The following is a 115,343-nucleotide window of genomic DNA, read 5'->3' as shown; positions in this document are numbered from 1 at the left end:
TGCGACAGATTCTGTTGATTATCCTGTTTATGGAGAAGTAGTTGCAAATGCAGTTATAGATAAAGAAGTAGATTATGGAATATTATGTTGTGGTACAGGTATAGGAATATCTCTAGCTGCAAATAAGGTTTCTGGAATAAGATGTGCAGTTGTATCAGATGTATTTTCTGCAAAAATGTCAAAAGCACATAATGATGCAAATATGTTGTCATTAGGTGAAAGAGTTTTAGGAAAAGGTCTAGCACTTGAAATAGTTGAGGCATGGATTAATACAGATTTTGAAGGTGATAGACATGCTAGAAGAGTAAATATGATTAAATCAATAGAAGAAAAACACAATAAATAATAAAAATTACAGTTTTATCAGGAGGAATTATCAAAATGAGTAAAGTGGTAGAGACAAACCATCCATTAATACAACATAAATTAACTTTAATGAGAGATAAAAATACTGGTTCTAAGGATTTTAGAGAACTTTTAACTGAAATTGCAATGCTTATGGGATATGAAATAACAAAAGATATACCATTAAAAGATGTCGAAATAGAAACTCCTATTCAAAAAACATCATCTAAAGTAGTTGCAGGTAAAAAGTTAGCAATAATTCCAATTTTAAGAGCAGGTCTTGGAATGGTAGATGGATTAGTAAGTTTAATGCCAGCAGCAAAAGTTGGGCATGTAGGGTTATATAGAGACCCAGAAACATTAAAACCAGTTGAATATTATTGTAAACTTCCTCAAGACATAGGAGAAAGAGATATAATAGTAGTTGACCCTATGCTTGCAACAGGAGGGTCTGCTGTAGCAGCTATAGATTTACTTAAATCTAAAGGAGCTAAAAGTATAAAACTAGCTAATTTAGTAGCTGCTCCAGAAGGTATAGCAGAAGTACAAAAATATCACGATGATGTTGATATATATGTTGCATCAGTTGATGAAAGATTAAATGAACATGGATATATAATTCCTGGTCTTGGTGATGCTGGCGATAGATTATTTGGAACTAAATAAAAATAAATAACTATAAATATTTCTTAGGGACTTTCTTATGTAGTATATAATTTTATGTAAGAAGGTTCCTTTTTATGTATTTTTCTCAAAATAGTAATTCTTGAATTGATAAATTTCTCGAATTGAGAATAAAAAGTTTTTACCAATTAAAAAAGAATGGCTATTTTACAGGAATCTACAAAATAGTGGCGTTTTTTAATGTGGCATGTTAGTTGCTTACAATTAAATTGATATGTATTAATTTAATTAAAAATAAAGTATGAATGATACTATTAGGAGTGATAATACATGAAAAATTGTATAGTGGTAAGAGGAGCAGGAGATTTAGCAACAGCAGTTATTCATAAATTACACAATAGTGGTTTTAAAGTGATTGCTCTAGAAATAGAAGAACCGTTAGCTATAAGAAGACAAATTTCTTTTTGTGAAGCTGTTTATGAAAAAAAGGTAGTTGTTGAAGGTGTGGAGTGCATACTTTGTAATACTGAAAAAGAAATAGAAGAAACTTTGTCTCAAGATAAAGTAGCACTGATTATAGACCCAAAAGGAGAAATGCTATCTAAGATAAATCCGATTGTTTTGGTTGATGGAATATTAGCTAAGAAAAACTTAGGTACAACTAGAGAAATGGCACCACTTACAATAGCGTTAGGTCCTGGGTTTTGTGCAGGGGAAGATGTAGATATTGTGATAGAAACAATGAGAGGTCATAACCTAGGAAGAATAATAACTGATGGTAGAGCAGAAAAAAATACAGGAATACCAGGTGCAATAAAAGGTTTTGCTAAAGAGAGGGTAATGCATTCACAGTATACTGGAATAATGGAAAATGTATGTAAGATAGGTGACATAGTTGAAAAGGGAGACTTACTTTGTTATATTAGTGATTATGAAAAAAAACATGAAGTTAGAGCAACAATATCTGGAGTGCTTAGAGGATTATTAAAAGACGGGGCAAAGGTAACTAAAAATTTAAAAATACTGGACATAGACCCTAGAAAAGAAGAAGTTAAGAATGCTTTTACAATATCAGATAAAGCTAGATGCATAGCTGGAGGGGTTTTAGAAGCCATATTAAACAAAGGAATCTATCCAAAAAATTAATTTATATTAGATAAGGCTATTAATATTTTATTAAGATGATATAATAAATTTAATAGATTAAAGAGAGCATATAACGGGTATTTAAAATTTAAATGGTAAAAATGCTCTTTTTTTATTGGACATTCAATTAACATGTGTATATAATATAAAAATAAGTATTTATTTAGCTTGAAATCTAATAAATATATAAGACCAGTACATAAGCAAAGAGGAGAAAAGTAAATTATGAGACCATCATGGGATGAATACTTCATGGAAATTGCAGAAGTAGTGAAAAAGCGTTCAACTTGTATTAGAAGACAAGTAGGTGCTGTCATTGTAAGGGACAAACAAATATTAACAACTGGATATAATGGCTCTCCAAGAAATCTTGAACACTGTGAAAATATTGGATGTAAAAGGGAGGAGCTAAATATTCCTTCAGGGGAAAGACATGAATTATGTAGAGCATTACATGCTGAACAAAATGCCATAATACAAGCTGCCCATAATGGTATTAGTGTAGATGGGGCAACTTTGTATGTTACTACAAGGCCTTGTGTTTTGTGTGCAAAAATGTGCATAAATGCAGGTATATTAAAAATTGTTTATGAAGGTGATTATCCAGATGACATGTCTACAGAATTGCTAAAAGAAGCAGGAATAGAGCTTATAAAATTTTAGTAAAGGATAATGACATGACAATAAATGCTAAATTATGACAATGGAATAGGATGATTAAAAGAAAGTGTTTGAAAAATCATCTGATTAGTAGTAAGATATATTTTATAATTAAATAAATTTATGATATAGATTAATTAAATGTTATTTATTTTGTAATAATGAGGGATACTATTTATGAGTAAAAGAAATACACATATGGAAATTGCAAAGTTGTTTAGTTTAATAAGTCAAATAGGATTGATGATTGTAATATCAATATTAGGATGTACTTTCTTAGGAAAATTTTTAGATAGTAAATTAAATACTAGTCCAGTTCTGACGATAATATTTTTATTGTTAGGTGTTGGAGGAGCTTTCAGTGGTGTTTATAAAACTCTAATAGTATATACACGAAGGAAGTGATATATTGGATATAAAATTACTTAACCAAGTAAGGTCAGTAACAAAGGGTATAGTAATATTTGATGTAATTTTAATTGTGCTAATGTTGATAACATCAACATTAAGTAAGCCAGTATTATTAGGACTTATATTTGGCTCTATAATAGCTATGTTAAATTTTAGATTATTGGCAATATCACTGGAAAAATCGGTGACATTTTCTGCTGGAAAGGCACAAGCTTATGCATCAGCACAATATACCATTAGGTTATTTATAATGGCGGTTGTTCTAATTGCTTCAGCTAAAGTACCACATTTAAACATAATCGGAACAGCATTAGGATTATTGAGTACAAAGTTTGTCATATTATCAAAAAACTTTATAAATAAATTAAAGAGGAAGGAGGCATAAGTATGAGTCAAGCGCATTATTATCTCATAGGAAACTTTAAAATTAGTGAAACAATACTAGTGAGTTGGGGAATAATGGCCTTTTTAGCGATAGCATCTTATTTCTTGACTAGAAACTTAAAAAAAGTTCCAACTAGTAAAATCCAAATATTTTTGGAATTTGCAATAGGTGGTCTTGCTAAAATGGTTACAAATGTTATGGGTAAAAACACAATAAAAAGAATGCCATATATGATACCATACATAGGAAGTTTGTTTTTATTTTTCGCATGCTCAAATTTAAGCCCATTACTTGGATTAAGATCACCAACAACCGACCTGGATACAACTGCTGCATGGGCAATGATTACATTTTTTATGATTTATTTTGCAGGAGTTAAATTTAAGGGATTATCGTACTTTAAAGAATTGGCTCAACCACTTGCCATAATGTTACCAATCAATATTATAGGTGAGTTAGCTAGACCAATATCGTTAAGTTTCCGTCCATTTGGGAATATTTTAGGTGGAACAATTATAATGGGGCTGTTTTATCAACTTTTAGGTTTTGTATCCAGTTTAATACCAGGATTATCAATACCAATTGGACAGATATTAATACCAGTACCATTGCACTTGTATTTTGACTTATTTGCAGGATTGTTACAAGCATATATATTCATAATGTTAACAATGGTGTTTATATCAAGTGCAGGAGAATTAGATTAAGAAATCAACTTATATTAAGATAAAAATAAAATAATTTAAAAATTTAAAGTTTTAAGGAGGAAATAATTATGGAAACAGCAATAGTAGCGGCAGCATCAGCAATAGGTGCAGGAATAGCAGTTGCAACAGGTATAGGTGCAGGTATAGGGCAAGGTGTAGCAGCAGGTAAAGCTGCAGAAGCAGTAGGAAACCAACCAGAAGCTAAAGGTGATATAACTTCAACTTTATTACTAGGTGTTGCTATAGCAGAGTCTTCAGCAATATATGGTTTGGTTGTATCAATAATACTTCTATTCGTAAATCCATTCTTTAAATACTTAGGAATGTAGATTTAGTCCTTAAATATTTTGAGATAGGTTTATAGGTAAATCATCTCAAACTTATAATCATGAGAAGAGTTTTATCTTCTCGTGATTATAAGTAGTTATGATTTATGGAAAGGAGGATAATTATGGAGAAAGCACTAGTAGGTATAACATGGGAATTTGTGTTCCAAATTGTTAATACTTTTATAATATTTTTACTTCTGAGAAAGCTTTTATTTAAGCCAGTATTAAATATAATTGAATCAAGAGAAAATGATATTAAAAACGATTTGGCAGAAGGCGAAAAAGCAAAAAATGAAGGTTTAGCTCTGAAAAAAGAATATGAGTCAAAAATCAATTTTGCCAAAGATGAAGGTCAAGAAATCATAAAACAAGCAACTATAAGAGCAGAACAGAAATCAGATGATATAGTAAATACTGCAAAGAAAGATGCTCTTGATATAAAAGAAAAAGCAAGTAAAGATGTAGAACAAGAAAAACAAAAGGTTATAAATGAAATTAAGAATGATATATCTAATATAGCACTACTTGCAGCATCTAAGGTCATTGAAAAAGATTTAGATAAATCTAAGCATGAGGAATTGATAGAAAACTTTATAAAAGAGGTAGGGGAAGCTAAATGATAAATGTAATAGCCAACAGATATGCCGAAGCCCTATTTCAATTAGGAGAAGAAGAAAATTCAACTGATGCATTGTTCAAAGAATTAGAAAAAGTAGTAGATATGATGACTAAAGTTAGTAAAGATTTCTACAAAGTTTTAAAATCACCATTAGTTTCAAAATCAGAAAAGAAAAACTTGGTAGAAATTATTTTTAGTAAGGAAGTAAGTTTGAACATAAAAAACTTCCTAAAAGTCTTGGTAGATAAAGATAGAATATCATATTTAGAAGATATAGAATTAGCTTATAAAGAATTATTAAATAAGAAAAATAATGTAATTGCTGGTGTAGCAATAAGTGCTATTCCAATGAGTGAAACAGATATTAAAGAACTTGAAATTAAACTTTCAAGTAAATACAACAAAAATGTTACTATAGAAAATGTAGTTGACAAGACTATACTAGGGGGAGTTCTAGTTAGACTTGGAAATGAACAGATAGATGGCACTGTAAAAACTCGTCTAGATAAGATGAAAGAAAAGCTATCTGAAGTAATATCTTAAGAATGGCGGTGAACCCATGAACTTAAAACCTGAAGAAATAAGTTCTATAATTAAACAGCAAATAAAAAATTATGAGAATAAAGTTGAGTTGACAGATACAGGGAGTGTTTTAACAGTTGGGGATGGTATAGCGAGTGTATATGGATTAGAAAAAGCTATGTCTGGTGAGTTACTAGAGTTCCCAGGTGAAATATATGGTATGGCACTTAACTTAGAAGAAGAAGTAGTTGGAGCTGTTATACTTGGAGATGACAGTGGAATAAAAGAAGGCGATATAGTTAAGAGAACTGGAAGAATAGTTGAAGTTCCAGTTGGAGAAGCTTTAATAGGTAGGGTTGTAAATTCTCTAGGTCAACCAATAGATGGAAAAGGACCTATAGCATATACAAAAACTAGACCAGTTGAATCTGAGGCACCTGGTATAATAAATAGAAGGTCTGTTTATGAACCATTACAAACAGGAATCAAATCAATAGATTCAATGATACCAATTGGTAGAGGACAAAGGGAGTTAATAATAGGTGACAGACAAACTGGTAAAACATCTATAGTTATTGACACTATATTAAATCAAAAAGGAAAAGATGTTATATGTATATATGTAGCAATTGGGCAAAAACGTTCTACTATAGCTCAATTAGTTAATTCACTAGAAAAAGGTGGAGCTTTAGACTATACAATAGTAGTTTCAGCAACAGCATCTGAATCAGCACCACTTCAATATATAGCACCATATGCTGGAGCAGCGATGGGTGAAGAATTTATGTATAATGGAAAACATGTACTTATAGTATATGATGATTTAAGTAAACAAGCCGTTGCATATAGAGAAATGTCATTATTACTTAGAAGACCACCAGGACGTGAAGCATATCCTGGAGATGTATTCTATTTACATTCAAGATTACTTGAAAGAGCAGCTAAGTTATCAGATGAATTAGGTGGAGGCTCAATGACTGCTTTACCTATAATAGAAACTCAAGCTGGTGACGTTTCTGCATATATACCAACAAATGTTATATCTATAACAGATGGTCAAATATACTTACAACCAGAGTTATTCTATTCAGGTGTAAGACCAGCAGTTGACCCTGGTATATCAGTATCAAGGGTTGGTGGTTCTGCGCAAATTAAAGCAATGAAAAAAGTTGCAGGTACATTAAAACTTGCATATTCACAATATAGAGAACTTGCAGCATTCTCACAATTTGGTTCTGACTTAGATGAAGATACTAAGAAGAGACTTGCTCAAGGTGAAAGAATCGTTGAGATATTAAAACAAGGTGAGCATCAACCAATAAAAGTTGAAAATCAGGTTATGATAATATACGCTGTTATAAATAATCATCTAGAGGATATTCCAATAGATAATATAGCTAGATTTGAATCAGAACTGTATGCATTTGTAGATAATAATTATCCAGAAATATCAAGAAAAATATTAGGTGGAGAGGACTTCACTCATGATTTAACAGATGCAATAAATGAATTTAAAGAAAAGTTTGTTGTTGAAGTATAATCCTTTTTAAAAAAGGAGGTAAATTAATTGGCAGGAGCTGGAATTAAAGCAATCAAAACACGTATGGGAACTGTTGAAAGTACAAAACAAATAACTAAAGCGATGGAACTAGTTGCATCTTCTAAGCTTAGAAAGGCAAAAGAAAAAGCTGAAGATTCAAGAGAATACTTTAATACTTTGTACGATACAGTAAAAGATATTGCCCAAACAACACGTGGAGTTAGAAATGAATTTTTGAAAGAAAGAGAAGTAAAAAATAAGTGCTATATAGTAGTGGCTGGAGACAGAGGTCTTGCAGGTGGATACAATTCCAATGTATTAAAGGAATCTGTATCTCATATGCAAGGTAAAAAGGAAACAGTTATAACTGTAGGAAAGAAAGCTCATGAATTCTTTTCCAAAAGAGATTACAATATAGCAAAAGATATAAGTAGTGTTGAAGCTTGTGGATATGAAGATGCGATAGAAATTTCACAAACTATTATTGACCTGTATAAAAAAGGTGAGGTAGATGAAGTTTATATTTCTTATACAAAGTTTAAATCAGCTTTATCACAAGAAGTTGAAATTTTAAAATTGCTTCCATTAGTTTTTGAAAAAGATACAGATGACCATGGAATTGTAATAAAAGAAGAAAATCAAAGTAAATCAAAAGTACAATATATACCATCAGCAGAGGCAGTTTTAAGTTATATTGTACCTCAATTTATATCAGGTACAGTGTATGGCGGAATTTTGGAGTCTTTTGCATCAGAGCAAGGTGCTAGAAGAACTGCGATGGAATCAGCTACAGACAATGCGAATGAAATGCTATCTAATTTAGAGTTAAGTTATAACAGAGCAAGACAGTCAGCTGTAACTCAAGAAATAACAGAGATAGTTGGTGGAGTTGAAGCTCTAAAATAGGGAGGTTAGGAAATGGCAAATGTAGGTAAAGTAGTACAGATTGTAGGAGCTGTACTAGATGTTAAGTTTGATAGTGAACAAAGCCTACCTAACTTATTAAATGCGTTAGTAATAAAGTTAGGAGATAAAGAAATAGTTGCAGAAGTTGCTCAACATATAGGTGATGATACTGTAAGATGTATATCTATGAGTGCAACAGATGGACTTGTAAGAGGTATGGAAGTTGTAGATACAGGTGGACCAATAAGCGTTCCTGTTGGAGACGAGACTTTAGGTAGAATATTTAATGTTCTTGGAAAACCAGTTGATGGAAAACCAGCTCCAAAATCTGCACCTAAATTACCTATACATAGACCAGCACCAGCATATGATGAACTAGAAACTACAGCTGAAATACTGGAAACAGGTATTAAGGTAGTTGACTTACTAGCACCATATCTAAAAGGTGGAAAAATAGGTCTATTTGGAGGAGCAGGAGTAGGAAAAACAGTTTTAATACAAGAACTTATAAACAATATTGCTAAGCAACATGGTGGTATTTCTGTATTCTCAGGAGTAGGAGAAAGAACAAGAGAGGGTAATGACCTTTATGGAGAGATGAGTGAATCTGGAGTTATAAACAAAACTGCTCTAGTGTTTGGTCAGATGAACGAGCCGCCTGGAGCAAGAATGAGAGTTGCTTTAACTGGGCTTACAATGGCAGAGCATTTTAGAGATGAGCAAGGACAAGACGTTTTACTTTTCGTTGATAATATATTCCGTTTCACACAAGCTGGTTCAGAAGTTTCAGCGCTTCTAGGACGTATGCCATCAGCTGTTGGTTATCAGCCAACATTAGCTACTGAAATGGGTGCACTTCAAGAGAGAATAACATCAACTAAAAAAGGTTCAATAACATCTGTTCAAGCGGTTTATGTACCAGCAGATGACTTAACTGACCCAGCACCAGCTACAACATTCTCTCACTTAGATGCAAAAACAGTTTTATCTAGACAAATATCATCACTGGGTATATATCCAGCAGTTGACCCTCTTGAATCTACATCAAGAATTCTTGACCCTAATATAGTAGGAAAAGAACATTATGAAGTAGCCAGAGGTGTACAATCAATACTTCAAAGATATAAAGAACTTCAAGATATAATCGCTATACTTGGTATGGACGAATTATCTGATGAAGATAAGTTAATAGTTGCACGTGCTAGAAAGATACAAAGATTCTTATCTCAATCATTTACAGTTGCTGAGCAATTTACAGGAAATCCAGGTCAATATGTTCCTGTTAAAGAGACTGTAAGAGGATTTAAAGAGATTCTTGAAGGTAAACATGATGACTTACCAGAGTCAGCATTCTTGTTTGTAGGAACAATAGAAGATGCTGTTAAAAAAGCGAAGGGAAGTATGTAGTCATGGCCAGTGAATTTTCATTGAAAGTTGTAACTCCAGATAATACTTTTTATGATGGAGACGTTGAAATGGTAGTAGTTAGAACTACAAAAGGAGACAAAGGGGTATTGAAAGGTCATATACCATTTGTTTCGGGTATACCTGTAGGAATTTTAAAGATAAAAAAAGATGGAAGTTTTAAAGAGGCGAAAATAGCAGAAGGATTTGTTAATGTAGCTCAAAATAAAACAGTTATATTAACAGAATCTGCTGAGTGGATTTAATAATTTAATTTATATCCTAAAAAGTCATTTTGACCAAAAAATATTTTGGATAAAATGACTTTTTTTGTTTTTGATGTTAATAAAATAACGAAAAAAATGTAAGTTTTTAGTGACAATAAATTCACAAAAAGTTTAAATTTACTGCAAAATTATGTTGTAATTAAGAATATAAAGAAGGTTTAGATTGATTTTATGTAAGTGAAATCATCTTCATATAATAAATATATATAAAATTTTTATAAAATTTAAAAAATTTGCTTAGTTGTGTAGTATAATAAATAATATAATAGATTTGTATATAATATTCATTACAAATAATTTTAAAAGTTACAATTTTATTATAATGATTATTAAATTAAGATAAGTAACATAAACTAAATAATAATATGTATTATCAATAGTAAATTTATAAATTCATTATTAATATTTAAAGAAGCATTATAAATTTTCTGGAGGAACAATGAATATATTTGATATTGGTGTAGACATAATTGAAATTGACAGAATAAGAAAAGCTGTAGAAAAAAACAATAGGTTTTTGGAAAAAATATTTACTGATAAAGAAATTGAGTATTTTAATTCTAAGAATTTTAAAGCAGAAAGTATAGCAGGTAATTTCGCAGCTAAGGAAGCTATAAGTAAATCTATGGGTACAGGGATTAGAGTATTTAACTTTAAAGACATAGAAGTTCTCAGAAATGAAATGGGAAAACCAATAGTAAAAACTTATAATAATCTCACAAAAATGTGCATAGATTATAATGTTTTAGAAATAAAAGTTTCAATATCACATTCAAAAGATTATGCTATAGCAAATGCGATAACCATAATTAAGGACTAAGGAGTGATTACATTATGATGGACAAAACAGCAAAAGAAATAATGACAACAGATGTAATAGTAGCAAAACAAGATGATAGTATAGCAGATGTAGCTAACATGCTAATTGCAGAAAAAATAGGAGGTCTGCCAGTTGTAGATTCAGAGAATAGAGTTGTTGGAGTAATTTCTGAAACAGACATTCTTAAAAAGGAAAAATATATAGAAGCACCTCTCTATATAAACCTATTACAAGGTTTGATTTTCTTAGATGATTTAAAAAAAGTAGAAAAAGATATAAAGCAAGTGGCTGCTTATAAAGTTGGAGAACTTATGTCTAAAGATATAATAAAAGTTCATGAAGATGATAAGTTTGATGATGTAGCTAATGTAATGATTAAAAAATCAATAAACAGGGTTCCTGTAGTAGATGATGACAATAAACTCAAAGGTATAATTTGTAGATATGATATAATAAAAGCTTTATACAATGAATAGACTAGAATAGGAGGTGTGATGTGAGAAAAAAGTGGACCATAGCATGTATTATGTTTTTGGCACTGGTTATAATTGTAATAGGATGCCAAAAGCGACAGTCCACAAAAGAAGAAGTATACAAAGATTTTCAAAAGCAGATTTCTGATATGAATTCTTACAGTTGTAAAGCTGATGTAGAAGTATTTGGAAATAAAAGCCCACACAATTATGTTTTAATTCATACTTATAAAAAAACTGATAACTATAAATTAGAAGTAATTTCCCCAAAACATTTAAAAGGGAAGAGTATAGAGTATCAAGGTGATAAAATATTAGTTAAAAATCCAAATATCAGTGATATAGTGGAATTGCCTAATACAGGAAAGAACAATCAATATCTTTTTATAGGAGACTTTATAAAAAACTATCTTCAAAACGAAGAGATGAAAATAAAGTTATCCAAAGGACATTTGGTTCTAGAAACTTTTATTCCTGGGGATAATAAATATTTTAATAAGCAAGTATTATATGTAAATGCTGACACAAAGAACCCTGAAAAAATGGAAGTATTGGATAAGGAAGGAGTGCCAAGATTTACAGTAAAATACAAAGATTTTGAATACAGAAACTAAGGGGGACTAAAGAAATGCAAAAAATAACAGTGCCTACATGGGCAGAGATAAATCTAGATAACTTAAGATTTAACTTAAATAATATTAAAAATTTATTAGAAGAAGATATTAAGGTTTGTGGAGTAATAAAAGCTGATGCATATGGACATGGTGCAGTAGAAGTTGCAAAATTACTAGAAAAAGAAAAAGTAGATTATTTAGCAGTAGCAAGAACTGCTGAAGGAATTGAACTTAGACAAAATGGCATAACACTTCCTATTTTGAACTTAGGATATACTCCAGACGAAGCTTTCGAAGATTCTATAAAAAATAAAATAACTATGACAGTTTATTCTTTAGAAACAGCACAAAAGATAAATGAAATTGCAAAATCCTTAGGAGAAAAAGCCTGTGTTCACATTAAAATAGACTCAGGAATGACTAGAATAGGTTTCCAACCTAATGAGGAGTCAGTACAGGAAATAATAAAATTAAATAAATTAGAATATATAGATTTAGAAGGTATGTTTACTCATTTCGCAACAGCTGATGAGGTAAGTAAAGAGTACACTTATAAACAAGCTAATAATTACAAATTTATGTCTGATAAGTTGGATGAAGCTGGTGTAAAAATATCTATAAAACATGTATCAAACAGTGCAGCTATTATGGATTGCCCTGATTTAAGATTAAATATGGTAAGAGCAGGAATAATATTATATGGTCATTATCCATCTGATGATGTATTTAAAGAAAGATTAGAACTAAGACCAGCCATGAAATTAAAATCAAAAATCGGACATATAAAACAAGTTGAACCAGGTGTAGGAATAAGTTATGGATTAAAGTATACAACTACAGATAAAGAAACAATCGCTACAATTCCAATAGGATATGCAGATGGATTTACTAGAATTCAAAAAAATCCAAAGGTTCTTATTAAAGGAGAAGTGTTTGATGTAGTTGGTAGAATATGTATGGATCAAATAATGGTTAGAATTGACAAAGATATAGACATAAAAGTTGGAGATGAGGTTATACTATTTGGAGAAGGTGAAGTTACAGCTGAACGTATAGCCCAAGACTTAGGAACTATAAACTATGAAGTGTTATGTATGATATCAAGAAGAGTTGACCGTGTTTATATGGAAAATAATGAGCTTGTACAAATAAACAGTTATTTGCTAAAATAAAACCATGATATTATAATCTGGGAGGCGATTTTGTGTACGATAAAAGTAAAGAAAAAATAGAAGTTACTTTACCAGACTCTCTGGTTTCTGAAGTTGATAGTATAGTTCAGATGGAGAACAGTAACAGAGAAGATTTTGCAAAAGCTGCTTTTCAGTTCTATATAACTCAGAAAAAGAGAATTCATATTAAAGAATCTATGAAAACGGGTTATAGAGAAATGGGTCAAATTAATCTGTCATTGGCTGAATTAGGTATGACAGTTGAAGAAGTATCTTCTGATGATAAAAATGAAGGGAAGATTGCCCAAGGTGAGTACTAATTGTGAAATAAAGCGTGGTGATTTATATTACGCTGATTTAAGTCCAGTTGTTGGGTCAGAGCAGGGAGGCGTTAGACCTGTTCTGATAATACAAAATGATGTAGGTAATAAATACAGTCCTACAGTTATAGTATCAGCTATAACATCTCAGATTAATAAAGCCAAATTACCTACTCATGTAGAGATAAGTTCCAATGAATATGGGCTTAATAAAGACTCAGTAATTCTTTTAGAGCAAATTAGAACTATTGATAAAAAGAGACTGAGGGAGAAAATTGGTTGTCTAGATGAAAATATGATGATAAAAGTAGACGATGGACTTCAAATAAGTTTAGGATTGTTTACTTTTTAAAGAGGGGTTTGTCTTTTATTAGACAATCCCTTTTTTCGTTAAAAATATCTTTTAAGGTTTAATTTTAGTAGTGCGTATTAAGAAAATCAAAAATAACGCAAAAAATAGTATAAAAGTGATATAATAATATGGAATTGATATAAAATTACGAACTCAAGGGAGGTAATTGCATGAGAGACCATAAGGGATTAAATGAGATTGCGCGTATCATAAGAAGAGATATAGTTTCTATGATACATAGAGCCAAATCTGGACATCCAGGAGGGTCATTATCAGTAGTTGAAATACTTACTGCGTTATACTTTGATGAAATGAATGTGGATTCTTCAAATCCTAAAATGGAGGATAGAGATAGATTTGTATTATCAAAAGGACATGCTGCACCAGCATTATATGCTACATTGGCTGAAAAAGGCTATTTTGATAAGGAAGAACTGAATGGGCTAAGGAAAATTGGAAGAATGTTACAAGGTCATCCAGATATGAAAGGTACGCCAGGAGTAGAGATATCTACAGGTTCTTTAGGGCAAGGTTTTTCAGTTGCATGTGGCATGGCGATGGCATCCAAGCTGGATAATGCTCCATGGAACGTATATACTTTACTTGGTGATGGAGAAGTTCAAGAGGGTATTGTTTGGGAAGCTGCTATGAGTGCTGCACATTATAAGCTTGATAATTTAATTGCTTTTTTAGATAATAATGGGCTTCAAATAGACGGAGATATAGAAAGTGTAATGAATTTAGGTTCAATAGTTGATAAATTTAAAGCTTTTGGGTGGAATGTAATTGAAATAGATGGACATGACTTTGACCAAATATTTGCTGCTCTCGATATAGCTAAATCAACAGTTAAAAAACCTACAATGATAATTGCAAAAACTATAAAAGGCAAAGGAATATCTTTTATGGAAAATCAAGCAGGATGGCACGGAACAGCTCCAAGTGATGAAGAGTTAGAAAAAGCCTTGCTTGAACTAGGAGGTGCTGACAATGAGTAAAATGGCGACGAGAGAGGCATATGGTAAAGCATTAGTAAAACTAGGTCAAATAAATGACAATGTTGTGGTATTAGATGCAGATTTATCTAAATCTACAAAAACGCATGATTTCTATAAATCATTTCCAGATAGATTTTTTAATATGGGTATAGCAGAACAAAACTTAATAGGTGCTGCTTGTGGGCTATCAACTGCTGGCAAAATACCTTTTGCAAGTACTTTTGCTATGTTTGCTACAGGAAGAGCTTTTGAGATTATAAGAAATTCAGTTTGCTATCCAAAACTAAATGTAAAAATCTGTGCTACTCATGCAGGTCTTACTGTTGGCGAAGATGGAGCATCTCATGAAAGTGTAGAGGATATTGCTATAATGAGAGCTATACCAAATATGACGGTTCTTGTTCCAGCTGATGGTGTTGAAACAGAAAAAATGATTTTTGAAGTATCTAAGTATAATGGACCTGTTTATGTCAGACTAGGAAGAAGCTCAGTTCCAGTTTTATTTGATGAAAACTATAAGTTTGAAATAGGAAAAGGTACAGTTTTAAGAGATGGGACTGATGTATCAATTATAGCTTGTGGAATTATGGTGAATGAGGCTCTATTAGCACAAGAAAAGTTACAAGAAGAAGGTATAAGTGCTAGAGTCATAAACATGTCTACAATAAAACCTATAGATAAGGATTTAATATTAAAAACAGCAAAAGAAACAAATGCTATAGTGACTGTAGAAGAGCATAGTATAATTGGAGGACTAGGTTCTGCTGTAAGTGAAGTAGTTGGAGAGTCTTATCCAACTATAGTAAAAAAAGTTGGAATTAAAGATTCATTTGGAGAATCTGGTGCCCCAAATGAATTGTTAAAAAAATACGAATTAACTTGTGAGGATATAATAAAAGTTGCCAAAGAGGCTATTCTTGCAAAAAGAATTTAAGGCATATAAATTATTCATGTTTGTTAATAATATAATATATTTGAAGGAGAGATATAAAGGTCTATATTAATTTATATCTCTCTTTTTTATACATGATATCAATATATCAAAAATGTAATGAAATATTCAAATTTTTACAAAAATAGAGAAAATATTCAAATATATATTGACTATTCAGAAAAATATGACTAATATATAGTTTATAGGGAAATTAATTTTATATATAAAGACTACTTAGACAAAAAAGAATCTAGTAAATTTTATAAAAGGAGGTATACTGTATAAAAAACATATTATAAGTTTTAAGTTATTATACTAAAAAGGCTCTAAAACAGTTATCATGTATTTTATGTTAAAGGAAATTATAGGTAGTTTATCGAATTGTTTAAGCAGATGAAAAATTTCACGTGGGGAGGTAACTGAGATATGTCAGAAAAGGTAAACGTTAAAACAGTCATAAGTTTCGCAGGAGCTTATGTAGCAACAGTAATTGGTTCTGGATTTGCAACAGGACAGGAAATAATGCAATTTTTCTCTTTTTATGGTTTTGCAGGTATTGTTGGTGGAGTAATTTCAATGGTATTATTCTCATGGATGGGTGCTTCAGTTATGTCAAAAGGTAAAGAACTTCAACTTAAAGAACCTATCAAAATTTATCGTGTTTATTGTGGTAAGTATTTAGGAATATTCTTTGAGTGGTTTGGACCATTATTCTTATTTGGTGTTTTCGTAGTAATGATTTCAGGAGCAGGAGCAACTTTAACTGAATATTATGGATTAAATCCATTTGTAGGTAGAGTTGGTATGGCAGTAGTAGCATTATTAACTGTTTCACTAGGTCTTGATAAATTATCAAAGATACTAGGTGGAATAGGACCTATAATAATAATCTTTACACTTTTAGTTGGTGGTATAAGTTTAGCTAGTAATATAGGTAATATAGGAGAGGCTGCACAAGTTCTTAGTACTGTAGATGTAGCTAGACCAGTACCAAACGCATATTTATCTGGTGTAATATATACTACTTATAATACAATCGTTGTCATGGCGTTCTTGACAGGATTAGGAGCAGGTGCTGCTAATAAAAAAGAAGCCATTTGTGGTGGTATATTAGGTGGAGTAGCACTTATGGCAGCAGCTATAATGATGCACTTAGCTATTCTTTCTGATATAGGAAACTTATACTCAAAAGCAATACCATCATTATTCTTAGCAGATAAGATTTCACCAATAGTTGGAGTTTTATTCTCAATAATTCTTATATTAGGTATATATACAACAGCTGTACCTTTATTATGGTCAGTAACTAATAGATTTGTTGATGATAATCATCCTAAGTTTAAAATAATAACTTTAATAACAGCTATATTAGGTCTTATAGGTGGATTCCTACCATTTGATAAGCTGGTTGGTATTTTATATCCATACACTGGATATATGGGCGTCATAATACTGGTTTGTGTTCTTTATAGACAGATTACAAAAACGTCTGGATACCAAGAGGGAGTTAGTGACAAATAAATATTTTAAGATTGTAATTTAAGAGCTATATGAAAACAATTAAATTGTTTTCATATAGCTCTTTTTATTTTACAGTTAACTTATAACAAAATGTCGAAAACATGTTTTTTAATTATATTACATATATTTAAAATTATGGATAAATATATTCTAAGCGATAATTTAGAGTCTAAGATAAAGTTATAAATCATATATTTAGAATAGATGGGAGGAGTGATAAGATTGAATGTAAAGTTTAATATTAAAGGTATAATTTATGGAGTCATAGCTCTTATATTCGTTATAGGAGGATTTATATTCATACCAAGTATGTTTGTAGAAAAATCAAAGCCTATAGATTATACAATATTACAAAGAAATTCAATACCAGAAAAGATACTTGATGTCATGGATAAGTATACAAACGAAGAAAGAGCATTGGCAGCCAAAATTGATAACAAAATATATATCATAGTGACTAGAGGAAATAATAAATATGGTATAGAAATGGACAAAATAGAAAGTGTGAGTGAAGAAGGAAAGGATGTTTTGAGAGTCAAGGTAAAGTATAAAGATAAGGAGAATTCTTTTCCATACATAGTGGTTGAAACAAACATGAGTGAGCTTCCAGATAGAATAGAATTAAATTCAACTAAATAAAAATATGTTTTATAACTAAACAACTAAAGATTTATACAATAAAGTCATGGTTTTTATTATTGTAGGTAAATTATATATATTTTATTATTTTAAAAGCCATGACTTAAAATGCTCATTATATAATGCTAAAACTATTTGGTGTTAAAATTATTTGGAGTGATAATTCTAGTTTCAGTAACTATATAATTTAATTGTGCATCATGAGTTTCTTTTGGGATAGAATTGAATATCTGGAAATCAAATGCTATTCCAATAGTTATGGCATCTTTTCTTAAATTTTCTAAAAACCTATCATAAAATCCTCCACCATACCCTAGTCTGTAGCAATCTATATCATATGCTACAGCTGGTACAATTACAACATCTAAAGCTTTAATATCAATTGTAGGTGATGTTTCCTTAGGTTCTCTTATTCCATATGTTCCAATTCTCAATCCATCTTTCAAATCTGTTATTTGAGTAGGGATTAATGTATGATTTTCTTTTATTGTTACAGGGCTTGAGACTATTTTCTTTAGGGATAAAAGTTTTTGGATTAAGTTATCTGTTTGAACTTCATTATTAAAGTCTAGATAAAGCATTATATTAGTTGCATTTCTTATATCTTTCATTTGAAGTAATTTTTCTGTTATTAAATTTGAATTATTAAGTACAAAATATGCACTCTTATTTTTTCTAGATTCAATAACTTTTTTCCTAAATTCTTTTTTCATAAAATATTCCTCCCTTAATATGTTATAATGTGTACAGCAATTGTATTTAATATAAATTTTAGTATAGTTTGTTACAATAAAGCAATATATTTGGGTAAATGTAATAAAAATAACAGCTAGTCATATAATAATAATAGTTTATGTAAAAGGAGATGTATCTTGTGATTTCAAAGAAGAAAGCTATTTTTTTAGGGGTGATTTTAGTAATTATAACAGCGATGACTACATCAGCATTTCAGTTAACATTGGGGAATAAGGTTGTAATATCGAAAGAACTCTATGAAGACTATAAAAAATATGATAAGTTGTTAGGATTAGAATCTATTATAAAACAAGATTTTTATAAAAAAGTATCTGATGCTGACTTGGTAGATGGAGCATCAAAAGGCTTGTTCTTAGGTACGAATGATAAGTATTCTGGTTATTACACTAAAGATGAAATGGAAGATTTAATAAACGATAGTGAAGGCTCTTATGTTGGTGTAGGCATGTATATAGGTGCATCAAAAGATGGAGGGCTAGTGGTAGTTCCTATGAAAGATTCTCCAGCAGAAAAAGCAGGTGTAAAAGCAGGGGATAAACTAGTAAAAGTAAATGGAAAGTCTGTATCATATAAGAATTCAGATGAAGCTGTGCGTATGATGAAAGGTAAAAAAGGAAAAATAGTTGAGTTAGCAATATTAAGAGAAGACAAACAACTAAGCTTTAAGGTAAAGACAGAACAGATAGTTGAGAAAAGTTTAGAAAGTAAAGTAATTGATAATAATTTAGGTTATATAGAAATCACTCAATTTATATCAAGTACATATACTGACTTTGACAAAGCTTTAAAAGAATTAAAGGCAAAAAATATTAAGGGATTAGTAATAGACCTTAGAAATAATCCTGGTGGAATGCTGGATATATGTAAAGAAGTTGCTGATGAGCTAATTGGTGAAGGGACTATAGTATATACAAAAGACAACAAAGGAAATACTGAGTACTTGAAATCTGATAAAGAAAAATTGGGACTTCCAGTAGTAGTCTTGACTAATGGAGAAAGTGCCTCTGCTGCTGAAATACTAACAGCTGCAATCGTTGATAATAAAGAAGGTATTTCTGTAGGTACTACAACTTTTGGTAAAGGATTGGTACAATCAGTTGTAAGATTAAAAGATGGAACAGGATACAAGCTAACTACTGCTCAATATTTTACACCTAATGGAGATTATATCAATGAAAAAGGAATAAAACCTACCATTGAAGAAAAAGATGAAAATAAACAGTTGGATGTGGCAACTAAGTGGCTTAGAGAACAGATTGATAAATAGGATTTAATTCTTATAAACTTATAGTATAAGATGAAGAGTATTATAAAAGAGTGGATAATTTTTAATTATCCACTCTATGTTTTTTATGTAGAATCTATTTATCAGTCTTATACTTACATATACCATTTATATAAGTTTCATGTATATTAAAGTTATCATCTATCACTATAAAATCTGCACTCATACCTTGGCACATAGAGCCACAGACATTATCAATATTACAACTTAAAGCAGGTATATATGTAGCCATTTTTATTGCATCTTCTAAAGTTGATATATTCCAATCAACTATATTTCTTACAGCATTATCCATTGTCAATACACTCCCAGCTAAACTTCCACTGCTTAATCTTGCAACACCATTTTTTACATTGACATTAAACCTACCAAGAGTATATTCTCCATCATCCATAGCACCAGCTCTCATACAATCTGTAATCAAAGCAATATTATTTCTAGACTTAATATCCATTATTATTTTAGCAGCTATAGGATTTACATGATGACCATCACAGATTAATTCAGCATAAGTACCTTTTAATGCCATGGCAGCTCCAACCATTCCAGGTTCTCTATGATTTAAAGGGCTCATTCCATTATATGTATGTACAAACACTTTAGCACCTGAATTAACAACTTGTTCAACTTGCTCAAATGTAGCTGAGCTGTGGCCAAGTGCTACGGATATATTATTTTTAGTAGCGTATTTTGTGAATTCTATTGAACCATTACGTTCTGGGGCAATTGCTATTTTTCTTATTAAATTTTTTGATTTTTTTTGCCATAACTTTAAAGTATCAATGCTGGGGTCTCTAAAATATTTTTCGTTTTGAGCACCTTTGTATTTTTCTGTAAAAAAGGGACCTTCTAAATAAATACCTTGTATTTTTGCACCTTCAACTTTATTATAATTATTACTTATATTTTCAATACAGCCATTTAGGTTATCTATAGAATCAGTTAAAGTAGTGGGTAGGAAAGACGTTACTCCATACTTTAATAGACCTTTTGAAATTGTGTTTATTGCTTCAAATGTATTATCCATAATGTCTACACCCAAAAGTCCATGGATATGAGTATCAACTAAACCAGGAGCAATATATTTACCTGAAAAATCTATAACACTATCGGCAATATCTGGTTTTTCTTGTTGAAATTCACCAAATTTGCCACCAATTATTCTAAGGTAACCTTTTTCTTTGATGCCATACTTCATAAAAAATTTATCTGCATAAATAAAATTTTTCAAAACTACCTCCTTATAATTTGTACTATCATTTGTAGTTTTGACGTTTATAAAACATTAAGTTTTCTGGAAATCTATTTAAAATTTATTATCTTACATGCCTTATCTTATATACAAATTTATCACTTCTAGCAACACTCAAGGTAAATTCAATAACTATATTGTCATCATTATATGTGGTACGAAGTAATTTTAGACAAGGTGAATCACCTGGGACTTCTAGCAATTTTGATTCCTTATCAGATATTATTCCTGCAGAAAATTCCTCATCAGCTACTTTAATAATCTCTCCATAATCTTCTCTAAATATCTCATATAGAGGTTTTTGTTCTATTTTTTCCTGTGTCAGTTCTGTAAATTCTTTCATAGGAAGATATGTTCTTTCAAGCATCATAGGGAGATTATCAGCAAGTCTTAGACGCATTATTTTTATTATTTTTTCACCAGGAGTTATACCTAATTTCTCAGAAAAATATTTTGTACTTTCCACTACCTCAAATGATAATACTTTTGTACTTGGTTTTTTTCCTTGTGTTCTCATGTAATCTGTAAAGCTATAACTATCCATTAAGTTTTGGGAATTTTGACTAAGTGCAGCAACAAAAGTTCCTTTTCCATGTCTTTTGTATATATATCCCATATGTTCTAATTCAGCCATAGCTAGTCTAACTGTAGTTCTACTTACTCCGTATTCATCACAAATTTTTCTTTCGGAAAGCATTCTATCATTTGGTTCCATCTCGTTTTCAATTTTAGTCCTTAGTATCTCAACAAGTTGGTCATATATTGGTCTTTTATCATTTCTTTTTATCATAAAAATTTATAGTCCTTTCTAAGTGGTTATAACCACAATTTGATTATAAAATATACAATTATTTCTGTCAATGAGTAAAGCTTACTGAACCTCCCATGACTAAAGTCACAGGGTTCCTACTTCATAGAATTTTGCATACTAAAATATGTCTTACTAATTCTCCACAGGCTATCCCCGTAGTTCCTACGGTTCTTACATAAGTATTTATTTTAAACTGTTATTAGTCTTAATCCTTCTTTTAGTATATTTATACTTGCATTTATATCTCTATCGTGAGTTACATTACAACAAGGACAAATCCATTCTCTTATATTTAAATTCTTCATTTCCTCGTTTTTATACCCACATTTATTACATATTTGTGAACTTGCAAAGAATTTACCTACCTTTACAATTTGTCTACCATACCAATTAGCCTTGTATTCTAATTGACGAACAAATTCTGACCATGATACATCAGAAATAGAGCGAGACATTTTATGATTTCTAGTCATATTCTTTACTTGTAAATCTTCTATGCAAATAATATCATTCTCTTGTATTAATTTAGTAGATAGTTTTTGTAGGAAATCCTGCCTTTGATTAGCTATATGTTCTTGAAGTCTTGCAACTTTTAACCTTGCTTTATTTCTATTTAAACTACCAATTGTTTTTCTTGATAATTCTCTTTGTAATTTAGCAAGTTTGTTTAATGACTTTTGAAGATACTTAGGATTTTCTATAAATTGTCCACAACTTGAGATACAAAATTCTTTAATTCCTAAATCTAAACCTATCTGACTATTAGTATTTTCAAAAGCTTTAATATCTATATCAGTACAACATAGTGATACATAATATTTACCACTTGGCTCTTTAGATACAGTAGCATTAAGTATTCTCCCTTGAGGTACTTGTTTATCCCTTACTTTAACCATACCAAGTTTAGGTAATTTTATATATTGACTAAAGTACATAATATTTCCATTTGTAAAGTTAGTTCTATATGAAAATCTATTAGTTTTCTTTGATTTAAATTTAGGAAATCCTGTATTTTCTTTAAAGAATTTTTTATATGCGTTTTCTAAATCTTTTAAGGTGTTTTGTAGTGAAAATTTGTCAGGTTCTTTAAGCCACTTTAATTCTTTTTTTAAATTGGTCAAATCAGAACTGCACTGTTTATAAGTAAAAATTTCTTTATTATTTTCATAAACTTCTATTTTTTTAGCAAGATACTTATTATATACAAATCTACAACATCCAAAAGTTTTGTTAATTAACTCTTGCTGTTTTTTATTTGGATACATTCTAAACTTATATGCTTTTTCCACTACTATCACCTCACTTTAATTGTTTTTTATGATTATTCATCATCCATCATAATATTAACATTTAAAACAAGTATTTTGAAGGTTTTCATATTTATTTTTTAAATAACATATATAAGAACTGTAAGCCCTTAACTTTTATCATTTTTGAGGTTGTCGTTCACATAAGTTCGCTACTACCTATGCAGTTCTCTTATGAACTTCTTACACTTTCATGCAAGCACAGACTATATCTTATCCTTCGGCATTATCCGTTAAGGTCTACCCACTTCCACTACCGATAGCTTGTAGTGTACTTCCCTCAAGAGGAATAGTCGTTGAAGTTTCTCCTACTTAGGAGCTTACCTGCTGATTGCCCATTTTAAAGTACTTAGGGTTTAACCTTATACCATCTAACCAATTTTTTCTACTTTCGTAACTTTCACACTTAGGTTTATTTCATCCTTATGCTTTAGTTTGGTTAGCTTTAGGGGTTTCCAGCAATTCAAGTAGTATTGGATAGGTTCTATCCTATCTCTACATATAAGTTTCCCTATATGCTGACTACTTTAGCTACTAACTCACGACTAAAGTCACGAGTGTGCGTAGCTATTTTTTAATCAAAATTAAATAAGTAAGACTATTAATTTATTTCAAAATTATGATGCATTGACAAAACGAGTGAAATAATTTATATTCAAATTGGTAATAACCACTTGAGGTGTATTATAGACGAGGATTTTATATTTTTACATATTAATTTATTATTTAGAAAAGTAAAAGGTTAATAATGAGGAGAATCTAGTATGATTACAATAGTAACATTCAACCCATCTATAGATAGAATGTATAGAGTAAATAGTATAAATATAGGTGAGGTGCAAAGGGTAGTAAGTACAAATGCAACTGCTGGAGGTAAAGGATTAAATGTAGCTAAAGTATGTAAAGTTTTAAAAGAAAAACCTTTGGCTATGGGATTTTTGGGGGGATTCAATGGAAAATTCATACAAAATGAACTTAAAAAATTAGATATACAAAATAAATTTACAAATATAAAGCAGGAAACTAGAAATTGTCTAAATATAATTGAAGACAATAAAATAAGTACAGAATTTTTAGAAAAGGGACCAAGGGTGGAAAAAAGTGATTTAGAGAGATTTGAAAATGACATAGATGAAGTAATAAAAAGTACTAAAATACTAGTGGCATCTGGTAGTTATTGTGAAAATATGCCAATAGACTATTATGAAAAGTTAGGTAATTTATGTAGAGAAAATAATATAAAATTTATATTAGATACATCAGGAGATGCTTTAAAAGTAGCTTTAAAGTCGCAACCATATTTAATAAAGCCAAATATAGATGAAATAAGAAATTTATTAGGAATTAATATAGAGTCAAGAGAGGAAGTTATCTTATCAGGAAAAAAACTTCTTGAAATGGGGGCAGAAAATGTATGTATATCTCTAGGAAAAGATGGAATGGTTTATTTAAGTAGAGATAGTGTATATGATGTTAAAGTACCATCTGTAAAATGTGTAAATACTGTAGGTAGTGGAGATAGCACGATAGCTGGATTTAGTGTAGGTATTTTAAGAGGGTACGAAATAGAATATTTACTTAAGTTTGCAAATGCTTGTGGTATAAGTAATGCTCTAAATATGGAAACTGGATTTGTATGTTTAGAAGAAGTTGAGAAGTATCAAAATTTAGTTGAAGTAACAAAGTTAAGTTGAATAGAGCTAATGTGAATATAATGGGTTTAGTATGCATATAATAGAATTTTATGTATAAAAACATAGTCTTATATAAAAATAGGTTAGAGACATTTGTCTCTAACTATTTTTATAATAAATATCTATTTTACTGAACCTATAATTTTCTCTAGTAATCTTTGAGCTTTAACGCACTCTTCTCCACTAATTGCTGGCTTTATATTATTTTCTAAGCAATCAATGAAATGATTTGTTATATCCTCAAAACCCTTTTGTTTTAATATATTTACCCATGCACCACTCTGTTTTGAAGTTAGATTTCCATTTTCCTCTATTTCCAGTACATTAAGATTCTTAACTCTTTGAATCTTACCTTTTGAAAGAATTTCAACTTGTTCTAATTTTGTTCCAGAATCTCTATGCATAGAGGTATTTATAGAAAAATATTTACCTTTAAGTTTATGACTTACAAATATTAGATTTTTATTGTCTGTTAAAAATAAATCCTCTCCAGTAATTTCGACATCGCCATTTGCTAACCATAAAGCAGTGTCAATAACATGTATATAGTCATCTATAAGTGTACTGTCAAATCTAACATTTCTTAAGGAATTTAATCCATGTTTACATATGTTGATAGATACAATTTCTGTGGCATTATTTTTAATTTCTTTATACATAGGACAGAATCTGCGGTTGAATCCAACCATTAAATTTAAGTTTCTTTTCAGACTTAACTCAATAAGCTCTTCTCCTTGCTCGACTGTTGAGGCAAGGGGCTTGTCTACATATATATGAGTATCTAAATTTAATAATTTCTTTATAATATCGTAATGTGTTTCTGTAGAGCTATGTAGAAAAATACAATCACATTTTTTAGCTAAAGATTCAATAGAATCAAATGGTGTGAGTCTATAATCACTACAGATTTTTTCTTTCTTGGTTTTATTTGGAGTAAAAGCTCCTACAAACTCAAATCGCTCGGATTTTGCTAATACAGGTAAATATGCCTTTTGAGCTATAGAGCCAAGACCTATCATACCTACTTTTATATTTTTCATAATAGTTTCTCCTAGTGTTTTTTATATTTATAGAAATGATTATAATTCAGACACATAAATTTGTAAACTTTGTGTCAAAAAAATAAATCTGAAGTTTATGCAGGTAAATCAATGGTCAAATAAAGATAATTGATAAAGTAATTTTAAAAAATGTATATAAAATTGACTGACATAAATATTTTATGTATTGACAAAAAATTCAAATTAATTTATATTTGGATTAGTGGTAATAACCACTTTGTTTAAATAAATTTTTATCATAAAATAAAAATACCAAAACGTCTATAATATAATTCTAATAAATTTTTTAATATAAACTAAAAATAAATTATGAAAATAATCAAAATGTATAGAGTGTATTTAAAAATTAGTTTTAGTAGTAATAAAAAGTCCAAGTAAAAAATATAAAAAGATATATTTTTTTTACATTTAAAAGTGGTTATAACCTCATTACCAAAAATAAATGTTATAAGTATGAAAGGGGAATAAAAATGTTTAAACTAGAAGAACAAAAACTAAAAGATTTAGGTGCAATAATAACGACTAATGAAATAAAACAACAACCTGAACTATGGTTAGAAACTTATGAAATATATAAATCCAACAAAGAAAGATTAAGTAGATTTATAGACACAATAAGTAATAATCATGGGCAGTTTAGAGTTATATTTACAGGTGCTGGAACTTCAGCTTATGTAGGCAACTCAATACTTCCGTATCTTAAAAATAAAAATGACATAAGAAAATACATATTTGAAACAATACCTACTACAGATATAGTTTCTAATCCATATGATTACTTAAAAAAAGATGTGCCAACGTTATTAGTTTCATTTGCAAGAAGTGGAAATAGCCCTGAAAGTTTGGCTGCTCTAAATTTGGGGAATCAGGTTGTAGATAATTTTTATCATTTAGCTATAACTTGTAACACAGAAGGAGAACTGGCTAAAATGACTAAAAATGATGAAAATAATTACTTATTATTAATGCCATCAAAATCAAATGATAAAGGTTTTGCTATGACAGGAAGTTTTTCATGTATGATGTTATCTGCTATGTTGATATTTGATAGTTTAGAAGAGGATATAGAAAAGTCATATATACATGCAATAATTGAGATGGGAAAAAATGTTATAGATAGAAAAGATGAAATACATGAGTTAATAAATAAAGATTTTGATAGAGTTGTATACTTAGGCTCAGGGGGATTAGGTGGTTTGACACAAGAAGCACAACTAAAACTTTTAGAACTTACAGCAGGGAAAATAGCTACAGTATATGATTCTCCTATGGGATTTAGACATGGCCCAAAATCATTTATTGATGAAAAGACACTTGTCTTTGAATTTGTATCTAATTGTTCATATACACGAAAATATGACTTAGATGTTTTAGAGGAAATAAAAAGAGATAAACTTGCTAAACTTGCTTGCTCAGTATCAGTAGAAGATGAAAATAATTTCTCAGGAACAAAGTTTGAATTTGAAGGAAAGTACAATAAATTACCAGATGTGTATCTTGCAATGCCATACATATTATTTGCACAAACTATAGCATTATTTGTATCTATAAAAGTTGAAAATAAGCCAGACACACCGTCAGCTATGGGAACAGTAAATAGAGTAGTAAAAGGTGTAACAATATATGAATACTAAAAGCATTTGTTAAAATATTATAATTAAATAATTTGGGGGGTATCAATGTGGCATTAGTAACAACAACATCTATGCTTAAAAAGGCACAAGATGAAGAGTATGCAGTAGGAGCATTTAATGTGGAAAATATGGAAATGGTAATTGCTGTTATAGAAGCTGCTGAGGAGTTAAATTCTCCAGTTATATTACAAACTACTCCGTCAACTGTAAAGTATGCAGGGCTTGATTATTATCTAGCAAACGCAAAGGTTGCTGCAGAAAGAGTAAATATACCTGTGGCAATGCATCTAGACCATGGCTCAAGTTTCGACCTTGCAATGAAAGCTTTAAGGGATGGATATACATCAATAATGATAGATGGTTCTCATGAAAGTTTTGAAAATAATATATCTCTATCTAAATCAGTAGTGGAAGCATGTAACCCGTCTCTTATACCAGTTGAAGCAGAACTTGGAAAAGTTGGAGGGAAAGAAGATGATTTAGATGGTGGAGACAATAATGATTATACAAATCCAAAAGAGGCAAAAGAGTTTGTCGATAGAACAGGGGTATCTTCATTAGCTATAGCTATAGGTACAGCGCATGGGCTGTATAAAGGTGAACCTAAAATAGATTTAGACAGACTATCAGAAATTAAAAAAGTAGTTTCAATACCTTTAGTATTACATGGAGGTTCAGGAATACGTGATGATATTATAAAAGAGGCTATAAAAAGAGGGATTACAAAAGTTAACTATGCAACTGAATTAAGAATTGCATATAGTAATGGAGTTAAAAAAGTTTTAAGTGAAGATTCTGAAGTTATAGACCCTAAAAAATATGGATTAGCAGGACTTCAATCAGTAAAGGACTTTGTAAAAGAAAAGATTAAAGTATGTGGGTCTGTAAATAAAGCATAAAAAATAAAATATCCTAAATTTATTTTAGATAAGTTTAGGATATTTGTTATATGAAAAATTTATTTCATTTATAGCTATAATGGTGTATTTTTTTCATTTAATTGATGAAAAATATCAGCTTTTATTGGTAAAGTATTACATATATAATTAAAATATAATAAAAATTGAACTATATATTTTATTATTATGAAATATATATCTTAAATTTTAGTGCTAAAATATACTAGGATATAAACTTCGATAAATACAAATAAAGAGTTTAATTTTTATAAGAAAATATTTTTGTTTATAATACTACTTTGAAAAATATAATAATACTGGGGGAGGTGGTGATATGAGAGAACGCATTATTCTTGAAACATTGAAAAATAGTAGTGGTTATCTAAATATAGATTATTTTGCAGATAAGTTAGGGGTATCTACTCGAACTATCAGAAATGAAATAAAAAAGATAGAAACTATAAAAGAATGTAATGGTTTCAAATTAGAATATAAGTCTAAATTAGGATATATTCTAAATATTAAAGACCAAGATAAATTCGAGCATTACCTAAAAAACTTACCCTCAGACTTAGTTGAAAATCCAGAACAACGGTTGGAGTCTATAATAGTAGAACTTTTAATAAATGAAGGTTATAAAACTATAGAGCAGTTAAGTAAAAAATTTTTAGTCAGTTCATCTCAAATAAAAAATGATTTGAAAAAGGTAGATGAAAAGATAAAAGATACAGAATTAAAATTAGAAAGAAAGGCTCATTATGGAATCAAAATAGAAGGCTCTGTAAAAGAAATTCAAAGTATATTAGTGGAGAGTTATTTTAAAGGTAATAGAAATATAACAGAGTATAGAAATAAGTTTATAGATAATTTTAAATTAGATAATATCAGAAGTACAATAAAAAATGTCCTTAATGAACATAACTTAGAAGTTAACTTAACAGAGCTTGAGGAAATATTAGCACAAATTATTATATTGTATATAAGAGTTAGTATGAGAGTGGTGAGAGATATTAATGATTTAGACTTATATACAGAAGATTTAATTATAGATGACTTATTAGATAAAATTTTTAAAGATAAAAAATATAACCTTACTCATGACGAAAAGTATTACTTAAAACAACTTATAAAACTAAGAACTAAAGATAAGAAAGCCACTATAAAGAATATAGATAAAAATAAACTTCAAGATATAATGTATGAATTTTTTAGAGATATAGATAAAAAGTATGACTCTAATTTTTTGGAGGATAAAGAGTTTCTTAACTTATTTTATTTACATATTGCATGTTTAATAGAACGTATAAAGAAGAATCACAAGATAATAAATCCTTTTTCAGTTAAGATAAGTCAACAGTATCCAACTGTTTTTAATTTATCTATTCAATTTTCAAAAATTATAGAAAATGAGTATCATATAAAAATAAGTCAAGATGAAATAGGTTTTATAGCAACTCACATTGCTGTTCCTTTTGAAAAAAGAGAAGAGGCTAATTTTAATAAAAAATATAAAATAGCAATAATATGTTCTTCTGGCGGAGGTAGTGCATTTTTGATAAATTTAAGACTTAAAGAAATCTTTCCAAATGCTGATATAAAAAACTTTTCATTACTAGAAGAAAAGGCTGTAGTAGAATTTGCACCAGATTTGATTTTTTCAATAACAAATCTTTTATTTGAAATAAATACTCCAGTTATTCTTATAAATGAAATTTTAGACGAACTAGATTATTTGGATATTAAAGAAAGTATTAGATTTGCAGAACATATAGGAAATATATCAAGTCCAAAACAATACATATTAGGTCTGTTTGATAAGAATCATTTTAGATGTATAAAAGATAAATTCAAATATAAGGATATCCTTGATAGCATGTCACAATGCATAGTTGATGAAGGCGCTTGTTCTCCGACCTATCCTAAAGATGTGTGGGAAAGAGAGAGTTATTTGAGCACTATTTATACAAATGGTGTAGCGATACCTCATCCAATTGAAATGACAGGTAATAAAAATATTATATCAGTGGCCTTGATACAAACTGATATTAGTTATGAAAATAGAGTGCCAAAGATTATTTTCATGATTTCATTAATAAAGGGAAATCTAGAACTTCATAAACAGATATCTAAGTATCTAAGTAAGATTATGACAGATAAGGATATGGTAGATATGCTAAATAAGTCGCAATCATATGAAGAGTTTATGTATAAGTTAAAAATCTACCTGGGAGGTTAGACATGAATATAGAGTTTTTTAAGAGATTATCAGAAGCAGATGGTATAGCATCTAATGAAGAGGAGGTTAGGCAAGTTTTATTAAAAGAATTACGAGATTATAGTGATAGAGTTATATGTGATGGGTTAGGAAGTATAGTTTTTTCTAAGATAAAAGATGAAAATGCACCAAATGTAATGATTTGTGCTCATATGGATGAAGTTGGATTTATGGTGAGGAGTATAGATAAACTTGGTATGATTCACCTAATAACAATAGGAGGGGTAAAACCCCTTGCACAGTTTGTCCAAAAAATTAGAATTACAACAAGAGAAGGAAAAAAAATACCTGCTATCATAAATGCCACATATAATAATGGCAAAGCTGAAAATATATATGCAGATATTGGAGCATATACAGAAGAAGAGGTATACAATTTAGGGATTCATGTTGGGGATATGGTGACCTATACAACAAACTTTGAGGAATTTGCTCTGTCAGACCGATTAGTGGGAAAAGCTTTTGATGATAGAGTAGGATGCTTTGTTATGGGTGAGGTTTTAAAAGAGTTAGAGAAGAAAAATCTAAGCTGTAATATTCACTTTGCAGCTACAAGTAGTGAAGAAGTTGGAATAAGGGGTGCAAAGACAGCAACACAGTTGATAAATCCTGATATAGTATTTGTGATAGATGTAGCATGTGCTAAGAACGAGTTTGTAAGAGACTATACAAATCAGAAACAAATTGATAAAGGTATAATGCTAATGCATAGAGACAGGACTCTAGTCCCTAGTAGAAAAATGATAGATTATGTAATGGAAATTGCTGATGAAAACAACATACTACTTCAACACGATATGTTTGAATCAGGTGGAACTGATGGGGGGGAAGCACATCTTGTAAATGAAGGGAAACCTTGTGTAGTAACTTGTGTACCAGTCAGATATGGTCATTGTGCATTTTCGATAGTAAGTAATAAAGATTTAGATGCCATTATAAGATTATATACACAGTTAATTTTAAATTTTGATGAAGAAAAATATAAACATATAAGAAATTTTATTTAAAGGAGAAAAAGAAAATGTCAACAGAAGTGCAAATAATGGAGCTTATATCAACTGCAGGAGAAAGTAAATCAAAAGCTTTCGAAGCTTTAAAAAAAGTTAAGGCAAAAGATTTTAAAGGAGCAAAATTGTTAATAGAGGAGGCTCGTAAAATAGATATTGAAGCTCACAGAATACAGACAGAATTAATAACTCAAGATTTAAATGAAGATGTTGAAAGTCCAGCAATGAGTCTTTTAATGGTACATGCCCAAGACCACTACATGACTTCTCAACTAGCTAAAGATTTGATAGAGGCTTTGATAGATTGTTTTGATAAGTAGTTGAAGTGTATAAATAAATTATTTACATAAATTTTCTTTTAGAAAGTTTTAAATACTTTCAAGAGATAATAAAAAATACAAATTTTAGGAGGAATTATTATGAAAATATTATTATGTTGTGCAGGTGGATTTTCTACTAATATGCTAATGCAAAATATGAAGAAGGTAGTAAAAGAAAGTACTAAACTTAATGAAAAAGATTTTGAATTTACAGCTATACCAGCAGATTCAATAGAAAGTGAGGTTGATGATTGGGATATAGTACTTATAGGTCCTCAAATAGCTCACAAAATAGATTTTTTAAAAGGAATATTAGAGCCTAAAAATAAACCTTTTGCAGTAATAGATAAAGATGTTTATGGAAAAATGGATGGAGCTACAGTTATGAAGTTAGCATTAATAACTTATAAGAAACATCAATTAGCTCAAGGATAATAAGAATATTGAGGGAAAAGGGGAGTTAAATATGTTTTCAAAATTTGAAGCGTTTATGAATAGAGTATTTATGCCTTTAGCTCACAAGGTTGACAATCAGCGTCATCTTGGTTCTATAAAGGCTGGTATGGTAGCTATGACACCATTCACAATATTAGGAAGTATATTTGCAATACTTCCAGCACTTCCAAACATGCTTGGAGAAAATAACTCAATAAGCAAATTCATATTGAATAATGCAGCAATACTGGACTTGCCAGTAAGTCTTTCCATAGGTTTGATAGGATTATATGCTTGTATGTGTATTGCTTTTAATCTAGGTAATTATTATAAGTTATATATACCAGGTTGTGTTGCATTATCAACTTTTTCTTTTCTATTCCTAGTAGCATCATTCACACCAGATGGTGCATTAGAAGTAGGAAACTTAGGAGCTAAAGGGCTATTTACGGGGATGATAGCAGGGCTTGGTTCTGTAGAGTTATATAATTTCTGTAGTAAGAAGAATATTACAATAAAAATGCCAGAAAATGTACCTGATTTTGTATCTAGGTCTTTTGAGTTAATACCAACTACTATAATAGTTTGTGGTACTTTTATAGTTGCTCGTTTTATTTCATTAAAAGTGTTTGGAGAATTACCTCCACAGATACTTACTCAATTTTTATCTCCATTAGTAGGAAGTATGGATAATCCATGGTCAGTTCTTGCTCTTAATTTTGCGATATGCACTATATTCTTTTTTGGAATACATTCATCAGTATTTAGCCCTATAACTAGACCTATAATGATTACATTTATAGCTGAAAATATAGCAGCTATGCAAGCTGGTGAAACAATACCTCATTTCTTTACAGCAGGAGCTTCAAGTGCATTCTTTGGATTTACAGGTTGTGGAATTAGTATAGGTTGTGTAATCGCATGTATGTTATCAAAAAATTCATCTTATAAAAAAATTGGACGTGTATCATTATTCCCTGCATTATTTGGAATAAATGAACCAATATTATTTGGTGCACCTATAATATTAAATCCAATAATGTTTATACCACATGTATTTGGTGGAGCTATAATAGGTACATTACCAATGTTTTTTATGCACTGGGGATGGTTAGCAAAACCAGTATTTGACCCTCCATATGTAGGAGTGTTCTTAGAAGGTTTTTTAACTAATGGAGATTGGCATTCTATATTAGCAAATGCATTACAATTAGTATTAGCAATCTTGTTATATTGGCCATTCTTTAAAATAATGGAACGTCAACAAAATAATAAAAAACAAAAAGAAGAAACAAAGAACATATTCTCTAAAGAAGAAGAAGACCTATTAGATGATTTAGGTCTGGATTTCTAATATTTTGTTATGAATAATACAATAGAGAGACTAGTAGATTTAATCTATAAAAGAGGTGTTGACGCTCTTTTGATTAAGTCCAAAAATACTAAAAAATATATAGGAGCATTATCAGGTAGCGGTGTGTATGTACTTGTTACTAAAGATAAAAAGTACCAAATTCTAGATGGTAGATATACTGATGAAGCAGATAAAAAAACGAGTGGTTTCATAAAAAGAGTTGTATCTCAAGGTTCTTATATACCAAATATAATCGAATTATTAAGAGAATTGAATATAGGAAAGCTAGCAATAGAAAATCAGGCTATGAGTATACAAGAGTATATTTTGCTAAAAAATGCAGGTTTTGAAATCAGTTTAATAACCAATGAATTATGGAAATTAAGGGCTATAAAATCTAAAGTAGAAATTGAACTTATTAAAAAGGCATGTGAGATTACAGATGAAGTATTTAGTGAGGTTATTTCTGAGATTAAAAAAGGTATAACCGAACTAGAAGTATCAGCTCTAATTCAGTATCATGCATTGAAAAAAGGTGCAAGTGGAATGTCTTTTGAAACAATAGTGGTATCAGGAGAAAGAGGAGCAATGCCACATGGAAGACCTACAAACAAAAAACTGAGAACGAATGAGGCTATAACAATAGATTTTGGTGTTGTTTATCAAGGGTATCAATCAGATATGACTCGTACAATATCTATAGGTAAACCTCCTGAAATTATTCAAGAGATATATGATGTGGTATTAGAAGCACAATTATCTGCAATAGAGTCAATAAAAGAAGGCGTTAAGGCCAGTGATGTTGACAAAGTAGCTAGAGAAATTATAGATAAACATGGATTTGGTGAGTATTTTAATCATGGTCTGGGTCATGGTATAGGTCTTGGAGATGGAGAGGTTCCTACCCTAAATCCAAATAGTGATGATATATTAACAGAGGGAATGGTAATGTCTTGTGAGCCAGGAATCTACATTCCAAATATAGGGGGAGTTAGGATAGAAGATGACATTGCTATAATAGGTGGAAAAGGTGTCTCACTCAATAAGACATCTAAAGATTTTATGATATTAGGAGAATAAAATTATGAAATATAATTTTGACAAAGTATTAAATCGTAAAGAGGGGAATTGTAGGAAATGGAGCAACCATGTAATTAAAGAAAAGTTTGACTTAAATGAAGATGCAATTCCTATGGATTTAGCTGATATTGATTTTGAATGTGCTCCTACCATAAAAGAGGCTATCTTAAAAAGAGCCTCAGTAGGAGATTATAGTTATACTTTTATAGGAGATGACTTCTATGATGCTGTTATAAATTGGAACAAAAGACGATTTGATATATATGTAGAGAAAGAATGGATAAAGTTAACTTTTGGTACTGTTTCAACTCTTCATTATATAGTCCAAGCATACACTAAAGAAGGAGATGGTGTATTGATAAATACACCTGCCTATGACCCTTTTGCAGAAGCTGTAGTAAATAATAATAGAAAGTTATGCTGTAGTTCATTAAAATTAGATAATAATAGATATTATTTAGATTTAGAAGATATAGAAAAGCGAATGAAATACGAAAATATAAAATTATTTATATTCTGTAGTCCACAAAATCCATCAGGTCGTATATGGACAAAGGAAGAACTGTATAAAGTATCAGAGTTATGCTTAAAGTATAATGTACTTTTGGTAAGTGATGAAATTCATAGGGATGTAGTATTTAAAGGTCATAGATTTGTGTCTTTATGGAATTCTCATCCAGAAATTTATAAAAATAGCATAATCTGTGTATCTCCTAATAAAGGATTCAACTTAGGAGGATTAAAAACATCTTATGTACTAATAAGAGATTTAAAAGTTAGAGAAATTTTGTTAGAAAGACTAAAAAGTAACTCAATAACTTCTCCAAATGTATTTGCAATACCAGCAATTGTTGCGGCATATAATGAAAGTGAAAAATGGTTAGATGAAATGACCAATTATGTAGAAAATAATTTTCAAATAGTCTATGAGTTCTTTGAGACATATATACCAAAAGCTAAGGTTATGAAATCAGACTCTTCTTTTCTAGCTTGGATAGATGTGAGAGAAGTATTTAGAAATGAAGAAGAATCGAAAGAGTTTTTTAGACATGCAAATTTAACTATGGTAGTTGGAAGTTACTTTGTAAAAGATGGAGAGGGGTTTATCCGTCTTAATATAGGGTGTCCGAAAGAAACATTAAATGAAGCCCTAAATAGAATTAAAAAAACGTATATAAGTATGTATTGTTAAGCCATAAAAAATAAGATATTTATAGGCTTATGTAAAAACATATTATTTAGTTATCAAATATTACTGGAATTTTGTATTCCAGTAATATTTTTTGATTAAGGAATATTAAATAATACCACTTCATATTATTATATTAACTTATATTAACATATTTTATAACTTTGGTAACACATGTAACTGACTCTTATTTAATGTATATTTATACTGTAAGAAGCAGTAAAAACTTTTCCCTTACTAAGTTTATTAATGAATTTCTTGTCTTTATAAATTTTATTGGAATACATACTATCAGCAAGACCATACCAAGGTTCTATACATAAAAATGGAGCAGTAGAATTAGACTCACTATAATAAGGAGTCCAAATACCAACTAGAGGGAAATCTAACATAGATAGAGTTATATATTTGCTACCATCATTATTACATATAGATACTTCATCTATATTGGTGTATATCAAGGCATCATTCTTGAACAGTTCCGGATTTAACTGTAAGTTTTTTAAATCACCAATAAATGTTATATCATCAGTAAAAGAACCATTTAAATTGATTTTTTCCACATCATTTCTTCTTTTAAATTCAAGATGATATTTAGAAAAACCATTTTGTTCAAAAAAAGGAATATTAAATGCAGGATGTCCACCTATAGAAAAGAATATATCTTTAGAGTCAGTATTTTTTACAATCCACTCTATATTTATACTGTCATTGTTTAATGTATAATTTATAATTAGTTCAAAAGAGTATGGATACTTTTTTAAGGTAGATTCATTGTCTATTAACTTATAAGATATGAATGTATCTCCTTTGTCTACAATTTCAAATTCCATATCTCTAGCAAATCCATGCTGAGTCATGCTGTATAGATTTTCTTCTATTATAGTTTCATTATCAAAAAGTTTACCTACTATAGGAAATAATATAGGTGATTGTCTACCCCAATATTTCTTATTGCCATTCCAAAGAATGTCTTTGTTATATTCTTTAGAAAATATTTTAGTGAGTTCAGCACCAGAACTGTTTGATTCTATAATTAACTTTTCATTTTGTAAGATATTCATTTAAAATCTCCTTTATTATATTTTATGAGTATATTATACTATAAAGTATAAGGATTATTAAATTTTATTTGATATTATATTTGAAAGGTAGATTTTAGTATATTTTGAAAATTTTGTTTTGAAAATTTGGGATTATTTAAGAAATTTTGTATTATAAATAGAAGGAAATAGATAAATTGTATAGAATAAAATATATTAAGATAAGTTAATAATGTTAAATGGGAAGTGAGTTTATGGAGAAACCAAATACAAAAGTTGTTAACTTTCAAGAGTATAAGGACAGAAAAAATGAAAGAGAAGTAAACCGAGACGAACTTTTAAAGCTTATAAAAAAAATTGTGACTTCAAAATAGGGAGTTGTTAAACTCCCTATTTTAATGGGTTTCATAGTGATTAAGACATTCTAAGTCCATCTATATAATCTTTGAATTGTGAGAAATCTGATTCGCTACTCAACTCTATAGTTTCTGAACCTTCCGTATAAAAATTCTTAAGGTAGATAGTATAATTATTATCTACACAGTCATGATAAATACATCTATATCCATCTTCATATAAATTTTTTAATTTAGAAAAATCATCCACAATATCATCTCCTTAAAGTTCTTTTAAATATATTTTTACAAAAACCATCGGATTGTATGCAAATTCATAATGTAAAATAAAGGAAATACAGATAAAATGTAGAATAATTTTTGTATATATGTAAAAATAAAAATAAAAAGTTGAAATTTTTAGAAAATAAGAGTATTTTTTATCTAAAAAGATAATTTAAAAAACAAAAAAATGTTGGGAGGATAGAAAATGAGTTTATTAGAAAGTATATCAAAAAATATATATTCTTTAGATAATTCTTCTATTGAAAAAACAAAGCAGAGATTGGACAGGCTTATACATCCAACTGGAAGCTTAGGGAAAATAGAAGATATTTGTATGCAATTATCAGGAATATTTGGCAATGAAAATTTTGATACAAGTAAAAAAGTTATAATAGCTTTTGCTGGAGACCATGGTGTATATGAAGAAGGAGTAGCACCTGACCCTCAAAACATAACAAAACTACAATTTCCAAATTTCTCAAAAGGTCTGTGTGGAGTTGGAGTAATAAGTAAATTTGTAGGGGCAGATGTTGTAGCTGTAGATGTAGGAATAAACTGTGATGAAAAACTAGATGGAGTATTGGATTATAAGATTAGAAAAGGAACATCAAATATGGCGAAAGGGCCAGCTATGAGTAAACAAGAGGCTATTAGATGCTTAGAGATAGGAATTGAAATAGCAGAACAGTGTATAGAAAAAGATTATAAGCTTATTGGTATTGGAGAGATGGGTATAGCAAACACTACTCCAAGTACAGCAATAATATCTGTGATTTCAGGATGTGACCCATTAGAAGTTACTGGTATAGGTGCAGGTCTTAAAAAAGAAAGACTAAAACATAAGGCTGAAGTAATTAGAAAGGCTATTGAGATTAATAATCCAAATCCAACTGATGGAGTAGATATTTTATCTAAAGTAGGAGGATTTGAAATAGGTTCAATGGCAGGTGTTATATTAGGATGTAGTGCTAATAGAATTCCAGTAGTAATAGATGGATTTATTTCTTATGCAGCAGCATTGATTGCATATAAGATAAATCCAAAAACTAGAGAATATATGATAGCATCTCACTTGTCAGCAGAATCAGGGACTAAAAGGGCCTTAGATATATTGAGATTAGACCCTTTACTAAATATGGACATGAGGTTAGGTGAAGGAAGTGGAGCTGCTTTAGCATTTAATATAATAGAAGCTTCAAATTATACTTATAAGAATATGGCAACTTTCGATGAAATTGACATGGGAAGATAAGACATAAAAATTTAATATATAGGAGTGTTTTGATGAGTGAAATTATTCTGGTAACAGGAGGAGCTAGGTCAGGAAAGAGTAACTTTGCAGAAAAACTATGTTTGAACAGGAATAATAATACAGCTTATATAGCAACTTCTATTCCATTTGATGATGAAATGAAAGATAGAGTAAAAAAACATCAAGAGAATAGACCTAGAAATTGGAATACATATGAAATATATGAAGATATATATTCCATAATTAGACAGCTATACAAAGAACATGAAACTGTTATACTAGATTGTGTGACATTATTAGTAAATAATCTAATGTTTAAACACAATCTAAATATAGAAGAGTCTACTCAAGAAGAAATAAACAAATTGGAAGAGTACATAAAAGAACAAGTTAGAAAACTTATTGAAGAAATAGAAAAAACAAATCTATACTTTGTGTTTGTGACAAATGAATTAGGTATGGGAATTGTTCCTGGGAATAAACTTAGTAGGATATATGCCGATATTGTAGGTCGTATAAATCAATACATAGCATCAAAAAGTAATGAAGTTTATTTTGTAGTTAGTGGAATACCCATGAAAATAAAGGAGTAGTATGTATCTATGAAAAGATTTATTTTAATACTACAGTTTTTAACAAGGATACCTATAAAATTAAATGTAGGATTTGATGATGAATTTTATAAATCAATAGTATATTTTCCACTTGTAGGTTTTGTCATTGGCATATTAACCTACTTAGTAGGATGGATTTCTATACTATTATTTGAGCCATTTATAGCTTCTATAATAATAACTTTAGCTGGTGTTTTAATTACTGGAGGTCTCCATATAGATGGATTAGGAGATACATTTGATGCAATATACAGTTATAGAGATAAAGAAAAAATGCTTGAAATAATGAAAGATTCAAGATTGGGCACAAATTCACTTTTAGCAATTATGTTTGTACTTTTATTAAAGGTTGGATTCATATACAATATAATAAGTAATAACTCATTATGGATTATAATATTTATGCCAATGATTGCAAGATTAGGAGTAATGTTATTGACATATAAAACTGTGACACCAAGAGAAAAAGGAATGGGAAATTTATTTATAGGTAAATTGACTACAAGTATGTTAATGACAGCTATAATATACACATTTTTAATAGTTATTCTTATTACTAAATTTATATTATTATTACCTAATATAGTGTTGATTAAAATATTAGGTTCAGCTATAGTAGTTTTTATATTTATAATATTATTCAAAAAACATATTTATAAAAAGATTGATGGAGTAACAGGAGATATATTAGGTTGTGGAATAGAACTTTCAGAACTTTTATATTTGATTTATATATATTTGTTAATTTTTATGTTTTTTTAAAACTAAAAAGTGGTGATAATATGATAAGATTAATATTAATAAGACATGCATTGACAAATGATAATAAAAAAGGAAGATTATCAGGTCACATAAATAGTTGTATTAGTGAAGAAGGTAAATTGCAAATAAATAAAATTACTAAATATCTAAGTCATGAAAATATAGACAGAATTTACACGACGCCATCTTCACGTACTAAGGATACAATAGAAAAAATATCAAGATTAAAGTTAATAGAAATAGAAGAAAAAGAAACTCTAAGAGAAATTAGTTTTGGAGACTTTGAAGGAATAACTTTTGAGGAAATTAAAGTCAAATATCCCAAAGAATTCGAAAAAATGATAGAAGAAGGTAACAACTATAGATATCCAAGTGGAGAAAGTCTTATAGACTCTTATAAAAGAGTGGCAAAAGAGATTGATAATATAATTTTAGAAAATGATAGTCATTCAGATATAAAAACAATACTTATATGTTCTCATGCAGGAACAATAAGAAATATAATAACACATTTGATTTCTGGTAGTTATAAATATCATTGGAACTTTAAAATTGATAATGCGTCTATTACGGTTTTAGAAGTTAATAGTGGATTTACTGTAGTAGATAAAATGAATTTTACAGATTTTATATAATTTAATTGAAATTAAGTATTATAATATATGTCTGTAAGAATATCAATGAAAATAGAATATTAGATTAAAATTAGGTTCTTAATTATATGTTAAAAGGGAAAAAGGTTAGATGCCTTTGCAGCCCCCGCTACTGTGAAACCAACGAAACTATAAATACCACTGTCAATTTGATGGGAAGGTTATAGAAGTAGGATGAAGTTAAGCCAGGATACCTGCCTAATTTAATTTAAAACAAGAGGTCTTCGGGGTGAAAGATTTTTAATTAATACGTATAAAAGTCCTATCTTTAGAAGCATTAGGACTTTTTTTATTTGTCTTTTAGTAAATTTTAACAAGGAGGGGTTAGAAAGTGGGGAAAAAAATAATGCTACAAGGAACAGCATCGAATGTAGGTAAAAGTATCTTAGTAGCAGGGCTGTGTAGAATATTTAAACAAGATGGTTATACTGTTGCTCCTTTTAAATCTCAGAATATGGCTTTAAATTCTTTTATAACTAAAGAAGGATTAGAAATGGGAAGAGCACAAGTGTTTCAAGCAGAAGCGGCGAAAATAGAGCCAATAGCTGATATGAATCCAGTTTTATTAAAACCTTCTGGAAATAACAAAAGTCAAGTTATTGTAAGAGGGAAGGTTATAGGGGAAATGCCATCTTCTCAATATCATGATTATAAACTGGAATTGGTAGATGTATTGAAGGATACCTTTGATAGTTTAAATTCAATCTATGATATTGTGGTTATGGAAGGTGCAGGTAGTAATGCAGAGATAAATTTAAAAGATAGAGATATCTCTAATATGGGTATGGCAGAAATAGCGGATGCACCTGTAATAATAGTTGGAGATATTGATAGAGGTGGAGTATTTGCATCACTGGTAGGAACAATGCTTTTATTAAGTGAAGATGAGAAAAAAAGAGTAAAAGGAGTAATAATTAATAAATTTAGAGGCAAAAAAGAGCTTTTACAAGATGGAGTAAAGATGTTAGAGGACATCATAAAAGTACCAGTTATAGGTGTAGTTCCTTATACAGATATAAAAATAGAAGATGAAGATAGTGTGACTACTAGATTCAAGAAAAAAATGAATAAAAGCGATATACACATAGAAATAATTAGAACTCCACATATGTCTAACTTTACAGACTTCAATATATTTGAGACGCAAGAAGATGTAAGTATTAGGTATGTAGATTATGGGGAATCTTTAGGAAATCCCGATATGGTAATAATACCTGGAACTAAAAGTACTATAGATGATTTAACATATATAAGAAAAAGTGGTCTTGAGTCACAAATTAAAAATTTATATAGTCAGGGTAAATTGATATTTGGTATATGTGGTGGATATCAAATGCTAGGTAAAAAATTAAAAGACCCTTACCATGTTGAAAGTGAAATTGAAGAAGTTGATGGTATAGGTCTCTTAGATACAGAAACAATATTTGAGAAAGAAAAAACTACAACACAGGTAGAAGCTACTATTGTTGAATGTACTGGTGAATATATGAATGGCCTTAAAGGTAAGAAAGTCAAAGGTTATGAAATCCATATGGGTATTACAAATCGAGGTAATGGTGTAAGAAGCTTGGACCTGATAACAAAAAAACTGGATGAAGAAGTGAATTATACTGAAGGAAGCATAAATAAAGATGGGAATGTAATCGGAACTTATCTTCATGGAATTTTCGATGAAATAAGTTTTACAAGGAAAATTTTAAATAATATAAGAATGAAAAAAGGTCTACAAGAATTAGAAAGCAAGGTAAACTCTTTTGATGAATTTAAAGATAAAGAATATGATAAATTGGCTGATTTTTTGAGAGAGCATTTAGATATAGAAAAAATATATGAGATTATGAAATAATAATGATTCTGTATTTATAATTTAGGTAGGAGGTGTATTATGAAAAAAATTTTAATTGCAGGTACTAGTAGTGGAGTAGGTAAGACGACAATATCATTAGGGATAATGCAAGCTTTAGTCAAGAGAAATATGAAAGTACAGCCATATAAAGTAGGGCCAGATTATATAGACCCTTCATACCACACTTTTATAACTGGAAGACATTCCAGAAATCTAGATTCTTATATGTTAGATGACGAAAAAATAAAGTATATAGTAAATAAGTCCTCAAAGGATGCAGAGATTTCAGTAATAGAAGGTGTTATGGGGTTGTATGATGGTTTTGGAATAGATTTAGATAACTGTACAAGTTCACATACTTCGAAAGTGTTAAAATCACCTGTTATATTAGTTATAAATGGAAAATCTATGGCAGCATCTAGTGCTGCTATGGTACTAGGATATAAGGAATTAGATAAAGATGTAAATATAAAAGGTGTCATAGTAAATAATGTTAAGACTAATAGCCATTATCAAATAATTAAGAGTTCTATAGAGAAATATTGTAATGTTGAAGTATTGGGATATTTTCCTCCAAATAATAAATTTTCTTTAGAATCTAGACATTTAGGATTGGTTCCTAGTGTAGAGATGAAATCTCTAAGAGAAAAATTTTATACTTTAGCTGATGAAATTGAAAGTTATATAGATATTGATAGAATAATCGAAATCTCGGAAAGTGATGAGTTTGAGAGTGATTTCGATTTTCAAACTTTGATAGAAAATAATGGAATAAAAAAGCATGTTAATAATAAATCAATAGCTATAGCATATGATAAGGCATTCAATTTTTATTATAGAGAAAATATAGAGCTTTTAGAAGAACTTGGATTAGAAGTAAATTATTTTAGTCCTCTTGAAGATACATCAGTGCCAACTTCAGATTATATTTATATTGGAGGAGGTTTTCCAGAAATATTTGGAAAAGAACTAGAAGCAAATGAGTCAATGAGAACCTCTATATTAGAAGCACATAATAACAATATACCTATTTATGCAGAATGTGGAGGACTGATGTACCTAGGTGAGAAACTATTGAATCAAGAAGAACAAGAATTTAATATGGTTGGTATATTTAGTGGAATTAGTAAGATGACATCTTCTTTAAAGAGATTTGGATACTGTATTGGTGTAGCTAAAGAAAATACTCTTTTATCTAAAAAGGGAGAGACGATTAAAGGACATGAGTTTCATCATTCAATATTTGAGAGTGATGAGAAGTGTGCATATTCGATGAAAAAAGAAAGAGATGGAAATATAGTAGAAGAATGGGATGGTGGTTATAGTAAAGGAAACACTTTAGCTACATATCTTCATACTCATTTTTATAATAATTTAAATTGTATAGAAAATTTTTTGAATAAAGGAAATAAGTAAATGAATATTTTATCTATTTATATAGGGTATGTGACAGATTTAATTGTAGGAGACCCATATTCTTTTCCTCATCCAGTGAGGTTTATTGGTAAGCTTATAAATTTTACTCAAGGTATAATAAGGAAGGTCTCTAAGAGTGATAAACAATTAAAATTTGGCGGATTTATATTATGGTTTATAACTGTTGGAATAACGTATTTAATAACCTATGCTATAGTGAAGTTATTTAGTTTTAATGTATTTTTGAGTGTTGTAGTAAATAGTTTTCTAATTTATACAACACTAGCTACAAAATGTTTAAAAGATGAAGCATTAAAAATTTATAATGTATTAAAAACTGGAGATATAGAGAAATCTAGAACTCAGTTATCTTATATAGTGGGTAGAGATACTACTAATTTAAGTGAGTCTGAGATAATAAGGGCGACTGTAGAAACTGTTGCAGAAAATACTGTAGATGGTATAATTGCACCTATGTTTTATGCATTTATTGGAGGAGCACCACTTGCTATGGCGTATAAAGCTATAAATACATTAGATTCAACTGTTGGATATAAAAATGAGAAATATAAAGATATTGGTTTTGCTTCTGCTAAGATTGATGATATAGCCAATTATATACCAGCTAGAATATCTGTTATTCTTATGACAATTGGCAGTTTCTTTTTACGTTACAACTATAGAAATTGTTTTAAAATATCCATTAGAGATAGAAAGAATCATAAAAGTCCAAATTGTGCTTTTTCAGAGGGGGCAGTGTCTGGTGCTTTAGGAATACAACTGGGAGGTACCAATTTTTATTTTGGAGAAAAAGTATATAAGCCAACAATAGGGGATAAGCTTAGGGAGATAGATAAAGAGGATATAATTAAAACGAATAAAATTATGTATGCATCTTCCTTTGTATCTATATTAGTATTTACACTAGTATATATGTTATGTAGGGCGATTTTAATTAACTTAATTATATAAATTATGGTTTGCTAACTTAAGGGGGACATAGATGAAGGATTTAGGGCATGGTGCCAATGTAGATGAAATGGCAAAATTATATGGGAAAGACCCAAAAGAAATAATAGATTTTAGTTCAAATATAAATCCAAATGTATTACCAAATTTAGAAAGATACATTTTAAGAGGATTAAAAGAGTGTAGGAATTATCCAGATATAAACTATACAAACTTGAGAGGAAATATATCAAAATATATAGATATAAATCCAAACTTTATAATACCTGGAAATGGTGCTACAGAAGTGATTTATTTGCTTATGAGGAGTATTAAAAAAAGATTAGCTATAATAAATCCTACATTTTCAGAATATAGAAGAAGTGCTAAGTTAAACAATCTAGATATTATAGAATTAGAGTTAGATTCGGAAAATAATTTTAAACTTGATATAGATATAATAAAAAAGAACATTGAAAAATTTGACAGCTTATTTATATGTAATCCTAATAATCCTAGTGGGAATGTTCAAGACTTAAAGGAACTTGTTTACTTATTAGGTCAACACGAAAAGCTATTAATAGTTGATGAAACTTTTATGGAATTTGTTGAAGATGAAAATGAGTATAGCTTAGTAAAATATATAGAATCAAATAAAAACATATTCATCATTAAAGCTGTGACTAAGTTTTTTGGTATGCCTGGCTTAAGGTTAGGATATGGTATTACAAGTAATACTAACATTATGGACAAAATTTATGAATACAAAGAGCCATGGACTATAAATTCTTTTGCAGACATACTATCTGATTTTATTTTTGAAGATAAAGAGTATATTAGAAAGAGTAAAGAATATTACATAAAAGAAAGAAAATACATGTTACAAGAGTTGAGAAACGTAAAAAATATAAAAGTCTATGATACAGATGCTAATTTTATTTTGATAAAAATTTATAAAAAAACATCTAGAGAATTGAAAAAAGATTTGTTTAAGCAAGGAAATCTATTGGTTAGAGATGCATCTAACTTTGTAGGATTAGATGATAGTTTTATAAGAGTAGCTATAAAATCTCATGAGGATAATAAAATTCTTATAGAAAATATAAAAAGTTTATTGGGTGATTAAAATGAAATCTTATGGAATATGCCCAGCATCTTGTGGAGAGTTTGTACAAGGGATAATTGATGATGAAGAATATTTATGCTCATATGCAATAGATATGTATTCCAAAGTGTATATTGAAGAAAAATTAGTAGATATAAATTTAGGTAGATATAAGTCAAGATTGGCAATTGAGAAGGTATTTGAAAAGTTTAATTTGCCTAAAAAAGATACTAAAAATATTTCTTTGAATATAGATAGTAAAATACCTATTGGAAAAGGGATGGCAAGTTCGACTGCCGATATAGGAGCTACTATAAAGGCAACATTATCATTGATAGATAAAGACTTGAGTAGTGAAGAGATTTGTAAATTAGCAGCAGAAATAGAGCCAACAGATTCTATATTTATAGACAAAAATAGCATATTTAATCCTCTAAATGGAACTGTTATAAAATACCTAGGAAATATAAGTAATGCAAAAGTTATAATACTTGAGCCCAATAAAGTACTAGATACTATGAAAATTAGGCTGAGGAAAGATTATAATACCTTAAAAATAGAAAATAGGGAAATCATAAAAAAGTCATTTACTCTTTTAGAAGAAGGATTGAAAAATGATAACTTATCTCTAGTTGGAGAGGCTTGTACTTTGAGTAGTTTAGCAAATGAAAATATAGAAAAAAAAGAGTACTTAAATGAAATCATAAAAATAGCTGAAAAATGTGGAGCATATGGAGTAAACATTGCTCACAGTGGTACAGTAATAGGTATTTTAATTGATAGGTTTATGGATGATAAAAATATAATAAATGTTTTATGTGAATCTAATATAAATTCTGTTTATAATAAGATTTATACATTGAACATAATAAATGGAGGAATTAAGGGGGAAATAGAATGCAATACATAAAGAATCCTATGAAAATAGAAGAAAAAAGTTTTGAATTAATACAAGAGATAATAGATGAGATTAGACCAGATTATAGATTTAAGAATACTATCGAAGAAAAAATAATAAAGAGAGCTATACATACTACTGCAGATTTTGATTACTTAGACATATTAAAAATATCAGAAGAAGCAGTAGATAGTATAATAGATGCATTAAAAAATAATGCGAGTATTTATACTGATACAAATATGGCTCTTAGTGGGATAAATAAAAGAAAGCTAGAAGCATTAGGATGTAAATATAAATGTTTAGTAGCAGACGAAGAAACTGCAAAATTAGCTAAAGAGAAAGGGATTACTCGTTCCATGGCAGCAGTAGAGATTGCAGCTAAAGAAGATGGAAGAAAGATATTTGTTTTAGGAAATGCACCAACAGCTTTATATAAAGTTATGGAGATGAAATCAGAAGGAAGATTAGATTTAGATGCAGTTATAGGTGTTCCTGTAGGTTTTGTAGGGGCACAAGAATCAAAAGACGAAGTTGAAAAAACAGATATACCATATATAATTTCTAAAGGCAGAAAAGGTGGTAGTAATTTAGCAGCAGCAATAGTAAATGCTATATTATATACTATGTAGGTATGTGTATGGAAGAATATGTGTATATAGATGGTAAAAAATATCGAAGAGGATATACTACAGGTTCATGTGCAACAGGTGCATCTAAGGCTGCTGTGTACATGTTGATGACAAAAAATAAGATTGATACTATAAATATAGATACCCCTAAAGGGATACCACTATCATTAAAGGTCGATAATGTAAATATTTCTAATTCTTTTGTGGAGTGCTCCATAAAAAAAGATGGTGGAGATGACATCGATGCAACTCATACTATGGATATTTATGCAAGAGCTGAAATTGTATCCAAAAACGATGAGGACAAAGAGTATCTTACTTTATATGATATCGGTAGTGTAAGTACTAATAGTGAGAGTCAAAGTGATTTACATAAATTTATTAGAGTTTATGGTGGGATTGGTATTGGGGTAGTAACCAAAAAAGGGCTTAGTGTAGATGTTGGTAAGCCAGCTATAAATCCTACTCCACTTAAAATGATAAACGAGGAAATAAGAAAGCTTGTAGGAAGTAATTTTGAATCTATACTTGGAGATAATAAAGTTTTAAAAATAACAATCTTTGCTCCACAAGGAGAAGCAGTAGCAAAGAAAACATTTAATCCAAGATTAGGCATAGTTGGAGGAATATCTATAATAGGTACAACTGGTATTGTTGAACCTATGAGTGATGAAGGATGGAAAAAATCTTTATCTATAGAACTTCAAATGAAAAAAGAACAAGGCTTAGATAAAATAATACTGGTTCCAGGAAATCATGGAGAACAGTTTATAAGAGATAAACTAAACTTAGATATTAAGTATGTAGTTAGAATGAGTAACTTTGTAGGCTATATGATTAAAGAAGCTCAAAGAATAGGATATAAAAAAATATTAATGGCTGGCCATATAGGTAAGTTTATAAAAGTATCTGCTGGTATCTTTAATACTCATAGTAAAGTAGCAGATGCTCGAAGTGAGATATTAGTGGCAAATTTAGCCTTAATGGGAGCTACATATGAATTTTTAAATAAAATAAATCAGTGCCTAACAGCTGAAGAAGCTGTAGATATAATAAATAATAGTGAATATAAACAGGTGTATAATATATTAAGTAATAAATGTAGAGATAGAGTAAAGCAATACTTAAATGAAGAGTCAGATGATATTGATGTGGAAGTGATGATATTTTCAATGGATAAGTCATTGTTAGGTAAATCGGATAATACAGATGCATTAGTGGAGGTCTTTATATGATAAACATAATAGGTCTAGGGCCTGGGAATTTGGACTATATAACAAAAAAAGGTGAAAACTTAATTTCCACTTCTGATGTATTAATTGGTGGTAAGAGGAATCTAGAATCTATAAAAAACTTCAAAGGAGAAAAAATAATCTTAGATTCTAATTTGAGAGAAATTATAGAGTACATAAATAATAATAAAGAAAAGCAAATATCAGTAATAGCTTCTGGCGACCCATTAATATATGGTATAGGTAGATATCTATCTAAGAATATTGACAACAAAATAATAAATATGGTTTCTGGAATTAGTTCATTACAATATATATTTTCAAAAATATACGTTGATATGAATGATGTATATATCACAAGTAGTCATGGTAAAGTACCAGATTTTGATTATATACTATCACATAAAAAAGTATGTATGGTTACAGACTCTAAGATAGGGCCAAAACAAATAAGTAAAGAAATAATGGATAGAAATCTAAATAAGATTATTGTTGTAGGAGAAAATTTGTCATATGAAAATGAAAAAATAACAATAGCAAAACCAGAAGATATAATAAGAATGGACAATTTCGAGATGAATGTTGTGGTGATTTTAGATGAAGAATAGTGAATTTATAACAGGGAAAGTTCCAATTACTAAAGAAGAAGTTAGAGCAATATCAATAAGTAAGTTGAATTTAGTTAATGCTAAAAACTTTATAGACATAGGGGCTGGTACAGGTAGTGTAAGTATTGAAGCAGCATATAATTATCCAAATTTAAATGTTATATCCATAGAAAAAAATGATGTTGCTATAGAGCTTATAGATAAAAACGTAAAAAAATTCAACTTAAAAAATATAGAAGTAATAAAAGGATATGCTCCAATCGATATAGGATTAAATACTCAGGTTGAGTCTATTTTCCTTGGTGGAACAGGAAATAATTTAGAAGAAATAATAGAATGGTCTAAAAAGAGTTTGGTTACAGGAGGAAGACTTGTAGCTAATTTTATAATAATAGATACTTTTAATCAAACTTTAAAACTACTAAAAAAATATGGATTTAAAGAAATAGATGTATGCGTTTTGAATGTTTCTAAACTAGAGAAACTAGGAAAAGGTGAATACTTTAAACCACTAAATCCTATATATATAATATCTTGTGAAAAAGGGGAAAATGATTATGAATAAAGTACATTTTGTAGGAGCAGGACCTGGAGATAAAGAATTAATAACACTAAAAGGATACAAATTATTAAGTAATGCAGATGTAGTAATATATGCAGGTTCTCTTGTTAATCCTGAACTTCTGGAATATTGTAAAGAAGATTGCCAAATACATAATAGTGCACATATGGATTTACAAGAGATAATAGATGTAATGAGAGAAGGTATAGAAAATAATAAGTCTGTTGTAAGATTGCAAACAGGTGATTTTTCTATATATGGTTCAATTAGAGAGCAAGTGGAGGATTTAAATAAATTGAATATAGACTATGATTGCACTCCAGGAGTAAGTTCTTTTTTAGGAGCAGCTTCATCTTTAGGTGTTGAATATACAGTTCCAGAAATTTCTCAAAGTGTAATTATAACAAGAATGGAAGGAAGAACTCCAGTTCCAGAGAAAGAATCAATACAATCATATGCTAAGCATCAAACATCTATGGTAATATTTTTATCTGTTCAAGAAATTGAGAAAGTTGTGTCTAGATTACTGGAAGGTGGATATCCAAAAGATACCCCTATAGCAGTTATATATAAAGCAACTTGGGCAGATGAAAAAATAGTTAAAGGAACTTTAAGTGACATAGCTGTAAAAGTTAAAGAAAATAATATAAACAAAACTGCTTTAATAATGGTTGGAAGATTCTTAGGAGAAGAATATAATAACTCAAAGTTATATGACAAGGATTTTAAACATGAGTATAGAGGGTAATATTGCTATAATCTGTATCACAGAAAATGGTAAGAATCTAGCTATAAAGATAAAATCTTTAGTAAGTAACTGTGTTATATATCAAATAAAAAATAAAAAAAGTGATCTAAATGTTCAAGAAACATGTGTACATATAGTTCAAAAGAAATTAAGTGATTTTGTGGGAGAAGTATTTAATAAATTTGATTAAAAAATAGCTACGCACACTTGTGACTTTAGTCATGAGTTAGTAGCTAAAGTAGTCAGCGTATAGGGAAACTTATATGTAGAGATAGGATAGAACCTATCCAATACTACTTGAATTGCTGGAAACCCCTAAAGCTAACCAAACTAAAACATAAGGATGAAATAAACCTAAGTGTGAAAGTTACGAAAGTAGAAAAAATTGGTTAGATGGTATAAGGTTAAACCCTAAGTACTTTAAAATGGGCAATCAGCAGGTAAGCTCCAAATAGGAGAAACTTCAACGACTATTCCTCTTGAGGGAAGTACACTACAAGTTATCGGTAGTGGAAGTGGGTAGACCTTAACGGATAATGCCGAAGGATAAGATATAGTCTGTGCTTGCATGAAAGTGTAAGAAGTTCATAAGAGAACTGCATAGGTAGTAGCGAACTTATGTGAACGACAACTTCAAAAATGATAAAAGTTAGGACTTACGGTTCTTACATATGTTATTTAAAAATAGATATAAAACCTTCGAAATAATTGTTTTAAATAATTACGTTTGTTAATATTATAATGGGTGATGAAAAATAGAAGTTACTCAGATATGTATATTAATAATCATAAAAAACAATTAAAGTGAGGTGATAGTAGTGGAAAAAGCTTATAAGTTTAGAATGTATCCAAATAAAAAACAGCAAGAGTTAATTAACAAAACTTTTGGATGTTGTAGATTTGTATATAATAAGTATCTTTCTAAAAAAATAGAAGTTTATGAAAACAATAAAGAAACTTTTACTTATAAACAGTGCAGTTCTGATTTGACCAATTTAAAAAGAGAATTAGAGTGGCTTAAAGAACCTGACAAATTTTCACTACAAAACACCTTAAAAGATTTAGAAAACGCATATAAAAAATTCTTTAAAGAAAATGCAGGATTTCCTAAATTTAAATCAAAGAAAACTAACAGATTTTCATATAGAACTAACTTTACCAATGGAAATATTATGTACTTTAGTCAATATATAAAATTACCTAAACTTGGAATGGTTAAAGTAAGGGATAAACAAGTACCTCAAGGGAGAATACTTAATGCTACTGTATCCAAAGAACCAAGTGGTAAATATTATGTATCATTATGTTGTACTGATATAGATATTGAAGCATTTGAAAATACTAATAATCAGATAGGTTTAGATTTAGGAATTAAAGAATTTTGTATCTCAAGTTGTGGAGACTTTATAGAAAATCCTAAGTATCTTAAGAAGTCATTAAATAAACTTTCTAAATTACAAAGAAAACTATCGAGAAAAACAATTGGTAGTTTAAATAGAAATAAAGCAAGATTAAAAGTTGCAAGACTTCAAGAACATATAGCTAATCAAAGGAAGGATTTTCTACAAAAACTATCTACTAAATTAATACGAGAGAATGATATTATTTGCATAGAAGATTTACAAGTAAAGAATATGACTAGAAATAGTAAACTATCTCGCTTAATTTCTGATGTGTCATGGTCAGAATTTGTTCGTCAATTAGAATACAAGGCTAATTGGTATGGTAGACAAATTGTAAAGGTAGGTAAATTCTTTGCAAGTTCACAAATATGCAATAAATGTGGGTACAAAAACGAGGAAATGAAGAATTTAAATATAAGAGAATGGATTTGTCCTTGTTGTAATGAAACTCATGATAGAGATATAAATGCAAGTATAAATATATTAAAAGAAGGGTTAAGACTAATAACAGTTTAAAATAGATAACGTATGTAAGAACCGTAGGAACTACGGGGATAGCCTGTGGAGAGTTTGTAAGACATATTTTAGTATGCAAAATTCTATGAAGCAGGAACCCTATGACTTTAGTCATGGGAGGTTCAGTACATAGTATTTATAATGGCTACAGGTATAGTTGTACGAAGTATAGCACCATATATAGTGAGTAAATTTAGCGACCCAGCAATTTTAGTACTAGATGAAAAAGGCAAAAACGTAATAAGTTTATTGAGTGGGCATATTGGAGGAGCAAATAATTTAACACATTATATAAGTAATCTTATCGATGCTAACCCAGTAATAACAACAGCCACTGATGTAAATCAAAAAGCTTCCTTAGACATGATAGCAAAGAACCTAAATGCACACATTGATAACTTCAGAGAAAATGTAAAAGAAGTGAATTCTATGTTAGTTAATAATAAAGGTGTTGGCTTATATGTTGATGAAGGGTATCAAGTTGATACTAGAGGATTTAAGTTTATAGAAAACATTGATGAATTAAAAGAGAGTTTCTTAGATAAGTACATAGAAAAAGTGGTTATAATAAGCCATAAAATAAATTGTATTAGAGATGTTGAAAATTTAAATACAGATAATGAGTTTGAGAATGGTTATATTAATGAAAAAATAATAAGAGTAATTCCAAAAGATATAGTAATAGGAATTGGTTGTAGGAGAAATACAGATAGTGAGTTAATGTATAACTCGCTTGTAGAATTTCTTAATAAACAAAATATAGATATAAGAGCAATAAATATGATTGGAAGTATAGAGCTGAAAAAAGATGAGAAGGCAATCATTGATTTATCAAAAGTACTACAAATACAATTTAAAACATTTTCAATAGATGAAATATCAAAGGTGGATAATTTATTTGATAAATCCGATTTTGTTAAAAAAAATGTGGGAGTGTATTCAGTAGCAGAGCCTGTAGCATATCTTTTGAGCAAAGGTAATTTAATAGTTGAAAAACATAAATATAAAGGAATAACTTTTTCAGTGGGGAGAATAAAAATATGATATACGTTGTAGGAATTGGTCCAGGAAGCAAAGATACCATGACTTTAGAAGCAATAAAAGCAATTGAAGATTCTGAGGCTATTGTTGGATATAAAACTTATATAAATTTAATAGAAGAATTTATACAAAATAAAGAAATAATTCAAAATGGTATGAGACAAGAAGTTGACAGATGTAAACAAGCAGTAGAAGAAGCTAAAAAAGGAAAAAAGGTAGCAGTTGTAAGTAGTGGAGATGCTGGAATATATGGAATGGCAGGACTTATCTTAGAATTAATATCTAAAGAAAAAGAAGATATAAAAGTAAAAGTGATTCCAGGTGTTACTGCAAGTATTGGTGCAGCAGCGATACTTGGAGCTCCTATTATGCATGATTTTTGTCATATAAGTTTAAGTGATTTAATGACTCCATGGGAAGTAATTGAAAAAAGGTTGAAATTAGCTGCTGAAGCTGACTTTGTAATTTGTTTATATAATCCAAGAAGTAAAGGAAGAAGTGAGCATTTAAGTAAAGCATTTAAAATAATGGGTGAATTTAAAAGTGGGAATACGCCTGTTGGAGTGGTTAAAGATGTAGGCAGAGAAAAGGAAGAAAAATTTGTATGTACTTTTGAAAATATGGATTTTGAAAAAGTCGATATGACTACAATGGTTATAATTGGAAATAAATCTACTTATATTGATGGTGAGTTGATGATAACTCCAAGAGGCTATACAGTATGATTTTGATTTTAGGAGGAACTTCAGATAGCTTATCTATATGTGATAAGATAAATGAACTAAAGCAACCATATATCCTTTCAGTGACCACAGATTATGGAAAGGAACTTGCACAACGACATACAAAAAATGTAATTTTAGGGAAACTCGGAAAAGAGGAAATGCTAAAATTTATAAAAGATAACCATATAGTAAAAATAATAGATGCAACTCATCCTTATGCAGTTGAAGTATCTAAAAATGCTATGTATTGTGCAAAACTATCAAATATAGAATATATAAGATTTGAGAGAAAATCTCTAATTGAAAAAATAGATTATGATAATAAGTTTATAGTAAATACAATTGAAGAAGCCTGTGAAATAGCAAATAAAATAGGAAAAAATATATTCATAGGAACAGGAAGTAAAAATTTGAATAGATTTGTAGAAGAAATAAATGATAAAAACTTAGTAGTTAGAGTTCTTCCAACTAGTGAAGTTATACTAAGTTGTGAAAAATTAGGTTTAAACGCAGACAATATAGTAGCTATGAAAGGGCCGTTTAGCCAGTGTATAAACGAAGAAACTTATAAACATTATGACATAGACTTAGTTATAACAAAAGAAAGTGGAATAGCAGGTGGTTTCTTAGAAAAAGTAAATGCATGTAAAAGTTTCAATATACCAGTGATAATTATTAAGAGAGAATCAATTAACTATGAAAATGTAATTAATGATATAAACAAAATTAAAGACATACTTGTATAATTTTTTAGGAGGAGAACATATGAAGAAGGCCTTATTAGTAGTGAGTTTTGGTACAAGCTATAATGAAACGAGAGAAAAGACAATAGATATATGTGAAAATAAAATAAAAAATTCATTAAAAAATTACGATTTTTTTAGAGCCTATACATCAAATATGATAATAAATAAAATAAGAAAAAGAGATGGAATAGAGATAGACAATCCAATACAAGCTTTAGATAAAATATATGAACAAGGATATGATGAAGTAATAATTCAAACTCTTCATATTATATGTGGAGAAGAATTTAACAAGTTAAAAGAACAAGTGGAAAGCTACTCATCTAAATTTAAAAAGATTGTATTAGGTAGACCCTTACTTACGCATATTGAGGACTATCAAGAATCTGTAGAGGCAATTAAGCATCAAATCCCTCATATGGAAAATGATGAAGCAGTAGTATTCATGGGTCATGGAACTATTCATGAGTCACATTCGGCATATCCAGCATTAGAGTATATGCTTAGAGATAATGGAGTAAATGCTTATGTTGGTACAGTTGAAGGTTATCCAGAAATAGAACATGTAATAAGAAGATTAAAAGAAGGAAATATAAAAACTGTAAATCTAATGCCATTTATGTTAGTTGCAGGTGACCATGCTATAAATGATATGGCAGGAGATGAAGAAGATTCTTGGAAAACAATCTTAGAAGAGAATGGGTTTAATGTAAATATACATTTAAAAGGCTTAGGTGAAAATCCTTATATACAAGATAAGTTTGTTCGTCATGCGACTAAATGTGCAGAAAATGTTAAATTTTATGGTATAGGAGCAGGGCCAGGAGATAGTTCTTTACTTACAATGAAGGCAGTTAGCACATTAAAGAAACTAGATATTTTATATACTCCAGAATCAAAAAAAGGTGGAGATAGCTTAGCTTTATCAATAGTTAAAGAATACTTAAATGAATCAATAGAGATAAAATCTAGACATTTTCCAATGTGTTTTGATGGAAATGAAAAGAATATAGCATGGGACAATGTAGCTGAAGAGATTGCTGCAGATGTTAAGAATGGAAAAAATGTAGGGTTTGTAACATTAGGGGACCCTATGATTTATAGCACATATGTGTACATAATGGAGAGAATATCAGATGAGATAGAGGTCGAGACTATACCAGGGATTTCATCATTTTCTAATATAGCATCTAATCAAAATTTCCCACTAGTTATGGATAAGGAAGCCTTAGTAATAGTTCCTTGTACTATGGAAGGTGATAAAATAGAACTTGCTTTACAAAATTATAACTCAATAGTATTGATGAAAGTTTATAAGAATTTTAAAGAAATAATAAAGAAACTAGAAAAATATAATCTAATAGAACATGCTATTTTAGTAAGTAATTCGTCTCAAGAAGGTGAAACTGTATTTAAAGATTTACGAGAGGCACATCTTGAAGATAAGATATCTTATTTTTCTACAATACTAGTAAATAAAGAGAACAAAATAAAATAGATAAAGGTAACATTTTAAAGGAGATTTAGTATGAATATCGTGGTTGGAACTAGGGGTAGTAATCTAGCACTTATACAAACAGAATGGGTAATTAATGAACTAAAAAAGAAGTATCCAAATATTAATTTTGAGATTAAAGTTATAAAGACAAAAGGGGACTTGATTCAAAATGTTTCCCTAGATAAAATAGGCGATAAAGGATTGTTTGTTAAAGAAATAGAGCAACAACTATTGGATGGAAAAATAGATATAGCAGTACATAGTATGAAGGATATGCCCTCTTATTTAGCAGATGGACTAAAATTTGCTCATACACCTAAGAGAGAAGACCCAAGAGATATTCTAATACTTAGAGAAGGATATAAAAACTTAGACGATTTACCTCATGGAGCAGTAATAGGAACAGGAAGTAAAAGAAGAAAATTTCAATTATTAAAGCAAAGACCTGACCTAAATATAGTACAAGTTAGAGGTAATGTGGAAACTAGAATACGAAAAATAAAAGATGAAAATATGCATGGGATTGTGTTAGCTGCATCAGGAATAATAAGAGCAAATTTACAAGAAAAAATAAGTTCTTATTTACCTGTTGATGTTGTTATACCAGCACCTGCTCAAGGAGCTTTGGCTATAGAAATAAGAAGTAATGATAGTAATATAGAAGAAATAGTAAATTCACTAAAAGATGAAAATACAGAAATCCAAATATTAGCTGAGAGAGGTTTTTTGGATGGTGTTAATGGAAGTTGTCATATTCCAATGGCAGCTTATTGTGAAATAATCCAAGATAAGATACATCTTACTGGTCTATATGGAGATTCAGAAGGGACTAAAGTAGTAATTAAGTCTATAGATGGAGATATTTCTTCCCCTAGAGAGTTAGGTTTAAAGTTAGCTAAACTTGTGTTGAAGGAGTATGAGAATTATGAAGGGTAAGGTTTACTTAGTAGGAGCAGGACCAGGAGATTATAAACTCATGACTTTAAAAGGCCTAGAGTGTATAAGAAAATCAGATGTAATAGTATATGATAGATTAGCAAATAGTAGTTACTTAAGAGAGGCTAGGCCTGATTGTGAACTTATATATGTAGGAAAGGCATCAAGTAATCATATTTTGCCACAGGAAGATATAAATAGAATTATAGCAGAGAAAGCTAAAGAAGGAAAATATGTGACTCGTCTTAAGGGTGGAGACCCTTATGTATTTGGTAGAGGAGGCGAAGAAGCAGAGACTTTAGTAGATGAAGGTATAGAATTTGAAGTAGTTCCAGGAATAACTTCTGCTATAGGAGGCTTATGTTATGCTGGTATACCTATAACGCATAGAGAACATGCTTCATCTTTTCATGTAATAACAGGTCACTTGAAAGGTGATGATAGTGGAGAATTAAATTGGAATGCTCTTGCAAACAATAAAGGTACTCTTGTGTTTTTAATGGGAATATCAAACTTAAAGAAAATAAGTGAAAACTTAATGAAAGAGGGAAAAGATAAAGATACACCAGTTGCTCTTATAAGTTGGGCAACTAGGTACAATCAAAGAGTTGTTACATCTACACTTGAGAATGTTTATGAAACTGCTATTAAAGAAGAAGTAAAGCCACCAACCCTTATAGTAGTTGGAAGCGTTGTAGGTCTTAGAGAAAAGTTGAATTTCTTTGAGAATAAGCCTTTATTTGGAAAAAGTATTGCTGTAACTAGGTCTAGAAATCAAAATAGTGTATTGGTGGAAAAAATAATGGATTTAGGTGGAAATCCAGTTGAAATACCTACTATAAAGATAGAAAAGATACAAAATAATATTAAGTTAGAAAACGAAATAAAAAATATAAACAAATATAATTATCTAATATTAACTAGTAAAAATGCTGTAGAAATCTTTTTTGAAAAGATATATGAAATGAATTTTGATTTAAGAATATTATCTAATTTAAAAATATGTGCTATAGGCTCTGCTACATCAAATGAATTGAAAAAAAGAGGAATTATAGCTGATATAGTACCTAAAAAATTTGTAGCAGAATCACTATATGAAGAGCTAATGCCTATTTTGAAAAGTAGTGATAATATACTTATACCAAGAGCAGAAAATGCTAGAGACTATCTAGTTGACAAGCTTAAGGATATTTGTGAAGTAACAGAAGTACATACATATAGAACAGTAATAGATGAAGGTAAAAAAGATGAGATATTAGATATTTTAAATTCTAAAGATATAGATTATATAACTTTTACTAGTTCTTCAACAGTAAATAATCTTGTTCAAATTATAGGAAAAGAAAATATTAAAATATTAGACAAAATAAAAACGCTATCCATAGGACCTATAACTACAGAGACAATAAATAGTTTGGGAATAAAGCTATATAAAGAAGCTACTAAATCTACTATAGATTCATTAATAGATTTAATCATAAAAAATTAATTTTGGAGGATTACTATGTTAAGAAGACCAAGAAGACTAAGAGCAAGTAAAGCAATAAGAAATTTAGTAAGAGAAACTAAAGTGAATGTAGAAGATTTGATATACCCGCTGTTTGTAGTAGAGGGAGAAAATATTAAAGAAGAAATTAAATCTTTACCAGATGTTTATCATTTATCTATAGATAAGTTAGAAGAAGAAATAAAAGAAATAAGTGAGTTAGGAATTGAACATATAATGTTATTTGGAGTGCCAGATGAAAAAGATGAGTGTGCTTCACAAGCATTTAATGATAATGGAATAGTTCAAAAGGCAATTAGAAAAGTTAAAGAGATAAATCCAGATATGAATGTAATAACAGATGTCTGTATGTGTCAATATACAAGTCATGGACATTGTGGAATTTTAACTGATACTGGCTATGTTGATAATGATAAATCATTAGAGTATTTAGCTAAAATATCTGTAAGTCATGCTAAAGCTGGAGCAGATATGGTAGCTCCATCTGATATGATGGATGGAAGAATACAAGCGATAAGAGAAGCTTTAGATGAAAATGGGTTAGAGAATATAGGAATAATGGCTTACAGTGTTAAATACGCTTCAAATTTCTATGGACCTTTTAGAGAAGCAGCTCATTCAGCACCATCTTTTGGTGATAGAAAAACATATCAAATGGACCCAGCAAATAGCAATGAAGCTATAATAGAAACTGAGCTTGATATATTAGAAGGTGCAGACATACTTATGGTTAAACCTGCATTATCATATTTAGATATCATAAGAAGAGTTAAAGACAATTTTGATTTACCTCTAGCAGCTTATAATGTAAGTGGAGAATACTCTATGCTTAAGTATGCTGTAAAAGAAGGTTTATTAAATGAAGATGTAATTCTTGAATCAATTACATCTATAAAAAGAGCAGGAGCAGATATAATAATAACTTATTTTGCTAAAGATATTGCTAAGTTGTTGCAAAAATAAATTTTATAAAGAAAAAGAATCTTAGAAAGTATAGAAATTATAATTAGATATTTTAGCATGTTTTTATTTAGAAATTTATTAAATAAGAATAGATACTAATTTATAATTTCTATACTTTATTTATGTAATTAAATAAACTTTGGAGGTATAAAATGCTATATCCTATTAATTTAAAATTAGATGATTTAGATGTAGTTATAATTGGTGGAGGAGAAGTTGCATATAGAAAATGTAAGAATTTTTTAAACTTTAATAAGAGTGTTACTATAGTTTCTAAACAACTTTCAAATAGGTTTTATGATTTAGAAGGAGATATAAGGATAATAAAAGATGATTATAAAGAAATGTATATAGAAAATGCTTCTGTAATAATTGCTGCAACAAATAATAGGGAATTGAATATGGAAATAGGATTATATTGTAGAACAAAAAAGAAGTTAGTAAATGTTGTTGATAATGTAGAGGTATCAAATTTTACTGTCCCATCATATATAAAAAGAGGTGATTTGCTTATAAGTATGTCTACTGGGGGTAAGAGCCCTTCACTATCATCAAAGATAAAAAAGGAGCTTGAAGAGATATATACTGAAGATTATGAGGAATATTTAAATGTATTAGGTGATATTAGAAAAAAAGTTATAGAAAAATATGAAGATAAAATCAAAAGAAAAGATATGCTTAATATGTTGATAACACTCGATTTAGAAGAGTTAAAGAAACTTGATATATGAAAAATAAAATAAAAAATTTTAAAAAGGTGTTGACGGATTATTTTTAAGGTGATATAGTATTACTTGTCCTTAAGAAAAGGGCAAACATGAAAAATGAACTTTGAAAATTAAACAGTAGGTTAATTTATAAAACAAGAAACAAACCATAAAGCCAGATATTTTGATAACAATAGTATCTGAGCCTGATAAACTTTTATTTGAGAGTTTGATCCTGGCTCAGGATGAACGCTGGCGGCGTGCCTAACACATGCAAGTTGAGCGATTTACTTCGGTAAAGAGCGGCGGACGGGTGAGTAACGCGTGGGTAACCTACCCTGTACACACGGATAACATACCGAAAGGTATGCTAATACGGGATAACATATTTGAGAGGCATCTCTCAAATATCAAAGGTGAGCCAGTACAGGATGGACCCGCGTCTGATTAGCTAGTTGGTAAGGTAACGGCTTACCAAGGCGACGATCAGTAGCCGACCTGAGAGGGTGATCGGCCACATTGGAACTGAGACACGGTCCAAACTCCTACGGGAGGCAGCAGTGGGGAATATTGCACAATGGGCGAAAGCCTGATGCAGCAACGCCGCGTGAGTGATGAAGGCCTTCGGGTCGTAAAACTCTGTCCTCAAGGAAGATAATGACGGTACTTGAGGAGGAAGCCCCGGCTAACTACGTGCCAGCAGCCGCGGTAATACGTAGGGGGCTAGCGTTATCCGGATTTACTGGGCGTAAAGGGTGCGTAGGCGGTCTTTCAAGTCAGGAGTGAAAGGCTACGGCTCAACCGTAGTAAGCTCTTGAAACTGGGAGACTTGAGTGCAGGAGAGGAGAGTGGAATTCCTAGTGTAGCGGTGAAATGCGTAGATATTAGGAGGAACACCAGTTGCGAAGGCGGCTCTCTGGACTGTAACTGACGCTGAGGCACGAAAGCGTGGGGAGCAAACAGGATTAGATACCCTGGTAGTCCACGCTGTAAACGATGAGTACTAGGTGTCGGGGGTTACCCCCCTCGGTGCCGCAGCTAACGCATTAAGTACTCCGCCTGGGAAGTACGCTCGCAAGAGTGAAACTCAAAGGAATTGACGGGGACCCGCACAAGTAGCGGAGCATGTGGTTTAATTCGAAGCAACGCGAAGAACCTTACCTAAGCTTGACATCCCAATGACATCTACTTAATCGGAGACTTCCCTTCGGGGACATTGGTGACAGGTGGTGCATGGTTGTCGTCAGCTCGTGTCGTGAGATGTTGGGTTAAGTCCCGCAACGAGCGCAACCCTTGTCTTTAGTTGCCATCATTAAGTTGGGCACTCTAGAGAGACTGCCAGGGATAACCTGGAGGAAGGTGGGGATGACGTCAAATCATCATGCCCCTTATGCTTAGGGCTACACACGTGCTACAATGGGTAGTACAGAGGGTTGCCAAGCCGTAAGGTGGAGCTAATCCCTTAAAGCTACTCTCAGTTCGGATTGTAGGCTGAAACTCGCCTACATGAAGCTGGAGTTACTAGTAATCGCAGATCAGAATGCTGCGGTGAATGCGTTCCCGGGTCTTGTACACACCGCCCGTCACACCACGGGAGTTGGAGACGCCCGAAGCCGATTATCTAACCTTTTGGAAGAAGTCGTCGAAGGTGGAATCAATAACTGGGGTGAAGTCGTAACAAGGTAGCCGTATCGGAAGGTGCGGCTGGATCACCTCCTTTCTAAGGAGAATTACCTACTGTTTAATTTTGAGGGTTCGTTTTTACGAATACTCAAAATTAGCACTTTAAGCAACAGAATAAACTGAACGAATGTGAAGTTTGTTTGTTGGCGCTGTGCGTTAGCACTTTAAGCAACAGAATAAACTAAGCGCATGCGAAGTTTGTTTGTTGGCGACGTGCGTTAGCACTTTAAGCAACGGGATTTATCCGTTGGCGCTGTGCCTTAGCACTTTGAAAACTGCATATATATTTAGTGATATGACATCTAATTTGTAATATATAAAGCTGATAACTTTTTAAAATTATCAAGTTGATAGACTTTAATCTATCAAACCTTTTTAACTGGTCAAGTTATTAAGGGTGCAGGGCGGATGCCTTGGCACTAGGAGCCGATGAAGGACGTGATAAGCTGCGATAAGCTTCGGGGAGTTGCACGTAAACTTTGATCCGAAGATTTCCGAATGAGGAAACTCACTTAGAGTAATGTCTAAGTATCATTAAGTGAATACATAACTTAATGAGGGGAACTCAGGGAACTGAAACATCTAAGTACCTGAAGGAAGAGAAAGAAATTCGATTCCGTAAGTAGCGGCGAGCGAACGCGGAATAGCCCAAACCAATAAAGTTTTCTTTATTGGGGTTGCGGACATATCATAACGAAGAGGTATCGTAATTGAAGAGGTTTGGAAAGACCCACCACAGAAGGTAATAGTCCTGTATGTTAAACGAGAAGACTTCAGATATGATCCAGAGTACCACGGGACACGTGAAACCCTGTGGGAAGCAGGAGGGACCACCCTCCAAGGCTAAATACTACCTAGTGACCGATAGCGTATAGTACCGTGAGGGAAAGGTGAAAAGAACCCCGGGAGGGGAGTGAAATAGAACCTGAAACCCTGCACTTACAAGCTGTGGAAGCACATTTCTTGTGTGACCGCGTACTTTTTGTAGAACGGGCCAACGAGTTACGTTAAGTAGCAAGGTTAAGCACTTAAGGTGTGGAGCCGTAGCGAAAGCGAGTTTTAACTGAGCGTTCAGTTACTTGACGTAGACCCGAAACCGGGCGACCTACCCATGAGCAGGATGAAGCGAAAGTAAAATTTCGTGGAGGTCCGAACCCACGAGCGTTGAAAAGCTCGGGGATGACTTGTGGGTAGCGGTGAAATTCCAATCGAGCCCGGAGATAGCTGGTTCTCCCCGAAATAGCTTTAGGGCTAGCCTCAAGGTGAGAGATACGGAGGTAGAGCACTGAATGTCCTAGGGGGTATTGCACCTACCGAAGACTATCAAACTCCGAATGCCGTCATCTTATACTTGGGAGTCAGACTGTGGGTGATAAGATTCATAGTCGAAAGGGCAACAGCCCAGATCGTCAGCTAAGGTCCCTAAATGTAAGTTAAGTGGTAAAGGATGTGGGATTGCACAGACAACCAGGATGTTGGCTTAGAAGCAGCCACTCATTCAAAGAGTGCGTAATAGCTCACTGGTCGAGTGATCCTGCGCCGAAGATTTCCGGGGCTAAAACTTACTACCGAAGCTACGGCATCATTATGATGGGTAGGGGAGCTTCCCATACGGGTTGAAGCATGACCGTAAGGACATGTGGACAGTATGGGAGTGAGAATGTTGGCATGAGTAGCGAGATGTGGGTGAGAATCCCACAGGCCGTAAACCCAAGGTTTCCAGGGGAAGGTTCGTCCGCCCTGGGTTAGTCGGGACCTAAGCTGAGGCCGAAAGGCGTAGGTGATGGACAACAGGTTGATATTCCTGTACTACCGATAACCGTTTGAGAGATGGGATGACACAGTAGGATAAGCTAAGCACACTGTTGGTTATGTGTGCCCAAGCATTGAGGCAGTCAGAGTAGGTAAATCCGCTTTGATAATGCTGGGATGTGATGGGGAGCGAAATTTAGTAGCGAAGTAGCTGATTTCACACTGTCAAGAAAAGTCTCTATCGAGGTTAAAGGTACCCGTACCGCAAACCGACACAGGTGGGTGAGGAGAGTATCCTAAGGCCCGCGAGAGAACTGTTGTTAAGGAACTCGGCAAAATGACCCCGTAACTTAGGGATAAGGGGTGCCACCATCCGGTGGCCGCAGAGAATAGGCCCAAGCGACTGTTTACCAAAAACATAGGTTTCTGCTAAGTCGCAAGACGATGTATAGGAGCTGACGCCTGCCCGGTGCTGGAAGGTTAAGGGGATCTGTTAGAGTAATCGAAGCAGTGAACTTAAGCCCCAGTAAACGGCGGCCGTAACTATAACGGTCCTAAGGTAGCGAAATTCCTTGTCGGGTAAGTTCCGACCCGCACGAAAGGCGTAACGATTTGGGCACTGTCTCAACAACAGACTCGGTGAAATTGTAATTCCGGTGAAGATGCCGGATACCTGCGACAGGACGGAAAGACCCCATGGAGCTTTACTGTAGCTTGACATTGGGTCTTGGTACTACATGTACAGGATAGGTGGGAGGCTTTGAAACCAGGACGCCAGTTTTGGCGGAGCCATCCTTGGGATACCACCCTTGTAGTACTGGGACTCTAACCATAGGCCATGAATCTGGTCTTGGGACACTGTCAGGTGGGCAGTTTGACTGGGGCGGTCGCCTCCCAAAAGGTAACGGAGGCGTTCAAAGGTTCTCTCAGTACGGTCGGAAATCGTACGTAGAGTGTAAAGGCAAAAGAGAGCTTGATTGCAAGACATACAGGTCGAGCAAGGATGAAAATCGGACTTAGTGATCCGGTGGTTCTGCGTGGAAGGGCCATCGCTCAACGGATAAAAGCTACCCTGGGGATAACAGGCTTATCTCCCCCAAGAGTCCACATCGACGGGGAGGTTTGGCACCTCGATGTCGGCTCATCACATCCTGGGGCTGTAGTAGGTCCCAAGGGTTGGGCTGTTCGCCCATTAAAGTGGTACGCGAGCTGGGTTCAGAACGTCGTGAGACAGTTCGGTCCCTATCCGTCGCAGGCGTAGGAAATTTGAGAAGACCTGTCCTTAGTACGAGAGGACCGGGATGGACGTACCTCTGGTGTACCAGTTGTTCTGCCAAGGGCATGGCTGGGTAGCTATGTACGGAATGGATAAGCGCTGAAAGCATCTAAGCGCGAAGCCAACTTCAAGATAAGATTTCCCACCGCAAGGGTAAGACCCCAGAAAGACTATCTGGTTGATAGGTCGAAGGTGTAAGTGCAGCAATGTATTTAGCTTATCGATACTAATAGGTCGAGGACTTGACCAAATTATTTGATGTCCATTCAGTAAAATATATATGTAGTTTTTAGAGTGCTAACTCTAAAGAAACTAGTATTACTAGATTCTAATAACTTAATAGAAATATTAAGCATAAAGATTATGTGGTTACAATAGCAGAGAGGATACACCTGTTCCCATTCCGAACACAGAAGTTAAGCTCTCTAGCGCTGATGGTACTTGGTGGGAAACTGCCTGGGAGAGTAGGACGTAGCCACGTAATTTTTTTTTGAGTAAATTTATTAAAATTAAAAAAAGTTTTGTATTTTATGTTTAGACCCTGCAAATTTGGGACATAATATAATTGTAAAACTTAATATAGCAAAAATAAATTACTCAATCTCCCCCACTTAAAGGCCTCTATCCCCCATAGAGGTCTTTTTTATTTTCAACTCTAATTTTATAAAAATAAATAGTCTTATATATTATTCTATAAATTAAAATTATCTTGTGATAGGAAACATTAAATATAGAAATTATAGAAAATCATAAATTACTTAAACAACATATTCATTTAACTTTATTATATTTAACAAAAAATGTTTATAATTTAACCTTCATTTTAATAAGTTTACTATATATTCACTTTGCCTTAATATATCCTTTACAAATTAATAGTATTATTAATCTATAAGTAAATCGTAAAATCAAATCAAATATTTTAGGAGGATAAAAAATGGCAGATATAAGGCTAGAAAATGTCACAAAATCTTATAATAAAAAAAATCCCGTTATAGAAAACTTAAATCTTACTATAGAAGATGGTTCTTTTACAGTGTTGGTAGGGCCAAGTGGATGTGGTAAATCTACTACACTAAGAATGATTGCAGGTCTTGAAGAGATAACTTCAGGAAAACTAAAGATTGAAGAAAATGATGTAACAAAAACGGATGCTAGTAAAAGGGATATAGCTATGGTATTTCAAAACTATGCATTATATCCACATATGACTGTCAAAGAAAATATAGAATTTGGTCTTAAAAATAAGAAAGTACTTAAAGAAAGAAGAGAACAACTTATAACAGAAGTTATTGATGTAGTAGGGTTACAAGAATATTTAAATGTAAAACCAAGTAATCTATCTGGAGGACAAAGACAAAGAGTAGCACTTGCTAGAGCGATGGTTAAAAATCCAAAGGTATTTTTAATGGATGAGCCATTATCAAATTTAGATGCTAAATTAAGAAATCAGATGAGGACAGAATTAATACAATTACATCAAAAACTAAAATCTACATTTGTTTATGTAACACATGACCAGGTTGAAGCAATGTCTATGGCAGATAAGATAGTTATAATGAACAAAGGAAAGATAATGCAAATAGGTTCTCCAAAGAAAATATATCAAAATCCTAAAAACTTATTTGTGGCACAGTTTATTGGAAATCCTTGTATGAACATATTAAATATCAAGAATGATGTCAAGTTTGGATTTAGACCAGAAAAAGCAACATTAGAGAGTATAAATATAGATGGAAAAAATGACGGTGTATTTAGCCTATTTGGAAAGGTCATGACTAAAGAAGTCTTGGGAAACGAAACTATATATTGTCTGTCTGTTCTTGATAGTGAGATAAGAGTTAAAACAGAAAATGATATATTTGATATTGGAAGAACTTTAAGAATAAGTGTGTTAGAAAAAGATTTATATTATTTTGATAAACATGGAGAAAGAATAGAAGATATAAAAAAATGTAAAAATATGTATTCTAAAATTAAAGGAGATATTTATGAAAAAGCGATTTAATAAAGCCTATTTATATATAACACCTGCTATTATAGGAACTCTATTGTTTATAGTATATCCAATAATTAAGACAATATCTCTAAGTTTCAAATCAGGTAGTCTTCTTAGTTCAACTTTTGAAAATGTAGGTTTAAACAACTATACAGAACTCTTAAAGAATCCAGAATTCATACAGACTATAACGAATACTGCAATTTATACTTTTTTTATGGTGGCTATATCTATCTCATTAGCTGTAGTACTTGCTGTTTGGTTAAATAAAAACTCTATAATACACAATTTGACACAAAGTATAATCTTTACACCACATGTAATTTCACTAGTATCTGTAGCTGTATTGTGGCTTTGGATTATGGAGCCACAATATGGCTTTTTAAACTGGATACTGTCAACACTGCATTTACCAACATCAAAATGGCTTTCAAGTGAAAGTTCAGCTTTAATGTCACTTATTCTAATAGGGATATGGAAAACACTTGGATACAATATTTTAATCGTGTTATCAGGTCTTAAATCTATACCAAACTATATATATGAGGCATCTAAACTAGATAATGCAAACAAGATAACAAATTTCTTTAAAGTGACATTGCCATTATTGTCACCAACAATATTTTTTCTTATGATAACAACAACAACTGCATCATTTCAAGTATTTGATGAAATAAGTATAATGACACAAGGTGGTCCACTAGGTTCAACCAACATGTTATCTTACTATATATATGAGTCTGGATTTATATATTATGATATAGGACAAGCAAGTGCAGCGAGTATGTTTTTACTGGCTATAGTTATGATTGCTACATATGCTAATTTCAGATTACTGTCAAAGAAAGTTCACTATCAATAAAGAGAAATAGACACTATAAGGTCTATCAAGAAGGAGGAGAAAATGGATATTATACAACCCATCAAAAAAGATAAAGTTGATATAAAAAAAATAGCATCAAAATCAATAGAAGTATTAATTTTACTACTTTTATCTGCAATATTTATATTCCCTTTTATATGGATGTTATCAACATCTTTTAAAAATCCACAAGAAATGATGCAATTACCCCCTACTATTATACCAAATGATATAGTGCTAGAAAATTATAGTACAGCATGGAATTCAGGTCCATTTTTTAGATATTTACTAAATAGTGTATTTGTAACAGGAAGTGTTTTAATTATACAGTTTTTAGTGATGGTTCCAGCAGCGTATGCATTTTCTAAAATTAAATTTAAAGGTGAGAAGGCACTATTTGGGCTTTTGCTTATGGGACTTATGATTCCGCCACAAGTAACTTTTCTACCAGTATATATGATGATGAGTAAGTTTGGATTTATAAATACATATGTTCCTCTTATAATTCCATTTATGACATCTTCATTTGGTATATTCTTGCTTAGACAAAATTTTATGCAGATTTCAGATGAGATTATTGAAGCAGCTAAACTAGATAATGCTTCTGATTTAAAAATAATGTTTAAAATAATGGTTCCCATGGCTAAACCAGCAGTAATAACATTTATATTATTCAATTTTATATATCATTGGAACAATTACTTCTGGCCTCTAGTAATGACAAACACAGATGCCATAAGAACTTTACCAATAGGAGTAGCACTTCTTAAATCTTCAGAAGGAATTACTGCATGGAATGTAATAATGGCAGGAAATATAATTCTAATTTTACCAATAATTCTTGTATATATATTTGCAAATAAAAAGGTAAAAGAAGCCTTTATGTATTCAGGAATAAAATAAAAAATTAAAGACTAAATTTGGAGGATGAAAATGAAGCTTAAAAGAAAACTAGCAACAGGATTAGCAATAACATTATTATTAGGTTCTTTAGTTGGGTGTTCAAATTCTAATGATTCAAATGCATCTAAAGGGGAAAAGACTGATAGCAATATTACAAAGATAGATTTCTGGGCCCCTTTAGGTGGAACTAATGGTGAAACTGCACAAAAAATGGTTGACCAGTTTAATAGTGAACATAAGGATGTACAGGTAAATATGTTGAAACAGAAAGATTATTATGAAAATGCAACAAAATTACAGGCAGCCTTAACTTCTAAAGACCAACCAGATGTAACATTATTAGAAATAACTCAAACAGGTACATTTGCATCGGCAGGTGCTTTAGTAGATATGAGCAAGTATTTTGATAAAACATACCAAGAAAGATTTTTTTCTGGTCTTTTAACAAATTCCTATTATGAAAATAAGTTTGTTGGAATGCCATTTAACAGAAGTACACCAATATTATACATAAATAAAGATATGGCAACTAAAGCAGATCTTGACCCTTCAGGTCCAAAATCATGGGAAGAGCTTAAAGAGTATTCTAGTAAAATGACAAATAAATCAGAAGATACTTATGGTTTTGAAACACCAATAGACATTTGGTTTTATGAAGCTATGGTAATGCAAAGTGGTGGAGAAATAGCTAATGGTAAAAAAGTAGCATTTAATAATGAAGCAGGACAAGCGCCAGTTAAATTCTGGCAAGATATGATGAAAGATGGAATAATGAAAATGCCTCCTGGTGAAGATTATAATGCTTGGGATGTGGCAAAACAAGACTTTGTAAATGGTAAAGTAGGTATGATATTTACATCAACAGCAGATTTAGCAGGACTTATGCAACAAACAGAAGGTAAATTTGAAATATCAACAGCATTTTTACCAAAGAATCAAAAATACGCAACTCCTACAGGTGGAGCAAACCTAGTTATGCTTGAAGGTGGAACAGATAAAGAAAAAGAAGCAAGTGCAGAGTTTATAAAATGGATGACTCAAACAGACAAGATAGTTCAATTCAGTTCATCAACAGGGTACTTACCAACAACTGAAGATGCAACTAAGTCAGAAAAATTACAAACACTATATAAAGAAAAACCTCAATACAAAGTTGCAACTGACCAATTACAATATGCTGTCGCACTTCCAATGCTAAATGGATATAAAGAAGCAACTGATAAGTTAATGGATGAGATTAAAAAGGGACTTACTGATTTAAATATATCTCCAAAAGATGCAGTAAGTAAAGGAATTTCTGCAATGCAAGCAGTGATAGATAAAACAAATAAATAATTATGTAGACCTGTAGCTGATTAAAAGTATTTAATAATATATGAATGAAGAGGTAATGTAAATGACAAAAGTTATAGTATTATCAGTGGATTCTTTATTTGAAAAAGACTTGGAATTCGTAAAAAATCTACCAAATTTTAAATCTATATTAGAGAATTGTTCTATAGTAAAAAATATAAATTGTATATATCCTACTTTAACATATCCATGCCATACTAGTATGGTTACAGGAGTATACCCGAAAAAACATGGTATATATCATAATGAAAAATTTGACCCCAATAAAGAAAATAAAGATTGGTACTGGTATTCAAAAGATATAAAAGTAAAAACTATTGTAGACGTAGCAAAAGAAAACAATCTAACTACCTCTAGCGTATTATGGCCTGTAATGGGAGCAAATCCAAATATAGACTATAATATTGCAGAAATATGGGCTCCTAATAGAGAAGATAATCCAAGAGATACTTTTGAAAAAAGTTCTAGTAAGATTATAATGGATGGTATTTACAATAAACATTGTCATTATATTGATTGGAAGTTAGAACCTAACATGGATTTGTTTGGAGTAAACTGTACAGTAGATATTATAAAGGACTATAAGCCAGATTTAATGTTGATACATTTGGCTACATTGGACCACACAAGACACAATTATGGTCTATTTAATGAGCAAGTAGATAAAGCATTGAAAATGAATGATGAATGGTTAGGAGATATAATTCAAGCTACAAAAGATGCGGGTACATATGAAGATACAAACTTTATAATACTTGGAGACCATGGTCATCTTAGAGTTGATAAAGTTATAAATCCAAATATCTTACTTAAATCAAGAGGATTTATAACAGTAGAAGATGGAGAAGTTAAAAATTTTGATGCCTATGTAAATTCCTCTGGTATATCAGCTCAGATAATAGTAAATAACTTAGATAGATTAACCGAGCTAAGAGAACTGCTTGAAGAATTTAAAGAAGAATTATTCATAGAGACTATTTTTAGCAAAGAGGAAGCATCTGAACTTGGTCTTGAAGGTGATTTCGAAATGGTAATTGAAGGTATTGAAGGAATTTCATTTGGTAATGATTTAGAAGGAAATATTATAAAGGATTCGGATATAAAAGATTACAAGTTTGCTGTTGCGACACATGGTCATTTACCTACTAAAGGTAATAGACCTCCATTTATAGCTTTTGGACCTAATATTAAAAGTGGTGTGGTTATAGAGAACGGAGATTTGAGAGCACATGCATCAACTATATTAAAGATATTTGATTTAAAGCTAGATGGAGTTGAAAAAGAAGCGTTTGATTTTGTTATATAAGTTAAATAAAGTATTTATTTTCCATGTATTATAGACTTCTATTGTAAAGATAGAAGTCTTTTTTTATATTTTAGATTTAAGTAAAATTTAAATGGGTAAAATATTTAAAATAACTTAAACAATTTTAGAAAGATATGATATAATAATAAATATTAGGAACTAATGTTCGAAAAAAGGAGTGATACTGTGGATTTTAAAATAAAATCAGACTTCAAACCTACAGGTGACCAACCAGAAGCTATTAAATCAATAGTGGATTCTATAAATAGAAATGAGAAATTTTCGACATTGTTAGGAGTAACGGGTTCAGGAAAAACATTCACAATGGCAAACATCATTCAACAAGTTAAGAAACCTACCCTAATAATGGCTCACAATAAGACACTAGCGGCACAGCTTTACAGTGAGTTTAAAGAATTTTTCCCAGACAATGCAGTTGAATATTTTGTAAGTTACTATGATTACTATCAACCAGAAGCATATGTAGCTCACAGTGACACTTATATAGAAAAAGATGCAAGCATAAATGATGAAATAGACAAACTTCGACATTCTGCTACGGCATCTATTTTAGAGAGAAGAGATACTATAATAATATCATCTGTATCTTGTATATATGGACTTGGAGACCCAAAAGACTATAAAGAACTTATGTTATCTATAAGACCAGGTATGCAAAGAGACAGAGATGATGTAATAAAAAAGTTAATAGAGATACAATATGAGAGAAATGACATAAATTTTACAAGAGGAACTTTTAGAGTTAGAGGAGATATACTAGAGATATTTCCAGCAAGTAACGATGAAAAAGCAATAAGAATAGAATTTTTTGGTGATGAGGTAGATAGAATAACAGAGATTGATTATGTAACAGGAAAGATTGTTGGTACTAGAAATCACATTGTTATATTCCCAGCATCTCACTATGTAACAACACCAGAAAGAATTGAAAAGGCAATTGTAGAAATAGAAGACGAGCTTCAAGAACAAATAAAATCTTTCAAGGAAAATGATAGACTTTTAGAAGCGCAAAGAATTGAACAAAGAACAAAGTACGATATAGAGATGCTAAAAGAAATAGGTTTTTGTCAAGGTATAGAGAACTACTCAAGACATATTACAGGTAGGTCAGAAGGAGAAAAACCATATACATTAATGGATTTCTTTCCAGATGATTACTTAATAATTGTAGATGAGGCACATGTTACTATACCACAAGTAAGAGGTATGTATGCAGGGGATAGGTCTAGGAAGACATCTCTTATAGAGAATGGATTTAGATTACCTTCTGCACTTGATAATAGACCATTAAACTTTCAAGAATTTGAAGGAAATATAAATCAAATGTTGTTTGTAAGTGCTACACCAGGGCCTTATGAAATTCAACATTCAGAAACTATAGCAGAACAGATAATAAGACCAACTGGACTTTTAGACCCAATTGTAGAAGTAAGACCTATTAATAATCAAATAGACAATTTGGTAGGAGAGATAACCAAAACTATAGAAAAAAATGAAAGAGTGCTTATAACCACTTTAACTAAAAAAATGAGTGAGGACTTGACTAATTATCTTAAAGAGATAGGGATAAAAGTTAAATATTTACATTCAGATATAGTTACATTAGAAAGAACAGAAATCATAAGAGATTTAAGACTAGGAAAGTTCGATGTACTTGTAGGAATAAATCTACTTAGAGAAGGATTGGATATACCAGAAGTTTCACTTATAGCAATTTTAGATGCAGATAAAGAAGGTTTCTTACGTTCCGAAACAGCATTAATACAGACTATTGGACGTGCAGCTAGAAATGAAAATGGAAGAGTAATTATGTATGCAGACAGAATAACTAACTCAATGCAAAATGCTATTGATGAAACAAAGAGAAGAAGAGATATACAAAATCTATATAATAAAGAACATGACATTACCCCTAAAACTATACAGAAAAGTATAAGAGATAGTATAGAAGCTACTAAGGTAGCGGAGGAAGAAGTTGTATATGGAATATCTGACACAGATGATAAAGATGAGATAAGAGATAATATAGAAAAATTAAAATCAGAGATGATGGAAGCTGCTCAAAACTTACAATTTGAGAGAGCAGCAGAACTTAGAGATAAAGTAAAACAATTAGAAGAAAAATTGGAAAAATAGAAAGGTAAAAACAACATTATGGAAGATAAAATTATAATAAGAGGAGCAAAAGAGCATAATTTAAAAAATGTAGATTTAGAATTACCAAGAGACAAATTTATTGTTTTTACAGGATTATCGGGTTCTGGAAAGTCTTCTTTAGCATTTGATACAATATATGCAGAAGGTCAAAGAAGATATGTAGAGAGTTTATCTGCATATGCTAGACAATTTTTAGGTCAAATGGAAAAGCCAAATGTAGAATATATTGAGGGGTTGTCACCAGCTATATCAATTGACCAGAAGACTACTTCAAAAAACCCGCGTTCTACTGTTGGAACAGTAACAGAAATATATGACTATTTAAGATTATTATTTGCAAGAGTAGGAGATGTATATTGTCCTACATGTGGTGAAAAAATAAGCCAGATGACTATTCAAGAAATAGTTGATAAAATGCTAGATTTTCCAGATAGAACGAAATTACAGATACTTTCACCAATTGTTAGAGGACAAAAAGGTACACATAAAAAGGTTTTTGATAATATCAAAAAAGAAGGATTTGTAAGAGTTAGAGTTGATGGTGAAAACTATGAAGTTAGTGATGATATAGATTTAAATAAGAATCAAAAACATAGTATAGAAGTTGTAGTAGACAGAATAGTAATTAAAGATGGAATTGAATCTAGATTGGCAGATTCAATTGAGACTGCAGTTAAGTTATCTGATGGTCTTGTAATAGCACAAATAATAGATGGAGAGGAAATTCTTTTTTCAACTAAATTTGCATGCCCAGAACATGGAATTGGGATAGAAGAATTATCTCCAAGAATGTTCTCATTTAATGCTCCTTTTGGTGCTTGTGATGTTTGTAATGGTCTTGGAGAAAGTAAAGAAGTAGACCCGGAATTAGTAGTACCAAATAAAGACTTATCAATAAAACAAGGTGCAGTTGCAGCATGGGGGTCAACTGGTGTTAATGATGATACTTATTATAGTAAAATGATAAAAAGCTTAGCAGAACATTTTAATGTATCTTTGACAACTCCATTTAAAGATTTACCAGAGGATTTTGTTGAGGAATTACTTTATGGCAAAGACAATATAATTGTAGAGTTTACTTATGAATCAAAATTTGGAGGAACTAGAAATTATAAGTCATATTTTGAAGGTGTAATAGTAAACTTAGAGAGAAGATATAGAGAAACCAACTCAGAGTACATGAGAGATAAGATTGAAGAATATATGGCAGAAAGACCATGTCCAAAATGTAAAGGGATGAGACTTAAAAAAGAAGTTTTATCTGTTTTAGTTGATGGAAAAAACATAATGGAAGTTACAAACTTATCTGTAAATGAATTGATTGACTTTATGGAAAATATAAATCTTACAGAGAAACAGAGGTTTATAGCTCATGAGATTATAAAAGAAATAAAAGGAAGAGCTATGTTCTTAAGAGATGTAGGTCTTGATTATTTAAATTTATCAAGAAAGGCTGGAACTCTATCAGGAGGAGAAGCACAACGTATAAGATTAGCAACTCAAATAGGTTCTGCATTGGTTGGAGTTTTATATGTACTTGATGAGCCAAGTATAGGACTTCATCAAAGAGACAATGATAGGCTTATAGGTACTCTTAGACACCTAACAGACTTAGGAAATACCTTAATTGTTGTAGAGCATGATGAAGATACAATGAGAGAAGCTGATTATGTTTTAGATATTGGGCCAGGTGCAGGTATACATGGTGGTGAGATAGTTGCACAGGGTACTTTGGATGAAATAATTGAAAATGAAAACTCAATAACAGGTCAGTATCTAAGTGGTAAAAAACAAATATTACTTCCTGAGACTACTAGAGAAGGAAATGGAAATTTTATAGAAATAGTCAAAGCATCAGAAAATAATCTAAAAAATATAGATATAAAATTCCCATTAGGTAAGTTTACATGTATAACAGGTGTTTCAGGTTCTGGGAAAAGTACATTGATAAATGATATACTTTACAAAGGTGTTGCAAGTAAAGTAAATAGACTTAAACAAAGAGCTGGTAAACATAAGGAAATAAAAGGAATTGAAAACATAGATAAAGTTATAAATATAGACCAAAGTCCAATTGGAAGAACACCTCGTTCAAACCCTGCAACTTATACAGGTGTATTTGACTTTATAAGAGATATTTTTGCAGCAACTAATGAAGCTAAAGCAAGAGGTTATAAAAAAGGAAGATTTAGTTTCAATGTAAAAGGTGGAAGATGTGAAGCTTGTAAGGGTGATGGAATAATAAAAATAGAAATGCATTTCTTACCTGATGTATATGTTCCTTGTGAAATTTGTAAGGGTGAAAGATATAATAGAGAAACACTGCAAGTAAAATACAAAGACAAAACTATATCTGACATACTGGATATGAATGTGGAAGAAGCTGTTGAGTTTTTTGAAAATATACCGAATATAAAAAGAAAACTAGAGACTTTAATGGATGTAGGTCTTTCATACATCAAATTAGGACAGCCTTCAACTCAATTATCAGGAGGAGAAGCACAACGTATAAAATTAGCAGCTGAACTTAGTAAAAGACCAACAGGGAAGACCTTGTATATATTAGATGAGCCTACTACTGGACTTCATATGGCAGATGTAGATAAGCTAATTCAAGTGCTACAAAGATTAGCAGATACAGGAAATACAATTATAGTTATAGAGCATAATTTAGATGTTATAAAGACTTGTGATTATGTAATAGACCTAGGACCAGAAGGTGGAGATAAAGGTGGAACTGTAGTTGCAACTGGAACACCAAAAGAAGTATCTAAAGTTGATGGGTCTTATACAGGTCAATTTTTAAAGAAATATTTTTCTTAAATCATATAAAATGTGATAAATCTTAAAATTAGAGATATAAGTTAATTACATCTTTTAGAAGTTAGTTAACTATAAGTTGTAAACAGTCAACAAAAGTATAAAGTCCATATTACTCTTCATATTTAGGTTTGTTTTTAAATCAATTATGGAAGGGGGATATGGACTTTAACTTGTCTAGAGTACTGGAAATTGTATAACTTTTTAAATTTCACATTTTAGGGTATAATTTTAGTATAAAATTTAATGTTTTGGAGGGCGAGATGTTTGATATACAAGAGCATTTAAAAAAATTACCTTCTGAGCCCGGAGTATATTTAATGAAAGACAAATACGACCATATAATATATGTGGGAAAAGCCATATCTTTAAAAAACAGGGTAAGGCAGTATTTTCAATCTTCAAAAAACCATACATCTAAAGTAAAATCTATGGTTAAGAATATATATAAATTTGAGTATATTATAACGGATTCAGAGTTAGAGGCATTAATACTTGAATGTAATCTAATAAAAAGATATAGACCGAAGTATAATGTAGTACTTAGAGATGATAAAACTTATCCATATATCAAAGTAACTACAAATGAAGATTACCCAAGAATCTTAAAAGTTAGAAGAGTTCTTAAAGATAAGGCAAAGTATTTTGGACCATATACTAATATAACTGCTGTGAATGATACTTTGGAACTTATAAATAGTACCTATCCAATAAGAAGTTGTAAAATAGATATAGAAAAAGCAATAAAGAATAAAACAAGACCTTGTTTGAATCTGCATATAAATAAATGTCTAGGACCTTGTACAGGAAATGTTTCTAAAGAAGAATATGGAAAGATGATAGAAGAAATTATAATGTGTTTATCTGGTAAAGAAGAAAAATTAATGGAGCTTTTAAAGGAAAAGATGAATGAGAGTTCTATGAATTTTAGATTTGAGGAAGCTGCTGTATATAGAGATAAAATAAAGAGTCTAGAAGAAATGATACAGAAGCAAAAAATAGATACTAATGTAAGTGACTTAAATCAAGATGTGGTTGCAATGGCAAGAGCTCATAATGAGGCTTGTGTACAAGTATTTTTTATTAGAAATGGTAAAATTGTGGGTAGGGAACACTTTATACTAGAAGGTGTAATGGATAGCCCAAGAGCTTCTATATTAGGTTCATTTGTAAAACAATTTTACAATGAGCAAGAGTATATACCTAAAGAATTAATTATAGAAGATGAGATAGAAGATAGTTCTATATTAGAAGAATGGTTATCGTCAAAAAAAGGTCAAAAAGTAACGATAAGAGTTCCACAAAAGGGAGAAAAGAAAAGCTTAGTTGAAATGGTAAGAAAAAATGCTGTAGAGTATCTTGAAAAGTTTTCTGACATGAACAAAAGAAAATATGAAAAAAGTATTGGAGCGTTGGAAGAATTAAAACATCTATTAAATCTAGAAAAGTTACCAATAAGAATAGAGGCTTATGACATATCAAATATACAAGGTGTAGATTCGATTGGTTCTATGGTAGTATATACAAATGCTAAAAAAGATAAAAAAGAATACAGAAGATATAAAATAAAAACAGTCATTGGACCTAATGATTATGATTCTATGGCTGAAATTGTAGATAGAAGATTAAAACATGGAAATTTACCTGACTTGATATTGTTGGATGGTGGAAAAGGGCAGGTTAGTGCAGTAAAAAGGGTCTTAGAACTTAATGATGTAGATATACCTCTTTGGGGAATGTACAAAGATGATAAGCATAGAACCAAAGGATTGATATGCAAAGAAAAAGAAATAGAGCTAGATAAAACAACCAATTTATATAGATTTATTGCTAGTATACAAGAAGAGGTTCACAATTATGCGATAACATATCATCGAAGTTTAAGAAATAAAGCTTTGACAAAATCTATCTTAGATGATATACAAGGAATAGGTGAAAAAAGAAAGAAATCATTACTAAATCATTTTAAAGATGTAGATGCTATAAAAAAAGCTACTATGGAAGAACTTCTAGAAGTAGATGGAATGAATAAAAACATTGCAGATAATGTTTATAATTTTTTTAGGAAGGAAGAAAATTAATGGAAACTAGCAATAAGGTATCGATAAGAGAGATAATAAAAGACCTAAAGTTAAAAGTTGTGTACATGCCTGATGATGTAGATTATTATGTCTATTCTCAAGATATAAATAGACCAGGATTACAGTTTGCAGGATATTTTGATTACTTTGCGTATGAAAGAATACAAATAGTTGGAAAAACAGAATATAATTTCTTTGGATTGATGGATAATAATATTAGAGAAGAAGTATTAAATAGATTTTTCTCATATGAAATACCTGCTCTAATAATCTCTAGAGACTTGGAAATCAAGCCAGATGTAATAGAAAAAGCTAAAAAATATAAGAGAATACTTTTGAGTACAAACAGAAATACAACTAGACTTATAAATAGACTATCAAATTATTTGGATAATAAATTAGCACCACACACAACAATTCATGGAGTGTTAGTTGATATTTATGGGATAGGCGTACTGATAAAAGGTGAAAGCAGTATAGGAAAGTCAGAAACAGCATTAGAACTGATTCAAAGAGGAAATAGACTAGTTGCAGATGATGCTGTGGAAATAAGAAAGCTGGATGAAAGTATGCTGATGGGGCAGTCACCTGAATTAATAAGACATTTCCTTGAGATAAGAGGAATAGGAATAATAGATGTTAGAAGTCTATATGGAGTAGGAGCGATTAAAAATTCTAAAATGATAGATTTAGTAGTTCATCTAGAAGCTTGGGATGAAACTAAATATTATGACAGACTTGGACTTGATAAAGAATATGAAGAGATACTTGGTGTTAACGTAGAGAAACTTGTTGTACCTGTTAAGCCTGGAAGAAATACTGCTATGATATTAGAAGTAGCAGCAATGAATTTTAGACAAAGAGGAATGGGATATGATGCAGCTCAAGAGTTTACTAAAAAATTATCAAAATTAATTGATACTAAGTAGTAAAGAATAATATTAAAATTAAGTTGTATATAATATTTATTAATAATATATATCATATAAGGAAAATTTAAAATAATAGATTAAAATCACACTAGATTAATTTTTGAATTTTATTATATAATAAGAAAGTTGGAATTTTTTATGGGAATAGACTATTTTAGTAAACTTTTACAAAGTACTACTGAAAAAGAATTGCTCTTAAGTAAAAAGTCAAATAATATAAGCACAGCAAGATTAATCTCTTTTTTGATAGTGATAGCAGGATTTGCTATTGGATTTTATAATAAAAATATAGCAGGTATTTTTGTTGGAGCTATAGCAATTATATTATTTATAGCACTCTTGGTTATTCATAATAAAGTAAAAGAAGAAGAAATGTATTTTAAAAGTAAGGGTGAAGTAATAGACAAGTATATCAAACGATTTGGAGATGGATGGAAAGAATTCAAAATAGATGGTAAAGAATACTTAAAAGATGAGAATTCACAAGCAAAAGATTTAGATTTGTTTGGAGGAGCTTCATTGTATCAATATATATGTGTAGCTAATACATCTTATGGGAAGAAGTCCTTGGCTAAGTCATTATGGAATGAAAATCCAGATGATAAGATAATATCAGAGAGACAAATAGCAATAAAAGAACTTTTATCAAAAGATGACTTTTCTATTCATATTCAAACACTGAGCAATATAATTGGTAAGGAGCAAAAAAATAACTCTGATGGGAGTATAGAAACATTTATAGAGTATGGAGAAAATAAAAATGTATATATACCTAAATGGATGCATATTTTTACTTGGGGTCTACCTACTGCTACAATCCTATCTTTTATATTTTTTACATTAGGTTTTTTACCTATTTTACCTGTTTTTTTACTTTTTATAATACAGTTGGGATTTAGTGGCTTTGGGCATACGAAACTTATGCAAACTCTTTCTCCATTATTTTCATTTAGTAGAAATATACAAGTATATGAAAAGATGTTTGAGGTTTTAGAAAAAGAGACATTTGAAAGTACTTACTTGAAAGAATTACAAGAAAAACTTTCTAAGGGAAGTGGCGTTTCAAAAGGTATTAAACAATTGAATTCAATAGGAAATGCTGTGAATTTAAGATATAATCAGATATTATATATAATTGCTTGCGGTGTTCTTATGTGGAATTATCATTGTGCAGAATCTCTGGAACGATGGAAAGGAATGTATGGAAATCAAATTAGAGGATGGCTGGAATCTATTGGGGAATTTGAAGCTCTAATAAGTTTAACAGTTATTGGTCATGTAAAGGAGAATACATGCTTTCCAGTAATAAAATATGAAGATGCTCCAAGGTTAAAAGTTGAAGAAGTATATCATCCATTGATAGCAGAGAAAAGTGTAATAGCAAACTCAATACAATTAAATTCTCAGACATGTATTATTACAGGTTCAAATATGTCTGGAAAAACAACATTTTTAAGAAGTATAGGAGTGAACTTAGTATTAGCATATGCAGGAGGACCAGTATGCGCTAAGAATTTTGATGCAACTTGTATGGCTATATTTACATCTATGAGAATACAAGATGATGTAAGCCAAGGAATATCAACTTTTTATGCTGAGATTCTTAGAATAAAATCAATGATTCAATATAGCTTAAAAGAATTACCAATGTTGGTTTTAGTGGATGAGATTTTTAAGGGAACTAACTCTGCTGATAGAATTATTGGAGCAAGTGAGGCAGTAAAGAAGCTATCAAGACCATGGGTTATAAGTATGGTTACAACACATGATTTTGAGTTATGTGACCTTTCAGGTAGTGGAGATGTTGAAGTTGTAAACTATCATTTCTCAGAGTACTATGTAGATGATAAAATCCATTTTGACTATATGATAAAAGATGGAAGATGTAAAACTACAAATGCAAAACAACTTATGAGGATGGCTGGGATTCTTTAATTAATCTATGAGTCTAGGAAGTTGTATTAAATTAAACTAATAAGGATTGTCTTAAAATACTTAAGAGTATTTTAAGACAATCCTTTTATTTAAGAACACTTAATTTTATAATTGTTAGAGCTTATTTAGATTCCTCACAAGCACATTCTTGTGGACATTCTCCATAGATACAGCTCTTATCGAAGTAATGAGTATGAAGATATTTATGAGCTACATCGCTATTTGGGTCTCCAAAGAAGTCTTTATAAATAGCTTGTAAATCAGGGTTTTCATGAGATTTACGTATAGCTTTATTTCTATCTATTTCATATAATGCATTTGCACGTCTATCAACTATTTCAGTATTACCATGGTGATAAGGTTGACCAGCACCTCCAACACATCCACCAGGACATGCCATAACTTCTATAATGTGATATTTACATTCTCCACTTCTAACCTTATCCATAATCTTTCTAGCATTTTTAAGTGTATTTACAATACACACATTAACTGTAGTTCCATCAACATCTATGCTTGCTTCTCTTATTCCTTTAAGACCTCTAACATTAGTAAAGTTTACATTATCTAAAGTCTTATTAGTTATCTTCTCATATGAAGTACGTAGAGCAGCTTCTAGAACTCCACCACTTGCTCCAAATATAGATGCAGCACCTGTAGATTTTCCTAAAGGATTATCAAAATCTTGGTCTTGAAGATTAGGTAAATCGATAGCAGCCTCTTTTATCATCTTAGCTAACTCTCTAGTAGTTATAGAAAGGTCAACATCTAGTATTCCAGATTCACTTAATTCTTCTCTTGAAGCTTCATATTTTTTAGCTACACAAGGCATTACAGATACAACATAAAGCTCTTCAGGATTGATTCCTAATATTTTAGGTGCGTAGTAATTTTTAGCTATAGAACCAAACATACCTTGAGGAGACTTACAGCTAGATGCTAAATTTAACTTATCTGGATAATTATGCTCTAAGAAGTTTACCCATGCAGGACAACAACTAGTTAATATAGGAAGATTTTCACCACTTTGGATTCTCTCTATAAATTCAGTAGCTTCTTCCATGATAGTAAAGTCTGCACCAAAGTTTGTATCAAATACATGTTCAAATCCAAGTGCTTTTAAAGCAGCTACCATTTTTCCTGTAGAAATTGAACCTGGCTCTAATCCAAATTCTTCACCAATTGCAACTCTTACAGCAGGAGCAACTTGCACTACTATAGTTTTTTCTTTTCTATTTAAAACATCCCAAAGTTTAGGTACATTATCTACTTCTGTTAATGCTCCAGTTGGACAGACAGATATACATTGACCACAGAATGTACACTCTGTTTCAACCATATCAGCGTTAAAGAATGTACTAACTAAAGTATTAAATCCACGATTAACTCCAGATAATGCTCCTACTGTTTGTATATCATTACATACAGTTTCACATCTTCTACATAATATACACTTAGAGTGGTCTTTAACTAAAGACTTAGTAGAAGTATCCTTACCTGCAAAAGATTTAGAACCTTGATATCTTATTTTTCTTACTCCTAAATCAGCAGCTATAGTCTGTAATTCACAATCTCCATTTTTTTCACATACAAAACAATCTTGTGGATGGTCTGATAACAATAATTCAACAATAGTTCTACGAGCATTTAATGCTTTTGCACTATTAGTTTGAACTCTCATACCTTCCTTTATAACTGTCCCACAAGCTGGAACTAGGCCTCTCTCTGTCTCAACCATACAAACACGACAAGATGCACAAGTGTCAAGCTTATCTATTTCATTCATATGTAAATGACAAAGATTGTGTATTTTTATATTTATTAATTTCGCAGCATCTAAGATAGAAGTTCCACTAGGTGCTGAAACGTGTTTGCCATTAATAGTTAAATTAACTAAACTCATTGTTATTCCTCCTCCAAATAAGTTATTTCTTGATTATAGCGTTAAATGTACAATTATCTATACAAGCACCACATTTTAGACACTTAGAAGTATCTATTGTATGTTGTTCTTTAACAGAACCTGTTATACAACCAGCAGGACACACTCTAGAACATTTTGTACAACCCTTACAAGCATCTGTTATAAAGTAAGAAAGTAAGTTTTGACATTTGCCAGCAGGACATTTCTTATCCACAACATGAGCTATATACTCATCTTTGAAATATTGAAGAGTACTTAAAACAGGGTTTGGAGCAGCTTTACCAAGACCACATAATGAAGCAGTTTGTATAGTTTCAGCAAGGTTTTCTAGGTCATCTAAATCTTGTAGAGTACCATTACCTTCTGTAATTTTAGTTAATATTTCTAATAATCTTGTAGTACCTATACGACAAGGTGTACATTTACCACAAGATTCTTCAACAGTAAACTCAAGGAAGAATTTGGCTATATCTACCATACAGTCAGATTCATCAAGAACAAGCATACCACCAGAACCCATCATTGAGCCTATAGAACTTAATGAACCAAAGTCTATAGGGATGTCCAAATGCTCAGTTGGTATACATCCACCAGATGGCCCACCTGTTTGAACTGCCTTGAATTGTTTGTCTTCAGGGATTCCTCCACCAATTTCAAATACGATATCTCTTAAAGTAGTACCCATTGGAACTTCAACAAGCCCTACGTTTTCTACTTTTCCACCAAGAGCAAAAACTTTAGTACCACTAGAATCTTCAGTTCCTAAGTTAGCAAACCAGCTTCCACCATTCAGTATGATTGCTGGAATATTAGCAAAAGTCTCAACATTGTTTAAGCAAGTAGGAGATTTCCATAAACCACTCTTAGAAGAACTATAAGTCTTCATTCTAGGTTCTCCACGTCTACCTTCAATTGAATGCATTAGAGCTGTACCTTCACCACAAACGAAAGCTCCTGCACCGTATTTTAATTCTAATTTAAAGTTAAATCCAGTACCTAATATATTTTCGCCAAGTAAACCATATTTTTCAGCTTGAGCTATAGCTACTTTTAATCTTTCTATAGATTTTGGATATTCTGCTCTTATGTATATGTAACCTGTATCAGAGCCTATAGCATATCCGCATATTGCCATAGCTTCTAGTACACTGTGAGGGTCACCTTCAAGTACTGATCTATCCATAAATGCACCTGGGTCACCTTCGTCAGCATTACAGACAACGAATTTTTTATCTGTTGGACCAGCAGGATTTTTTGAAGCAGCTTCCCATTTAGAACCTGTAGGGAAACCAGCACCACCTCTACCACGAAGACCAGAAGTTTTTACTTCTGCAATAACTTCTTGAGGAGTAAGAGAAGTTAAACATTTGCCTAGGGCTAAATAACCATCATTGGCAATATATTCTTCTATACTATCTGGGTCTATAAGTCCACAATTTTTTAAAGCTATACGTAATTGCTTCTTGTAGAAAGACATTTCTTCTTGTTCTTCTACTTTTTTACTTAAAGATTCTTCTTCATATAATAATTCCTCAACAACTGTATTTCTAATCAAGTGGCTTTGAACTATCTTTTCAGCATCTGATGGTTCAACCTTTACGTAGAAAACGTTATCAGGATAAACTTTTACGATAGGACCTTGAGCACAGAAACCAAAACAACCAGTCAAGCGAACACTAACTTTGTCTTGGATTCCTGATTTTTTTATTTCATTTTCTAATTCACTAACTATTTCCATACTGTTTGAAGATGTACATCCAGTATCACAACAAACAAGTAATTCTCTTCTTAATACATTTTCCTTAGAATAATTTTTTCTTAAGCTAAGATTAGGTTTCAGCTCATCAGCCAAAACTTTTAATTCATCAAATGAATTTACTTTACGCATTATTTATTCACCCCTCTTAACAATTCAATTCTAATTCTCTATAAGTATCTAATATTTCGCTTACTTGGTCGGGTTTTACCTTACCATAAACTTTACCATTTACAGTAACAACTGGAGCTAAACCACATGCCCCCAAGCATCTTAAACCTTCTAAAGAAAATTTAAAATCACTAGTAGTTTCTCCAACTTTTATACCAAGCTGTTTTTCAAAAGCGCTTAATATCTTGTCAGCACCTTTTACAAAACATACAGTACCTAGACAGACACTGATTTTATACTTACCTACAGGTTCTGTAGTAAAATAAGAATAGAATGTAACAACTCCATATACCTTTGCAGGAGCTACGCCAAGTTTTCTAGCAACGTGAAGCTGAACTTCTTTTGGAAGATATCCAAATATACCTTGCGCTTCATGTAGAACTTGTATTAACGCACCTTCCTTTGTTGCAAGAGAGTCAATAAATATATCTAGTTCGTCAAATAATTGCTTGTTGTGTGAAATAAAATCGCACATAACAAATCCCCCTTTTCTTTTTAAAGTTATTATTTTTCAAAAAATAATTAACCATGAGTTGACCCCAACCTTATGTTGGTGAACAAAACCAAAACAATAAAGAAAGAACAATATACAACAATTTCTTTATTCATAAAAACAATGCAAAAAAGTTACCTATTAAAAATAAAAACTATACTAGTCTATTATAATATAAAATAATTCAGAATAGTTAAAAAAAATAAAAAAAATGGACTAAATTCAATAAAAAAAAAATAATATATATAAAAAACTTTAAAAAATAAACTGAAATGTAAAATTTTTATAAAATAAAAGATTTATAAAACTGCTGATAATAGTCTAGAAATTGATTCCTTGATTTTTATATAAGTAGACCTAGAATTATATATATCTAATGTTATTTCTTTTGAATCTAAAATATCATTTTCAAATATAATTCTTTGTTCCAATGCTTTTTTTGAAGAGTACATAAATGCATTTACTTCAAAATTAAGTTCAAAGCTTCTTATGTCCATATTAGCTGTTCCTATAGAGCAGATAGAGTCATCTATAACTATCGTTTTAGCATGTAAAAATGCATTTTGACCATAAGTATAAATTTTAGCTCCAAAGTTTAAAAGCTCTCCAGCATATGAATATGATGCCCAGTATACAAAAGGATGGTCAGGTTTAGAAGGAATCATAATTCTTACATCAACACCAGATAAACAAGCTATTTTTAAAGTATCTATAAACGTTGAGTCAAGTATTAAATAAGGACTCTGTATATATATATACTTTCTAGCTTTCTGAATCATTTTAAGGTAACCATATTTAATTTCGTCAAGCTCTGATATATCTGGACCACTTGACACTATCTGAATCCCAATATTTTCAGAAGGATGATTAGAGTGTGCTTCTTCTTCTATAAAGTACTTTTCTAAGTCTAAATCTTCTTTAGTTGTGTATCTCCAATCAAGGATAAATCTCATATTCAGGTCAATTACACAATCACCAGTAAGCTTAGTATGTGTATCTCTCCATAGACCAAATTTTGGATTTCTACCTAAATATTCATCACCAACATTATATCCACCTACAAATCCTACTTTACCATCAATAACAACAATTTTTCGGTGATTTCTATAGTTTAAGTTAAAGTTTACAATTTTTAAGAATGATGGGAAGAAGCTTCCAACTTTAACACCACTTTCTTTAAGTCTAGAGAGTGTACTATTCTTTAGTGTTCTACCACCCACTGCGTCAAATAAAAGTCTTACTTCAACACCTTCTTTAGCTTTAGCTACTAGAATGTCGATTATTTCAGTTCCGATTTTGTCATCTTTGAAAATGTAAAATTGTATGTTTATATATTTTTTAGCTTTTTTAAGTTCATCAAGAAGACTGTTAAAAAATTGACTAGACTCAGCATAAATCCACACATCGTTATTATTGGTATAATGAGCATTATTTGAATTAGCTAATGCATAAATCATATCCTTATGTTGATGTATATCTGAATCAATTTCAGAAGTAGACTGGAGTTTAACTTGAGTATCTAGTATGTTACTTTTGATTATCTTATCGTCCTTTTCTTTCAATCTAAACATATTGTTTTTTGAAATATTTCTACCAAAAGCTATATAAAGTATGAATCCAAGTGCAGGAATTAATACCAATATAAGAAGCCATGTTAGAGTTGTATTTATGTTTCTTTTTTCTCTAAAGATAAGGTTCAGTATAACCATGAAATTAATTATATATATTGTAGTAACTGCTATTTCATATATCGACATTTCGAAAAATGATATATCAAACATAAAATTTCCTCCTTCAAATATTTATTAAAATAAGTAATTATATATAATAACACAAACATATATCTATTATATATAATACCTCAACAATAAAAAAGTAAAATAAATAATCGAGAGGTAAATTTTTCAAATTCGATATAAATTATTTCGAAATTAACAAAGTTGGTATATAATAAATAGTATAATTATATGAGACAAGTATATATAAGCATATAGTATATTTTTTATGTTAATAAAATTTATTATATATCATATTGTTATTATATAATTATTGCCATAAAAAGACAAGGAAAAGTATAATTTTTAAGGGGGAAGGATTTATGAGTAAAGGATTCTTGACACCTGGGGAAACAGCACAAGCAACTATAAGTGCTGGCATTAAAAAAGCGAATATTTCAACACAAAATGCAATTTTATTAGGTTTATTTGGAGGAGCATTTATAGGTTTAGGGGCATTGGGGAGTATTATAGTTAGTCAGACTTTCGGTAAAATAGACCCAGGAGTAGCTAGTTTTTTAAGTGCTATGGTCTTTCCAGTAGGTCTTATGCTTGTAGTAGTAGCAGGAGCAGAGTTATTCACTGGAAATACTTTAATGCTTATTCCACTTATGGACAAAAAAATAACATTAGGAAAAATGTTAAGAAACTGGGGACTGGTTTATTTTGCAAATTTAGTAGGTTCAATTTTATTAGTCGCACTTGTATTTTATTCTTCTACATTGACAGGGGATGCAGCTACAAAAGCTATAGCTGTAGCAGAAGCTAAAGTTAATTCAACTATAGTTTCAATGTTTTTAAAAGCAATACTTTGCAATATTCTAGTAGTTTTAGCTGTATGGATGGCTACAGCATCTCAAGATGTAGTATCAAAGTTAACTTCATGCTGGACAGTAATAATGCTATTTGTGTTATGTGGATTCCAACATAGCGTTGCAAATATGTTTTTTATACCAATGGGAATGGCATTAGGAGCAAATATAACTATAGTCCAATTCATAACTAATTTGGTATTTGTAACACTTGGAAATATTGTTGGAGGTTCCATAATAGTTGGAGGAATTTATTATCTTTGCTATGTTAAAAATAGTTAGATAAATAATACGAATTAAATTGCCTTTTAAAGCATTGATATCAGTGATATTGATGCTTTTTTTAAATTATTTATATTCTTTTATATGTTGTTATTTTTTTTTTTTTAATTTATTATATATTTATTGAATATAGTTTGTAATTAAGAAACTTAAAATATAAAATCCATATGATAAGCAAAATCATATATTATTGAATATAGTTAATACTATATATTAATGTAATTTAAATAAGAATGACAGCTAAAGTTCAGTATAATTTGGGAGGAAATACAATGAATAATCAAGATATATACGAAAATTTATTAAATATATTAAGTAAAGATGATATAAAAGTTGATGAACCTATGAAAAAGCATATTTCATTTAGAGTAGGAGGACCAGCAGATATATTGGTTAGACCTAGAACAGAAGAACAATTAAAAAATGTACTTCAGTTGGTAAAAAAGGAATCCATTCCATATTTAATAATTGGAAATGGCTCAAATATTTTAATTAAAGATGGTGGAATAAGAGGTATTGTAATAGAATTAGCCGATAATTTCAATTCTTATGAAATAAATGATACTAGAATGATTGCTCAGTCAGGAGTTTTGTTATCAGTTTTAGGTAAAGCTCTTCAAAAACAAGAATTAAAAGGATTTGAATTTGCATCAGGGATACCTGGAACATTGGGAGGAGCATTAGCCATGAATGCTGGGGCATATGGTGGCGAAATGAAAGATATAGTAAAATCAGTAAGATTAATGGATATGGAAGGAAATATATTTGAACTATCAAATGAACAGATGGAATTTGGGTATAGAGGAAGTATAATATCAAAAAATGGCTATATAGCCTTATCAGCAGAATTAGAATTACAAAAAGGAAATTATGATGAAATAAAAAGTTTAATGGACGATTTGGCAACAAGAAGAACAACTAAACAACCATTAAATTTTGCTAGTGCAGGAAGTACATTTAAAAGACCAACAGGATATTTTGCAGGTAAATTAATAGAGGAAACTGGATTAAGAGGTCTTACTTTAAGAGGAGCACAAGTGTCTGAGAAGCATTGTGGATTTGTAGTTAATCAAGGAGAAGCAAATGCTAAAGATATCTTAGATTTAATATATGTTATAAAAAGTGCTGTATATGCCAAGTTTGGGGTTATGTTGGAAGAAGAAGTCAAAATACTTGGAGAGGATTAACAGATGAAAATACTGGCTGATTATCATACACATACATTATATAGTCATGGAAAAGGGACTATTGAAGACAATGTAAAGGTGGCCATTTCTAAGGGAATAAAAACAATAGGAATATCAGACCATAGTTATAAACATATTGCATATGGTGTAAAGAAAAAAGATATTCTTAAAATGAGAGAAGAAGTAAATTATTTAAATGATAAATATAGTGATATAAATATACTCTTAGGTATGGAGTGTAACATATTAGATGACAAAGGGAATATAGATATGGATGATAAATTTATCAAAGAATTTGACTATATTATGGCTGGTTATCATTTTGGCTCTACTCCAACCTCATTCAAAAGTCTATTAAATCATTGTAATAATTATATATTCAAAACTGAAAAAGCAAAAGAATATAATACAAAAGCTGTAATAAATGCGATGAGTAATAATGATATTTTTATAATTACTCATCCTGGAGATAAAGGCGATGTGTATATAGAAGAAGTAGCAAAGAGAGCAAAAAAAACAGATACTAGACTTGAAATAAATAGTAGTCATTCTTTTTTGAATGTTAATCAATTAAACAAGATAAAAGAGTTAAAAAATAAATTTGTGATAGGTTCAGACGCACATTGTCCAGAACGAGTTGGTGACTTTGAACTAGCGATAAAGACTGTATTTAATTCTAATCTAGATGTATCATTAGTAGAAAACATTATAATAGAATAAACGTAAGATAAAAGGGAGGAGTTAGCAATGAAATTTGTTATAGTTACAGGTCTTTCAGGATCTGGAAAAAGTGAGACAATGAGAGCTTTAGAGGATATGGGATTTTATTGTGTAGATAATCTACCTCCTGCTTTAATAACTAAATTTGCAGAATTATGTTATCAACCAAATTCAAGTATTGATAAAGTTGCTCTAGGGATAGATATAAGAGGAAGAAAATTTTTTGAAGCTCTTCATGAAAGCTTAAACTACTTGGAAAAAGAAAATTATGAATATGAGATGGTATATTTGGATTGTGATGATGATGTACTGTTAAAGAGATATAAAATGACAAGAAGAAATCATCCGTTGGCAAAAGATATGCAGATTCCAGAAGGTATAAAAATGGAAAGAAAAATAATGGAGCCTTTAAAGGAATTATCTACATGTATAATTGATACAACTAATATGAAGCCAAAAGACCTTAAAGAAGAAATAAAGAAAATATATTCTTCTGGTGAAGATAATCCAAATTTAACTATATCTGTAGTATCTTTTGGGTTTAAACATGGTATACTTGCTGATGCAGATTTAGTATTCGATGTAAGATTTCTTCCAAATCCATATTATGTTGAAGAATTGAGATCTAAAACTGGTGATGATAAAGAAGTTAGAGACTATGTTATGAATTCTAAAATCAGTGAAGAATTTTATATAAAACTTTTAGATATGATTCATTTTTTAGTGCCTCAATATATAGAGGAAGGAAAACAACATTTAGTAATTGGTGTTGGATGTACAGGTGGAAGACATAGGTCAGTTACTATAACAAATCTTATAGCGGAGGATTTATCTAATAAAGGATATAGGGTTGTAAAGAAACATAGAGACTCTATGTTACGATAGTGGAGGCAAACATGGCTAAATTACTTATTATTGTAGGAATTTTAGGTTGGATTGCATTAATTGTATCGTTATTTATATATAAAAAAGCAAAAAATGAAAAAGTAAAATTATTTCAAAGGTCTATTGTTGAAAATAGAGACCCAAATGTAGTAGTGATAGGTGGAGGTACTGGTCAGTCAGTATTTTTAAGAGGTCTTAAACATTCCACACAGAATATCACTGCAATTGTTACTGTTGCTGATGATGGTGGAGGTTCAGGTGTATTGAGAGAAGACCTAGGGATGCTACCACCAGGAGATATAAGAAACTGTCTATTAGCACTTGCAAATATAGAACCAACAATGAATGAAGTCATGCAATATAGATTTACAGAAGGACTTTTGAAAGGTCAGAGTTTTGGAAATTTATTTTTGGCTGCTATGAATGGATTGTATGGCAACTTTGAAAAGGCTGTGTATAAATTAAGTGAGATTTTTGCTATAACAGGAAGAGTTTTGCCAGTAACCTTAGAAGATGTAAACTTAGTTGCAAAATTGGAGAATGGCAACATAATAAATGGAGAATCTAGCATACCAGAAGAATCGAAAAGTCAAAAAAGCTCTATTGACAAAATTTTTTTAAATCCAAAAGATGTCAAACCATTAAAGGATGTTATTGCTTCTATTTATGATGCTGATATTATAATTATGGGTCCTGGAAGCCTATATACAAGTATCATACCAAATCTACTTGTAGATGGGATTGTAGATGCCATTAAATCGTCTGTAGCTCCAAAAGTATATATATCAAATATAATGACCCAGCCAGGTGAGACAGATGGTTACAACGTATTAGAGCATGTTAATGCTATAGTGAAGCATACTGATGAGAGTTTAATAGATTATGTAATAGCAAACAATGAAATATTGCCAGAGGAAATGCTTGACCTTTATAGACAGGATGGAGCAGAACAAGTTTTGCTTGATAAAAAACAAAAAGATAAATTAAAAGAGATAGGTATAAAAACCGTAGAAAAGAATTTAATTGAAATAAAAAATAATTATATAAGACATGATGCAAAGTATATATCTAACATAGTTATTGAGTTAGCCCTAAATCATAATTACAACAAAAGTTAGTAAAAAAGGATTTTAAAAAATTGTGTAGAAATCCTTATCATTATGTTAGTTTTAAGGAGTGAACATCGATGAGAGAAGAGGTTAGTGCTGGTGGTGTAGTCCTGTTTGGCAATACAATTCTTTTACTAAGGAAGTTCAATGGAGATTGGGTGCTACCCAAAGGAAAAGTAGAAGAAGGGGAAAATAACCAAGAGGCAGCATTACGTGAAGTAAGTGAAGAAACTGGAGTAAAGGCAGATATATTGAAATATTTAGGTGAAATACATTATACATTCAAAGAAAACTGGGATGAAAATAGAGCAGTTCATAAAACAGTTTTTTGGTATTTGATGCAAGCAAAGAATATGGATACTATTCCACAAAAAGAGGAAGGCTTTATTGATGCTAAATTTATCCATCTAGATAGAGTTGTAGACCTAGCTAGATATGATGATGAAAAGGAGATAATAAAGGTTGCCTTACAAGAAATAAAAAAAAGGTTAAAGAAAAATTAGTTAATGGGTGATAGAGATGTCTTTTTCAACTGAAACCAAAAATGAACTAGCGAGAATTGTATCTGGAAATGAATGTTGTAATATAGCTGAATTGTCAGCTCTAGTCAAATCAGGGGGAAGTATACAAATTGTTGGATATAAAAAACTAAATCTAAAGATAACAACAGAATTAAATTCAATAGCCCGTAAAGTATTCAAGTTATTAAAAAAGAATTTTAATATTAATACTACAATCTCTGTAAATAAGAATCAAATGTTAAAGAGAAATAACAGTTATGTATTGATGGTAACAAGTGAAATGGGTTCAGAAAAGTTATTAAAAAAATTAGGTATACTTGAAGATAAAGAAGGATTTTTTACTATAAACAAAATTCCAGATAGCTTAATTAAACACGAAGGATGTAAAAGAGCTTTCATAAGAGGTGCTTTTCTTGGTGGAGGTTCTATAAGTGACCCAGAAAAGAACTATCATATGGAATTTGTGACTAACAACGAGGAGTTTGCAGATTCCTTAAAAGAGCTTATAAACTCTTTAGGTTTTAATAGTAAAATTGTGGCTAGAAAAAATAATCATGTTGTTTATATTAAAGAGAGTGAACAAATATCAGATTTGTTGAGTATTATAGGAGGACACCACGCTCTTTTAAGTCTCCAAAATACTAAAATAGTAAAAGAAATGAGAAATAATGTAAACAGGATAGTAAATTGTGAGACAGCTAACCTTTCTAAAACAGTAAATGCAGCAGTAAGACAAGTAGAAAATATTAAGTTCATACAAGAAACTATAGGAATTAGCAGCTTACCAGAAAATTTACAAGAAATAGCTAATATTAGAATTGAGTATGAAGATATGACTCTCAAAGAACTTGGAGAGATGTTAGAGCCACCGATAGGAAAATCTGGTGTCAATCACAGGCTTAGAAAAATAGAGGAAATTGCGACAGATTTGAGAAAAAAATCATTATAATAAATTGAGGGGACAATCTCAGAATAAGCATTAATTTCTAACATATAATGGGATATGTTGAAGTTAATTCCTATTTTGAGATAAAAGTCTCTGTTTTTGTTTTAAGACATATATTTGTGGTAAAATTAAATTTATAAAACAGGAGGTGATTTAATGGACAAAGATTTTGCTCATCTTCATGTACATACTGAGTATAGTTTACTCGATGGATTTTCGAGGGTGAAAAAACTTATAAAAAGAGCTAAGGAGTTAAACATGAGCTCAATAGCTATCACTGACCATGGTTGTATGTTTGGTGTTATAGATTTCTACAAAACAGCTATAGAAGAAGGAATAAAGCCAATTATAGGATGTGAGGTCTATACGGCTGCACGTGGACTTAGAGATAAAGACCCAAACTATGATAAATATCAAGGACATTTAGTTCTATTAGCTAAGAATATGGAAGGCTATAAAAATTTAATAAAAATAGTTTCGACTTCATATGTAGAAGGCTTTTATTATAAGCCTAGAGTTGATATGGAAGAACTTAAAAGACACAATGAGGGAATTATAGCACTTTCTGCATGCCTTGCAGGAGATGTAGCACGTGCCTTAATGAATAGAAATTATGAAAAGGCAAAACAATTTGCTATTGATTACAGGGATATATTTGGAGAAGAAAATTTCTTTTTGGAGATTCAAGACCATAATTTACCCGAACAGAAAGAAGTAAATTCTGGATTAGTGAAATTATCAAAAGAGACTGGTATTCCACTAGTTGCGACTAATGATGTCCACTATGTAAATAAAGAAGATTCAAAAATACATGATGTCCTTATGTGTATTCAAATGGGAAAAACATTAAATGACCCAAATAGAATGAGATTTGGTAGTGAAGAGTTCTATTTGAAATCAAGAGAAGAAATGGAAGAATTATTTCCATATGCATTAGAAGCTATTGATAATACTACGAAAATAGCTGACATGTGTAATGTAGAGTTTGATTTTAATACTATACATCTTCCGAAGTATGATGTTCCAGAAGGATATACACCAGAAACTTATTTAAGGGAGTTATGTTTTAATGGATTAAAAGAGAGATATGACAATCCCAGTGATGAGATACTGGAGAGATTAAATTATGAATTAGATGTAATTGAAAAAATGGGCTATATGGAGTACTTCTTAATTGTATGGGATTTCATAAACTTTTCTAAAGAAAATAATATTATAGTAGGTCCAGGTAGAGGTAGTGCAGCTGGTTCAATAGTAGCATATACACTTAAGATAACTGATATAGACCCAATAAAATATTCTCTCTTATTTGAACGTTTTTTAAATCCAGAACGTATATCTATGCCAGATATAGATATAGATTTTTGTTATGAGAGAAGAGAAGAAGTTATAGATTATGTAAAGAGAAAATATGGTGATGACCATGTTGCACAAATAATAACTTTTGGGACAATGGGTGCAAAAGCAGCAATAAGAGACGTAGGAAGAGTGTTAGATATAGGATACAATAAAGTTGACAAGATAGCTAAAGAAATTCCTTTTGCTTTGGGAATGACAATAGATAAAGCTCTAGATACAAATCCTAACCTTAAAGAGTTGTATGACCAAGACCCTGAAACAAAAGAGATAATAAATATATCTAAACAGATAGAAGGAATGTTAAGACATGCTTCTACTCATGCAGCAGGAGTAGTTATATCAAAAAATCCTGTAGATGAGTATGTGCCTCTATATAAACATCAAGATGCAATAACAACACAATTTACTATGACGACACTTGAAGAACTGGGTCTTTTAAAGATGGACTTTCTTGGATTAAGAACACTTACAGTTATAAGAGACACTCTTGATTTAATAGAAAAAAATAGAGTTATAAAAAACTATACAGAAAAAATAGATTTTTCAAAGATGGATTATGATGACCCAAAGGTATATGAGATGTTATCATCTGGAAACACATTAGGAGTATTCCAATTGGAGAGTGCTGGTATGAGAAGCTTTATAAAGCAACTAAGACCAGACAACTTTGAAGATATTGTAGCGGGAATATCTCTGTTTAGACCAGGCCCAATGGATTCTATACCTGCATATATAAAAAACAAAAGCAATCCAAAAGATGTAACCTACCTACATGAAAAATTAAAGCCTATAATGGAAGTAACATATGGTTGTTTGGTATATCAAGAACAAGTTATGCAGGTTGTTAGAGATTTGGGTGGTTATAGTTACGGTCGAAGTGACTTGGTTAGAAGAGCCATGAGTAAGAAAAAGATGGATGTAATGGAAGAAGAAAGACAATATTTTATCCATGGTAAATTTGATGAAGATGGCAATATAGAAATCGCAGGTTGCATTAGAAATGGTGTAGAAGAGGAAATAGCTAATAAAATATTTGATGATATGATAGACTTTGCTCGTTATGCATTTAATAAATCACATGCGGCGGCATATGGAGTTTTAGCATATGAGACAGCTTATCTAAAAACATATTATCCAGTTGAATTTATGGCGGCGTTGATAACGAGTGTCATGGGAAATACTGACAAGGTAGTTGAGTATATAAGAGAATGTAAAGCATTAGAAATAGATGTATTGCCTCCAGATATAAATAAAAGTTTTTCAAAGTTTTCAGTTGAAGGTAATAATATAAGATTTGGTCTAGCTGCTGTAAAAAATGTTGGTGTAAACATAATAAACAATATAATTGACGAAAGAGAATCGAATGGATTATTTGTAGATTTAGTAGATTTAGTTAAGAGGTTAGACCAAAAAGATACAAATAAGAGAGTAATAGAAAGCTTAATAAAATGTGGAGCTTTTGATAATATAAGTGAAAATAGAGCTAGTTTAATGGCTGGTTATGAAAGTTTATTAGAAAGTGTATCTATGGATAGAAAGAAAAATGTTCAAGGTCAAATTTCTCTATTTGATGCTTTTGGAGATAGTGAAGAAGATAATGATTTTCAACAAATATATAGTTTACCTAAAAGACAAGAATATGAAGAAAGAGAGAGACTTAATCTTGAAAAAGAAGTACTGGGAATGTATGTAAGTGGACATCCTTTATCACAATTTGAAAAAGAGTTGCAAGAAAAAACATCTATAGATAATGGAAAATTAAATTCATTAAAAGAGGATGAAGAAGCATATATACAAATGAATGAAACAGATGCCATAATGGGTGGAATGATTGTGAATAAAACTATAAAAACTACAAAGAGAAATGAAATTATGGCGTTTATTGAATTAGAAGATTTGTATGGAGCTATAGAAATAGTAGTTTTTCCTCAATTATTACAAAAATACAATGTCATTTTAAATGAAGACAATATAATCTATGTAAAAGGAACATTAAGTATAAAAGAAGGCGAAAATGCAAAACTTATAGCTAGAGAGATAAAAGATATAAACGATAGCACTGATTTTGCAACTAGAAACTATAATTCAGGAAGAACTAAAAATATACAAGATATTAAACCACAAAGTGGTAAAAAATTGTATTTGAAAATAGATAGTATGTCTGATACAGATACAACTAATAATATTGTAGAAATAGCTAAACAGCATCCAGGCAATGATAGTATATACCTATATCCTATGGATGAAAATATAAATGGTAAGCGTAAAGCATATAAAATGACAGGAGTATTGACTTGTATATGTGATGAATTTATAAATAACTTAGAAAAGTTACTTCCTAAAGATAACATAAAAATAAAAGCTTAATTTTTCGGATAAAAATCTAAATATATTATAATAATATGAAAAATATTGTCCGTTTTGTGATATAATATCACAAAATGGACATTTAAGGACATTTAATTTTTTTAGTCTTGATGGGATTGAAAAATGATATAGGGACAAAAAAAGTCCATTAACATATAATAACAATGATTATAATAAAAAATTGACATAAAATCCAAGGAGGAAAAAGATGAAAACTATAGGATTACTAACAAGTGGAGGAGATGCTCCAGGAATGAATGCTGCGATTAGAGCGGTTGTAAGATCAGCAATATATTATGGATGCAAAGTATATGGAATCAATAGAGGATATAAGGGATTACTAGAGGAAGATTTAACTGAAATGAACTTATCTTCTGTTGGAGATATTATACACAGAGGAGGAACTATATTAAAGTCTTCTAGATGTGAAGAATTTAAAACAGAAGAAGGTAGATTAAAAGCAGTAAAAATTCTTAAAAAGTATAAAATCGATTGTTTAGTTGTAATTGGTGGAGATGGTTCATTTACAGGAGCTCAAAAACTTAGCGATTTAGGATTTCCAGCTATAGGTATACCAGGAACTATAGACAACGATTTAGCATATACAGATTATACTATAGGATTTGACACTGCAATGAATACTATTATAGATGCTATAGGTAAGATAAGAGATACATCATCTTCTCATGAAAGAGTTAATATAGTAGAAGTCATGGGAAGACACTGTGGAGATTTGGCTCTATATGCAGGTCTTGCAGGGGGAGCTGAAACTATAATAGTACCAGAAGTAGAAATTAAAGTTGATGAAGTTGCTTTAAGACTAAAGACTACTCAAAAAAGAGGTAAGAGACATAGTATAATCGTTTTGGCAGAAGGTGTCGGAAGTGCTAGCGATTTAGAAAAAGAACTTAAAAAAGAGTCAGGGGCAGACTTAAGAGTAACCGTATTGGGGCATGTCCAAAGAGGAGGAAGTCCAACTGTATCTGATAGAATACTAGCAAGTAGACTTGGTGTAAGAGCAGTAGAATTATTACTAGATGGAAAATCAGCTAGAGTCGTAGGAATAAAAGAAAATAAGATAATTGATTTAGAAATAAGTGAGGCTTTAGCTCAAAAGAAAGTGTTTGACAAAGAAGCTTATGAGATGGCAAAAATATTATCTATATAAGTTTTAGTATTAAAAATAAATCTGTGGAATAATATCTCAGGAGGAGCAAATATGTTAAATAATGTAAAGAAGACAAAAATTGTTTGTACACTAGGTCCAGCATCACAAAGCGAAGAAGTTTTAACTCAACTTATGCAAAATGGTCTAAATGTGTGTAGATTTAACTTTTCTCATGGTTCACATGAAGAACATAAGGAAAGAATAGATATGGCAAAAAAAGTTAGAGAGAAATTAAATAAGCCAGTTGCTATATTATTAGACACTAAAGGTCCAGAAATTAGAACAGGTAATTTTGAAGACCCAGAGGTATTTTTAGAAGAAGGGCAAAAGTTCACTATAACTATGAAAGATGTTATGGGAACTAAAGAAATGTGTACAGTAAGCTATAAAGGTCTTGCTGAAGACGTTAAAGCAGGAGATTCTATATTAATAGATGATGGCTTAGTTGGCTTAAGAGTAAAAGAAATAAATGGAGAAGATATAGTTTGTATTGTTGAAAACTCAGGGATAGTTAAAAATCACAAGGGAGTAAATGTACCTGGTGTTAAGATAAATTTACCAGCAATAACTCCTAAAGATATAAGTGATATAGAGTTTGGAATAAGTCAAGGTATAGATTATATAGCAGCTTCTTTTGTAAGAAAGGCATCTGATGTACTAGCGATAAGAGAAATACTAGAAAATAATAATGCAACTGATATACAAATAATATCTAAGATAGAAAACCAAGAAGGTGTAGAGAACCTAGATGAAATATTAAAGGTTTCTGATGGTATAATGGTGGCTAGAGGTGACTTAGGTGTTGAGATACCTACTGAAGAGATGCCAATAGTTCAAAAAATGATGATAAAAAAATGTAATGAATTAGCAAAACCAGTTGTAACTGCTACTCAAATGCTTGATTCTATGATAAGAAATCCAAGACCAACAAGAGCAGAAGTTACAGACGTTGCTAATGCTATATATGATGGAACAGATGCGATAATGTTATCTGGAGAAACTGCTGCTGGAAAATATCCTGTAGAAGCAGTAAAAATGATGGCTACAATAGCAAAAAGAACAGAAGAAACTTTAGATTATGATAGATTACTAAAGGAAAATGGAACTAATAATGTTACTGTAACAGATGCAATAAGTCATGCAACTTGTACAACAGCAGTAGATTTAAATGCATCAGCTATAATAACGTCTACTTCTTCGGGATATACTGCTAGAATGGTATCTAAGTTTAGACCAAAATCTCCAATAATAGCTACTACAAATAATGAAAAGACTATGAATAAACTAGCTCTTACATGGGGAGTTTATCCAGTTAAATCTTCTGTTGCAGGAAATACAGATGAAGTTATAGAAAAAGCAATAGAGGCAGCTAGACAAGCAGATTATATAGATAATGGAGAGTTAGTAGTTATAACTGCTGGAGTACCAGTAGGGGTAAGCGGAACTACTAACTTAATAAAAGTTCATGTAATAAGTGAAGAAATTGTTCAAGGTATAGGTGTAGGTACTCAAACAGTGGAAGGTAAAGTTCGTGTAATAAAGAATGGAGAGGCTTGTGTAGATTTCAATGAAGGAGATATACTTGTTTCTACGACTACTGATGCTGAAATGAACAATTATATAGAGAAAGCAGGAGCTGTAGTAACAGAGAATGGTGGAATGACATCACATACAGCTATTGTAGGTATAAATTTAGATATACCAGTTATTGTGTCTGCAACAGATATAACAAATCTAGTAGAAAATGGAGAAGTTGTAACTGTGGATGCATCAAGAGGTGTGGTATATAGAGGTTCAACTAGAGTTTTATAGGAAAAATAATAAATTTATTTGTCAAGGGGCTTTATAAGCTCCTTTTTTTTTGGTAAAATAAAATATTGTAGCTTAGTAAAAAATATAGTTTAGTTAATAGCAATATTTTAATATAAATTTAAAGAAAAAAGTTTGTAAAGATTAAAATATAATAGATTGATTGGAGGGTGATTTATGCTTTCGAAAAACGAGGTGTATATTGTAGATATAGTAGACATTGGACAAGGCGGAGTAGGAGTTGGAAAGTACAATGGTATTACAGTTTTTGTAGAGGGCGGATTAATACAAGATAAGGTAAAAGTTAGGATTAATAAAGTAAAGAAAAATTATGCCGTAGGAGATATTGTTGAAATAATAGAGAAGTCTCCGTTTAGAGTAAAAAGAGTGTGTAATGACAATCTTAGGGATTGTGGAGGATGTCAGATACAAGATTTAGATTATAATAAGCAACTTGAAATGAAAACGAATGAAGTGAAACAAGTACTTGCTAGAATAGGTAAGTTAGATGACGTAGAAGTTCATAACACTATAGGAATGGAGAATCCATATAGATATAGAAATAAAGCACAATTTCCAATACAAAAGAATGATGGTGTTCCAATTATTGGATTTTACAAAAAGAAGACTCATGATGTAATATCGACAGAAAAATGCGTAATACAACATGAGATAAATGATAAAATTGTTAAGATAATAAAAACATATATAAGAGCCTATAAGGTAAGTATATATGATGAAAAGACTCATACAGGATTAATTAGACACTTAGTAACAAAAATAGGTTTTACAACTAAAGAAGTGATGGTTGTATTAGTAGCTAATGGAAATAAACTTCCATATCTTAAAGAATTAGCTTCTGTACTTAAGGAAAATATACCTGGGTTTAAAACTTTGGTTGTAAATGTAAATCAAAAAGATACAAATGCTATTTTAGGAAGAGAAAATATAGTTATTTATGGTGATGGTAAAATAAATGATTATATAGGTGACTTAGTGTTTGAGATTTCACCATTATCATTTTTCCAAGTAAATCCTGTCCAAACTAAAGTATTATATGATAAAGCTCTTGAGTATGCAAGTCTAAAGGATACTGATACTGTTTTTGATATCTACTGTGGTATAGGTACAATATCTTTATTTTTGGCACAAAAGGCTAAAAAAGTTTATGGAATAGAAATTATAGAAGACGCTATAAAGGATGCTAAGATAAATGCTAGATTAAACAACATACATAATGCAGAATTCTATGTTGGTAAGGCAGAAGAGGTTGTACCTAAGATGTACAGTCAGGGTAAAACTGCGAATGTTGTAGTTGTAGACCCACCTAGAAAGGGATGTGACGAAAAGGTTCTAGAGACTATTGTTTCAATGAATCCTGAGAGAATTGTTTATGTTTCTTGTAATCCTTCTACGTTAGCTAGGGATTTAGATTATCTAAATATGCACGGATTTAAATGTGTCGAGGCTCAGCCTGTAGATATGTTCCCTCATTCTACACATGTGGAAACTGTAGCTAAGATAATCAAGAAATAGTACATTTATATAGATTATATATTAATAATATATTGTATTTGCCACCGATTTGCCAACGTAACTTAATCTCGGTGGCAAATTTAGTTTACAAATTAGAATTTTAAAATAATGTTGATTGAGCAAAATGAAGTTTCTGATAACTTATAAGAAATTGTGTAAGTTGAAAATGTTTATATAATACTACAAGAAAAATACTTTAGAAAAACTTGATATTTCCGATAATATATATAACTTGTGACGAATACTGAATTTACTTAGATTATAAAGAATCTCTTATAAAAGAGATTTTACTTTATAGAAATATTGAAGTTGTAAAAAGTAAATGACAATATTTAACTATTAATCTAGACTTAAGAAGTAGTTTATTTTAGGAGGATAAAATTAATGAAGATTTCTAATAAACATGAAAGTCAGTACTCATTTAGTTATAAAAATGATATGATAAATAAAGAAACTAGTGAAAAGATTATTAATAAAAATGCTAATACAGGAAAAGACAATTATCTATCTAATATCATGAGACAAAAACAAGAACTTAATAATCGAATTAGAGATTTGAAAGAGAGACAAGAGATTTATACTAAAAAAATAAATGAGGCGATTAAGAACTTACCTAAGTCAGAAATAAGAGAAACAATTAATGACTTTTCTAATATAGAAATGAGTATAAAAAATAGTGATATAGAAGATGAAAATAAAAATACAATGTTAGATGAAAATTCGACTTATCTAGATATAAATGAGGAGAAAGAATCTTTAATAACTAAAGAGCTCAATGAAGAAATTAAAGATAAGAAATTAAATGATAAAGAATTAGAAGAACTAGAACAAAAAAAGACCGATAAAGAGGTTTACAATAACAATGATAAAGTATCTGAAGATTTGTCTTTATTAGGTAAAACTCGTGAAGAGCTTGAAGGCATGCTTAAAAATTTTATAAATATGACACAAGAAGAAATAAAGAAAATAGAGTCTAGAATAGAAAAATTAGATGAGGATGTTAAAGAATATAAACAAAATTCAAATACTAATATATTTAATAAAATAGATAAACAAAAAAGACATATAAATACATTGGTTTAAGCAGTATGTCTTAAAAAAGTAATTTTAATGTTGACCTTACATGGAAACTTGTCACAATGTCAGATGAGAAAAAACTCTATTTTTTATACAAATAAATACTGTAATTTATCAAGAAATTAAATAAAAATAAGCAAATACTTTGATAAATGATGATAATATTGATACTTATAACTATATAAATTTTAACTTTGGAGTTGGGACAAGTTATACAGAAGAACACTTAAAGGACTTAATAATTGATTGGATAAAAAATGTATTTACAAGCGTTATGTAACAACTTGTAAACTATAATAAAAGCAAAAAATAGGTTTACTTATAATAAATGGAACAAATAATTTTAGCAATTTATTATAATATACTTTCAAAAGGATTACAATATGTGTAAATATTCTAGGAAAGGGAAACACATGTATATGAAACTTGATTTCAAAGCTATAGGGCAAAGACTATAATCTTATAAAATTTAAAGGTGTAAGATATGCGCTTTTAAATTTTATAAGATTATTTTAATATAATATAGATAAATATGGGTAGGAGAGAGTAAGAGATATGAAAGATGAAAATGTAAGTTATTTGGCATTAGGATTATGCTTTGGTGTTATTTTGGGTTTAGTATTTAAAAATCTCGCTATTGGTTTGTCCATGGGGTTAGTTATTGGAGTAGTATTAGATAATAACAAAAACAAAACTAAATAAAGTTTCTATAGTAGAGTATAGCTAAAAATAAGAATTTGTTTTGAGCTTTATAGTAAGATTAATCATAAGGAAAAATACAAAAGATACTTATTATAAAAAATTAATATTGAGCTAATATTAGATTTGATAAGAATCTTAAATGATATAGAGTAAAGAAAAGATATAAACTTAAATGTATGAGTATGTTAAATTGTAGTTGAACATAAGGATATTTTATGGTAAAATATCAATAATATTATTAGAAAAGGAGAGTTTTGCTTGATGTCGGAGTTATATATAATGGTAACCAACAAATAAATAGTTGGAGACATAGATATTCTGTTTAATCAGAATTTTTAAGTGTATTTTTGATACATTTAATTATTGTGTCTTACTCTGCCTTTATAGATAACTAACATATGACAACAAATAATAATATTATATATTACTTTGTTAAATTGTGGTGTAGTGGGCTTTAATCTGCTACACCTTTATTAATTTAACATAGTATTATTTTAAATATAATTATGTTGAAATAGAAAATATTAAATTTTCTAGTCCACAGGAGTTTTCTGTTTTTATGTAGGTAAATATATACTACATAAAAAGGCAGATATAAATACCTGTGGATTTTTTTTGTGAAAAATATAAGATATTGAGTCAATAAAAATGAGCATTATTGAACTTAGTGGAAAGTGTAAGATGTTTATCTTAAGGAGGATTTAAAAATGAATTATACAAATAGAAAACGAGCTTATTATCAGGATAATTCCTGTCTAGATAACTTTATTTGCAAAAAGTGTGGTTGCCTTGTAGTTCCTGAAGGTTCTGGGACACAACATAGAAATCATTGTCCACATTGTCTACATAGTCTTCATGTGGATATTATTCCTGGTGACCGTGCTGCGGATTGTGATGGTAATATGGAACCCATCGGAGTGTGGGTAAGAAAAAATGGAGAGTGGGCAATTATTCATCGTTGCATACGATGTGGTCATCTTAGTTCTAATAGAGTGGCAGCAGATGATAATCAAGTGAAATTGATGTCGATTGCACTAAAACCATTGGCACAACCACCTTTTCCACTGGAAAAAATCACTGAGAAATTAGAAAAGGAGGAAGAAAAATGAAAGATATAAAACAGATTGATTTACAGGAATATGGTCTAGATAACAGTTTTATAGCTCAGAGTATCGAATATAGTGGTCTGTATATTGCACGTATTGTATCACAGGAAAAGAACCTTTATCGTGCGATGTGTGAGAATGGTGAACTTTTTGCAGAGGTATCAGGAAAGTTGCGTTTTGAAGTTACTATACCATCTGACTTCCCAGCTGTTGGAGATTTTGTTATGTTAGACCGATGTACTGATAAAAATGGCAATGCTATTATTCATCATGTGCTTCGTAGAAAAAGCTTGTTCATACGTAAGTCTGCTGGAAAGACAAATGAGGAACAGGTAGTTGTAGCTAACATTGACATTGTTTTTCTATGTATGTCACTAAACAAGGATTTTAACATTCATCGATTAGAGAGGTATCTCTCTATGGCATGGGAAAGTGGGGCAATTCCGGTAATAGTACTCACTAAAGTGGACTTATGTGACAATTTATATCGCAAGTTACATGCAATTAATTCTGTAGCTTTGGGTGTAGATGTAGTTGTTACTTCTTCTATAGAACCAGATGGTTGGAAAGAGCTTTCTAAGTATATTAAATCAGGCTATACTATTGCTTTACTTGGTTCATCAGGAGTTGGAAAATCTTCATTAATTAATTGTATGTTGGGTGAAGAACTTCTAAATACGAAGGAAATTCGCATAGATGATGATAAAGGACGACATGCCACAACTAGACGAGAGTTATTTTTAATATCAGGTGGTGGTATTGTTATTGATACACCAGGTATGCGACAGTTGGGAATGTGGCATGCTTTGGAGGGCTTAGATAAAAGTTTTGCAGATGTAGAAGTTTACTTCGGAAAATGTCGTTTCCGTAATTGTACTCATACTTCAGAGCCAGGTTGTGCTATTTGGGAAGCCATTGCAAATCAGGAACTTTCTCCTAAAAGGTGGGAAGCTTATCGTAAGCTAAAAACTGAAGCAATATTCGCAGATGATAAAAGCAACTATTTGGCGGAAAAAGAAAAGAAATTTAAAAATATTTCAAAGATAAATAAAAAATATTTTAAAAATAAATAAGATAATTAGGATATGAGTGCAGTTGTTTTTATTCTACTCATTCTGTTTACTATGATATTAAGGAATTACCTATATTAGGATTTAAACAATAAAAACAGGAAAGGTTCTTTGTAGAGCCTTTTTTATGGATTTTTTAAGAAAAATTCTCTATAACAGTATCAATTTTAATTAAAAAATATAATCCTTTGACATCACTCTTGAAAATAGAATTATTAAAATATAATAGTCATCATATTGACTATATTTGAAACTTATGATATTCTATAATGGTCAATATGATGACTATTATAAGTTAAAAATAGTTGGTTTATATAACTATATGTAAAGATATATTGCTATTTGTGCTTAGTAACTAAATGCATAGCGAAAAGAAGTTTCTATTAATTAAAAAATGAGGAGATATTATATGGATAATAAAATTATTAATGTTCAAAACTTAACCAAAACTTTTAATGAGAAAGAAGTTATTTATAGATGTAATATGACAGTTCCACAGGGAGTAATTTATGGTTTCTTAGGAGCAAACGGTGCAGGAAAAACAACAATTTTTAAACTTATAACAGGACTATTAAATCCAACTTATGGACAAATAAACATTCTTGGTTTAGATGTTGAAACAAATTATAACAAAATATTGAAACAACTTGGATGTATGATTGAATCTCCTATTTTTTATGACAATCTTTCTGCTACAGAAAATTTAGAAATACACCTTAAATATATGGGTGCTATTGATGCTAATATTGAAAAAACATTAAATGATGTAGGACTTGTTAGTACAGGTAAAAAGCCTGTATCTCAATTTTCTCTTGGCATGAGACAACGATTAGGAATAGCTAGAGCAATTATTCATAAACCACGTATTTTAATACTTGATGAGCCAATAAATGGATTAGATCCAATGGGAATACGTGAAATGAGAGAACTTTTTATAAGACTTGTTCAAGAAGAGAATATGACTATTCTAATATCTAGCCATATTCTTAGTGAAATTGAGTATATGGCAGATATTATTGGTGTGATTGTAAATGGTAGTATTGTAGAAGAAATTACTTTAGCCTCTATTAAGGAAAAATTTCCAAATGGGCTTGAAGATTATTTTTTTAATATTATGAGTGGAGGAAATACTTATGTATAATTTAATGAAGTTAGAATTAAGGCGTACCAATGTTAAAATCTATCTAATAGCTGTGGCAGTCATTACTATGTGTAATTTCTGTATGCTATATATGTTTGCATATATGTCTATGACAGGTTCAGATGGGGAATTTTCTGGTTATATAGGGATACTATCTATTGTTAGTTCTATAAATATGGCATGTTTTTGTGTACTTAGTTCTGTTATGCATTCACGATTTATTATTGATGAATATATTGGCAAACGAGCTGTATTACTATTTTCTTATCCAATTGAAAGAAAAAAGATGTTTTATTCTAAATTCTTATTAGTAACTTTATTTACGGTTGGAGGAATGGTTTTGAGTAATTTACTCATGTTTGTTATATTTTTCTTAAGTGAATCAATTTTTCAAATTGTTAATGATAATCTCTCAATTAGTATAATAAGTAAGTCTATTTTTCTGACATTGCTGATGGCTATTATAGCAGGAGGATTTTCAGCAATAGCAATGTCAATTGGGTTCAAACGTAAATCTGTGCCAACAGCAATTGTAGTAGCAGTAATACTCTGTGCCTTAGTTACTAATATTTTTTCTCTTTCACCTTTTACAATGATACCAACAATTGTTACTACAGTGTTTTCAATAATAGTTTCGTCTATTAGCACTAAATCACTAGCTAATACAATAAATTATTTAGAAGCATAAGCAAAACGAGAGATTAGTTATACTAAAGTCAAATTGAAAAACTATTTATTACATTTGCTTATTAGTATATATCATAGAATATTTTATGAAGAGCATTTGCTTTAAAAGGCAGACGTTAAAACAATCATAAATTTTATATAAGTATCCAAAATGGCATAGAATAAAAACATACCATTTTGGATTTTACTTTATATGTTTTAATATATTTAGAACTAAAACCAACTAAAACTTCCTTTATTATTTCTTTTTGAGTAATACAGAGCATAATCCGATTGTTTGTACAAAGATTGAAAAGTATCTGAGTTATTTTCAAATCTAGAGATACCTATAGAACAAGAATTGCTATTAGAACACAATTCTAAAACTTTTTTTGCTTTATTTTCAACATCTTCTTTCGATTGATTACTATATTCAAAGACAGCAAATTCATCTCCACCAAGTCTTCCAATAATAGCATCATTGACAAATACTTTAGTCAAAATTTTTGAAAAATGTATTAGTATCTCATCTCCTCGAATATGACCAAATATATCGTTTACCTGCTTAAAATTATCTAAATCAAAAATGTAAAAATACCCATGTGAAACAGTTTCAAGCATTTTTTTTATATGTACTTCAAAAAAATGTCGATTATATAGTCCAGTCATAAGGTCTTTTTCTGATTTTTGCTTAAATTCATTTGCCATTGCTAATGCTTCTTGTGCTTTTTCAGCTATTGTTTTAGGATAATACTCATCTTTCATTTGGTCAAAGTTTGGAATAGAATGATGCACATGAATAAGTCTAATTATATCATCTATAACTTTGTATACCATTGTAAAGCGAGTATCCATTTCTATATAGACATCTTTTCCTAAATAATTTTTTTCTATTACCCAAAGAGTCCCATATACTATAAAAGTTTCATCTGTGACTTTGGTACATGAATACCATTCATCTATAATTTCAAAGTCTATCTGTTCTGATTCTTTTTGATCCTTTTTAAGATTTATAATAAATTCTTCTAATGTTTCATAAAATTCATGCTTTCCTGTTCCAATTAATGTAAGGTTATCCTCTAATAAGGAGATAATAAATTTAATACCTTCTTCTTCTGGATTTAAAACATAAATATGCCAAATCTTTTTTGATAAATCATTTAATCTTTTTTGTATCGTATTATTTTCCATACATTACCTCCTTAAGATTTGCAGTTTATAGTTTTAGTGTATTATAAATTAAACTATTATTACAATATTATAATATAGAACTAAATAAATTGCATTATGTGTAGAGAGAAGTATGTTTTTTATAATAAATTTATTATAGAAAAGTAATCAATTTTAATAGAAGCATTACATTTTAAAACTATAAAGAAAAATGGTAAATTAGATTTGAATTTAACTATGAAGAAATAAAATAAATCTAAATGCATTAGAGTTTTAATCTATACTTGAACATAAATAATCTTTATGATATGATGTCAATAATAATACTATGAAAGGAGTGCCTTGATGTCGGAGTTATATAATGGTAACCAACAATTAAATAGTTGGAGACACATATATTCTATATAATCAGAATTTTTAAGTGTATTTTTGATACATTTAATTTGTGTGTCTTATTCTGCCTTTATAGATAACTGACATATGACAACAGATAGTATTTGAAATATATATTACTTTGTTAAATTATGGTGTAGTAGGCTTTAATCTGCTACACTTTTATTAATTTTGCATAGTATTATTTTGATTATAATTATGTTGAAATAGAAAGTATTAACTTTTCTAGTCCACAGGAGTTTTCTGTTTTTGTGCTGGTCAATACATGCACAGAAAAAGGCAGATATACCTGTGGGCTTTTTTTATATAAATTATGAAATATGGAGGTAGTTGAAATGAGTATAATTGAACTTAGGCAACTGACTAAATCTTATAAAAGATTTGAGAAAGAGCCAGGGCTTATGGGAAGTGTAAAATCTTTATTTAACAGGAAATACACAGAGAAAACAGCTATATCATCATTTGATTTAGAAGTAGAGGAAGGTGAATTTGTTGGATTAATAGGGCAAAACGGAGCTGGGAAAACTACTCTTGTTAAGATGTTAACTGGTATTATTGCACCATCTTCTGGAGATATATCCGTTATGGGTTATTATCCTAATAAGTTGGAAAACAACTTTAAAAAACAGTACGCTGTTGTTATGGGACAAAAAAGTCAACTATTCTTTGAATTGACACCAGCAGATACATTTCTTTTATTTAAAGAGCTATATGATATATCTAATGAAGAATATAAAAGAAATTTAGATTACTTTATTGAATTATTTGAGGTATCAGACTATTTAAATGTACAAGTTAGAACACTTTCTTTAGGAGAGAGAATGAAGATGGAGCTAATAGTAGCTCTTCTTCATAATCCTAAAATATTGTTTTTGGATGAACCAACAATAGGTCTAGATGCTGTAGCACAAAAACAAATTAGATATTTTCTAAAGGAAGTGAATGAAACAAAGGGAACTACTATTATACTTACTTCTCATTATATGGAGGATATTAAGAGCTTATGTAGTAGAAGTATCGTTGTAGAAAATAGTCATAAAATATATGATGGTTCTACAGAAGAATTGTTTAATCATTTCCAAAAATATAAAAAAATAACAGTTAGTTTCGCTGATGAAACTGATATTAAATTTCCGAAAGATTGTAAAATCATTGAGCAAACAAAGCATAAGATATCAGTAGTTATGCCAAAAGAAAGAGGAAATGAAACTGTTAAATGGATTTTTGATAATTATGATGTCAAGGATATGATAATTGAAGAAGAAGATATAGGTAATATTGTAGAGAGAATATATAAGAAAGGAAGTGAGGAATATCGTGAGCAACTATAATCAGGTATATTCTAGTCATTCAATGTTTTATAAATTTAAACAAAATATACGAAGATATTATGAAGTAGCCAAAATTAATTTCAAAGTACAACTTATCTGGAGATTTGATGTAGTAGTTAATATGATGTTTACTATTATAAAAATTTTATTTGCTTATATCTTATGGAAAGCAGTTTTTGGTGAAAATAAAATAGTTTCTGGCTTTACATTTAATTCAATGTTGTCTTATTACATAATAAGCTCATTTTTATCAGGTATTGATATGTCAAAGAGTACTAGTGAAGAGATATGTAATCGTGTAAAATTAGGTACATTTTCAAAATATATGATTATTCCAATTAATGTTCAAAATTATTTTATTGCTAAAAATTTTGGAATGACATGTTTCTATTTTGTATTTAATCTGATTTCTGCTTTTGTATGGATTTTCATATTTAAGTTGGATTTTGCTTTTACATCTAATCCAGTTCAAATATTTATTTCAATTTTAATGATTTTTTTAGGGCTTGTTTTTATGATGCAACTTCATTTCTTTATTGGAATTTTGTCGTTTAAATTTCTTGAGATTGGATTTTTTAGAATGATAATTGAAAATATCTCTGAATTTGTTACAGGAACAATGATACCACTAATACTTTTGCCAGAAGTTGTAGTATCAGTTATGAAGATATTTCCATTTTATTATACAGCTTATTTACCATCTATGTTACTAATAGATAGAAACAGCAGTGAGGCAACACAAGGATTGATTATTATAGCATTATGGGTTTTATTCTTTTTTATAGTGAATAAAATCATATATAAAAGAATGAGAACATTATTTGATGGGGCGGGGATATAATGAAAAAAAATTTCAAAATAATATTTATGTTACTAAAGATGAAATTATCAAAGATGATGGTATTTAGGTTTGATTTTTTTGGAGCATTTTTTGTAGATAGTTCATTATTTATATTACAATTATTAATGTTTAATGGTATATATTCTCATATAGACTCAATAGGGGGTTGGCAACATGGAGAAATGCTAATATTTATAGGAACTTTTTCATTAATAAATGCAATAAATATGACGATTTTCTTTTTTGGTATTTATGATATTCCAAGAAAAATTCAAGAAGGAGAATTAGATTACTATATTACAAAACCAATAGACCCACTATTTAGATTGACATTTGAAAATATTAATATTGGTTCATCGCCATTAATTTTGGCAAGTATACTTATAGTTTTATATGGGGTATCTGAATTAAATCCAAGGATAACTTATATCACAATAATAATGTATATCTGCATGGTACTATTGATGACATTACTTTTTTATGATGTAGGGATTATACTTCGAACAGTTTCATTTTTTGTTATATCTTCTTCTGCTATAATGAGATTAGAAGATAATTTATTACCAATGAACATGAAAATTCCTGGTGTAATATATGAAGGTGTTTTTAAATTATTATTCTATTTAATTTTACCATATGGAATTATGTCAACAATTCCAACTCAAATTTTGGCTGGTACAATAACAATGAATGGATTGATTAAAAAATAGCTACGCACACTTGTGACTTTAGTCGTGAGTTAGTAGCTAAAATAGTCGGCATATAGGGAAACTTATATGTAGAGATAGGATAGAACCTATCCAATACTACTTGAATTGCTGGAAACCCCTAAAGCTAACCAAACTAAAACATAAGGATGAAATAAACCTAAGTGTGAAAGTTACGAAAGTAGAAAAAATTGGTTAGATGGTATAAGGTTAAACCCTAAGTACTTTAAAATGGGCAATCAGCAGGTAAACTCCGAATAGGAGAAACTTCAACGACTATTCCTCCTGAGGGAAGTACACTACAAGTTATCGGTAGTGGAAGTGGGTAGACCTTAACGGATAATGCCGAAGGATAAGATATAGTCTGTGCTTGCATGAAAGTGTAAGAAGTTCATAAGAGAACTGCATAGGTAGTAGCGAACTTATGTGAACGACAACCTCAAAAATGATAAAAGTTAGAACTTACGGTTCTTACATATGTTATTTAAAAATAAATATAAAACCTTCGAAATAATTGTTTTAAATAATTACGTTTGTTAATATTATAATGGGTGATGAAAAATAGAAGTTACTCGGATATGTATATTAATAATCATAAAAAACAATTAAAGTGAGGTGATAGTAGTGGAAAAAGCTTATAAGTTTAGAATGTATCCAAATAAAAAACAGCAAGAGTTAATTAACAAAACTTTTGGATGTTGTAGATTTGTATATAATAAGTATCTTGCTAAAAAAATAGAAGTTTATGAAAACAATAAAGAAACTTTTACTTATAAACAGTGTAGTTCTGATTTGACCAATTTAAAAAGAGAATTAGAGTGGCTTAAAGAACCTGACAAATTTTCACTACAAAATACCTTAAAAGATTTAGAAAACGCATATAAAAAATTCTTTAAAAAAAATGCAGGATTTCCTAAATTTAAATCAAAGAAAACTAATAGATTTTCATATAGAACTAACTTTACAAATGGAAACATTATGTACTTTAGTCAATATATAAAATTACCTAAACTTGGTATGGTTAAAGTAAGGGATAAACAAGTACCTCAAGGGAGAATACTTAATGCTACAGTATCCAAAGAACCAAGTGGTAAATATTATGTATCATTATGTTGTACTGATATAGATATTGAAGCATTTGAAAATACTAATAATCAGATAGGTTTAGATTTAGGAATTAAAGAATTTTGTATCTCAAGTTGTGGACAATTTATAGAAAATCCTAAGTATCTTCAAAAGTCATTAAATAAACTTTCTAAATTACAAAGAGAACTATCGAGAAAAACAATTGGTAGTTTAAATAGAAATAAAGCAAGGTTAAAAGTTGCAAGACTTCAAGAACATATAGCTAATCAAAGGAAGGATTTTCTACAAAAACTATCTACTAAATTAATACGAGAGAATGATATTATTTGCATAGAAGATTTACAAGTAAAGAATATGACTAGAAATCGTAAATTATCTCGCTTAATTTCTGATGTGTCATGGTCAGAGTTTGTTCGTCAATTAGAATACAAGGCTAATTGGTATGGTAGACAAATTGTAAAGGTAGGTAAATTCTTTGCAAGTTCACAAATATGCAATAAATGTGGGTACAAAAACGAGGAAATGAAGAATTTAAATATAAGAGAATGGATTTGTCCTTGTTGTAATGAAACTCATGATAGAGATATAAATGCAAGTATAAATATATTAAAAGAAGGGTTAAGACTAATAACAGTTTAAAATAGATAACGTATGTAAGAACCGTAGGAACTACGGGGATAGCCTGTGGAGAGTTTGTAAGACATATTTTAGTATGCAAAATTCTATGAAGCAGGAACCCTGTGACTTTAGTCATGGGAGGTTCAGATATTCAATCTTAATTGTATTCTTGTTTACATTGTTTATGTGGAGATTTTGGAAGTTAGGTATGAGGCATTATAAAAGTGCAAGTAGTTAACAATTTTACAGCTTTGAGGTGATGAGAATTAAAAATATAGCAAATATTATTACTATACTTAGAATTATTTTATCAATAGTATTACTTAAAACAGAAGTATTCTCTAATTTATTTTTTATAATCTATATTGTTTGTGGATTAAGTGACTTTTTAGATGGATATATAGCTAGAAAAATGAATCTAACAAGTGAATTTGGCTCAAGGCTTGATAGCATAGCAGATATATGTT

The 115,343-nt window shown here is 30.3% G+C and carries 103 protein-coding genes, 3 rRNA genes and 1 riboswitch (2 of these 107 running past the window's edge); of the genes, 94 read left to right on the top strand and 12 right to left on the bottom strand.

Annotated features, from left to right (window positions below; genetic code table 11):
* The 24 genes from rpiB to ACTG45_RS18615 all read left to right on the top strand — a co-directional run.
* Window positions 1-346, top strand: the 3' portion of a protein-coding gene (rpiB, locus tag ACTG45_RS18730) for a ribose 5-phosphate isomerase B (RefSeq protein ID WP_479919573.1). It extends 107 nt beyond the left edge of the window; 346 of the gene's 453 nt are visible here — the last part of the coding sequence; its start codon lies beyond the left edge, outside the window; its stop codon occupies window positions 344-346.
* A 35-nt stretch (window positions 347-381) separates the two neighbouring features.
* Window positions 382-1,011, top strand: coding sequence for a uracil phosphoribosyltransferase (gene upp, locus ACTG45_RS18725; RefSeq protein WP_003437840.1), 630 nt, complete (start codon window positions 382-384; stop codon window positions 1,009-1,011).
* Between the two features lie 288 nt (window positions 1,012-1,299).
* On the top strand, window positions 1,300-2,115 hold the full coding sequence (gene yqeB / locus ACTG45_RS18720; protein WP_021386419.1) for a selenium-dependent molybdenum cofactor biosynthesis protein YqeB: 816 nt from the start codon (window positions 1,300-1,302) through the stop codon (window positions 2,113-2,115).
* A gap of 225 nt (window positions 2,116-2,340) precedes the next feature.
* Window positions 2,341-2,778: a deoxycytidylate deaminase gene (locus tag ACTG45_RS18715; protein ID WP_021386393.1), complete on the top strand. Its 438-nt coding sequence runs from the start codon at window positions 2,341-2,343 to the stop codon at window positions 2,776-2,778.
* Window positions 2,779-2,952: 174 nt separating this feature from the next.
* A complete protein-coding gene (locus ACTG45_RS18710) occupies window positions 2,953-3,180 on the top strand; it encodes an AtpZ/AtpI family protein (RefSeq protein ID WP_021386436.1) in 228 nt (75 codons plus the stop codon).
* 4 nt (window positions 3,181-3,184) lie between these two features.
* The gene (locus ACTG45_RS18705; protein ID WP_021386396.1) at window positions 3,185-3,571 is read left to right on the top strand and encodes an ATP synthase subunit I; all 387 of its coding nucleotides are present in this window, start codon (window positions 3,185-3,187) and stop codon (window positions 3,569-3,571) included.
* Window positions 3,572-3,573: 2 nt separating this feature from the next.
* The gene (locus ACTG45_RS18700; protein ID WP_021386413.1) at window positions 3,574-4,278 is read left to right on the top strand and encodes a F0F1 ATP synthase subunit A; all 705 of its coding nucleotides are present in this window, start codon (window positions 3,574-3,576) and stop codon (window positions 4,276-4,278) included.
* A gap of 68 nt (window positions 4,279-4,346) precedes the next feature.
* Window positions 4,347-4,607, top strand: a complete 261-nt coding sequence (gene atpE, locus ACTG45_RS18695; protein ID WP_021386434.1) for an ATP synthase F0 subunit C — start codon at window positions 4,347-4,349, stop codon at window positions 4,605-4,607.
* A gap of 122 nt (window positions 4,608-4,729) precedes the next feature.
* Window positions 4,730-5,227: a F0F1 ATP synthase subunit B gene (gene atpF, locus ACTG45_RS18690; protein ID WP_021386412.1), complete on the top strand. Its 498-nt coding sequence runs from the start codon at window positions 4,730-4,732 to the stop codon at window positions 5,225-5,227.
* Window positions 5,224-5,769, top strand: coding sequence for a F0F1 ATP synthase subunit delta (locus tag ACTG45_RS18685; protein WP_021386420.1), 546 nt, complete (start codon window positions 5,224-5,226; stop codon window positions 5,767-5,769). Before atpF ends, ACTG45_RS18685 begins: the two co-directional genes overlap by 4 nt.
* 16 nt (window positions 5,770-5,785) lie before the next feature.
* Complete coding sequence (gene atpA, locus ACTG45_RS18680) at window positions 5,786-7,288, top strand: F0F1 ATP synthase subunit alpha (RefSeq protein WP_021386417.1); 1,503 nt, start codon at window positions 5,786-5,788, stop codon at window positions 7,286-7,288.
* Window positions 7,289-7,315: 27 nt separating this feature from the next.
* Window positions 7,316-8,194 carry an ATP synthase F1 subunit gamma gene (atpG, locus tag ACTG45_RS18675; protein ID WP_021386389.1) on the top strand — a complete coding sequence of 293 codons (879 nt, stop codon included), beginning with the start codon at window positions 7,316-7,318 and terminating at the stop codon, window positions 8,192-8,194.
* A 12-nt stretch (window positions 8,195-8,206) separates the two neighbouring features.
* Window positions 8,207-9,601 carry a F0F1 ATP synthase subunit beta gene (gene atpD, locus ACTG45_RS18670; protein ID WP_021386424.1) on the top strand — a complete coding sequence of 465 codons (1,395 nt, stop codon included), beginning with the start codon at window positions 8,207-8,209 and terminating at the stop codon, window positions 9,599-9,601.
* A 2-nt stretch (window positions 9,602-9,603) separates the two neighbouring features.
* Window positions 9,604-9,864 carry an ATP synthase F1 subunit epsilon gene (atpC, locus tag ACTG45_RS18665; RefSeq protein WP_021386388.1) on the top strand — a complete coding sequence of 87 codons (261 nt, stop codon included), beginning with the start codon at window positions 9,604-9,606 and terminating at the stop codon, window positions 9,862-9,864.
* Window positions 9,865-10,324: 460 nt separating this feature from the next.
* Window positions 10,325-10,705: a holo-ACP synthase gene (gene acpS / locus ACTG45_RS18660; protein ID WP_021386379.1), complete on the top strand. Its 381-nt coding sequence runs from the start codon at window positions 10,325-10,327 to the stop codon at window positions 10,703-10,705.
* A gap of 14 nt (window positions 10,706-10,719) precedes the next feature.
* A complete protein-coding gene (locus tag ACTG45_RS18655; RefSeq protein WP_021386374.1) occupies window positions 10,720-11,181 on the top strand; it encodes a CBS domain-containing protein in 462 nt (153 codons plus the stop codon).
* A gap of 20 nt (window positions 11,182-11,201) precedes the next feature.
* Window positions 11,202-11,792 carry a germination lipoprotein GerS gene (gerS, locus tag ACTG45_RS18650; RefSeq protein WP_021386375.1) on the top strand — a complete coding sequence of 197 codons (591 nt, stop codon included), beginning with the start codon at window positions 11,202-11,204 and terminating at the stop codon, window positions 11,790-11,792.
* A gap of 14 nt (window positions 11,793-11,806) precedes the next feature.
* Window positions 11,807-12,964 carry an alanine racemase gene (gene alr / locus ACTG45_RS18645; protein WP_479919572.1) on the top strand — a complete coding sequence of 386 codons (1,158 nt, stop codon included), beginning with the start codon at window positions 11,807-11,809 and terminating at the stop codon, window positions 12,962-12,964.
* Window positions 12,965-12,996: 32 nt separating this feature from the next.
* Entirely contained in the window at window positions 12,997-13,284 is a 288-nt protein-coding gene (locus ACTG45_RS18640) for a ribbon-helix-helix protein, CopG family (protein ID WP_021386373.1), read from the top strand.
* Window positions 13,253-13,636 (top strand): type II toxin-antitoxin system PemK/MazF family toxin, encoded by a 384-nt coding sequence (locus ACTG45_RS18635; RefSeq protein ID WP_003421356.1) that lies wholly within the window; start codon window positions 13,253-13,255, stop codon window positions 13,634-13,636. The genes ACTG45_RS18640 and ACTG45_RS18635 overlap by 32 nt, the downstream gene beginning before the upstream one ends.
* Before the next feature lie 170 nt (window positions 13,637-13,806).
* Window positions 13,807-14,634, top strand: a complete 828-nt coding sequence (locus ACTG45_RS18630; protein ID WP_479919571.1) for a transketolase — start codon at window positions 13,807-13,809, stop codon at window positions 14,632-14,634.
* On the top strand, window positions 14,627-15,568 hold the full coding sequence (locus tag ACTG45_RS18625) for a transketolase family protein (RefSeq protein WP_479919570.1): 942 nt from the start codon (window positions 14,627-14,629) through the stop codon (window positions 15,566-15,568). Before ACTG45_RS18630 ends, ACTG45_RS18625 begins: the two co-directional genes overlap by 8 nt.
* A 426-nt stretch (window positions 15,569-15,994) precedes the next feature.
* Window positions 15,995-17,089, top strand: coding sequence for a YkvI family membrane protein (locus ACTG45_RS18620; RefSeq protein ID WP_021386386.1), 1,095 nt, complete (start codon window positions 15,995-15,997; stop codon window positions 17,087-17,089).
* A gap of 222 nt (window positions 17,090-17,311) precedes the next feature.
* Complete coding sequence (locus ACTG45_RS18615; protein WP_021386383.1) at window positions 17,312-17,728, top strand: hypothetical protein; 417 nt, start codon at window positions 17,312-17,314, stop codon at window positions 17,726-17,728.
* 131 nt (window positions 17,729-17,859) lie between these two features.
* Here the strand turns inward: ACTG45_RS18615 and ACTG45_RS18610 are convergent, their stop codons facing one another.
* Window positions 17,860-18,441 carry a 5-formyltetrahydrofolate cyclo-ligase gene (locus ACTG45_RS18610; RefSeq protein ID WP_479919569.1) on the bottom strand — a complete coding sequence of 194 codons (582 nt, stop codon included), beginning with the start codon at window positions 18,439-18,441 and terminating at the stop codon, window positions 17,860-17,862.
* 152 nt (window positions 18,442-18,593) lie between these two features.
* Here ACTG45_RS18610 and ACTG45_RS18605 point away from each other — a divergent pair, with 152 nt between their 5' ends.
* Window positions 18,594-19,751: a S41 family peptidase gene (locus ACTG45_RS18605; protein WP_479919568.1), complete on the top strand. Its 1,158-nt coding sequence runs from the start codon at window positions 18,594-18,596 to the stop codon at window positions 19,749-19,751.
* Between the two features lie 94 nt (window positions 19,752-19,845).
* Here the strand turns inward: ACTG45_RS18605 and nagA are convergent, their stop codons facing one another.
* From nagA to tnpB (ACTG45_RS18590), 3 genes are all read right to left on the bottom strand, one after another.
* Window positions 19,846-21,000, bottom strand: coding sequence for an N-acetylglucosamine-6-phosphate deacetylase (nagA, locus tag ACTG45_RS18600; protein ID WP_479919567.1), 1,155 nt, complete (start codon window positions 20,998-21,000; stop codon window positions 19,846-19,848).
* A gap of 85 nt (window positions 21,001-21,085) precedes the next feature.
* On the bottom strand, window positions 21,086-21,811 hold the full coding sequence (locus ACTG45_RS18595) for a GntR family transcriptional regulator (RefSeq protein WP_479919566.1): 726 nt from the start codon (window positions 21,809-21,811) through the stop codon (window positions 21,086-21,088).
* A gap of 209 nt (window positions 21,812-22,020) precedes the next feature.
* Window positions 22,021-23,130 carry an IS200/IS605 family element RNA-guided endonuclease TnpB gene (gene tnpB, locus ACTG45_RS18590; RefSeq protein WP_479919565.1) on the bottom strand — a complete coding sequence of 370 codons (1,110 nt, stop codon included), beginning with the start codon at window positions 23,128-23,130 and terminating at the stop codon, window positions 22,021-22,023.
* Window positions 23,131-23,903: 773 nt separating this feature from the next.
* On the opposite strand from tnpB (ACTG45_RS18590), the gene pfkB reads away from it, so the two are divergent.
* Window positions 23,904-24,833, top strand: a complete 930-nt coding sequence (gene pfkB / locus ACTG45_RS18585) for a 1-phosphofructokinase (protein WP_479919564.1) — start codon at window positions 23,904-23,906, stop codon at window positions 24,831-24,833.
* A 122-nt stretch (window positions 24,834-24,955) separates the two neighbouring features.
* Here the strand turns inward: pfkB and ACTG45_RS18580 are convergent, their stop codons facing one another.
* The gene (locus ACTG45_RS18580) at window positions 24,956-25,873 is read right to left on the bottom strand and encodes a Gfo/Idh/MocA family protein (protein ID WP_479919563.1); all 918 of its coding nucleotides are present in this window, start codon (window positions 25,871-25,873) and stop codon (window positions 24,956-24,958) included.
* Window positions 25,874-26,364: 491 nt separating this feature from the next.
* On the opposite strand from ACTG45_RS18580, the gene ACTG45_RS18575 reads away from it, so the two are divergent.
* The 9 genes from ACTG45_RS18575 to ACTG45_RS18535 all read left to right on the top strand — a co-directional run bounded on the left by ACTG45_RS18575 (window position 26,365) and on the right by ACTG45_RS18535 (window position 36,090).
* Window positions 26,365-27,528: an SIS domain-containing protein gene (locus ACTG45_RS18575; RefSeq protein WP_479919562.1), complete on the top strand. Its 1,164-nt coding sequence runs from the start codon at window positions 26,365-26,367 to the stop codon at window positions 27,526-27,528.
* Between the two features lie 47 nt (window positions 27,529-27,575).
* Complete coding sequence (gene gatY / locus ACTG45_RS18570) at window positions 27,576-28,427, top strand: tagatose-bisphosphate aldolase subunit GatY (protein ID WP_021386363.1); 852 nt, start codon at window positions 27,576-27,578, stop codon at window positions 28,425-28,427.
* Window positions 28,428-28,761: 334 nt separating this feature from the next.
* On the top strand, window positions 28,762-30,663 hold the full coding sequence (locus ACTG45_RS18565; RefSeq protein WP_021386339.1) for a BglG family transcription antiterminator: 1,902 nt from the start codon (window positions 28,762-28,764) through the stop codon (window positions 30,661-30,663).
* Between the two features lie 2 nt (window positions 30,664-30,665).
* On the top strand, window positions 30,666-31,709 hold the full coding sequence (ypdE, locus tag ACTG45_RS18560; protein ID WP_479919561.1) for an aminopeptidase: 1,044 nt from the start codon (window positions 30,666-30,668) through the stop codon (window positions 31,707-31,709).
* Between the two features lie 14 nt (window positions 31,710-31,723).
* A complete protein-coding gene (locus tag ACTG45_RS18555) occupies window positions 31,724-32,029 on the top strand; it encodes a PTS sugar transporter subunit IIA (protein WP_021386337.1) in 306 nt (101 codons plus the stop codon).
* Window positions 32,030-32,128: 99 nt separating this feature from the next.
* Window positions 32,129-32,464, top strand: coding sequence for a PTS sugar transporter subunit IIB (locus tag ACTG45_RS18550; protein ID WP_021386367.1), 336 nt, complete (start codon window positions 32,129-32,131; stop codon window positions 32,462-32,464).
* A gap of 31 nt (window positions 32,465-32,495) precedes the next feature.
* Window positions 32,496-33,818, top strand: coding sequence for a PTS sugar transporter subunit IIC (locus tag ACTG45_RS18545; protein WP_479919560.1), 1,323 nt, complete (start codon window positions 32,496-32,498; stop codon window positions 33,816-33,818).
* Between the two features lie 9 nt (window positions 33,819-33,827).
* Entirely contained in the window at window positions 33,828-34,898 is a 1,071-nt protein-coding gene (locus ACTG45_RS18540; RefSeq protein ID WP_479919559.1) for an aminopeptidase P family protein, read from the top strand.
* A 4-nt stretch (window positions 34,899-34,902) separates the two neighbouring features.
* Window positions 34,903-36,090 carry a MalY/PatB family protein gene (locus tag ACTG45_RS18535; protein WP_479919558.1) on the top strand — a complete coding sequence of 396 codons (1,188 nt, stop codon included), beginning with the start codon at window positions 34,903-34,905 and terminating at the stop codon, window positions 36,088-36,090.
* Window positions 36,091-36,278: 188 nt separating this feature from the next.
* On the opposite strand, the gene ACTG45_RS18530 is transcribed toward ACTG45_RS18535, so the two are convergent.
* Together ACTG45_RS18530 and ACTG45_RS18525 are read right to left on the bottom strand one after the other, a co-directional pair.
* Entirely contained in the window at window positions 36,279-37,151 is an 873-nt protein-coding gene (locus ACTG45_RS18530) for an aldose 1-epimerase family protein (protein WP_479919557.1), read from the bottom strand.
* A gap of 393 nt (window positions 37,152-37,544) precedes the next feature.
* Window positions 37,545-37,736 carry a hypothetical protein gene (locus ACTG45_RS18525; RefSeq protein ID WP_003425777.1) on the bottom strand — a complete coding sequence of 64 codons (192 nt, stop codon included), beginning with the start codon at window positions 37,734-37,736 and terminating at the stop codon, window positions 37,545-37,547.
* Window positions 37,737-37,955: 219 nt separating this feature from the next.
* On the opposite strand from ACTG45_RS18525, the gene cobT reads away from it, so the two are divergent.
* From cobT to ACTG45_RS18340, 37 genes are all read left to right on the top strand, one after another.
* Window positions 37,956-39,002: a nicotinate-nucleotide--dimethylbenzimidazole phosphoribosyltransferase gene (gene cobT / locus ACTG45_RS18520; RefSeq protein WP_479919556.1), complete on the top strand. Its 1,047-nt coding sequence runs from the start codon at window positions 37,956-37,958 to the stop codon at window positions 39,000-39,002.
* A gap of 32 nt (window positions 39,003-39,034) precedes the next feature.
* A complete protein-coding gene (gene cobU, locus ACTG45_RS18515; RefSeq protein WP_021386356.1) occupies window positions 39,035-39,595 on the top strand; it encodes a bifunctional adenosylcobinamide kinase/adenosylcobinamide-phosphate guanylyltransferase in 561 nt (186 codons plus the stop codon).
* A 9-nt stretch (window positions 39,596-39,604) separates the two neighbouring features.
* Window positions 39,605-40,378: an adenosylcobinamide-GDP ribazoletransferase gene (gene cobS / locus ACTG45_RS18510; RefSeq protein ID WP_479919555.1), complete on the top strand. Its 774-nt coding sequence runs from the start codon at window positions 39,605-39,607 to the stop codon at window positions 40,376-40,378.
* Window positions 40,379-40,398: 20 nt separating this feature from the next.
* On the top strand, window positions 40,399-41,013 hold the full coding sequence (locus ACTG45_RS18505; RefSeq protein ID WP_479919554.1) for a histidine phosphatase family protein: 615 nt from the start codon (window positions 40,399-40,401) through the stop codon (window positions 41,011-41,013).
* A gap of 55 nt (window positions 41,014-41,068) precedes the next feature.
* Window positions 41,069-41,247: riboswitch (cobalamin riboswitch) on the top strand.
* 115 nt (window positions 41,248-41,362) lie between these two features.
* Window positions 41,363-42,877, top strand: a complete 1,515-nt coding sequence (locus ACTG45_RS18500) for a cobyric acid synthase (protein WP_479919553.1) — start codon at window positions 41,363-41,365, stop codon at window positions 42,875-42,877.
* 39 nt (window positions 42,878-42,916) lie between these two features.
* Window positions 42,917-44,293 carry a cobyrinic acid a,c-diamide synthase CobB gene (locus ACTG45_RS18495; RefSeq protein ID WP_021386354.1) on the top strand — a complete coding sequence of 459 codons (1,377 nt, stop codon included), beginning with the start codon at window positions 42,917-42,919 and terminating at the stop codon, window positions 44,291-44,293.
* Complete coding sequence (gene cbiB, locus ACTG45_RS18490) at window positions 44,294-45,265, top strand: adenosylcobinamide-phosphate synthase CbiB (protein WP_021386358.1); 972 nt, start codon at window positions 44,294-44,296, stop codon at window positions 45,263-45,265.
* Between the two features lie 31 nt (window positions 45,266-45,296).
* On the top strand, window positions 45,297-46,367 hold the full coding sequence (locus ACTG45_RS18485) for a pyridoxal phosphate-dependent aminotransferase (protein ID WP_021386349.1): 1,071 nt from the start codon (window positions 45,297-45,299) through the stop codon (window positions 46,365-46,367).
* Window position 46,368: 1 nt separating this feature from the next.
* On the top strand, window positions 46,369-47,256 hold the full coding sequence (locus tag ACTG45_RS18480) for a GHMP family kinase ATP-binding protein (protein ID WP_021386346.1): 888 nt from the start codon (window positions 46,369-46,371) through the stop codon (window positions 47,254-47,256).
* Window positions 47,244-47,876 carry a cobalt-precorrin-8 methylmutase gene (locus ACTG45_RS18475; protein ID WP_021386364.1) on the top strand — a complete coding sequence of 211 codons (633 nt, stop codon included), beginning with the start codon at window positions 47,244-47,246 and terminating at the stop codon, window positions 47,874-47,876. Before ACTG45_RS18480 ends, ACTG45_RS18475 begins: the two co-directional genes overlap by 13 nt.
* Before the next feature lie 8 nt (window positions 47,877-47,884).
* Window positions 47,885-49,111, top strand: a complete 1,227-nt coding sequence (gene cbiD / locus ACTG45_RS18470; RefSeq protein WP_479919552.1) for a cobalt-precorrin-5B (C(1))-methyltransferase CbiD — start codon at window positions 47,885-47,887, stop codon at window positions 49,109-49,111.
* Entirely contained in the window at window positions 49,108-49,716 is a 609-nt protein-coding gene (locus tag ACTG45_RS18465) for a cobalt-precorrin-7 (C(5))-methyltransferase (RefSeq protein WP_021386351.1), read from the top strand. Before cbiD ends, ACTG45_RS18465 begins: the two co-directional genes overlap by 4 nt.
* Window positions 49,706-50,281, top strand: a complete 576-nt coding sequence (locus tag ACTG45_RS18460; protein WP_021386341.1) for a decarboxylating cobalt-precorrin-6B (C(15))-methyltransferase — start codon at window positions 49,706-49,708, stop codon at window positions 50,279-50,281. Before ACTG45_RS18465 ends, ACTG45_RS18460 begins: the two co-directional genes overlap by 11 nt.
* Window positions 50,274-51,026 carry a cobalt-precorrin-4 methyltransferase gene (locus tag ACTG45_RS18455; RefSeq protein ID WP_021386369.1) on the top strand — a complete coding sequence of 251 codons (753 nt, stop codon included), beginning with the start codon at window positions 50,274-50,276 and terminating at the stop codon, window positions 51,024-51,026. The genes ACTG45_RS18460 and ACTG45_RS18455 overlap by 8 nt, the downstream gene beginning before the upstream one ends.
* Window positions 51,010-51,216 (top strand): hypothetical protein, encoded by a 207-nt coding sequence (locus tag ACTG45_RS18450; RefSeq protein WP_479919551.1) that lies wholly within the window; start codon window positions 51,010-51,012, stop codon window positions 51,214-51,216. The genes ACTG45_RS18455 and ACTG45_RS18450 overlap by 17 nt, the downstream gene beginning before the upstream one ends.
* Before the next feature lie 619 nt (window positions 51,217-51,835).
* Window positions 51,836-52,945 carry an IS200/IS605 family element RNA-guided endonuclease TnpB gene (gene tnpB / locus ACTG45_RS18445; RefSeq protein ID WP_479919550.1) on the top strand — a complete coding sequence of 370 codons (1,110 nt, stop codon included), beginning with the start codon at window positions 51,836-51,838 and terminating at the stop codon, window positions 52,943-52,945.
* Window positions 52,946-53,074: 129 nt separating this feature from the next.
* Window positions 53,075-53,989 carry a cobalt-precorrin 5A hydrolase gene (gene cbiG, locus ACTG45_RS18440; RefSeq protein ID WP_479920304.1) on the top strand — a complete coding sequence of 305 codons (915 nt, stop codon included), beginning with the start codon at window positions 53,075-53,077 and terminating at the stop codon, window positions 53,987-53,989.
* The gene (gene cobJ / locus ACTG45_RS18435) at window positions 53,986-54,711 is read left to right on the top strand and encodes a precorrin-3B C(17)-methyltransferase (RefSeq protein ID WP_169470255.1); all 726 of its coding nucleotides are present in this window, start codon (window positions 53,986-53,988) and stop codon (window positions 54,709-54,711) included. Before cbiG ends, cobJ begins: the two co-directional genes overlap by 4 nt.
* Window positions 54,708-55,457 carry a precorrin-6A reductase gene (gene cobK, locus ACTG45_RS18430; protein WP_021386350.1) on the top strand — a complete coding sequence of 250 codons (750 nt, stop codon included), beginning with the start codon at window positions 54,708-54,710 and terminating at the stop codon, window positions 55,455-55,457. Before cobJ ends, cobK begins: the two co-directional genes overlap by 4 nt.
* Before the next feature lie 19 nt (window positions 55,458-55,476).
* Entirely contained in the window at window positions 55,477-56,955 is a 1,479-nt protein-coding gene (locus tag ACTG45_RS18425) for a cobalt-factor II C(20)-methyltransferase (protein WP_021386359.1), read from the top strand.
* A 30-nt stretch (window positions 56,956-56,985) separates the two neighbouring features.
* The gene (gene hemC / locus ACTG45_RS18420; RefSeq protein ID WP_021386352.1) at window positions 56,986-57,891 is read left to right on the top strand and encodes a hydroxymethylbilane synthase; all 906 of its coding nucleotides are present in this window, start codon (window positions 56,986-56,988) and stop codon (window positions 57,889-57,891) included.
* Window positions 57,881-59,380: a uroporphyrinogen-III C-methyltransferase gene (gene cobA / locus ACTG45_RS18415; RefSeq protein WP_021386366.1), complete on the top strand. Its 1,500-nt coding sequence runs from the start codon at window positions 57,881-57,883 to the stop codon at window positions 59,378-59,380. Before hemC ends, cobA begins: the two co-directional genes overlap by 11 nt.
* Before the next feature lie 15 nt (window positions 59,381-59,395).
* Window positions 59,396-60,361 (top strand): porphobilinogen synthase, encoded by a 966-nt coding sequence (gene hemB / locus ACTG45_RS18410; protein ID WP_021386360.1) that lies wholly within the window; start codon window positions 59,396-59,398, stop codon window positions 60,359-60,361.
* Window positions 60,362-60,513: 152 nt separating this feature from the next.
* Entirely contained in the window at window positions 60,514-61,092 is a 579-nt protein-coding gene (locus ACTG45_RS18405; protein WP_021386343.1) for a precorrin-2 dehydrogenase/sirohydrochlorin ferrochelatase family protein, read from the top strand.
* A gap of 193 nt (window positions 61,093-61,285) precedes the next feature.
* Window positions 61,286-62,788 (top strand): 16S ribosomal RNA (locus tag ACTG45_RS18400).
* Window positions 62,789-63,132: 344 nt separating this feature from the next.
* Window positions 63,133-66,029 (top strand): 23S ribosomal RNA (locus tag ACTG45_RS18395).
* Between the two features lie 114 nt (window positions 66,030-66,143).
* Window positions 66,144-66,260, top strand: a 5S ribosomal RNA gene (gene rrf, locus ACTG45_RS18390).
* Together the 16S, 23S and 5S rRNA genes form the textbook arrangement of a ribosomal RNA operon.
* 456 nt (window positions 66,261-66,716) lie before the next feature.
* Complete coding sequence (locus ACTG45_RS18385) at window positions 66,717-67,787, top strand: ABC transporter ATP-binding protein (RefSeq protein ID WP_021386315.1); 1,071 nt, start codon at window positions 66,717-66,719, stop codon at window positions 67,785-67,787.
* Window positions 67,771-68,640 (top strand): carbohydrate ABC transporter permease, encoded by an 870-nt coding sequence (locus ACTG45_RS18380; protein WP_052328893.1) that lies wholly within the window; start codon window positions 67,771-67,773, stop codon window positions 68,638-68,640. The genes ACTG45_RS18385 and ACTG45_RS18380 overlap by 17 nt, the downstream gene beginning before the upstream one ends.
* 42 nt (window positions 68,641-68,682) lie before the next feature.
* Window positions 68,683-69,543, top strand: coding sequence for a carbohydrate ABC transporter permease (locus ACTG45_RS18375; RefSeq protein ID WP_021386336.1), 861 nt, complete (start codon window positions 68,683-68,685; stop codon window positions 69,541-69,543).
* A gap of 30 nt (window positions 69,544-69,573) precedes the next feature.
* On the top strand, window positions 69,574-70,878 hold the full coding sequence (locus tag ACTG45_RS18370) for an ABC transporter substrate-binding protein (protein WP_021386335.1): 1,305 nt from the start codon (window positions 69,574-69,576) through the stop codon (window positions 70,876-70,878).
* A 61-nt stretch (window positions 70,879-70,939) separates the two neighbouring features.
* The gene (locus ACTG45_RS18365; protein ID WP_021386306.1) at window positions 70,940-72,202 is read left to right on the top strand and encodes an alkaline phosphatase family protein; all 1,263 of its coding nucleotides are present in this window, start codon (window positions 70,940-70,942) and stop codon (window positions 72,200-72,202) included.
* 162 nt (window positions 72,203-72,364) lie between these two features.
* Window positions 72,365-74,359, top strand: coding sequence for an excinuclease ABC subunit UvrB (gene uvrB / locus ACTG45_RS18360; protein WP_044214005.1), 1,995 nt, complete (start codon window positions 72,365-72,367; stop codon window positions 74,357-74,359).
* A gap of 18 nt (window positions 74,360-74,377) precedes the next feature.
* The gene (gene uvrA / locus ACTG45_RS18355) at window positions 74,378-77,203 is read left to right on the top strand and encodes an excinuclease ABC subunit UvrA (protein WP_021386332.1); all 2,826 of its coding nucleotides are present in this window, start codon (window positions 74,378-74,380) and stop codon (window positions 77,201-77,203) included.
* Window positions 77,204-77,463: 260 nt separating this feature from the next.
* Window positions 77,464-79,281, top strand: coding sequence for an excinuclease ABC subunit UvrC (gene uvrC / locus ACTG45_RS18350; RefSeq protein ID WP_479919549.1), 1,818 nt, complete (start codon window positions 77,464-77,466; stop codon window positions 79,279-79,281).
* Window positions 79,281-80,210: an HPr(Ser) kinase/phosphatase gene (hprK, locus tag ACTG45_RS18345; RefSeq protein WP_021386302.1), complete on the top strand. Its 930-nt coding sequence runs from the start codon at window positions 79,281-79,283 to the stop codon at window positions 80,208-80,210. The genes uvrC and hprK overlap by 1 nt, the downstream gene beginning before the upstream one ends.
* 141 nt (window positions 80,211-80,351) lie before the next feature.
* On the top strand, window positions 80,352-82,148 hold the full coding sequence (locus ACTG45_RS18340) for a MutS-related protein (protein WP_021386317.1): 1,797 nt from the start codon (window positions 80,352-80,354) through the stop codon (window positions 82,146-82,148).
* A gap of 121 nt (window positions 82,149-82,269) precedes the next feature.
* On the opposite strand, the gene ACTG45_RS18335 is transcribed toward ACTG45_RS18340, so the two are convergent.
* The 4 genes from ACTG45_RS18335 to cls all read right to left on the bottom strand — a co-directional run bounded on the left by ACTG45_RS18335 (window position 82,270) and on the right by cls (window position 88,273).
* Complete coding sequence (locus ACTG45_RS18335; protein WP_021386324.1) at window positions 82,270-84,051, bottom strand: NADH-dependent [FeFe] hydrogenase, group A6; 1,782 nt, start codon at window positions 84,049-84,051, stop codon at window positions 82,270-82,272.
* A 22-nt stretch (window positions 84,052-84,073) separates the two neighbouring features.
* Complete coding sequence (locus tag ACTG45_RS18330; protein ID WP_021386321.1) at window positions 84,074-85,960, bottom strand: NADH-quinone oxidoreductase subunit NuoF; 1,887 nt, start codon at window positions 85,958-85,960, stop codon at window positions 84,074-84,076.
* 16 nt (window positions 85,961-85,976) lie between these two features.
* Entirely contained in the window at window positions 85,977-86,474 is a 498-nt protein-coding gene (locus ACTG45_RS18325; protein ID WP_003416946.1) for an NADH-quinone oxidoreductase subunit NuoE family protein, read from the bottom strand.
* 317 nt (window positions 86,475-86,791) lie between these two features.
* The gene (gene cls, locus ACTG45_RS18320; RefSeq protein ID WP_479917719.1) at window positions 86,792-88,273 is read right to left on the bottom strand and encodes a cardiolipin synthase; all 1,482 of its coding nucleotides are present in this window, start codon (window positions 88,271-88,273) and stop codon (window positions 86,792-86,794) included.
* Between the two features lie 317 nt (window positions 88,274-88,590).
* Between cls and ACTG45_RS18315 the strand changes: the two genes are divergently transcribed.
* The 17 genes from ACTG45_RS18315 (at window position 88,591) to ACTG45_RS18235 (ending at window position 108,752) form a co-directional block, all read left to right on the top strand.
* Window positions 88,591-89,361 (top strand): formate/nitrite transporter family protein, encoded by a 771-nt coding sequence (locus tag ACTG45_RS18315; RefSeq protein ID WP_021386327.1) that lies wholly within the window; start codon window positions 88,591-88,593, stop codon window positions 89,359-89,361.
* 272 nt (window positions 89,362-89,633) lie between these two features.
* A complete protein-coding gene (gene murB / locus ACTG45_RS18310; protein WP_479917718.1) occupies window positions 89,634-90,548 on the top strand; it encodes a UDP-N-acetylmuramate dehydrogenase in 915 nt (304 codons plus the stop codon).
* A 3-nt stretch (window positions 90,549-90,551) separates the two neighbouring features.
* Window positions 90,552-91,268 carry a PHP domain-containing protein gene (locus tag ACTG45_RS18305; protein WP_021386308.1) on the top strand — a complete coding sequence of 239 codons (717 nt, stop codon included), beginning with the start codon at window positions 90,552-90,554 and terminating at the stop codon, window positions 91,266-91,268.
* Between the two features lie 27 nt (window positions 91,269-91,295).
* Entirely contained in the window at window positions 91,296-92,153 is an 858-nt protein-coding gene (rapZ, locus tag ACTG45_RS18300) for an RNase adapter RapZ (RefSeq protein WP_021386320.1), read from the top strand.
* An 11-nt stretch (window positions 92,154-92,164) separates the two neighbouring features.
* On the top strand, window positions 92,165-93,271 hold the full coding sequence (locus tag ACTG45_RS18295) for a gluconeogenesis factor YvcK family protein (RefSeq protein ID WP_479917717.1): 1,107 nt from the start codon (window positions 92,165-92,167) through the stop codon (window positions 93,269-93,271).
* 68 nt (window positions 93,272-93,339) lie between these two features.
* On the top strand, window positions 93,340-93,765 hold the full coding sequence (locus ACTG45_RS18290) for an NUDIX hydrolase (RefSeq protein ID WP_003416968.1): 426 nt from the start codon (window positions 93,340-93,342) through the stop codon (window positions 93,763-93,765).
* Window positions 93,766-93,781: 16 nt separating this feature from the next.
* On the top strand, window positions 93,782-94,732 hold the full coding sequence (gene whiA / locus ACTG45_RS18285) for a DNA-binding protein WhiA (RefSeq protein ID WP_021386323.1): 951 nt from the start codon (window positions 93,782-93,784) through the stop codon (window positions 94,730-94,732).
* A gap of 153 nt (window positions 94,733-94,885) precedes the next feature.
* A complete protein-coding gene (locus tag ACTG45_RS18280) occupies window positions 94,886-98,455 on the top strand; it encodes a DNA polymerase III subunit alpha (RefSeq protein ID WP_021386328.1) in 3,570 nt (1,189 codons plus the stop codon).
* 208 nt (window positions 98,456-98,663) lie between these two features.
* Window positions 98,664-99,623 carry a 6-phosphofructokinase gene (pfkA, locus tag ACTG45_RS18275; protein WP_021386333.1) on the top strand — a complete coding sequence of 320 codons (960 nt, stop codon included), beginning with the start codon at window positions 98,664-98,666 and terminating at the stop codon, window positions 99,621-99,623.
* Between the two features lie 51 nt (window positions 99,624-99,674).
* Window positions 99,675-101,435: a pyruvate kinase gene (gene pyk / locus ACTG45_RS18270; RefSeq protein WP_021386316.1), complete on the top strand. Its 1,761-nt coding sequence runs from the start codon at window positions 99,675-99,677 to the stop codon at window positions 101,433-101,435.
* 174 nt (window positions 101,436-101,609) lie between these two features.
* Window positions 101,610-102,968 (top strand): 23S rRNA (uracil(1939)-C(5))-methyltransferase RlmD, encoded by a 1,359-nt coding sequence (rlmD, locus tag ACTG45_RS18265; RefSeq protein ID WP_479919548.1) that lies wholly within the window; start codon window positions 101,610-101,612, stop codon window positions 102,966-102,968.
* A 384-nt stretch (window positions 102,969-103,352) separates the two neighbouring features.
* Window positions 103,353-104,051, top strand: a complete 699-nt coding sequence (locus ACTG45_RS18260; RefSeq protein ID WP_479919547.1) for a hypothetical protein — start codon at window positions 103,353-103,355, stop codon at window positions 104,049-104,051.
* A gap of 549 nt (window positions 104,052-104,600) precedes the next feature.
* Window positions 104,601-104,747, top strand: coding sequence for a glycine zipper domain-containing protein (locus ACTG45_RS18255; RefSeq protein ID WP_021386309.1), 147 nt, complete (start codon window positions 104,601-104,603; stop codon window positions 104,745-104,747).
* A 707-nt stretch (window positions 104,748-105,454) separates the two neighbouring features.
* The gene (locus ACTG45_RS18250; protein WP_021386311.1) at window positions 105,455-105,856 is read left to right on the top strand and encodes an RNHCP domain-containing protein; all 402 of its coding nucleotides are present in this window, start codon (window positions 105,455-105,457) and stop codon (window positions 105,854-105,856) included.
* A 125-nt stretch (window positions 105,857-105,981) separates the two neighbouring features.
* Window positions 105,982-106,926, top strand: a complete 945-nt coding sequence (rsgA, locus tag ACTG45_RS18245; protein WP_479919546.1) for a ribosome small subunit-dependent GTPase A — start codon at window positions 105,982-105,984, stop codon at window positions 106,924-106,926.
* A 406-nt stretch (window positions 106,927-107,332) separates the two neighbouring features.
* Window positions 107,333-108,064, top strand: a complete 732-nt coding sequence (locus ACTG45_RS18240) for an ABC transporter ATP-binding protein (protein ID WP_479919545.1) — start codon at window positions 107,333-107,335, stop codon at window positions 108,062-108,064.
* On the top strand, window positions 108,057-108,752 hold the full coding sequence (locus ACTG45_RS18235; RefSeq protein ID WP_479919544.1) for an ABC transporter permease: 696 nt from the start codon (window positions 108,057-108,059) through the stop codon (window positions 108,750-108,752). The genes ACTG45_RS18240 and ACTG45_RS18235 overlap by 8 nt, the downstream gene beginning before the upstream one ends.
* Before the next feature lie 212 nt (window positions 108,753-108,964).
* Here ACTG45_RS18235 and ACTG45_RS18230 read toward each other — a convergent pair whose 3' ends face one another.
* Window positions 108,965-109,921, bottom strand: coding sequence for a GGDEF domain-containing protein (locus ACTG45_RS18230; protein ID WP_479917658.1), 957 nt, complete (start codon window positions 109,919-109,921; stop codon window positions 108,965-108,967).
* A gap of 707 nt (window positions 109,922-110,628) precedes the next feature.
* Between ACTG45_RS18230 and ACTG45_RS18225 the strand changes: the two genes are divergently transcribed.
* The 5 genes from ACTG45_RS18225 to ACTG45_RS18205 form a co-directional block, all read left to right on the top strand.
* On the top strand, window positions 110,629-111,624 hold the full coding sequence (locus tag ACTG45_RS18225) for an ABC transporter ATP-binding protein (RefSeq protein WP_021386331.1): 996 nt from the start codon (window positions 110,629-110,631) through the stop codon (window positions 111,622-111,624).
* Window positions 111,611-112,465 carry an ABC transporter permease gene (locus ACTG45_RS18220; RefSeq protein ID WP_479917657.1) on the top strand — a complete coding sequence of 285 codons (855 nt, stop codon included), beginning with the start codon at window positions 111,611-111,613 and terminating at the stop codon, window positions 112,463-112,465. Before ACTG45_RS18225 ends, ACTG45_RS18220 begins: the two co-directional genes overlap by 14 nt.
* Window positions 112,465-113,175, top strand: coding sequence for an ABC transporter permease (locus ACTG45_RS18215; RefSeq protein WP_479919543.1), 711 nt, complete (start codon window positions 112,465-112,467; stop codon window positions 113,173-113,175). The genes ACTG45_RS18220 and ACTG45_RS18215 overlap by 1 nt, the downstream gene beginning before the upstream one ends.
* A 612-nt stretch (window positions 113,176-113,787) precedes the next feature.
* Window positions 113,788-114,897, top strand: a complete 1,110-nt coding sequence (gene tnpB / locus ACTG45_RS18210; protein ID WP_479919542.1) for an IS200/IS605 family element RNA-guided endonuclease TnpB — start codon at window positions 113,788-113,790, stop codon at window positions 114,895-114,897.
* Window positions 114,898-115,135: 238 nt separating this feature from the next.
* On the top strand, window positions 115,136-115,343 hold the 5' portion of the coding sequence (locus ACTG45_RS18205; protein ID WP_479919541.1) for a CDP-alcohol phosphatidyltransferase family protein. It continues 314 nt past the right edge of the window; 208 of the gene's 522 nt are visible here — the first part of the coding sequence; it begins with the start codon at window positions 115,136-115,138; the stop codon falls past the right edge of the window.

Source organism: Clostridioides sp. LIBA-7602 (assembly GCF_056688945.1).
The sequence above is the reverse complement of the archived record's forward strand: the minus strand, read 5'-3'. Positions and strand labels throughout refer to the sequence as shown.

Coding starts and splice junctions, on each gene's coding strand:
- upp (WP_003437840.1), top strand. CDS start 382: ATGAGTAAAGTGGTAGAGACAAACCATCCATTAATACAACATAAATTA.
- yqeB (WP_021386419.1), top strand. CDS start 1,300: ATGAAAAATTGTATAGTGGTAAGAGGAGCAGGAGATTTAGCAACAGCA.
- ACTG45_RS18715 (WP_021386393.1), top strand. CDS start 2,341: ATGAGACCATCATGGGATGAATACTTCATGGAAATTGCAGAAGTAGTG.
- ACTG45_RS18710 (WP_021386436.1), top strand. CDS start 2,953: ATGAGTAAAAGAAATACACATATGGAAATTGCAAAGTTGTTTAGTTTA.
- ACTG45_RS18700 (WP_021386413.1), top strand. CDS start 3,574: ATGAGTCAAGCGCATTATTATCTCATAGGAAACTTTAAAATTAGTGAA.
- atpE (WP_021386434.1), top strand. CDS start 4,347: ATGGAAACAGCAATAGTAGCGGCAGCATCAGCAATAGGTGCAGGAATA.
- atpF (WP_021386412.1), top strand. CDS start 4,730: ATGGAGAAAGCACTAGTAGGTATAACATGGGAATTTGTGTTCCAAATT.
- ACTG45_RS18685 (WP_021386420.1), top strand. CDS start 5,224: ATGATAAATGTAATAGCCAACAGATATGCCGAAGCCCTATTTCAATTA.
- atpA (WP_021386417.1), top strand. CDS start 5,786: ATGAACTTAAAACCTGAAGAAATAAGTTCTATAATTAAACAGCAAATA.
- atpD (WP_021386424.1), top strand. CDS start 8,207: ATGGCAAATGTAGGTAAAGTAGTACAGATTGTAGGAGCTGTACTAGAT.
- atpC (WP_021386388.1), top strand. CDS start 9,604: ATGGCCAGTGAATTTTCATTGAAAGTTGTAACTCCAGATAATACTTTT.
- acpS (WP_021386379.1), top strand. CDS start 10,325: ATGAATATATTTGATATTGGTGTAGACATAATTGAAATTGACAGAATA.
- ACTG45_RS18655 (WP_021386374.1), top strand. CDS start 10,720: ATGATGGACAAAACAGCAAAAGAAATAATGACAACAGATGTAATAGTA.
- alr (WP_479919572.1), top strand. CDS start 11,807: ATGCAAAAAATAACAGTGCCTACATGGGCAGAGATAAATCTAGATAAC.
- ACTG45_RS18635 (WP_003421356.1), top strand. CDS start 13,253: ATGAAGGGAAGATTGCCCAAGGTGAGTACTAATTGTGAAATAAAGCGT.
- ACTG45_RS18630 (WP_479919571.1), top strand. CDS start 13,807: ATGAGAGACCATAAGGGATTAAATGAGATTGCGCGTATCATAAGAAGA.
- ACTG45_RS18625 (WP_479919570.1), top strand. CDS start 14,627: ATGAGTAAAATGGCGACGAGAGAGGCATATGGTAAAGCATTAGTAAAA.
- ACTG45_RS18620 (WP_021386386.1), top strand. CDS start 15,995: ATGTCAGAAAAGGTAAACGTTAAAACAGTCATAAGTTTCGCAGGAGCT.
- ACTG45_RS18610 (WP_479919569.1), bottom strand. CDS start 18,441: ATGAAAAAAGAATTTAGGAAAAAAGTTATTGAATCTAGAAAAAATAAG.
- ACTG45_RS18605 (WP_479919568.1), top strand. CDS start 18,594: ATGTATCTTGTGATTTCAAAGAAGAAAGCTATTTTTTTAGGGGTGATT.
- ACTG45_RS18595 (WP_479919566.1), bottom strand. CDS start 21,811: ATGATAAAAAGAAATGATAAAAGACCAATATATGACCAACTTGTTGAG.
- pfkB (WP_479919564.1), top strand. CDS start 23,904: ATGATTACAATAGTAACATTCAACCCATCTATAGATAGAATGTATAGA.
- ACTG45_RS18580 (WP_479919563.1), bottom strand. CDS start 25,873: ATGAAAAATATAAAAGTAGGTATGATAGGTCTTGGCTCTATAGCTCAA.
- ACTG45_RS18575 (WP_479919562.1), top strand. CDS start 26,365: ATGTTTAAACTAGAAGAACAAAAACTAAAAGATTTAGGTGCAATAATA.
- ACTG45_RS18565 (WP_021386339.1), top strand. CDS start 28,762: ATGAGAGAACGCATTATTCTTGAAACATTGAAAAATAGTAGTGGTTAT.
- ypdE (WP_479919561.1), top strand. CDS start 30,666: ATGAATATAGAGTTTTTTAAGAGATTATCAGAAGCAGATGGTATAGCA.
- ACTG45_RS18555 (WP_021386337.1), top strand. CDS start 31,724: ATGTCAACAGAAGTGCAAATAATGGAGCTTATATCAACTGCAGGAGAA.
- ACTG45_RS18550 (WP_021386367.1), top strand. CDS start 32,129: ATGAAAATATTATTATGTTGTGCAGGTGGATTTTCTACTAATATGCTA.
- ACTG45_RS18545 (WP_479919560.1), top strand. CDS start 32,496: ATGTTTTCAAAATTTGAAGCGTTTATGAATAGAGTATTTATGCCTTTA.
- ACTG45_RS18540 (WP_479919559.1), top strand. CDS start 33,828: ATGAATAATACAATAGAGAGACTAGTAGATTTAATCTATAAAAGAGGT.
- ACTG45_RS18535 (WP_479919558.1), top strand. CDS start 34,903: ATGAAATATAATTTTGACAAAGTATTAAATCGTAAAGAGGGGAATTGT.
- ACTG45_RS18530 (WP_479919557.1), bottom strand. CDS start 37,151: ATGAATATCTTACAAAATGAAAAGTTAATTATAGAATCAAACAGTTCT.
- cobT (WP_479919556.1), top strand. CDS start 37,956: ATGAGTTTATTAGAAAGTATATCAAAAAATATATATTCTTTAGATAAT.
- cobU (WP_021386356.1), top strand. CDS start 39,035: ATGAGTGAAATTATTCTGGTAACAGGAGGAGCTAGGTCAGGAAAGAGT.
- cobS (WP_479919555.1), top strand. CDS start 39,605: ATGAAAAGATTTATTTTAATACTACAGTTTTTAACAAGGATACCTATA.
- ACTG45_RS18505 (WP_479919554.1), top strand. CDS start 40,399: ATGATAAGATTAATATTAATAAGACATGCATTGACAAATGATAATAAA.
- ACTG45_RS18495 (WP_021386354.1), top strand. CDS start 42,917: ATGAAAAAAATTTTAATTGCAGGTACTAGTAGTGGAGTAGGTAAGACG.
- cbiB (WP_021386358.1), top strand. CDS start 44,294: ATGAATATTTTATCTATTTATATAGGGTATGTGACAGATTTAATTGTA.
- ACTG45_RS18485 (WP_021386349.1), top strand. CDS start 45,297: ATGAAGGATTTAGGGCATGGTGCCAATGTAGATGAAATGGCAAAATTA.
- ACTG45_RS18480 (WP_021386346.1), top strand. CDS start 46,369: ATGAAATCTTATGGAATATGCCCAGCATCTTGTGGAGAGTTTGTACAA.
- ACTG45_RS18475 (WP_021386364.1), top strand. CDS start 47,244: ATGCAATACATAAAGAATCCTATGAAAATAGAAGAAAAAAGTTTTGAA.
- cbiD (WP_479919552.1), top strand. CDS start 47,885: ATGGAAGAATATGTGTATATAGATGGTAAAAAATATCGAAGAGGATAT.
- ACTG45_RS18465 (WP_021386351.1), top strand. CDS start 49,108: ATGATAAACATAATAGGTCTAGGGCCTGGGAATTTGGACTATATAACA.
- ACTG45_RS18460 (WP_021386341.1), top strand. CDS start 49,706: ATGAAGAATAGTGAATTTATAACAGGGAAAGTTCCAATTACTAAAGAA.
- ACTG45_RS18455 (WP_021386369.1), top strand. CDS start 50,274: ATGAATAAAGTACATTTTGTAGGAGCAGGACCTGGAGATAAAGAATTA.
- ACTG45_RS18450 (WP_479919551.1), top strand. CDS start 51,010: ATGAGTATAGAGGGTAATATTGCTATAATCTGTATCACAGAAAATGGT.
- cobJ (WP_169470255.1), top strand. CDS start 53,986: ATGATATACGTTGTAGGAATTGGTCCAGGAAGCAAAGATACCATGACT.
- cobK (WP_021386350.1), top strand. CDS start 54,708: ATGATTTTGATTTTAGGAGGAACTTCAGATAGCTTATCTATATGTGAT.
- ACTG45_RS18425 (WP_021386359.1), top strand. CDS start 55,477: ATGAAGAAGGCCTTATTAGTAGTGAGTTTTGGTACAAGCTATAATGAA.
- hemC (WP_021386352.1), top strand. CDS start 56,986: ATGAATATCGTGGTTGGAACTAGGGGTAGTAATCTAGCACTTATACAA.
- cobA (WP_021386366.1), top strand. CDS start 57,881: ATGAAGGGTAAGGTTTACTTAGTAGGAGCAGGACCAGGAGATTATAAA.
- hemB (WP_021386360.1), top strand. CDS start 59,396: ATGTTAAGAAGACCAAGAAGACTAAGAGCAAGTAAAGCAATAAGAAAT.
- ACTG45_RS18405 (WP_021386343.1), top strand. CDS start 60,514: ATGCTATATCCTATTAATTTAAAATTAGATGATTTAGATGTAGTTATA.
- ACTG45_RS18385 (WP_021386315.1), top strand. CDS start 66,717: ATGGCAGATATAAGGCTAGAAAATGTCACAAAATCTTATAATAAAAAA.
- ACTG45_RS18380 (WP_052328893.1), top strand. CDS start 67,771: ATGAAAAAGCGATTTAATAAAGCCTATTTATATATAACACCTGCTATT.
- ACTG45_RS18375 (WP_021386336.1), top strand. CDS start 68,683: ATGGATATTATACAACCCATCAAAAAAGATAAAGTTGATATAAAAAAA.
- ACTG45_RS18370 (WP_021386335.1), top strand. CDS start 69,574: ATGAAGCTTAAAAGAAAACTAGCAACAGGATTAGCAATAACATTATTA.
- ACTG45_RS18365 (WP_021386306.1), top strand. CDS start 70,940: ATGACAAAAGTTATAGTATTATCAGTGGATTCTTTATTTGAAAAAGAC.
- uvrB (WP_044214005.1), top strand. CDS start 72,365: ATGTTCGAAAAAAGGAGTGATACTGTGGATTTTAAAATAAAATCAGAC.
- uvrA (WP_021386332.1), top strand. CDS start 74,378: ATGGAAGATAAAATTATAATAAGAGGAGCAAAAGAGCATAATTTAAAA.
- uvrC (WP_479919549.1), top strand. CDS start 77,464: ATGTTTGATATACAAGAGCATTTAAAAAAATTACCTTCTGAGCCCGGA.
- hprK (WP_021386302.1), top strand. CDS start 79,281: ATGGAAACTAGCAATAAGGTATCGATAAGAGAGATAATAAAAGACCTA.
- ACTG45_RS18340 (WP_021386317.1), top strand. CDS start 80,352: ATGGGAATAGACTATTTTAGTAAACTTTTACAAAGTACTACTGAAAAA.
- ACTG45_RS18335 (WP_021386324.1), bottom strand. CDS start 84,051: ATGAGTTTAGTTAATTTAACTATTAATGGCAAACACGTTTCAGCACCT.
- ACTG45_RS18330 (WP_021386321.1), bottom strand. CDS start 85,960: ATGCGTAAAGTAAATTCATTTGATGAATTAAAAGTTTTGGCTGATGAG.
- ACTG45_RS18325 (WP_003416946.1), bottom strand. CDS start 86,474: ATGTGCGATTTTATTTCACACAACAAGCAATTATTTGACGAACTAGAT.
- cls (WP_479917719.1), bottom strand. CDS start 88,273: ATGTTTGATATATCATTTTTCGAAATGTCGATATATGAAATAGCAGTT.
- ACTG45_RS18315 (WP_021386327.1), top strand. CDS start 88,591: ATGAGTAAAGGATTCTTGACACCTGGGGAAACAGCACAAGCAACTATA.
- murB (WP_479917718.1), top strand. CDS start 89,634: ATGAATAATCAAGATATATACGAAAATTTATTAAATATATTAAGTAAA.
- ACTG45_RS18305 (WP_021386308.1), top strand. CDS start 90,552: ATGAAAATACTGGCTGATTATCATACACATACATTATATAGTCATGGA.
- rapZ (WP_021386320.1), top strand. CDS start 91,296: ATGAAATTTGTTATAGTTACAGGTCTTTCAGGATCTGGAAAAAGTGAG.
- ACTG45_RS18295 (WP_479917717.1), top strand. CDS start 92,165: ATGGCTAAATTACTTATTATTGTAGGAATTTTAGGTTGGATTGCATTA.
- ACTG45_RS18290 (WP_003416968.1), top strand. CDS start 93,340: ATGAGAGAAGAGGTTAGTGCTGGTGGTGTAGTCCTGTTTGGCAATACA.
- whiA (WP_021386323.1), top strand. CDS start 93,782: ATGTCTTTTTCAACTGAAACCAAAAATGAACTAGCGAGAATTGTATCT.
- ACTG45_RS18280 (WP_021386328.1), top strand. CDS start 94,886: ATGGACAAAGATTTTGCTCATCTTCATGTACATACTGAGTATAGTTTA.
- pfkA (WP_021386333.1), top strand. CDS start 98,664: ATGAAAACTATAGGATTACTAACAAGTGGAGGAGATGCTCCAGGAATG.
- pyk (WP_021386316.1), top strand. CDS start 99,675: ATGTTAAATAATGTAAAGAAGACAAAAATTGTTTGTACACTAGGTCCA.
- rlmD (WP_479919548.1), top strand. CDS start 101,610: ATGCTTTCGAAAAACGAGGTGTATATTGTAGATATAGTAGACATTGGA.
- ACTG45_RS18260 (WP_479919547.1), top strand. CDS start 103,353: ATGAAGATTTCTAATAAACATGAAAGTCAGTACTCATTTAGTTATAAA.
- ACTG45_RS18255 (WP_021386309.1), top strand. CDS start 104,601: ATGAAAGATGAAAATGTAAGTTATTTGGCATTAGGATTATGCTTTGGT.
- ACTG45_RS18250 (WP_021386311.1), top strand. CDS start 105,455: ATGAATTATACAAATAGAAAACGAGCTTATTATCAGGATAATTCCTGT.
- rsgA (WP_479919546.1), top strand. CDS start 105,982: ATGTGTGAGAATGGTGAACTTTTTGCAGAGGTATCAGGAAAGTTGCGT.
- ACTG45_RS18240 (WP_479919545.1), top strand. CDS start 107,333: ATGGATAATAAAATTATTAATGTTCAAAACTTAACCAAAACTTTTAAT.
- ACTG45_RS18235 (WP_479919544.1), top strand. CDS start 108,057: ATGTATAATTTAATGAAGTTAGAATTAAGGCGTACCAATGTTAAAATC.
- ACTG45_RS18230 (WP_479917658.1), bottom strand. CDS start 109,921: ATGGAAAATAATACGATACAAAAAAGATTAAATGATTTATCAAAAAAG.
- ACTG45_RS18225 (WP_021386331.1), top strand. CDS start 110,629: ATGAGTATAATTGAACTTAGGCAACTGACTAAATCTTATAAAAGATTT.
- ACTG45_RS18215 (WP_479919543.1), top strand. CDS start 112,465: ATGAAAAAAAATTTCAAAATAATATTTATGTTACTAAAGATGAAATTA.